Source organism: Streptomyces sp. NBC_00887 (genome assembly GCF_045207585.1).
In genome coordinates, this window is record NZ_CP108789.1 from 1 (window position 1) to 115,343 (window position 115,343).

93 protein-coding genes, 1 tRNA gene and 6 pseudogenes (1 of these 100 running past the window's edge) are annotated in these 115,343 nt (G+C 69.4%); 65 read left to right on the forward strand and 35 right to left on the reverse strand.

All coding sequences use genetic code 11. From position 1 onward, the window contains the following. Positions 1-876: 876 nt before the first annotated feature. Entirely contained in the window at positions 877-1,404 is a 528-nt protein-coding gene (locus OG844_RS45610; RefSeq protein WP_331734296.1) for a replication/maintenance protein RepL, read from the forward strand. Then, the gene (locus tag OG844_RS45615) at positions 1,398-1,793 is read left to right on the forward strand and encodes a hypothetical protein (protein ID WP_331734298.1); all 396 of its coding nucleotides are present in this window, start codon (positions 1,398-1,400) and stop codon (positions 1,791-1,793) included. The genes OG844_RS45610 and OG844_RS45615 overlap by 7 nt, the downstream gene beginning before the upstream one ends. A 649-nt stretch (positions 1,794-2,442) precedes the next feature. Here the strand turns inward: OG844_RS45615 and tpg (OG844_RS45620) are convergent. The 3 genes from tpg (OG844_RS45620) to tap all read right to left on the reverse strand — a co-directional run bounded on the left by tpg (OG844_RS45620) (position 2,443) and on the right by tap (position 5,741). After that, positions 2,443-2,853 (reverse strand): telomere-protecting terminal protein Tpg, encoded by a 411-nt coding sequence (tpg, locus tag OG844_RS45620; RefSeq protein ID WP_331734300.1) that lies wholly within the window; start codon positions 2,851-2,853, stop codon positions 2,443-2,445. A 146-nt stretch (positions 2,854-2,999) separates the two neighbouring features. Beyond that, a complete protein-coding gene (tpg, locus tag OG844_RS45625) occupies positions 3,000-3,557 on the reverse strand; it encodes a telomere-protecting terminal protein Tpg (protein WP_331734302.1) in 558 nt (185 codons plus the stop codon). 3 nt (positions 3,558-3,560) lie between these two features. Continuing rightward, positions 3,561-5,741, reverse strand: coding sequence for a telomere-associated protein Tap (gene tap / locus OG844_RS45630; RefSeq protein ID WP_406396429.1), 2,181 nt, complete (start codon positions 5,739-5,741; stop codon positions 3,561-3,563). Between the two features lie 460 nt (positions 5,742-6,201). On the opposite strand from tap, the gene OG844_RS45635 reads away from it, so the two are divergent. The 10 genes and pseudogenes from OG844_RS45635 to OG844_RS45680 form a co-directional block, all read left to right on the forward strand. Next, positions 6,202-6,936 carry a ParA family protein gene (locus tag OG844_RS45635; protein ID WP_331734307.1) on the forward strand — a complete coding sequence of 245 codons (735 nt, stop codon included), beginning with the start codon at positions 6,202-6,204 and terminating at the stop codon, positions 6,934-6,936. Continuing rightward, a complete protein-coding gene (locus OG844_RS45640) occupies positions 6,936-8,063 on the forward strand; it encodes a ParB/RepB/Spo0J family partition protein (protein WP_331734309.1) in 1,128 nt (375 codons plus the stop codon). The genes OG844_RS45635 and OG844_RS45640 overlap by 1 nt, the downstream gene beginning before the upstream one ends. 865 nt (positions 8,064-8,928) lie before the next feature. Further along, positions 8,929-9,351 carry a bifunctional DNA primase/polymerase gene (locus OG844_RS45645; RefSeq protein ID WP_406396431.1) on the forward strand — a complete coding sequence of 141 codons (423 nt, stop codon included), beginning with the start codon at positions 8,929-8,931 and terminating at the stop codon, positions 9,349-9,351. After that, the gene (locus OG844_RS45650) at positions 9,348-10,883 is read left to right on the forward strand and encodes a phage/plasmid primase, P4 family (RefSeq protein WP_331734314.1); all 1,536 of its coding nucleotides are present in this window, start codon (positions 9,348-9,350) and stop codon (positions 10,881-10,883) included. Before OG844_RS45645 ends, OG844_RS45650 begins: the two co-directional genes overlap by 4 nt. Beyond that, complete coding sequence (locus OG844_RS45655) at positions 10,880-11,272, forward strand: DUF6009 family protein (protein ID WP_331734316.1); 393 nt, start codon at positions 10,880-10,882, stop codon at positions 11,270-11,272. Before OG844_RS45650 ends, OG844_RS45655 begins: the two co-directional genes overlap by 4 nt. Before the next feature lie 1,363 nt (positions 11,273-12,635). Beyond that, the gene (locus OG844_RS45660; protein ID WP_331734318.1) at positions 12,636-13,658 is read left to right on the forward strand and encodes a bifunctional DNA primase/polymerase; all 1,023 of its coding nucleotides are present in this window, start codon (positions 12,636-12,638) and stop codon (positions 13,656-13,658) included. Next, the gene (locus OG844_RS45665) at positions 13,655-15,190 is read left to right on the forward strand and encodes a phage/plasmid primase, P4 family (RefSeq protein ID WP_331734320.1); all 1,536 of its coding nucleotides are present in this window, start codon (positions 13,655-13,657) and stop codon (positions 15,188-15,190) included. The genes OG844_RS45660 and OG844_RS45665 overlap by 4 nt, the downstream gene beginning before the upstream one ends. Before the next feature lie 123 nt (positions 15,191-15,313). Beyond that, positions 15,314-15,697, forward strand: coding sequence for a DUF6009 family protein (locus tag OG844_RS45670; RefSeq protein ID WP_331734323.1), 384 nt, complete (start codon positions 15,314-15,316; stop codon positions 15,695-15,697). A gap of 221 nt (positions 15,698-15,918) precedes the next feature. Then, positions 15,919-17,157 carry a ParA family protein gene (locus OG844_RS45675; protein ID WP_331734673.1) on the forward strand — a complete coding sequence of 413 codons (1,239 nt, stop codon included), beginning with the start codon at positions 15,919-15,921 and terminating at the stop codon, positions 17,155-17,157. Beyond that, positions 17,154-17,861 (forward strand): annotated as a pseudogene (locus OG844_RS45680) (ParB/RepB/Spo0J family partition protein); the annotation flags it as partial. The gene OG844_RS45675 and the pseudogene OG844_RS45680, both read left to right, overlap by 4 nt. Positions 17,862-18,169: 308 nt before the next feature. On the opposite strand, the pseudogene OG844_RS45685 reads toward OG844_RS45680, so the two are convergent. Further along, positions 18,170-18,349, reverse strand: a pseudogene (locus tag OG844_RS45685) (WYL domain-containing protein); the annotation flags it as partial. Positions 18,350-18,893: 544 nt separating this feature from the next. On the opposite strand from OG844_RS45685, the gene OG844_RS45690 reads away from it, so the two are divergent. Beyond that, positions 18,894-19,343, forward strand: a complete 450-nt coding sequence (locus OG844_RS45690; protein WP_406396434.1) for a hypothetical protein — start codon at positions 18,894-18,896, stop codon at positions 19,341-19,343. A 130-nt stretch (positions 19,344-19,473) separates the two neighbouring features. On the opposite strand, the gene OG844_RS45695 is transcribed toward OG844_RS45690, so the two are convergent. The 3 genes and pseudogenes from OG844_RS45695 to OG844_RS45705 form a co-directional block, all read right to left on the reverse strand. After that, entirely contained in the window at positions 19,474-19,722 is a 249-nt protein-coding gene (locus OG844_RS45695; protein WP_331734691.1) for a hypothetical protein, read from the reverse strand. Between the two features lie 73 nt (positions 19,723-19,795). After that, positions 19,796-19,998: pseudogene (locus OG844_RS45700) on the reverse strand (MerR family transcriptional regulator); the annotation flags it as partial. A 48-nt stretch (positions 19,999-20,046) separates the two neighbouring features. Next, positions 20,047-20,844 carry a TIGR03084 family metal-binding protein gene (locus OG844_RS45705; RefSeq protein ID WP_331734330.1) on the reverse strand — a complete coding sequence of 266 codons (798 nt, stop codon included), beginning with the start codon at positions 20,842-20,844 and terminating at the stop codon, positions 20,047-20,049. Positions 20,845-21,099: 255 nt separating this feature from the next. Here OG844_RS45705 and OG844_RS45710 point away from each other — a divergent pair, with 255 nt between their 5' ends. From OG844_RS45710 to OG844_RS45740, 7 genes and pseudogenes are all read left to right on the forward strand, one after another. Further along, positions 21,100-21,660, forward strand: a complete 561-nt coding sequence (locus tag OG844_RS45710; protein ID WP_331734332.1) for a DUF5987 family protein — start codon at positions 21,100-21,102, stop codon at positions 21,658-21,660. Next, positions 21,657-23,309 (forward strand): GMC family oxidoreductase, encoded by a 1,653-nt coding sequence (locus OG844_RS45715; RefSeq protein WP_331734334.1) that lies wholly within the window; start codon positions 21,657-21,659, stop codon positions 23,307-23,309. The genes OG844_RS45710 and OG844_RS45715 overlap by 4 nt, the downstream gene beginning before the upstream one ends. Continuing rightward, positions 23,306-24,409 carry a carboxymuconolactone decarboxylase family protein gene (locus OG844_RS45720; RefSeq protein ID WP_331734336.1) on the forward strand — a complete coding sequence of 368 codons (1,104 nt, stop codon included), beginning with the start codon at positions 23,306-23,308 and terminating at the stop codon, positions 24,407-24,409. The genes OG844_RS45715 and OG844_RS45720 overlap by 4 nt, the downstream gene beginning before the upstream one ends. Before the next feature lie 725 nt (positions 24,410-25,134). Continuing rightward, positions 25,135-26,121 carry a ParB/RepB/Spo0J family partition protein gene (locus OG844_RS45725; RefSeq protein WP_406396436.1) on the forward strand — a complete coding sequence of 329 codons (987 nt, stop codon included), beginning with the start codon at positions 25,135-25,137 and terminating at the stop codon, positions 26,119-26,121. 68 nt (positions 26,122-26,189) lie between these two features. Further along, positions 26,190-26,414, forward strand: a pseudogene (locus OG844_RS45730) (helix-turn-helix domain-containing protein); the annotation flags it as partial. Positions 26,415-26,486: 72 nt separating this feature from the next. Further along, complete coding sequence (locus OG844_RS45735; protein WP_406396478.1) at positions 26,487-26,987, forward strand: hypothetical protein; 501 nt, start codon at positions 26,487-26,489, stop codon at positions 26,985-26,987. Between the two features lie 87 nt (positions 26,988-27,074). Further along, positions 27,075-27,824: a helix-turn-helix domain-containing protein gene (locus tag OG844_RS45740; protein ID WP_406396438.1), complete on the forward strand. Its 750-nt coding sequence runs from the start codon at positions 27,075-27,077 to the stop codon at positions 27,822-27,824. A 94-nt stretch (positions 27,825-27,918) separates the two neighbouring features. Here OG844_RS45740 and OG844_RS45745 read toward each other — a convergent pair whose 3' ends face one another. Further along, on the reverse strand, positions 27,919-29,277 hold the full coding sequence (locus OG844_RS45745) for a carotenoid oxygenase family protein (protein WP_331734347.1): 1,359 nt from the start codon (positions 29,275-29,277) through the stop codon (positions 27,919-27,921). 77 nt (positions 29,278-29,354) lie between these two features. Here OG844_RS45745 and OG844_RS45750 point away from each other — a divergent pair, with 77 nt between their 5' ends. The 11 genes from OG844_RS45750 to OG844_RS45800 all read left to right on the forward strand — a co-directional run bounded on the left by OG844_RS45750 (position 29,355) and on the right by OG844_RS45800 (position 46,278). Further along, complete coding sequence (locus OG844_RS45750) at positions 29,355-30,077, forward strand: TetR/AcrR family transcriptional regulator (protein WP_331734676.1); 723 nt, start codon at positions 29,355-29,357, stop codon at positions 30,075-30,077. A gap of 154 nt (positions 30,078-30,231) precedes the next feature. After that, positions 30,232-32,190: a CRTAC1 family protein gene (locus OG844_RS45755; RefSeq protein ID WP_331734349.1), complete on the forward strand. Its 1,959-nt coding sequence runs from the start codon at positions 30,232-30,234 to the stop codon at positions 32,188-32,190. Next, on the forward strand, positions 32,187-33,182 hold the full coding sequence (locus OG844_RS45760) for an enediyne biosynthesis protein (RefSeq protein ID WP_331734352.1): 996 nt from the start codon (positions 32,187-32,189) through the stop codon (positions 33,180-33,182). Before OG844_RS45755 ends, OG844_RS45760 begins: the two co-directional genes overlap by 4 nt. Further along, on the forward strand, positions 33,179-39,070 hold the full coding sequence (locus tag OG844_RS45765; protein ID WP_331734355.1) for a type I polyketide synthase: 5,892 nt from the start codon (positions 33,179-33,181) through the stop codon (positions 39,068-39,070). Before OG844_RS45760 ends, OG844_RS45765 begins: the two co-directional genes overlap by 4 nt. 2 nt (positions 39,071-39,072) lie before the next feature. Continuing rightward, positions 39,073-39,546: an acyl-CoA thioesterase gene (locus OG844_RS45770; RefSeq protein ID WP_331734358.1), complete on the forward strand. Its 474-nt coding sequence runs from the start codon at positions 39,073-39,075 to the stop codon at positions 39,544-39,546. Then, positions 39,543-40,094 (forward strand): flavin reductase family protein, encoded by a 552-nt coding sequence (locus tag OG844_RS45775; protein ID WP_331734360.1) that lies wholly within the window; start codon positions 39,543-39,545, stop codon positions 40,092-40,094. Before OG844_RS45770 ends, OG844_RS45775 begins: the two co-directional genes overlap by 4 nt. Before the next feature lie 202 nt (positions 40,095-40,296). Next, the gene (locus OG844_RS45780; RefSeq protein ID WP_331734363.1) at positions 40,297-41,295 is read left to right on the forward strand and encodes a DUF1702 family protein; all 999 of its coding nucleotides are present in this window, start codon (positions 40,297-40,299) and stop codon (positions 41,293-41,295) included. Positions 41,296-41,297: 2 nt separating this feature from the next. Then, on the forward strand, positions 41,298-42,284 hold the full coding sequence (locus OG844_RS45785) for a DUF1702 family protein (RefSeq protein ID WP_331734364.1): 987 nt from the start codon (positions 41,298-41,300) through the stop codon (positions 42,282-42,284). Next, positions 42,281-43,651, forward strand: coding sequence for a cytochrome P450 (locus OG844_RS45790; protein WP_331734365.1), 1,371 nt, complete (start codon positions 42,281-42,283; stop codon positions 43,649-43,651). Before OG844_RS45785 ends, OG844_RS45790 begins: the two co-directional genes overlap by 4 nt. Before the next feature lie 324 nt (positions 43,652-43,975). Then, on the forward strand, positions 43,976-45,250 hold the full coding sequence (locus OG844_RS45795; protein ID WP_331734368.1) for a cation:proton antiporter: 1,275 nt from the start codon (positions 43,976-43,978) through the stop codon (positions 45,248-45,250). A gap of 251 nt (positions 45,251-45,501) precedes the next feature. After that, on the forward strand, positions 45,502-46,278 hold the full coding sequence (locus OG844_RS45800) for a DUF6008 family protein (protein ID WP_331734371.1): 777 nt from the start codon (positions 45,502-45,504) through the stop codon (positions 46,276-46,278). A 141-nt stretch (positions 46,279-46,419) separates the two neighbouring features. On the opposite strand, the gene OG844_RS45805 is transcribed toward OG844_RS45800, so the two are convergent. Together OG844_RS45805 and OG844_RS45810 are read right to left on the reverse strand one after the other, a co-directional pair. Next, positions 46,420-47,928: a 4-hydroxyphenylacetate 3-hydroxylase N-terminal domain-containing protein gene (locus tag OG844_RS45805; protein WP_331734374.1), complete on the reverse strand. Its 1,509-nt coding sequence runs from the start codon at positions 47,926-47,928 to the stop codon at positions 46,420-46,422. Continuing rightward, on the reverse strand, positions 47,928-49,703 hold the full coding sequence (locus OG844_RS45810) for a non-ribosomal peptide synthetase (RefSeq protein ID WP_331734377.1): 1,776 nt from the start codon (positions 49,701-49,703) through the stop codon (positions 47,928-47,930). Before OG844_RS45810 ends, OG844_RS45805 begins: the two co-directional genes overlap by 1 nt. 204 nt (positions 49,704-49,907) lie before the next feature. Between OG844_RS45810 and OG844_RS45815 the strand changes: the two genes are divergently transcribed. The 5 genes from OG844_RS45815 to OG844_RS45835 are packed head-to-tail and all read left to right on the forward strand — an operon-like array spanning position 49,908 to position 53,897. Further along, on the forward strand, positions 49,908-50,618 hold the full coding sequence (locus OG844_RS45815) for an O-methyltransferase (RefSeq protein ID WP_406396443.1): 711 nt from the start codon (positions 49,908-49,910) through the stop codon (positions 50,616-50,618). A gap of 27 nt (positions 50,619-50,645) precedes the next feature. Next, on the forward strand, positions 50,646-51,557 hold the full coding sequence (locus OG844_RS45820; RefSeq protein WP_331734378.1) for an acetaldehyde dehydrogenase (acetylating): 912 nt from the start codon (positions 50,646-50,648) through the stop codon (positions 51,555-51,557). Further along, entirely contained in the window at positions 51,554-52,600 is a 1,047-nt protein-coding gene (dmpG, locus tag OG844_RS45825; RefSeq protein ID WP_331734381.1) for a 4-hydroxy-2-oxovalerate aldolase, read from the forward strand. The genes OG844_RS45820 and dmpG overlap by 4 nt, the downstream gene beginning before the upstream one ends. Beyond that, on the forward strand, positions 52,597-53,625 hold the full coding sequence (locus tag OG844_RS45830; RefSeq protein ID WP_331734382.1) for a beta-ketoacyl-ACP synthase III: 1,029 nt from the start codon (positions 52,597-52,599) through the stop codon (positions 53,623-53,625). Before dmpG ends, OG844_RS45830 begins: the two co-directional genes overlap by 4 nt. 32 nt (positions 53,626-53,657) lie before the next feature. Then, complete coding sequence (locus OG844_RS45835) at positions 53,658-53,897, forward strand: acyl carrier protein (protein WP_331734383.1); 240 nt, start codon at positions 53,658-53,660, stop codon at positions 53,895-53,897. Between the two features lie 36 nt (positions 53,898-53,933). Here OG844_RS45835 and OG844_RS45840 read toward each other — a convergent pair whose 3' ends face one another. Genes OG844_RS45840 through OG844_RS45850 form a run of 3 tightly spaced genes read right to left on the reverse strand, consistent with a single transcriptional unit; the run spans position 53,934 to position 56,410 of the window. Next, complete coding sequence (locus OG844_RS45840; RefSeq protein WP_331734385.1) at positions 53,934-54,713, reverse strand: SDR family oxidoreductase; 780 nt, start codon at positions 54,711-54,713, stop codon at positions 53,934-53,936. Between the two features lie 3 nt (positions 54,714-54,716). After that, positions 54,717-55,868 (reverse strand): pyridoxal phosphate-dependent aminotransferase, encoded by a 1,152-nt coding sequence (locus OG844_RS45845; protein WP_331734387.1) that lies wholly within the window; start codon positions 55,866-55,868, stop codon positions 54,717-54,719. 2 nt (positions 55,869-55,870) lie between these two features. Beyond that, positions 55,871-56,410 carry a phosphopantetheine-binding protein gene (locus OG844_RS45850; protein ID WP_406396447.1) on the reverse strand — a complete coding sequence of 180 codons (540 nt, stop codon included), beginning with the start codon at positions 56,408-56,410 and terminating at the stop codon, positions 55,871-55,873. A gap of 273 nt (positions 56,411-56,683) precedes the next feature. Between OG844_RS45850 and OG844_RS45855 the strand changes: the two genes are divergently transcribed. From OG844_RS45855 to OG844_RS45895, 9 genes and pseudogenes are all read left to right on the forward strand, one after another. After that, a complete protein-coding gene (locus tag OG844_RS45855; RefSeq protein WP_331734391.1) occupies positions 56,684-58,870 on the forward strand; it encodes a molybdopterin-dependent oxidoreductase in 2,187 nt (728 codons plus the stop codon). Positions 58,871-58,997: 127 nt separating this feature from the next. Continuing rightward, a pseudogene (locus tag OG844_RS45860) lies at positions 58,998-60,389 on the forward strand (FAD-binding oxidoreductase); the annotation flags it as partial. 89 nt (positions 60,390-60,478) lie between these two features. Continuing rightward, positions 60,479-61,153, forward strand: a complete 675-nt coding sequence (locus OG844_RS45865) for an aspartate/glutamate racemase family protein (protein ID WP_331734392.1) — start codon at positions 60,479-60,481, stop codon at positions 61,151-61,153. Continuing rightward, positions 61,146-62,435 carry a PLP-dependent aminotransferase family protein gene (locus OG844_RS45870; protein ID WP_331734394.1) on the forward strand — a complete coding sequence of 430 codons (1,290 nt, stop codon included), beginning with the start codon at positions 61,146-61,148 and terminating at the stop codon, positions 62,433-62,435. Before OG844_RS45865 ends, OG844_RS45870 begins: the two co-directional genes overlap by 8 nt. Positions 62,436-62,582: 147 nt before the next feature. After that, entirely contained in the window at positions 62,583-63,626 is a 1,044-nt protein-coding gene (gene hppD / locus OG844_RS45875; RefSeq protein ID WP_331734680.1) for a 4-hydroxyphenylpyruvate dioxygenase, read from the forward strand. Positions 63,627-63,673: 47 nt separating this feature from the next. Then, a complete protein-coding gene (locus OG844_RS45880; protein WP_331734683.1) occupies positions 63,674-63,883 on the forward strand; it encodes an MbtH family protein in 210 nt (69 codons plus the stop codon). A gap of 65 nt (positions 63,884-63,948) precedes the next feature. Further along, entirely contained in the window at positions 63,949-68,868 is a 4,920-nt protein-coding gene (locus tag OG844_RS45885) for an amino acid adenylation domain-containing protein (RefSeq protein ID WP_406396450.1), read from the forward strand. 36 nt (positions 68,869-68,904) lie between these two features. Continuing rightward, positions 68,905-69,927 carry an LLM class flavin-dependent oxidoreductase gene (locus OG844_RS45890; RefSeq protein ID WP_331734398.1) on the forward strand — a complete coding sequence of 341 codons (1,023 nt, stop codon included), beginning with the start codon at positions 68,905-68,907 and terminating at the stop codon, positions 69,925-69,927. 81 nt (positions 69,928-70,008) lie between these two features. After that, on the forward strand, positions 70,009-71,439 hold the full coding sequence (locus OG844_RS45895) for a tryptophan 7-halogenase (RefSeq protein WP_331734400.1): 1,431 nt from the start codon (positions 70,009-70,011) through the stop codon (positions 71,437-71,439). A 146-nt stretch (positions 71,440-71,585) separates the two neighbouring features. Here the strand turns inward: OG844_RS45895 and OG844_RS45900 are convergent, their stop codons facing one another. Then, positions 71,586-72,827, reverse strand: coding sequence for a cytochrome P450 (locus tag OG844_RS45900; protein WP_331734402.1), 1,242 nt, complete (start codon positions 72,825-72,827; stop codon positions 71,586-71,588). 138 nt (positions 72,828-72,965) lie between these two features. Continuing rightward, complete coding sequence (locus tag OG844_RS45905) at positions 72,966-74,570, reverse strand: NAD(P)/FAD-dependent oxidoreductase (protein ID WP_331734403.1); 1,605 nt, start codon at positions 74,568-74,570, stop codon at positions 72,966-72,968. Positions 74,571-74,772: 202 nt separating this feature from the next. Between OG844_RS45905 and OG844_RS45910 the strand changes: the two genes are divergently transcribed. Then, on the forward strand, positions 74,773-75,813 hold the full coding sequence (locus OG844_RS45910) for an alpha/beta fold hydrolase (protein ID WP_331734406.1): 1,041 nt from the start codon (positions 74,773-74,775) through the stop codon (positions 75,811-75,813). A 90-nt stretch (positions 75,814-75,903) separates the two neighbouring features. Here the strand turns inward: OG844_RS45910 and OG844_RS45915 are convergent, their stop codons facing one another. Beyond that, positions 75,904-76,575 (reverse strand): DUF899 domain-containing protein, encoded by a 672-nt coding sequence (locus OG844_RS45915; RefSeq protein ID WP_331734408.1) that lies wholly within the window; start codon positions 76,573-76,575, stop codon positions 75,904-75,906. Positions 76,576-76,763: 188 nt separating this feature from the next. On the opposite strand from OG844_RS45915, the gene OG844_RS45920 reads away from it, so the two are divergent. From OG844_RS45920 to OG844_RS45945, 6 genes are all read left to right on the forward strand, one after another. Next, complete coding sequence (locus OG844_RS45920; RefSeq protein WP_406396447.1) at positions 76,764-77,303, forward strand: phosphopantetheine-binding protein; 540 nt, start codon at positions 76,764-76,766, stop codon at positions 77,301-77,303. Between the two features lie 79 nt (positions 77,304-77,382). After that, positions 77,383-78,738, forward strand: a complete 1,356-nt coding sequence (locus tag OG844_RS45925) for a condensation domain-containing protein (RefSeq protein WP_331734410.1) — start codon at positions 77,383-77,385, stop codon at positions 78,736-78,738. Between the two features lie 116 nt (positions 78,739-78,854). Further along, positions 78,855-80,255 carry a condensation domain-containing protein gene (locus OG844_RS45930; protein WP_406396451.1) on the forward strand — a complete coding sequence of 467 codons (1,401 nt, stop codon included), beginning with the start codon at positions 78,855-78,857 and terminating at the stop codon, positions 80,253-80,255. Between the two features lie 18 nt (positions 80,256-80,273). Then, positions 80,274-81,098 (forward strand): hypothetical protein, encoded by an 825-nt coding sequence (locus tag OG844_RS45935; protein WP_331734416.1) that lies wholly within the window; start codon positions 80,274-80,276, stop codon positions 81,096-81,098. A 96-nt stretch (positions 81,099-81,194) separates the two neighbouring features. Next, positions 81,195-82,670: an MFS transporter gene (locus OG844_RS45940; protein ID WP_406396452.1), complete on the forward strand. Its 1,476-nt coding sequence runs from the start codon at positions 81,195-81,197 to the stop codon at positions 82,668-82,670. A 120-nt stretch (positions 82,671-82,790) separates the two neighbouring features. Then, positions 82,791-83,645, forward strand: a complete 855-nt coding sequence (locus OG844_RS45945) for an alpha/beta hydrolase (RefSeq protein WP_331734421.1) — start codon at positions 82,791-82,793, stop codon at positions 83,643-83,645. A gap of 187 nt (positions 83,646-83,832) precedes the next feature. Here OG844_RS45945 and OG844_RS45950 read toward each other — a convergent pair whose 3' ends face one another. After that, a complete protein-coding gene (locus OG844_RS45950) occupies positions 83,833-84,288 on the reverse strand; it encodes an SgcJ/EcaC family oxidoreductase (protein WP_331734423.1) in 456 nt (151 codons plus the stop codon). 13 nt (positions 84,289-84,301) lie between these two features. Then, positions 84,302-85,450, reverse strand: coding sequence for an acyl-CoA dehydrogenase family protein (locus OG844_RS45955; RefSeq protein WP_331734686.1), 1,149 nt, complete (start codon positions 85,448-85,450; stop codon positions 84,302-84,304). Between the two features lie 367 nt (positions 85,451-85,817). On the opposite strand from OG844_RS45955, the gene OG844_RS45960 reads away from it, so the two are divergent. Next, on the forward strand, positions 85,818-87,227 hold the full coding sequence (locus OG844_RS45960) for an FAD-dependent oxidoreductase (protein ID WP_406396454.1): 1,410 nt from the start codon (positions 85,818-85,820) through the stop codon (positions 87,225-87,227). A gap of 195 nt (positions 87,228-87,422) precedes the next feature. Here OG844_RS45960 and OG844_RS45965 read toward each other — a convergent pair whose 3' ends face one another. Further along, positions 87,423-88,112, reverse strand: coding sequence for a TetR family transcriptional regulator (locus OG844_RS45965; RefSeq protein ID WP_406396455.1), 690 nt, complete (start codon positions 88,110-88,112; stop codon positions 87,423-87,425). Between the two features lie 971 nt (positions 88,113-89,083). Between OG844_RS45965 and OG844_RS45970 the strand changes: the two genes are divergently transcribed. Further along, the gene (locus tag OG844_RS45970; protein WP_331734433.1) at positions 89,084-90,307 is read left to right on the forward strand and encodes a transposase; all 1,224 of its coding nucleotides are present in this window, start codon (positions 89,084-89,086) and stop codon (positions 90,305-90,307) included. A gap of 160 nt (positions 90,308-90,467) precedes the next feature. Here the strand turns inward: OG844_RS45970 and OG844_RS45975 are convergent, their stop codons facing one another. The 10 genes and pseudogenes from OG844_RS45975 to OG844_RS46020 all read right to left on the reverse strand — a co-directional run bounded on the left by OG844_RS45975 (position 90,468) and on the right by OG844_RS46020 (position 99,590). Continuing rightward, positions 90,468-91,460 (reverse strand): hypothetical protein, encoded by a 993-nt coding sequence (locus OG844_RS45975; RefSeq protein WP_331734437.1) that lies wholly within the window; start codon positions 91,458-91,460, stop codon positions 90,468-90,470. 248 nt (positions 91,461-91,708) lie between these two features. Then, a complete protein-coding gene (locus OG844_RS45980; RefSeq protein ID WP_331734441.1) occupies positions 91,709-92,458 on the reverse strand; it encodes a 2OG-Fe dioxygenase family protein in 750 nt (249 codons plus the stop codon). Between the two features lie 279 nt (positions 92,459-92,737). Continuing rightward, the gene (locus OG844_RS45985; RefSeq protein WP_331734443.1) at positions 92,738-92,866 is read right to left on the reverse strand and encodes a hypothetical protein; all 129 of its coding nucleotides are present in this window, start codon (positions 92,864-92,866) and stop codon (positions 92,738-92,740) included. Between the two features lie 75 nt (positions 92,867-92,941). Then, positions 92,942-93,625: an ISAs1 family transposase gene (locus tag OG844_RS45990; RefSeq protein ID WP_331734447.1), complete on the reverse strand. Its 684-nt coding sequence runs from the start codon at positions 93,623-93,625 to the stop codon at positions 92,942-92,944. Positions 93,626-93,975: 350 nt separating this feature from the next. Further along, positions 93,976-94,086: pseudogene (locus OG844_RS45995) on the reverse strand (cold-shock protein); the annotation flags it as partial. Positions 94,087-94,362: 276 nt separating this feature from the next. Beyond that, positions 94,363-95,817: an MFS transporter gene (locus tag OG844_RS46000; RefSeq protein ID WP_331734450.1), complete on the reverse strand. Its 1,455-nt coding sequence runs from the start codon at positions 95,815-95,817 to the stop codon at positions 94,363-94,365. Between the two features lie 52 nt (positions 95,818-95,869). Further along, complete coding sequence (locus OG844_RS46005) at positions 95,870-97,090, reverse strand: cytochrome P450 (RefSeq protein ID WP_331734453.1); 1,221 nt, start codon at positions 97,088-97,090, stop codon at positions 95,870-95,872. 37 nt (positions 97,091-97,127) lie between these two features. Next, positions 97,128-97,556: an organic hydroperoxide resistance protein gene (locus tag OG844_RS46010; RefSeq protein ID WP_331734456.1), complete on the reverse strand. Its 429-nt coding sequence runs from the start codon at positions 97,554-97,556 to the stop codon at positions 97,128-97,130. 76 nt (positions 97,557-97,632) lie between these two features. Continuing rightward, positions 97,633-98,574 carry a diacylglycerol kinase family protein gene (locus OG844_RS46015; protein ID WP_331734459.1) on the reverse strand — a complete coding sequence of 314 codons (942 nt, stop codon included), beginning with the start codon at positions 98,572-98,574 and terminating at the stop codon, positions 97,633-97,635. 125 nt (positions 98,575-98,699) lie between these two features. After that, entirely contained in the window at positions 98,700-99,590 is an 891-nt protein-coding gene (locus tag OG844_RS46020; protein ID WP_406396457.1) for a class I SAM-dependent methyltransferase, read from the reverse strand. A gap of 127 nt (positions 99,591-99,717) precedes the next feature. Here OG844_RS46020 and OG844_RS46025 point away from each other — a divergent pair, with 127 nt between their 5' ends. Further along, on the forward strand, positions 99,718-101,199 hold the full coding sequence (locus OG844_RS46025) for an MmgE/PrpD family protein (RefSeq protein ID WP_331734466.1): 1,482 nt from the start codon (positions 99,718-99,720) through the stop codon (positions 101,197-101,199). 22 nt (positions 101,200-101,221) lie between these two features. Here the strand turns inward: OG844_RS46025 and OG844_RS46030 are convergent, their stop codons facing one another. Genes OG844_RS46030 through OG844_RS46045 form a run of 4 tightly spaced genes read right to left on the reverse strand, consistent with a single transcriptional unit; the run spans position 101,222 to position 104,980 of the window. Beyond that, positions 101,222-101,713 carry a sigma-70 family RNA polymerase sigma factor gene (locus OG844_RS46030; RefSeq protein ID WP_331734471.1) on the reverse strand — a complete coding sequence of 164 codons (492 nt, stop codon included), beginning with the start codon at positions 101,711-101,713 and terminating at the stop codon, positions 101,222-101,224. Continuing rightward, positions 101,710-101,997, reverse strand: coding sequence for a hypothetical protein (locus OG844_RS46035; RefSeq protein ID WP_406396459.1), 288 nt, complete (start codon positions 101,995-101,997; stop codon positions 101,710-101,712). Before OG844_RS46035 ends, OG844_RS46030 begins: the two co-directional genes overlap by 4 nt. After that, on the reverse strand, positions 101,997-103,247 hold the full coding sequence (locus OG844_RS46040; RefSeq protein ID WP_331734481.1) for a hypothetical protein: 1,251 nt from the start codon (positions 103,245-103,247) through the stop codon (positions 101,997-101,999). Before OG844_RS46040 ends, OG844_RS46035 begins: the two co-directional genes overlap by 1 nt. Continuing rightward, positions 103,244-104,980, reverse strand: coding sequence for a hypothetical protein (locus OG844_RS46045; RefSeq protein ID WP_331734484.1), 1,737 nt, complete (start codon positions 104,978-104,980; stop codon positions 103,244-103,246). The genes OG844_RS46040 and OG844_RS46045 overlap by 4 nt, the downstream gene beginning before the upstream one ends. Before the next feature lie 236 nt (positions 104,981-105,216). Here OG844_RS46045 and OG844_RS46050 point away from each other — a divergent pair, with 236 nt between their 5' ends. Both OG844_RS46050 and OG844_RS46055 read left to right on the forward strand, forming a co-directional pair. Next, positions 105,217-106,878 carry an AMP-binding protein gene (locus OG844_RS46050; protein WP_331734489.1) on the forward strand — a complete coding sequence of 554 codons (1,662 nt, stop codon included), beginning with the start codon at positions 105,217-105,219 and terminating at the stop codon, positions 106,876-106,878. A gap of 140 nt (positions 106,879-107,018) precedes the next feature. Then, the gene (locus tag OG844_RS46055; protein WP_331734494.1) at positions 107,019-107,828 is read left to right on the forward strand and encodes an AfsR/SARP family transcriptional regulator; all 810 of its coding nucleotides are present in this window, start codon (positions 107,019-107,021) and stop codon (positions 107,826-107,828) included. Between the two features lie 47 nt (positions 107,829-107,875). On the opposite strand, the gene OG844_RS46060 is transcribed toward OG844_RS46055, so the two are convergent. Both OG844_RS46060 and OG844_RS46065 read right to left on the reverse strand, forming a co-directional pair. Next, positions 107,876-108,025 (reverse strand): hypothetical protein, encoded by a 150-nt coding sequence (locus OG844_RS46060; protein ID WP_331734499.1) that lies wholly within the window; start codon positions 108,023-108,025, stop codon positions 107,876-107,878. Positions 108,026-108,049: 24 nt separating this feature from the next. Continuing rightward, complete coding sequence (locus tag OG844_RS46065; protein WP_331734506.1) at positions 108,050-109,057, reverse strand: DUF2156 domain-containing protein; 1,008 nt, start codon at positions 109,055-109,057, stop codon at positions 108,050-108,052. A 186-nt stretch (positions 109,058-109,243) separates the two neighbouring features. On the opposite strand from OG844_RS46065, the gene OG844_RS46070 reads away from it, so the two are divergent. The 8 genes from OG844_RS46070 to OG844_RS46105 form a co-directional block, all read left to right on the forward strand. After that, positions 109,244-109,335, forward strand: a tRNA-Met gene (locus OG844_RS46070). Positions 109,336-109,497: 162 nt separating this feature from the next. Then, entirely contained in the window at positions 109,498-111,105 is a 1,608-nt protein-coding gene (locus OG844_RS46075) for an aldehyde dehydrogenase (RefSeq protein WP_331734512.1), read from the forward strand. A gap of 42 nt (positions 111,106-111,147) precedes the next feature. Next, entirely contained in the window at positions 111,148-112,287 is a 1,140-nt protein-coding gene (locus tag OG844_RS46080; RefSeq protein ID WP_331734516.1) for an acyl-CoA dehydrogenase family protein, read from the forward strand. Between the two features lie 9 nt (positions 112,288-112,296). Beyond that, a complete protein-coding gene (locus tag OG844_RS46085) occupies positions 112,297-113,604 on the forward strand; it encodes an aspartate aminotransferase family protein (protein ID WP_331734520.1) in 1,308 nt (435 codons plus the stop codon). A 1-nt stretch (position 113,605) separates the two neighbouring features. Continuing rightward, the gene (locus OG844_RS46090; protein WP_331734524.1) at positions 113,606-114,106 is read left to right on the forward strand and encodes an SRPBCC family protein; all 501 of its coding nucleotides are present in this window, start codon (positions 113,606-113,608) and stop codon (positions 114,104-114,106) included. Positions 114,107-114,115: 9 nt separating this feature from the next. Then, the gene (locus tag OG844_RS46095; RefSeq protein WP_331734530.1) at positions 114,116-114,655 is read left to right on the forward strand and encodes a hypothetical protein; all 540 of its coding nucleotides are present in this window, start codon (positions 114,116-114,118) and stop codon (positions 114,653-114,655) included. Further along, positions 114,652-115,149, forward strand: a complete 498-nt coding sequence (locus OG844_RS46100) for a flavin reductase family protein (protein ID WP_331734536.1) — start codon at positions 114,652-114,654, stop codon at positions 115,147-115,149. Before OG844_RS46095 ends, OG844_RS46100 begins: the two co-directional genes overlap by 4 nt. Continuing rightward, positions 115,146-115,343, forward strand: the start of a protein-coding gene (locus tag OG844_RS46105) for a VlmB-like protein (protein ID WP_331734539.1). 795 nt of this gene lie beyond the right edge of the window; only the first 198 of its 993 coding nucleotides appear in the window; its start codon is at positions 115,146-115,148; its stop codon lies beyond the right edge, outside the window. Before OG844_RS46100 ends, OG844_RS46105 begins: the two co-directional genes overlap by 4 nt.

Here is a 115,343-nt window from a genome sequence, read left to right on the forward strand (position 1 = left end):
GGCCTCCGCTGCGCTCCAGCCACCCAGCGCGCTTCGCGCCCACGGGTGTGCCACGCTCCGCGCGGCCCACCCGTGGGCCTAACGGCTAGAACCGGCAGCAGCGGGAGGGGTGGTGACGGACAGTCGGGACGGGTGACGAGCCGAACAGGGATCGGAGGGGGCGGGGCAGGGCTTCGGTGAGCGTGCTTCAAAGCATAAGGCTGGCTTAACACTGGAATGGTGCTGCGCCGCCACTGACCAGCAAAAAAGAGGTCCGGAGAGTGCTTCGAGCATACGACGGGAGATTAGAAAGTGAATGTGTGCGGAATTATTGAAATGGCAGTTGGGGGAAATGCGGGTGATTGATCGAAATGGGCCCGGGTGGTGGTCGAGTGCGGATGGTGATGAGAGATGCGCGCGGCGGGGTATTGGTGATCGGGGCCGTCGGAGTCAGGCCAACCTGACTCCCGGTCCAACGCGGTCGGCCGTCCGCGTTGGGCCACCTCGCGCGCGCGTGCGCGTCTTAATTGATAAAAGGGCACCGCGCGAAAAGGTGCCCTGAGCAGGGGTTATGCGAGAGGCTATGTGTTGGCCCTGACACATCGACTGCGTTTTGTGCCTCCTCCGACACAGCCGTACCTTATTTGGCCCTGGAAAGAGGGACAAAATCTGTTTGGGCTGCTCAGGGCCGCATTGGACCGTCAGCGTGCCGAGTGCTGTGTGTCGGCATCGACACCAGGGGGCCATGCCGACAGGGACAAAGGTCCCTCTGGGCATGCAGAACAGCAGGACCGCTGACTGCACGGGCCACATCCCGTACCGGGCGATCAGCACGGCCAGGACGTCGGAGAGGAAGGCGTCGCTAACCATGCTGTAGCCACTGCGGCCCCATGCGTCGTGCGGAGCCCGGTACGTGTAGTCGGCCTTCGCGGACCGCACCGGCCGGCCGGGCTTCGGCGGTGTACGGTCCAGCGCCTTGGCAAAGCTGTCCGCGAGCGGCGACGTCACGGGCTCCCTGCGGCTCGCCCCCCGTCGGCCTGGGTCGCCAGGTCGGAGGGCCGCCTGAAGATGACCCACGTCAAAGTTGCCCGGCGCCTCGGAGTTGAACGCGCGAACGTCACCCGGGCGCTGGGCAGCCTGGAGAACTGGCACATGCTCCAGCGCCGCGCCAACTCGCTGATCGTGGTCAACCCGCTGATCTGCTTCAAGGGGAACGGCGATCTCCAGCAGGATGCCCTGGAGCAGCTGCGGCAGGACGCCAGGGCCGCGCTCAGGAAGCACTTCCCGGAGATGCGGGAAGATGTGAATGCGCTGGAGAAGGCGGCGAGCGAGAGTTTTCCGGAGTTCGCGGCCCCGACCGCGCCGGCACCGCGAACGCGGCAGCTGGCGTTCGGCGACAACGACGTGGAGGAAAAGGCATGCTGATCCAAGCTCACCTCGGGTTCGCGCAGCTGCACCGCCTGGAGCTCTCCAAGGCCGACTACGACCTGCTCAGCGCGATGATGGAGGTCCAGCGCCCCGGCGGCGAGGTGAACGCCTCACAGGCCGAGCTGAGGGCGCGCGTGGGGCTCAGTAAGAACCGCACGTCCATCGCGATGAGCCACCTGGTCGACCGGAACGTCGTCCTGCGGCCCGAGGGCCGCTACCGCAGCTACTTCATCCACCCGTACTTCACCGGGTACGCCTCCCAGGAGGAGATGGAGGAGGCACTGCGCGAGGCGACTGACGCCATCAAGATCGGCGCCCTGCCCGCCCCGTCGCTCCCCGCCCCGCAGCGGCACCTGTCCGCCGTGCCCGCACGTCGCAACGCTTGACCGGCCGCCCGGCCGGGTGACACGACATCAGCGGCGCCGCACTCCCTCCGGCAAGGTGCGGCGCCGCTTTCGTGTGCGGGTGGATCATGGGCGCCACTGGCCGTACGGCACGGAGATGTCCAGCAGAGCAGTGGGCGGTCGCCGACGGTAGTTCGCGCCGTCGCCTGGTCGATCCAGCCCTTCGCACTTGTTGCATGGATGACAAAAACCCACGGGCGATGCCGAACTTGTGGTCATGGTCCAGGACCAGGGAGTCGGAGCAGGTCCCGCCACGTCGCCCAGACCGCCCGCATATCGCGCAGCGGGCGTCGGGGACACGGCCACGGCGCGGACGCCACCCGTCGGACGTGTTCACCAGGACTCGCTTTCACATGGGAGACGGAGTTCGCGGCCCCCCCTGGAAGGAACTTCGGCGAGCTGGTAACAAGGTTGACAGCAGCCGAGAATTCCGCACCGCTAAAATCGGAGGTCGAACCATTCCACATCTGCGAATTTAACCTCCAGCCCGCACGGCCACGGCCGCCTTGACGGAAACAGACGTCCGCGATGGCCCCTGCGACGGCCTCATGCAGGTTTTCCTCCGTCGCATCCTCCTTTGCGCGGCAAAGATCGCGGTCGCGTGGGAGGGGCTGACGACGACGCTGATGTCTCATTTCCGGCCCGCGTCCGAGGTGTCTTCCGGACCGAAGCCGAAGTACGCCCGGCAGGAGACGACCAGCGCGCCCGAGGACGCCGCGCGCTGCCTGGTCTGTGCCCTGACCTGCCGTTGCCACTCCGATTCGTTCTCCTGCACCAGCACCTCCTGGAGCCGCTTGTTCGGCTTGGTGGAGGTACCCGAAAGGTAGTCGAGATGCACCGTCTTGCGGCAGACGCCCAGGCGCTCGGCCAAAGTCTTGGTGGAGCCCTTCTCGCGCGTGCGAAGGAATTCCATCTGGACTCGCGCGGATTTCGGCGCGGCACGGGTGGACAGGGCGCGTTCCGCGCGGGCGAGGCCGTCCAGGATCTTGGAGCGGGTCCAGCCCGCGGAGTACCAGGTGTGGGTGAGTGCGCCCCCGGGCACGTACGGCCGGTCGACGGCGTCTCCTGCGACGCCGTGCCCGCCGAGCGGCTGCCGTCGCCGTCGCCGGTCCGTCCCTCACGGATGCGCGGGTGAGGTCCTGCACCGACTCCGGAGTACGGTGCAGGACCTCACTGACGACGGAGCCTCTACAGCTCGATGTCGAGCCGTTCTACGTCGGTGAACTCCACGCCCAGTCCGTGGGCGCGGGAGTTGTTCGCGCGGAAGTACATCTGCGCGAGGCCGTCGGCCGCGATCTGCTGGAGCTGCTGCTCGTTGGCACCCTGCTCCCGGGCGGTGAACAGGCGGTCGGCCCACTGGGGCGGCAGGGCCTGGGTGATGTCCCGGATCCGGGCATCGTCGGTCGTGCCCCCAGCGGCTTCGAATCCGAACCGGGCGCGGGTGGAAAAGACCAGTCCGTCCGTGGACGCCGCCTTCTTCCTCGCCTTCGCGCGCACCTGCGGCTGCCACCTCTTCCTGACCTCGCGCTCCAGGCGGCCGCGCAGCTCCTGGCGGGGACGCTTGAGCTTGCCCACTACATACCGCTCCACGGTGCGCTGGGAGATCCCGAGCGCCTGGGCTGCGGCCTTGGTGCCCTTGAGCTGCTTGACCAGGTACTTCATCTGCGCCTGGGCGCTCTGGGGGATACGGCGGGTGAACGCCCCCTCCAGCGCGCGGTCCAGACTGTCCCCGAGCGAGTCGACCATGGGTTACTCCCCTTCCCCGGCGCTCTGGTCGGTCTTGATGAGGTTGGCGATGTTGAAGACGCCGCCACGCTCCTCGAACTGCTGCTCTGCCCACAGGACGGTCTGCGTGCCCTGGTGCTTCACCATCCCGGGCGAGACCCCGAGCCGGAACGTACCCGGCGCCGGCTTGCCCTCGGGCGTGTACGGCAGGACGTCCAGCGGCGACGGGCCGGATGAGGGGTAGACGATCGCGTCGGTGCCGATGGAGACCGGGTACAGGTCGGCGGCGGCCGCCGTCTTCATCAGCTTGCGGTGCAGGCCGACCCGCTGGTTCGCCAGCACGGCGGCCCGGATGTCCGGGCGCCAGGTCTCCCGCTTCAGCGCCGGGTAGGGCTCGTAGTACGGCACCTGGCCCCGGCTGCGTTGACGCAGCTTGCCGATGCCGCCCTTCGCGGTCGCCTTGATCGCGGTCTCCAGCAGCGCCATCGTTGGGTCCGCCTGCTTGCGCTGTGCCATCGCCTCGAGGAACTCACTCCCGCCGAGGTCGGTGGTGACGCCCATGTCAGCCATCGTCTCCACGTACGCGTCGCGCAGCCGCTTGTACCAGGCGTCCAGGTAGCGGCCGGTCCGGGTGCGGACATGTGCCTCGATCGGCGCGACATCGAAACCGAGCTCCACCGCGTAAGCGACGGTGGGTGTGGCGTACCAGGCCGGGCCCTCGGGCCGGTCGCCCTTCGGCGTGAACGGGCTCGGGAGCCGGTCGCCGTCGACGGTGCGGCCGTTGATCCGGACGTGGGACAGTTCGACGTGGGACAGGTCGACCAGCCACGAGCCGGGCAGCGACCCGTCGAACGCCGGGTTGTTCTCCAGGTGTGTCGGCCCGTTCAGCCCGACCGTGAGTCCGTTCGCGGCCGCGGCGAACGACATGTTGAGGTCGACCGCGACCAAGAACTGGTTCACGCATTCCTCATCGGTCAGCGGCCTGCACCAGTCGTAGGGCTCCTCCACAAGCATCTCTGCCGGGGTGCGCATGTGGTGCCGGGCGAACTTGTCCTTGAGGACCGGGTGTTCGTCGGGGACCTCGCACTCCACCACGGGATAGAGCTGGGTGAGGGCGTCGTCGTTGAAGGCCCGCTTGAACTCACCGGTGGCCGGGTCCTTCTCCGCGCGGGTCGGCGGGCGCAGCGCGACCATCAGCTCCAGGCCAGTCGTCGCGGTGGTGCCGCGCGGAGTCATCACCCGTGCCGCGTAGAGCCCGAGGTACTGGGCGAGGTTGGCCGGGTGCATTGTCAGCAGCAGCTGCGGGTCGTCCTTCCTGCCCCACTCCCGGACGTCCAGCGCGTTCCACGGCAGGATGCACAGCTGGACACAGCGCCGCCGTGAGCCCTCGGGTTCACGGAAGACGCGGGCCCACGGCCCGAACCCGCGCTGGGTGAGCTGGAGGCCGGCTTTGCCGATCTGCTTGACCACCTTGTGGCCCTCCGGCAGCCGGCTCGCGTTCCGCTCCTCCTCCGACAGGGCGGCGGGCAGGCCGAAGCGCTCCAGCGCGGCCTCGGTGAGGACGAGGATCGGGTCGGCGTCGTGGCCGTTGCGGTGCAGCCGGGCCTGGCCGAGGCGGGCCTCGGTCAGCGTCCAGTCGACGAGCGCCGGGATCGTCTTGGCGGGCACGTCCAGGACCAGGCCGCCGACGCAGTACGCCGACACCTGCCCGTCCTCGCAGTTGATCACCGCGAGCGGCCCGTTCTCGAAGCGCGGGTCGAAGGCGCCGGCCGCGGTGGTCTTCTTCGCCACCGCCTTCTTCGCACCTGGGCGCCGAGACGACGCCGACGGCTTGGCGATGCCGCTCGCCTCGGTCTTCGGCTGCGACGGAGGCACGGCGGGTGCCGCGATCGACTCCGGGGCCGGGCTGGTGAACGTCTCCGGGACCACGGGCGGCGGGGCGGCGGGCGGGGCGGGGTAGCGGGCGGCGAGGCCCTCCAGCAGCCGGGCATACGCGGCACGTTTCGGCGGCCGCGGCTCGGTCCGCCCGGCCTCCCAGTTGCCCACCGCTTCCCGGCGGGCGTCCAGCGCCGTGGCGATCTGCGCCTGGCTCAGGCCCGCCGCCTCCCGCAGACGCTTGCGCTCCGCAGGGTCTGGCAGATCATCCTGCGCGACTTGCTCCAGCAGCGCATCGACGGCGCTGAACAGCTCGTTCTCGGTGGACACAGAGGTCACCTCCCATAGGGAGCATATCTGATCGCGCATTGAGTCGCGCACTCAATCACGCTTGAATCGCACGCATGATGGAAGTGGCGCGGGGAGGATAAGCCGCGGCATGACTGCTCGTGTATTCGGTATGGAATACCGCTGCTCGGTGGAAGCCGTGCGGGACAGCAGGGAACCCGCCCCGCACTGTGCTGCGCAGTTCCCGGGTCGGTCGCAGCGCGCATCCGACGCCGCCGATATACCCGATACGTGCGACGCTGCCCACCCAGACGACAAGCCATGTGCGGGCTGACACGGTGACGTCCGCAATTGCGGAGCAGAGTCGACCCGGGGTTCAAAACCCGGTTTTGAACCGACATGCCGTAGTGCCGCCCGACGCGGCCCTCGTGGCATCCTGCTTTCGTCCGCAGTACCGACCCACCGGGGCCGGGAAGCATACGGAGCATCAGGAGTACCACTCATGGCACGGATTACCGCGCTCATCAACCGCAAGGGTGGGGTCGGCAAGTCGACCCTCACCGTGAACACAGCGGCCATCACCGCCCACGTACTGGGCCAGGCCCCAGACGGCGATCCGCATTACGTTGCCGCAGTCTCCGCCGACCCTCAGGGTTCAACAACGTGGTGGTCAGAGCGCGTCGGTGAGGATCTGCCATTCTCCTTCGAGCAGATCAACTCCCGGGCCGACCTCGAACTCTTCTCGCAGCTGAAGAAGTCCCGGAAGGTCCGGCACGCCTTCATCGACACCCCTGGTTGGATGGACCTGCCCGAGGACGAGAAGGAAGAGGCCGGCGATCCTTTCGGCCGGAGCACTGCAGCCGACGCCATGCGCGCCGTCCTCGCCCATTCCGACGACATCATCGTCCCGGTTGAGCCAGAACCCCTCGGCTTCATGCCTACCCGCGACACCATCGAAGAGGTCGTCAAGCCGCTCGGCATCCCCTACCTGGTCGTCATCAACAACTGGGACCCCCGCGACGGCGAAGCCGACCTTGAACAGACCAAGAACTTCGTCCGGAGCCAGGGGTGGAAGCTGGCCAATACCGTCATCCGCCACTACAAGGTCCACACCCGGGCAGCCCTCGAGGGAACAGTCGTCACCCAGTACAAGAAGAACCGCGTAGCCATGGAGGCCCGCGAGGACTTCTACCAGCTGGCACTGGAGCTCGGAGCAGGCAAGAAGGACCGTCACTGATGGCCACGAAGAAGCCCTGGGCAGAACTGCTCGACGGCCCCGCAAAGACGCCGAAGAGCACGGGGACGTCCGAACAGCCGACCGCCCCCGAAGTGCCCCCGACCACCGTGTACATGCACACCGTCATCGGCAACCCCGGCAACCCACGTGCGGACCTCGACTACACGGACGAGGACGCAGAGTTCCGCGAGCTGAAGAACTCCATGCGCTCGGTGGGCCAGTTGCAGCCCGCCGTGGCAATGTCAAGTGCAACCTTTCGCCGGGCCAAGCCCGAACACGCCGAAGCACTGGGCGACGCCGAATGGGTCATCATCCTCGGCAACAGGCGCTACCACGCCGCCAAGCAGCTCGGCTGGACCAAGTTCGAGATCCGAGTCCGGGACCGCCTTGGCAACGTGGATGACAACAAGGTCGATGAAGCCGTCATCATCGAGAACATCCACCGTAAGAACATTCCGCCCTACAAAGAAGCGGAGTTCCTGCAGCGGCTGCTGGAGCGACACGGCTCACAGGAGAAGGTCGCGGAGCGCATCGGCAAATCGCAGATGTACGTCTCCAACCGCCTCGCGTTGCTCAACCTGACGCCAGAGCTCCGAGAAGTTGTCGACACCAAACAGCTCAAGGTCAAGACGGCGGAACAGATCTCCAGGATCAAGGATCCTGAGGTACAGAAAGCCAGGGCCGCTGAGGAGATCCTCAAGAGCTCTCAGCCCAGACAGCCCCGCAAGGGGCGAAAGCACGCTGCGAAGGACGAGCAGGTTCAAAACCCGGTTTTGAAGACCCCGGTTTTGGAGAGCGAAGACGACAGTCCGGACGTGCCGAACGGCGATGATGCACCTTTTCAGGACCGCGTTCCCGAGCCTCGGCTCAGCCAGGCCGTCGACAAGGAGCGCGAGCCGAGTGCGGCACCTGGCCTGCTCTGGGGCGATGGGGCCGCCCTCATGGATACGGCTTTTGAGCAGCTGGAACCCGCCCAGCGCAGTGCGTTCATTCAGCGCTACTTCGTGCTCAGCCGTGGAGCAGACGCGGTTACAGCGGACATGAAGGCCACGTTGAACTCGCAGGCCCGCTCCGCCCTGGCAACCGTCCTGCGACAAGTCGCTGACGGACTCCTGGACGACGAATAGTCCTTGGCCTGCTCGTGTCCCCTGCACCGCTCCACGGTGCAGGGGACACGAGCAGCGGCACAGACCGAAGTGTCCAGGACGGCACAGCGGAAGCGTCGGCGCTTGACGGGAGCGAGGCCGAAGAGCTCGCCGCGGGAAGCCCTCGAATGAGGCGGTGAGGGCCGGCGCGCTCGGGCGCCGGATGCAAGATCGAACCCGGTGCCCGTTGGTCCCACCCTACCGAACCGCTCATCGAACCCCTCGCGGCTTTCGCATGCCCGAAGGCAGGAGACGTGGTTCAGCCGGACTCGTGGCGACCGGATGGCTCCCACGCGTTCAGCGACCGGACCGCAGCGACCGGCCACTCTCTCGGTAGCTGGCCCGCGGCAGAGGAAACCGCAGGTCACGAGCCCGACCGGAACACAGAGCGACCGAAGCGACCCAGAACTCAGGTATATGGAACCATTGGCGTGTGCGCGTGTGCGTCATATATAGGAAGCTTGAGTCGCTTCGGTCGCTTTTCGAAGGAGCACACCGCTGTGACCTGCGGTGTTCCCGACGGCCGGGCCAGTCCTCAGCGACTCGGGACGGCTCGGGCTCCGGTCGCTGAGTAGCTGAGACCTCCTCCCGGTGTGCACATCTGTTCTGGCGCATGTACTTCTTCCCCAGGGGTTTCGCTAATCTGATGTTGGGAGTTGAGTCGCTTCAGTCGCTTATGGGGGAGCAAATGGCAGCTGAACTGCGGGTCTTGCGCGCCAACCCACGGCAGTTCAAGAGGGCTACTCCGGTCGCTTCGCAGCCTCTGACTACAGCCTGGTGGTGCGCGCGCCAGGGGTGGCCGGTTCACCCCCTTGTGCCAAGCCGCAAAAAACCGGTGGGCAACTGTGTGACGCGCCGCCGCCCGGACCGCGACCGGGACCGCCTGTTGCCGGAGGTCGGGATCTCCGCCGGCATCGACGCGGACGACGGGTCGGCCCTATGCGTCCATACGCCGTCGGGCGGCATGCACGTCTGGTATCGCAACGACAGTCAGCGCTGGCAGCGCCCGGCAGGTTCGGGCAGCGGCCGGGCCCTCGCCTCGCAGGTCGATGTGCGGGCGCACGGCGGGTACATCGTCGCCCCCCGTACCGTCACCGAGGCCGGGGCCTACTGCCCGGTCGGGGCCTACTGCCCGGTCGGGGTCGAACGCGGACGGCGGGAGGCCGCCGAACTGGCCCGTCCGGGACAGCGGCGCCCCTGCCTGGCCGTCATCAGGTGCGACCTGAGTGCAGGGCGAGTCCGCCCGCTGGCCCTCGGGGAGCATGCATGAGCGTGGACGAGGAGAGAGTGCTGTCGTCGGCCTCCTTCGACGTGCGGGCAGTGGCCGCGCAGATTCTCGCGCAGCCCGTACCGCAGTTCCGGCCGCCCGCCCCGTACGCCTCGCCTTCCGGCCGGGAACAGGCGGCGGAAGGCGAGGCCACAGCGGGCGGGCTGCTGCCCGACACCCTCACCGACCGGGGCAACGCCAAGTTATTCGTCAACCTCTACCGCAACGACTACCGGCACGTGCCCGGCATCGGCTGGTTCCGCTGGGACGGCACCCGCTGGCAGTTCGACGAGGACGACACGGTGATGTGGTCCGCGGGCGACCTGGCGGAGTCTCTCGCCACCACTGACCCGCGAGGCCTCTTCACCCCGGTCGCGCTCCAGCAGCACCGGCGGCGCACGCTCAGCACGAGCGGGATGAACGCGATGCTGACCCAGGCCAGGTCCGCCCCGGGCATGGTGCTCAACGCGGCGCTGCTGGACGCCGATCCGTACGCGCTGTGCACGCCGGCGGGCGTCGTGGACCTGCGGACCGGGCACATCCGCCCGGCCGAGCCCACCAAGGACTTTCACTCCCGCTCCACCTCCGCCGCCCCCCAGGCGATGCCCACACCGCGTTGGGACCGCTTCCTGGCCGACACCTTCGGCGAAGGCCAGGGCGGCGCGGAGATGATCTCCTTCCTCCAGCTGCTGCTGGGCTACTCCATCACCGGTGACGTCGGCGGGCAGGTGATGCCGTTCCTGTTCGGCTCCGGCAAGAACGGCAAGTCCGTCCTGCTGGACGTCCTGATGAAGCTCCTGCGGGACTACGCGGACGCGGCCCCGCCCGGCTTCCTGATGTCGCGCCCGTACGAGGGCCACCCCACGGATCTCGCCGAACTGCACGGCCGACGGGTCATCGTGTGCAGCGAGGTCAAGCCGGGCGACCGGTTCGACGAGGCCCGGGTGAAGCTGCTGACCGGCGGGGACCGGATCAAGGCCCGCCGGATGCGGCAGGACTTCTTCAGCTTCGAACCCACGCACAAGATGTGGCTCCTGGGCAACCACCGCCCCGAAGTCGGCACGGGCGGCTTCGCGTTCTGGAGGCGCATGCGTCTCATCCCGTTCGAACGGGTCGTCTCCGACCACCGCAAGATTGACAACCTGGCGGACATCCTGGTGACCCAGGAGGGCCCGGGCATCCTCAACTGGCTGATCGAGGGCGCCCGCCGCTACCTGGGTGGTGACAAGGACCTCTCCGGCCCGGAGCGCGTCCGCATCGCGACGAACATGTACGCGGAGACCGAGGACCACACCGGACGCTTCGTCGGCGAGACCTGCCGGCTCGACGCCGGACTCCGGGCCGAACAAGCCCACCTCTACGCGGCGTACAAACGCTGGTGCCAGAATGAAGGCGCTCCGGCGATTTCATCGAGAGCCTTCGCGGCGCACATCCGCGAAGTGGTGGGGCTGGCATCACCGAAGGAAATGATCTTTTCCAACCAGCGCAAGTACTACCCGGGCATCGGCCTGCTCGCGGACGAGGAGACAGTATGAGCGCCCTCATCGCAGAGGACGAGATCGTCGACGAGGTGGACCTCGTGTGGCTCGAAGACATCAGCGTGCTCGACTACGTCCGCCAGAGCCTGGACCGTCTTCCGACCCGCCGGGGCAGGCCCGCCTACCACCGCGACGGCAGAATGGTCGGGTACGCCCTGCTTGGCCCGAAGGCCAAGCCGTCCCGCTCTTCGGGCACGTTCCGGCGGCGGGTGTTCTGGCTGCTTCCCCACGACCGGGACACCGAACCCGAGGGGCTGTACGCGCGGGGCGCGCCGGCCGAGGGCGTCGACGTCCGGACGCTGGCACCGGGCAGCAAGGGGTACAAGACCGAGCGCTCGGAGGGTGGCCCGATGTCGTCGTCAGCCGCCCGGAAGCTCCAGCCGTAGCCGTACGACCGCATCAGAAGCCGGACCGAATCTAACCGGAGTGGGCAAAAAGCAGCACGTCCGGTTATTGCGTGCCCGTCGGAGGAGCACCGCGGGCATAAAGGCGCCGTTGTCGTGCAGGGGGATGCCCGATCAGGGCCCAGGTGTTCGTGGCCGGCGGAGACCCTGTACGCCGGCTCGTCGCGGCCGAACTCGTCGCGTACGGCCGACACCCGCACCACCAGGTCGTGGTGCTCGCACACGGCCTGCCACATGGGCTGGATGCCGACAAAGGGGCCACCGATGACCTTGGCCGTCTCCGGTGGCGAGATGTTCGGCACCAAGCCGGCCTGGGCCCGCGCCTGCTGGGGCAGTCGAGCCCACCCGAGGGCCCCAGCGCAGGAAGGGGCCCTCGGGTGGGCGGGCATGAGGAGAGTAATTTAAAACCGTCCAGTTCGTATCTGATAGGCCGGTGCGGTCCCTCCGCCCTGATTTGGCTCAGCTTCGCTTCGAGGAGCTGAGCCCTCAGCGGGCCCGTACGGCCCTCGCAGCGCGTTGTCCGCCCATGGGGGCGTCGGCGCCCTCCTGGAGGGCCTGAACGGCGTTACAGCGGCTCCAGGGCCGGGGTTGGCGGCACGCTCCCCGGCATGCTCGGGCGCCCGGCCAGGACGGGCCGCGAATGGGATCCGACCACGTGGACGCCTTTCCGGCGGCGGCCGCCGCGAGGGACTGAAAATCCGTTCAGTCCCTCCTCGTTCGGTCCCTCTTCAGTCCCTCCGGAAAAAGTGCAGGTCAAAGGCTTGTGCTGTGCAGAAGCCAGGGCCTGAAGGGACTGAAGGGACTCAACTTCCCTGTTCCAGCGATTACAGATGCGTGTATATGCACCCGCGCGTAGAAAAACCCTATACATCCCTTTGTACCTACTACTCTGGTCCTGAGCCGCTGATAACTGCTGACCTTGAGTCCCTTCAGTCCCTCCCTTTTTCCTCCGCAAGCCTTTGACCTGCACTTTTAGATGAGGGACCGAAGAGGGACCGAAAGCTCCAGTCCCTCTGCTCTGCGTTTAGTCCCTCGCCCGCCGTGCCCGCGTCGCCCGGCGACGCGGGCACAACTCCTTCCGGGGACAAGCAGCCTGAAGAGGCTCGCGGAACGAAGAGCCCGCCGCTCCGGGACGCCCTGTTGTAGGCTCTGATCCGAATTGGAAAACTCAGTCCCTTCAGTCCCTTGGCCTGGCCGTGAAAACGCTGTGACCTGGGCTTCCTTCGAGGGACTAAATCGTTCAGGACTGAACAACCTGTTGGCCCCTCGGCAAGGACGAATCTGCGTGCCGCGTCAAAGAGAGACCAGTAGCCTGCGCGCGGCGGGACCCACAAGTCCGTTCGACATGGCCCGCTGGTGCGCGGCGAACGGCTGGCCGGTCCATCCGCTGGCCGCAGGACGCAAAACCCCCGCGGGCAACTGCCCGGCCTGCCGCGAGGACCCCCACCGCCCGGCCGACTGCCCGTGCCTGCCCGCCGGTAGGTGGTGCCATGGCTTCCACGCAGCGACCACCGACCCCGAGCTCCTGGCTGCCTGGTGGGGCGTCAACCCCAGCCTCGGCGTCGGCGTCTCGTGCGGCCCGGCGGGCCTCGTCGTACTGGACATCGACGCACACAGTGTCGAAGTCCCGCACCGCAACCGCCTCCTGCCAGGCATCCCGATCCACGAGAGCGTCAACCTGACCGGACTTGCCTCGGGGTTTGACACCCTGGCCCTCCTCGCCGCGCTGCGAGGCGAGGAGGGCCCCGCGGACGACGAGTCGACCCTGCGCGTCCGCACCCCGTCCGGCGGCCTCCACGTCTGGTACCGCACCGACCCCGGCCGACCGCGCTACCGCTCATCGGTTGGCTCCAGCCCGAAGGTCGCCCTCGCCTGGCAGGTCGACGTCCGCGCCGGAGGCGGCTACATCGTCGCCCCGGCCACCCGCACCCCCGCGGGCACTTACACTCCCGTCGGAGACGCCCGCCTGCCCGCGCTCCTGCCCGGCTGGCTCGCCGCCGAACTCCGCCGCACCGGCCACGTGCCGGAACCGGCCCCGGCTCCGGCACGTGGCCCCGCGCCCCGCCCCGTACGCCCGGCACGCGGCACCCCGCCGGGGCTGCGGCTGCTGGAACCCCTGCTCGCCGAGGTCCGGGCGTGCGCGGCGGCGGACGCGGGCATGGCCTTCACCGAGAAGCTCAACCGCGCCGCCTACACCGCGGGGGGCCTCGTCGCCGCCGGGCATCTTGCCGAGCCCTGGGCACAAGATCTGCTCACCGAAGCCGCCGACGCCGCGCGCCCGCACCGCCACCGGCACAGCCTTACTGTCATCGCCTCAGCCCTGTCCGCCGGCGCAGCCCGCCCGCTCCATCCAGAAGGACGCCGATGAGCAGCGCCGACAGCAGCCCGCGCTTCGACGCCACTGCCGCAGCGCAGCAGATGCTCGCTCTCGAAACCGAGGGCGGCATCCGCGGCCTGCCCGCCCAGCAGAAGGCCTCCGCGGTCAGCGGGCCGCCGCTGCCGGAGGGCCGCCTGCCCGCGCTCCTCACGGACCGGGGCAACGCCAAGCTGTTCGCCGTCATGTTCGGCAACCAGTTCCGCCATGCCGAGGGGCTGGGCTGGTACCACTGGGACCAGTACCGCTGGAAGCGCACGGGCGGTGAGAAGGCCGCGGTCTGGGCGGCGGGCGACATGGCCGAGCAGATGCCCGAGACCGACCCCAACGGCCAGTTCAGCGACCGGGAGGTACGCGCGCACCGGCGCCGGGCCATGTCGACCCCGGGCATCAAGGCCATGCTCACCCAGGCGAAGGCCTCCCCCGCACTCGCCCTGGACCCCGACGTCCTGGACGGCGACCCGTACGCCCTGTGCACCCCCGCAGGCGTCGTCGACCTCCACACAGGGCACTTGAGCAAGCCCGACCCCGAGGACGACATGCACTCGCGGGCGACGAGCGTCGCCCCCGAGGCGACGCCCACCCCGCGCTGGCACCGCTTCCTGTACGACACCTTCGGCGACGATGCCAGGGGCGAGGAGACGATCCACTTCCTGCACCTGCTCCTCGGCTACTCCATCACCGGAGACGTAGGCGCCCAGGTGCTCCCGTTCCTCTACGGGACCGGCGCCAATGGCAAATCCGTTCTCCTGGACGTCATGACGCAGATCCTCGGCGACTACGCGCAAGCCGCACCGCCTGGCTTCCTGATGGAGAAGGGCAAGTTCTCCGAGCACTCCACCGAGCTGACCGAACTGCACGGGCGGCGCATCGTCGTCTGCTCGGAGCTGAAGCCGAACGACAAATTCGACGAGTCCCGGGTGAAGCTCCTGACCGGCGGCGACCGCATCATGGCCCGCCGCATGCGGCAGGACTTCTTCAGCTTCAACCCCACCCACAAGCTCTGGCTGCTCGGCAACCATCGCCCCGAAGTCGGCACCGGCGGCCACGCGTTCTGGCGTCGCATCCGCCTCATCCCGTTCGAGCGCGTCGTCCCCGCTGCCCGCAAGATCGACAACCTGGCCAAGGAACTCGTCCAGTGCGAAGGCCCAGGCATCCTGCAGTGGCTGATCGAGGGCGCCAAAGGCTACCTGGCCACGCGCGACCCGCTCGACGGTCCCGCCACGGTCCGGTCGGCCACTGCGGCCTACGCCACCACCGAGGACCACATCGGCCGCTTCCTCGCCGAGTGCTGTACTACCCAGACCCCGGACCTTCGCGTGGAACAGGGGCTGTTGTACGCCGCCTACAGCAACTGGTGCGGCGCCGGTGAAGGCATCCGTCCCGCTACGGCCCGCGCGTTCGCGACGCGGGTCCGCCAGGAACTCTCCCTCGCCTCGCCCGCCGACATGATGAAGTCCAGCGGCAAGAAGTACTACCCCGGCCTCGGACTTCTCACCGACGACTCCAGGACCGGCCATGCCTGACCCACGCGCCCGGCACACACCCGCCGGTCCGGCCTACCATGGACACGGTGCCCTCACCGGGGAACGTGCTCGCTCCCACCCCGGCCGCCTCCCGGCCGCCCGACACACAAAGGGGCTGCAGTCATGAGCTCGCTGCTGAACGAGAGCGATCTCCACCACGAGAACGCCGTGGTCTGGCTGGAGAACCCCAACAACCTCGACTACGTACGACAGGCGCTCGACAAGACCACCCGCCGCCGCGGAAAGCCCCGCTACGAACGCGACGGGCGCATGGTCGGCTACACCGAGCTGGAGGCCAACACCGAGGCCGACCCCGACAGCGGACTCCATCTGCGCCGGGTCTTCTTCCTCCTCCCCCACGACCGTGACGCCGACCCCGACGGTCCGTACCACGAGGGCGCACCCGGCGAAGCGGTCGATCCGAGCACGATCGAGCCCAGGCGGGTGGGCGACAAGACTCCCCGCTCGCAACGCGGTCCGGCCGCGACGGCGGAGGCAGGCAACTGACGCGGTGGGGGGATTATTACGCCGTAATAATCCCCCCACCGCGTCGACTTATTACGCCGTAATAACTGTCCCGCCCCCGCACAGGCATCCCCCGTCTCCACCCTCCAGCCCGGTTCCAGGCCGCGCCGGGTCGGGCTCCTGAGCGACCCTCAAACAAAAACACAGCCACAACTAACGCTTCGATGCCGAAATGGATCATCAAAGTTAGTAAGGTGGCTGCCATGACTTCGCCCTCCCCCGGCGACCGCGAGAAGGTCGTTTCCAAGCTGCCCTCGGTGCTGCAGCAGCACCTGAAGATCCGGGCCGCCCAGCACAACATCGACATCCAGCACGCCGTCGAAGCAGGCATCGAGGCCTGGCGGAGACTCGGTTCCAACCTCTCCCCCATCGACACCGCCGGAGCCAAGTCCTTCGCGACGTTCCTGCCTGACGGCCAGTGGGACGGCTTTCGCGCAGACTGCGCCTCCCGCGGTGTCTCGCTCATCCAGGGCCTCGCCCAGTCCGTGGTGATGTGGCTGGAGACGAACCCGGCGCCCACCGTCGTACGGCCCGAGCACCCCAAGCGCATCATCACCTGTAACCAGAAGGGCGGCGTCGGGAAGACCGCCATCGCCGCGGGCACCGGTGAAGCCCTCGCCGAGGACCCCGGCGCGCTCCACCCCGTCCGCATCTCGAAGCACTTCGCGGCCGCCCTCGCCGAGGACGAGGACCGCTCGCCCCTCGACTACGAAGACCTTCCCGGCCTCGGACTGCGCGTCCTCCTCGTCGACTTCGACCCCCAGTGCCACCTCACCAAGCAGCTCGGCCACCAGCCCCTGCCCATCGAGGGGGACAGCCTCACCAAGCACATGGCGGGCGAAGCCAAGGGCCGACTCGCCGAGCTTGTCGTCCCCATCGAGGACCCCCGCTTCGGCGACCGCCTCCACCTCCTGCCCGCCTGCACCGACGCCTTCCTCCTCGACGTCAAGCTCTCCGGAGTCCGGGCACGCGAGGCAGCCCTGGAACGCGCTCTTTCCGCGATCGAGGCCGACTACGACGCCGTCATCATCGACTGTCCGCCCAGTCTCGGCCTCAGCATGGACGCCGCCGCCTACTACGGCCGCCGCCGCCAGGGCGAAGCCCCGGGCAACTCCGGCGTACTCGTCGTTGTTCAGGCCGAGGACAGCTCCGCCGACGCCTACGGACTCCTCACCTCCCAGATCGAGGACCTCCGCGACGACATGCATCTCGAACTCGACTACCTCGGCATCGTCGTCAACCACTACGACGCCCGCCGCGGCTACATCGCCACCTCGTCCCTCAACTCCTGGATGGACATAAAGAATCCCAGGGTCGTCGGCGTCATCGGCGACCTCAAGGAACAGAAGGAGGCCGTACGCGTGAAGCAGCCCCTGCTCGCCTACTCCCCCCGCTGCGACCAGGCCGTCGGCATGCGCGCGCTCGCCCGGGAGATCTCATGAGCAAGGCATCCCGGCTCGGCGCCGGCTCCTCCTTCGGCCAGACCCAGTCCATCAGCGCCCGCCGCGCCGCCATCAACCAGGTCGCCGCCGCCCCCACCGAGGGAGCCCCGCCCCCGGTCGAGCTCCCCGTCGGCGTCATCAGCCTCAACCCCGACAACCCCAGGTCCGACCTCGGCGATCTCACCGACCTCGGCAACAGCCTCCGCGACCACAGGCAGAAGACCGCCATCAGCATCATGGGTCGGTTCGCCTACCTCGAAGGCAATCCCGGGCGCGAAGCCGACCTCGAACCCGGTACCAAGTACGTCGTCATCGACGGCAACTCCCGCCTCGCCGCCGCCCGCGAAGTCGGCCTCACCGAGATCAAGGTGATGCTCGACGACAAGCTCGGCAGCAACCCCGACGAGATACTGGAATCGGCCCTCGTCGCCAACATCCACCGCCAGGAGCTCAACCACCTCGACGAGGCCAAGGCCCTCGAACAGCTCCTGAAGATCCACGGCACCCAGGAAGCCCTCGCCGCCCGCCTTCACCGCTCCCAGGGCTGGGTCTCCCAGCGCCTCGCGCTGCTCACCCTGACCCCCTCACTCAAGGAGAAGCTCCAGTCGGGCGAGGAATCCGCGGCCACGCTGCGCCTGGTCGGCAAGAAGAAGGCCGAGGAACAGGAGGCCCACCTCCAGCACCTGAAGGCCACCCGGGCCCGGAAACCCCCCACCCCCCAGGAGAAGCGGCAGCCGCCCGCCGACACCCCCGCCCGGCTGCCCTCGACCGATCCACACGCCCTGACGAACCTCATCATCGCCGAGCTCGACGTCCCGTCCAGGCGGAAGCTGACGGAACTGCTCGTCGACTACAAGATCGCGGAGTCGAAGCGGATGAGGGCGGAGGTGACCTCGGCGGCCGACCCCCAGTAGCCGTCACGGGAGGCCGGTCCCGGAATTATTACGCCGTAATACTCCGCGACCGGCCGCCCATTATTACGCCGTAATAATGGGCGACGAGGACGCGTATGTGCGGCGAGCGCGGCGGCACGGTCGCGCAGAACCGTACGCCGCGACGCGGGGGACAGGACCTCGGCATCCGTTCCGAACCGCCACAGCGCCCACTCGGTATGCCGCAGATCCTGGAACGTCACCTCCAGCCGCAGCAGCCCGTCCTCTTCGGACTCCGCGGCACGGACGGTAGAGACGGTCACGGCGCCGGGCAGCGGCCCTCAGGCGCCGAGGGGCGGAGGGACCGACGACGGCAAGGCGGGGGAGTGGGGTCCGCCACCGACCGCGAGAACCACCACGCCGCCACCGACCGCGAGCCCCGCGAGGACGACACCTGACACGGCGACCGCAAGGGTGAGCTGACAGCGGTCGCCGCGCGGCGACCCCGGGCACGCGTACCCGGGCGCCCCCCACAGACACCACAGGCCACCGCAGCCAGGGGATCCCCAAAGTCGTCGGACCTGCCCGACCCGTACCGGAGCCGCCGGTCGAGGACCGGCGCCTGGAGACCGTCCTGGGCGCGCTCAGCAACCCCCTCCGCCTGACGATCGTCCGTGAACTCCTCACGCTGAAGTCACGTACGTATCGCCGACCTGAACGACCGCTTCCCGGGCCTCCTCGCCCTGGTCGCCGCCTGGACCCGGAGGCCTGACGAAACGCAGGCCGGGGAGGAGAGAATGAAGACCCCGGAGAAACCGGCAAGAATCTGACGGAAGGTTTCCATTGAAATTCACCATCGAAGGTGTGAGCGAGGAGTTCGAACGCAAGCTGCTCACACTCCTCGCTGAGCATCGCCACGAGCTGGCCATCACCGCTGACACCGAGTGGACCGTCGAGCGCGCCGAGCGCTACCTCCGTTCGCTGACGGCCGGCGCCCGTCGGTTCGCCACAATGGTCGTACTCGACGGCGACGGCTATCTCGACGCCGGCCATCTGCGCAGCGTCCTCGGCAAACTCAACGGCCCGACCGTCGCCCTCTCCCGCGCGGTCCCGCGCGGAGTACGGGAGGGCTGGTGGCCGGAGGGGACCAGCGCACCCATCACTCCCGTCTGGGACCCGGACAACCCCAGCTGGCACAAGAACATCGCCTACGAGATGACGCGTGAGAACGTGTCCGTCTTCCGGGAGGCCCTGGCCCGACTGGGCGTCGGCAACCGTGACCAGGCCAAGGAAAGGCGGGCAGCCGCTGACTGACGTCGCGTCGTCCGCGGCTCATGGGCACTTCTTCACCCGGCCGTGCAGCCGCTCCGGGTGTCTGTCAGGAGACAACGTGCCCCATTCTCCACGCTCCTGCTGGACAGACGGACTGATCTGTCCTCCTCGGCTAGGCGACGCAGGGCGAGCAGCGAACGGCTCCAGGAGGAGCGGCCAGTCGCGCATAGGGCAGCAGCGTCTGCCAGTTGATCTCCGCACCCAGCTCCGGCAGGGAATGCAGAACATCGCCGAGGCTCTCGACGGCGGCGGTACCGGGGTCGACGTCCCAGCCCATTTCGCTGATCAGTCTGCGCGAGTCGGCGACGCCCGGACCCTTCTCCCTTTTGCGCTGCCCGCTTCTGCCGCTCGTGACGCCCATCCGGCGAAGCCGGCCCGCCGTCGATCAGCATTCCGAAGATCCGGTGCGGATCGTGCTGCCTCGCCATGGCGCCGAGAACCCTCTTGACCGCACCGACCGACATCTGACGCACATCGATGAGTGTCCGGATCAACCGGAGGCGGTGCAGGTGCTCTTCGTCGTACTCCGCGCGGGTGGTGGTGGCGCGCTGTCCTCGGTCAGCAGTCCTTCCCGGAGGTAGTACTTGATCGTCGCGATGGACACCCCGCTGCGGCTGCTGAGTTCCGACAACGTCATCGAGTACTACCTATCCGCAGCGGTGTCGCCTGAGCGCCGGGTCTCGCCCTACCGCGCAAACTGACCCGGCTTCCGCCCGTTTCCGCCCGGTCCGCGGTAGGCCTGTGCGATGCCCAGCCACTGCTCGGCCCCGGCTCCTTCGGCCCGCACCGAGAGGTCAGCGTGGTGGCGGCGACGGGAAACCAGTAGCGCGAAGTCGGCAGCCGGCCCTGTGACCCGGTCGACGGCATCCTCTGGCCCGAAGGTCCAGGTGGTCGCGCCGGAGGGGGCGGTCAACTCGAATCGGAACTCCTCGCTGGGCGGGACCAGTCCATGCGCGTGGTAGCCGAAGTCCCTTGTGTGCACACCGAACCAGGCCAGGTGTCCCACCCGGTCGGTGTACACCCGGCGCACGCCGAGCGCGTCCGCGATGTCCTGACCGTGTGCGAATACCTCCATCAAGCCGGCCGCGGCCAGCACCGTCGGCGGCAGCGGGTTGACCAGCCAGGGCACCGTGTCCTTCTGGTCGACCGCGGCGAGCCCGGCCACGGAAGCGGCCAGTTCCTCACGCCAGCGTGCCCTCGCCGCCTGAGGCCCCCCGGCGAGGAACTGGGCGAGCGCAGCGTCCACCGCCTCCTGGAAGCCGTTCTTGGCCTGCGTCGCGTACTCCGCGAACCGCTGCGGGTCGCGTGCGGAAGTGGCGGCGAGATGGCAGACGAAAGCGAGATGAGCGACCTGGTGAGCCACGGTCCAGCCCGGGGCGGGTGTGGGCGACTGCCACTGCTGTTCGTCCAGACCGTCGAGCAGCGCGTCGATCTCCTCACCCTCGGCTACCAGATCTGCATATATGTCGAATGATTTCGTCATAAGCGGTCCTTCCCGGGAAAACGGGCTCCTGCACACGCCGGTCGATGCGGGCGAAACGAGTCTGTTGCCGGAACCGGCGGTCTGTCTTCTCGTCCGTTGCCCGGTGCGGATCATCGCCACGTCGTGTGGAACCGACCGGCAGTCACGAAGATGCGCGAACCACCGCACCCGCCCAAAATCGTCCACGCCCCACGAGCTCAAACGCACGGACACAGACCGCCAAAACGGCATTTGCCGCGTCCGAGGGAGTCCGCCATGCCAGACCCGGAACGCTCGGAGTCGAGAAACGCAACCCTAGAGGCCTTCGCCGACACGATCATCCCCGGTGAGAAGCGCCATCCGGACGACCGTGCGGTGGCCGGGGTGAGCCCGGGCGGGGGTGCGGTGGCGTCGGGTGCGATCGAGGTCCTCGAAACGCCTGAGGGCGGGATGGCCCCGGCACTCGACGACCTGGCCCGCATGCTCGACGAACACGCCGCCCGGTACCGCACCGAGCAAGGGTTGCCCCCCGACGATCGCGAGCCTTTCGTCGGGCTCCGCTACGACGAAAGGCTGGCGCTGGTCGGCGAGCTGCTCGCGCCCGAACACCCGGAGCACGCGATGTGGGCCGGCCTGGCGATGTTCAGTTTCATGGCCTTCGACACGGGCGCCCACCTGCACACCGCGGACGCCATCGCTGCCGGGCACCCGGGTCTGGCCACCCTCGGTTTCGCCCCGCCCGGCGAGGACGGGCTGTGGCGCTTCCCGGCCTACTCCTACGGTCGGCAACTGGCCGACGCACACCCCGACACCGACCCCACTGGGAGCCCCGTGTGAACGCCACCGAATCCACGGACGTCCTGATCGTCGGCAGCGGCTTCGGCGGCTCGATCACCGCCTACCATCTCGCCGCCGGCGGCGCGAAGGTGACGGTACTGGAGCGCGGGCCCTGGCTGAACGCCGAGGACTTCGATCACGACTTCAAGTTCGGCTCCTCGACCACCCGCGTGTTCGACTTCGTGGTCGGCGACGGGATGAGCGTGCTGGGCGGTAACTGTGTGGGCGGCGGCAGCGTCGTCTATTTCGCCACCATGCCGCGCGCCCCGCGTTTCGCCTTCGAGCGGCACGGATCCCTCGGCCGCCGGATGTGGCCGGCCGAGATCGACCGCGACACCCTCGAACCCTGGTACGACCGGGTGGCCGAGGCCCTGCCGGTCACCCCTACCTCGTGGGACGAGGTGCCGTACATCGGCGGGGTCTTCGCCGCCGCGTGCAAGGCTGCCGGGCACACCGCGAACCCCTCGCCGTCCGCTGTGGACACCAGTCTCTGCACCAACTGCAACTGGATGATGTCCGGCTGCCGGTTCGACGCCAAGCGGTCCCTGCTGCTCAACTACCTGCCCGCCGCCCTTTCGCACGGTGCCGAGATCAGGCCTCTGCACGAGGTGCAGAAGATCACTAAGCTGGACACCGGCGGCTACCGGGTGCACTACAACACGATCCACGAGGTCGACTACCGGCAGCAGACCGGCTCCGGCACCATCGATGCGAAAGTCGTGATCCTCGCGGCCGGCACCGCGGCCACCCCTGTGATCCTGCAGCGCTCCGAGGCCGAGCTCGGCCCGATGCCGCACGCGGTCGGCCGCTACTTCTCCGGCAACGGCGAACGGCTCAACACCGCGGTGCTCGAGGAGGACAAGGTCAGGGAGCTGCTCGGGCTCTCCCGCGACGAAGCGAACGCGTACGGCGCCTATCAGATCGGCCGTGGCCCGGTCGTGGCGTCCTGGGACCGCCTCGACGGGGAGCTGCCCGAGTACGAGCGATTCTCCCTGGAGCAGCTGTACTTCCCCCCAGGCTTCGGCACCATACTGGCGCAGGTCCCGGACGCGAAGGGCCCGACCTGGTACGGGCCCGAGAAGAAGGAGATGCTGCGTAAGTGGCGCTCCTGGCTGACGGTCTTCACCATGTCGGAGGACGACAACGAGGGGGTGTTCGGTCCGCCGCCCCCGACCGGCAACTCGGAGCGCCTTTCGCAGCAGTTGCTGGGCTTCGGCTCCCTGCGCTACCGGCCCACCGCGAACACGCTGCGCGGCTGGGAGGTGTCGGACGCGGCGGTGCGGCAGATCTTCGAGCACAACGGGCTGTCCCGGGTGATGCCATGGACCAACGACGTGATCGGGGCGTACACCGTGCACCCGCTCTCGTCGTGCCGGATCGGCGACGACCCGGCGACCTCGGCGCTCGACGACCGGCACGAGCTGCGCGGGCACCCTGGCATCTTCGTCACCGACGGTTCGGCCGTACCCGGGGCGCTGACGGTGAACCCGGCCTTCACCATCGCGGCACTCGCCGAACGGGCGGTGCCCGGGATCGTGCACGCACTGCGTGAACGCGGAGTCGAGGTCCGCTACGGCGCGCCCGCACCGGACGGCGGGGGAGCGGCCCGGCGCGGTACGGCGGCGGCCGCTCGCAGGGTCCTGGGGTGACCGGCGTGACCCCGGTCTTCGCGCGCGCCATGCGCGGACTCGCGCTCGCCCAGATCCACCATGTCACCCCGGTCCGGCCGGGCGAGGCGGACGGGCTCACCGCCCAGGTGTACCGGCAGATGGAGCGGGAGTTCGGTGTACTGGCGCCGCCGGTGGTGCTGCACTCTCCTGCCCCCGAGGTGATGACCGCCGCATGGCTGATGCTCCGGGAGACGCTGATCGCCCCGGGCGTGGTGGACCGCGCGGTGCGGGAGGCGGTGGCAGCGGCCGTCTCGGCGGTGAATGCGTGTCCGTACTGCGTGTCCGTTCACAGCGCCACGCTGCGCGGCCTGGCCGGCGGCCAGGCCGCGCGGACCATCGCCGCCGGGCGGCCCGCGGAGGCGGCCGAGACACGGCTGCGCGAGGCAGCGCTCTGGGCTACGGCGGCGGCCACGCGGCCGCGGGCGGGCGAGAGCCCGCACGTGCCGTTCACTTCGCAGGAGGCTCCCGAGTACGCCGGTGTGGCGGTGCTCTTCCAATACCTCAACAGGATGGTGAACACCTTCCTGGAGGACGCGCCGATGCCGGCGAGCGCCCCGAGGGCCGGGCTCGGCATGGTGCAGCGTGTGCTCAGCCATGTCATTCGCGGGTCGAGCCGGAGGATCGGCGAGGCCGGCGCCTCACTGGATCTGCTGCCGTGGGAGCCGGTGCCGGCCGATCTCGCCTGGGCCCGGTCGAACGGGACGATCGCGCAGGCCTTCGCCCGAGCCGCCGGCGCGGTGGACCGGGCGGCGCGGCAGGTGGTAGCCCCGAGTGTCATGGACTTGCTTGACAGGGAGCTCAAGGTCTGGGACGGCCTGCCGCGCGGGCTCAGCCGTAGCTGGGTGGAATCCCCGCTCGCCGAACTGCCGCCGGCCGACCGCCCGGCGGGCCGGCTCGCTCTGCTCGTAGCGTTCGCTTCGTACCAGATCGACGCCACGGTCGTCGGAGCCTACCGAAAGGACCGGCCGGACGACGCCGACCTGGTGGCGCTGGCTTCCTGGGCGGCGCTTTCCGCGGCCCGCAGGACCGGTAGTTGGCTCCCGGTGGAATCCACCATGAACGGTGAGCACGGAGCTTGATCCCGAGGCCGGACCGCCCCGTCCGCGGGGCGGTCCGGCGCCGCGTTCGGATCCCGGACAACCGGTTGCTCGCAGCGGCTTTCCTGTCAGGCCGCGGTTGCCGCCCCCCGAGGGAAGCTTCAAGGCAACCCGGCTGACGCCCCGGCCGAACATGTACGCCGACCCTGCCGGTGCCTCGAAGTCCGAGTGCTGAAAAGGCTGTTGCTGCTCGGTTCCGAGGACGGCCCGCCATGAAGACGCGGGCCCGGGTCGGCGGGTCAAGCATGGGTGTCCTCTTCTTCACGGCCTCGGGAAATTCTGACCCGGGCACATGCCTTTGGCCAAGGCTGCGTCTGCCGCACGGGGATGCGCATCTCATGGCGTGCCGTACCGCAGCATGCCGCCACAACGGCAAGTAGCCGAAGTAGCGCGATTCGTTGCCAGACGTGATCCGGTTCTTCTAGCTTCGGCCGGTCGGAACGGTGGCGTGGAGACCGGTGTCACGGGGAGAAAGATCTTCATGAGCTCCAGGACTTGGATAGCGGCCGATGCGCCGGACGTACAACCGGTCCGAGCCGGTCGGCCTGCCGATTTGTTCGGAAAGGACCGGCCAGAGTTTCCGTTTCGGATCATCGAGCACTTGCAGAGAACTGGGTAATGAGTACGTTCGGATCGGGACTTGCCCGCTGTGTCAATCAGGCCCGCCCGGTGTGGTGATAGACCGGCAACTCGTTTTGGAGGGACCCGTGAAGGGAATCGCTGCAAGAATGAGGGACCAACCGCCTTACTTCACCCAGCCCGTATACGTGAAAGACCTCTCAGTCGCGGATTCTCCGCGACTGAATGGGGTCAACGAAGCTCATGCGCAGCACCTTGCCGAAGTGTATGCATCGCTACCGCCGATACTGGTGCACCGACCGTCCATGCGGGTGATCGACGGAATGCATCGCGTCAGGGCGGCGGTCATTCTCGGACTGGATACGGTCGATTCCCAGTTCTTCAACGGATCCGAGGACGAGGCATATATCCAGTCGGTCACCCGGAACATCGCTGACGGTCTGCTCCTGTCACTCGCCGACCGCAGCGCGGCTGTCCGCCGCATCCTCACCGGTTTCCCCGCCATGTCCGACCTGAGCATCGCCGTCTACACGGGCCTCGACGTCGGAGCCGTCACCGAGGTCCGCCGGTGTGTGACTGCCGGTCCACTGGAGCTGAACCTCCCTGCCGGCAGGTTGCCTGCTCCGGACCCCGCTACCGAGTGCGGACAGGTCGCCGATCCCGCGTCCGGCACCCCCGTGAGGCCGCTGAAGCCGGTTCCCCAGGAGGCGGTGCTGTCGTCACTCGGCACCACTCAAGGCATGCGCCGGGACGAGGAGCGGACCTCCCGCGCTCAGCCGCGCATAGTCCCGGCGCGGACGCCCACCGCTCGGGGCGCCCAGGTGTGCACCGCCCGGCCCACAATGGGGCGCACCTCTCGGGACCGATTGCGGACCCTGAGCAACAACCCGTCCCTCAGGAATTCTCAATCCGGGCGGGATTTCCTCCGCTGGCTCCACGGTCATTTCGTCACCGATGAGGCATGGAAAGAACTCATCGAGACCGTCCCTCCGCACTGCGCGGAGACCGTTGCGGAAATTGCAATGAAGTGCTCGGACGCCTGGCAGCGCTTTGCCGAGGAGCTGTCGGACAGGACGAGGGTCCAGTCGGTGCCCGCGGGCCGTTCCCGCGGTTGAAATCTTCGAAGGGGTGCCTCATGACCACTGCCTCCATGGAGATGGCAATCCTCCAGGTCATCACATATATGCATGACCGCCTTGATCAGGACTTGACCACCGATGACCTGGCGAGGACTGCACGATTCAGTAAATTTCACTTCTCCCGGATGTTCAGGGAGGTGACCGGGACTTCCCCGGGGCGCTTCTTGTCCGCGCTCCGCATCCAGGAGGCGAAGTGCCTTCTGGTCGGCACCGACCGAAGTGTGGCAGATATCAGCGCTCAGGTCGGGTACAGCAGTGTGGGGACATTCAGTTCACGATTCAAGGAATGTGTCGGTCTGTCGCCGAGCCGATTCCGGGAACTGGACGGGGACTTTCGCGGCGTGAGCGCCCAGCCGCCACGTGCGGGCGGCTCCGGTGCGGCGTCCTCCCTCTCTGTGCAAGGCCGGATCGTGCTGCCCGCGGACCGACCCCTGGGCCAGGTATTCGTCGGGCTCTTCGCGAGCCCCATCCCGCAGGGCAACCCCGTTCAGTGCACCATCATGGACGGGCCCGGCCCGTTCGAACTGCACGACGTCAGGCCGGGCACGTGGCATCTGATGGCGGCCTCCGTCCCCTATGGAAGCCCGTCCGCCCTGGCCGGACGCGGACGGGGGGCCCCGGAGAACCTTTCCGTCGGACGGTACGGGCCCATCACGGTCCGGCCCGGGGTGTTGCTGATGCCTGCCGACATCGTCCTTCGCCCGGCGAGCCTGCTGGATCCGCCGGTGCTGATCGCCGTGCCCGGCAGCAGCGCGGACATCATGGCCGGGGCTGCGAGCCGTCGGCCTGTGCGGGCCGCGAGCGGTGCGCATATGTCACAGCCGTCGGCGGCGGGTCTGTGACCCGTTTCCCCTCCGGCCGCCCCGGCGCCTCGTCGTAGTCCGTCAGCATCCTGATTTTGCCCAGGTTGACCCCCCACTGGAGGCCTCGTGCAAGACGCTGTGCACCGTGCGATCGAGACGATGTGGAACCATTACACCGAGCCGGTGTCGTTGTCCGACCTCGCCGACGCCGCGCTCCTCAGCAGATTCTATTTCTCCCGTGTGTTCCGCCAGGTGACCGGCACCTCCCCGGGCCGATTCCTCTCGGCGATCCGGCTGCACCAGGCCAAGTGGATGCTGCGCGACAGCGAACTGGGCGTCACGGACATCTCGTACCAGGTGGGTTACAACAGCCCGGGCAGCTTCACGTCCAGATTCACCCGCAGCGTCGGGCTGGCGCCGACGCGCTACCGTGACCACGCGCGGCTCAGGAACTTCGGCCCGCCGCCCCAGGCGCCGACGCCCGATCCGCGCTGCGGCACCGTGGTCGGCACCGTGCACAGGTCCGGGGTCGTCCCTCTGCGCAACGTGTACGTCGGGGCGTTCGGCAGCCCGATCGCAGAGGGCCAACCGGTCTCCTGGGACGTTCTCGGACCCGAGCGGCCGAGGTTTCAGCTGCATGGCCTCCCGGAGGGAGCCTGGTACATCCGGGTGGCCGGACTGGACGGCTCGGACCCGGAGTACGGCGCGCAGCGTCCCATGCTCATAGGGACCTGCCCTTCGATCACCGTCCGGTCCGAGGAGGTCATCGAGCTCGACATCACCCTGCGTCACAGCAGTGTCTTCGACCTGCCGGTGCTCTTCGCGCTGCCGGAGTTCGACTGCCGCAACCGGGCCCTCATGGCCGACGCCTGCTGACCGTTCCCAGGAGGCGGGGACCGGTATTCCGTGGGAGTGGATGGGCGCCTCCGGGTGCCTCACCTACCGTGGGCGGCGGCGGTGTGCTGCGTTGTCAGCCACCGGCCTTCCACTGTGCGTGGAGGCCGTGCGGGATGCGCACCGGCAGGCCGACGGCCGCGACCGGTGACCCGGTGAAGTCTGCGGTGTCGATGACGACGAGGTCGCTGCACTGGGTCGCGGTGTCGTAGACGACACTGAGCAGATAGCCGTCCGCCTCGGGGGCGTCGGCGGAGCGGGGCACGAACACTGCTTCGCCGCCTTCGCGCCCCGGTCCGAAGTCGTGTCTGTCGACACGGCCGGTCACGAGGTCATGGCGAAGCAGGGCGGGCCCGGCGAGTGCGGCGCCCTGCCCGGGGTGCAGAGCAACCGTGAAGGCGTAGCGGTAGGGGGAACCCGTGTACCGGTCGTCGATACGGGGGAACTCCTGGACCTGACTGCATAGTTGGGCTTCGGTCACGGTGGCGCTGGTCCGGTCGACGGTCCAGCGCCACAGGGTGGGCGAGGACTCGCTGGGATGCAGGGGGTCGCGATCGAAGGCGCGCTCGTGGCGGATGACGTCGATGATGATGTGGCGGCCCCGCCCGTACGCGTTGACCGGATGGAAGACGAAGCAGGGTGCGATGTCCATCCACCGCACATCGGCGTCCTTGCCCTCCCGGGGCAGCACGCCGAGGCGGGCGCCATGGCTGTCGTCCCACGTGTAGGGGACGCGCGAGCCCGCGGCCGCCTCCCGGGCGCTGTAGGTGACCGGCAGGTCGTAGATGATCGCTTCCCGGTCCGTCAGTGAGAAGGCGTGCATCATCGGGGTGCCCTTCACCGTGATGTTCTCGCATCGCCGTACCCGGCCGGACGCGTCCAGCGTCAGGTGGTCCACGCCGGGGCGGCCCGGCTCGTACGTCACCGCGTGCATCTCCTGGGTGAGCGGATCAACGACGGGGTGGGCGCTGAAGCCGCCGGGGAGGGTGCCGTCGAAGTCGACCCGGTCGAGCGTCTCGAGCCGGTCGCCGAGCCGTGTCGGCAGTGCTCCGCCATCGCCGAGCGCGAACGTGTGCCCGGCGTGCCGGACGAGGCCGCAGTTGGTGTTGTCCGACAGGCCGAGGCGCGGTCCGGGCGTGGGGAGCTCACCGAGGGCACGTGCCACCCGGTCCGTGCGCACCCAGCGATTGCGGTACCACTCCGCCCGGCCGTCGCGCACACGCAGGCCGTGCACCATCGCGTCGCCGGCGAAGGAATGATCGCGGGCCGGGTCGTGGCCGCCCAGCGCGTTGGGGCCGATCCGCAGAAAGGTGCCGTCGAGCTCGGTGGGCAGTTGCCCGCGCACTGCCGGGAAGGGGAGGGTCACCTCTTCACTCACCGGCTGATAACCGGTACTCAGTAGATGTGATGTGCTGTTCTGGTGATGAGTGGGCATTGCTGTCCATCCTCACGAAATCACTGTTACGTAACATCGTTACGTCAGGATCGCATCGACATGACAGGATGTCAACGGTGAGCCCACGGACAGCGAACCCAGCTCTTGGCGTACAACTCCTGGAAGCCGCCGCACAGTTGCTTGCCGAGGAGGGACCCGCCGCACTGTCGACACGCCGTCTGGCCGCGGCGGTGGGTACCTCCACGACGGCGGTGTACACGCATTTCGGGGGGAAGAACGATCTGGTCAGAGCCATGGTCCAGGAAGGTTTCCGACTGCTCGACCGACATCTGGGAGAGGTGGGGGAGTCGTCGGACCCGGTCGCGGACATTTGCGCCCTCGGGGCGGCCTACCGGTGCAACGCGCTGGAGCACCGCCACCTCTACGGTGTGATGTTCGGCGGTGCGAGCCTCGGTGGTTTCTCGCTGACCACGGAGGACCGTCAGCACGGCCGCTACACACTGAACGTCCTCGTGCGGGCGGTGGAGCGCGGCATGGAGCTGGGCAGGCTGGACACCGGTGACGAGTACCTCGTGGCCCATCAGATGTGGGTCGCGCTGCACGGTCTCGTGACCCTCGAACTCGGGGACTACCTGGTCGAGCCGTACGACGCGGACGTCTGTTTCGAAGCCCAGATGACCGGTCTCCTCGTGAGCGTCGGTGCGGACCGGGACACGGTGACCGCCGCGCTGAGGAGGCATTGCGGCGGTACGGAGGAGCTGAGCGGCCCTCCTCCGGGGCCGGCCCGGCCATCGACGGAGCCTCCTTCGAGAGTGCTGTCTTCCCTCGACATCGAGTAGTCCGCCGGGGTGCCGCCTGCTTCAAGCAATATCGGAGAGGCAGTGCGAGCTGTCGTCACTCATTCTCGGAACGCGAACCCAAGCCGGACAGCCGTCCAGCTCTTTGTGGTAAGTGAGGGGGAGTGCGATGAATCAACGTGAACGGTTTCGCAGAATGACGCCAGGTGTGGTGACCGTGCTGGTGGCCGCGTCCCTGTTCATTTCGGTCCGGAGTTCCGTCGCCGTGGACGGTGGTGATCAGTCCGCCGCCGAGTACAAGTTCCAGGAAATGCCCATCGCGCTGCCGCCTGGCTACAACTCGCAACCTATGAATTCGGTTCGCAAGGTAAATCCGGCCTATCAGAAGATACGGTCCTGGATCTCGTCGGTGGGCGCCGGTATCGCGGTCAACGACTTGGTCGGCAACGGGAAGGCCGACGGAATGTGCATCGTCGACACCCGTACCGACCAGGTCGTCGTGACGTACACGCCGACCGCCGTGAAGGAGGACCGGTTCACCCCGTTCGTCCTCGACGCGGCCCCGCTTCCGATGGACGACGCCATGGCGCCCACCGGCTGTGCTCCGGGCGACTTCAACGGTGACGGCAGGATGGACCTGATGGTCTCCTACTGGGGCCGCACCCCCATCGTCTTCATGGCCAAGGAGAATGCGACCACCCTGTCGCCGGACGCGTACGTGCCCCGCGAGGTGGTGCCGGCGCAGAGCACCGACGGCGCGTACCACGGTCCTCGCTGGAACACCGACGCGCTCTACGTCGGCGACCTGGACGGCAGCGGACACCCGTCCGTCGTCGTGGGGAACTACTTCCGGGACTCCGACGTGCTCGACCCGGACGGTCTCGACAACGTGGGCATGAACGACTCGCTGTCGAACTCGAAGAACGCCGGCGGCGACCATGTCCTGCGCTGGACGGATGCGAGCACCGGCGACGAACCCACCATCTCCTTCGTCGAGGAGAAGGGCGCCATCCCCTACGGCGCGTCCACCGGCTGGACGCTCGCGATCGCCGGGGCCGACCTGACCGGCGACGACCTGCCCGAGATGTACATCGCCGAAGACTTCGGCCATGACCACCTGCTCTACAACCGGTCCACCCCGGGGCACATCAAGTTCACCGAGGCCACCGGGAAGCGCACGCCGACCACGCCCAAGTCCTTCGTGCTCGGCAAGGGCTCGTTCAAGGGCATGGGCGTCGACTTCGCCGACGTCGACCACAACGGCCGCTTCGACATGATGGTCAGCAACATCACCGCCGCCTGGGGCCTGGAGGAGAGCAACTTCCTCTGGATGAACAACGCCGGCAACGAGGCCGAGATGGCCCGCAAGCTGGCCGCCGGCGAGGCGCCCTTCACCCAGGAGGCACAAGAGCACGGCGTCGCCTGGACCGGCTGGGGCTGGGACACCAAGATGGCCGACTTCCTCAACAACGGGGAGCTGTCGATCCTGCAGGCCACCGGTTTCGTGAAGGGCAAGATCGACCGCTGGCCCTGGCTGCAGGAGATGGCCATGACCAACGACAACCTGCTGTCCAACCCGGCCATGTGGCCCAACGTCCAGCCCGGTGACGACATCGCAGGCGACGACATACTCGGCTTCTACGCGAAAACCGAGAGCGGGAAATACGCCAACGTGTCCAAGCAGCTGGGACTGGACGTGGAGATCCCCACCAGGGCGCTCGCCACCGGCGACACCACCGGGACCGGCGCCCTCGACTTCGCCGTCGCGCGACAGTGGGGCCCGCCGGCCTTCTACGCCAACCAGGCACCCGAGAAGGGGCAGTACCTCGGCCTGCGCCTGTACCGGCCTGCCACCGGCTCCGGCGAGGACACGGGCAAGGGCATCGCGAACACCGGCGCGCCCGCCTACGGCGCCACCGTCAAGGTCACCACGCCTGCCGGCACCCAGGTCTCCCAGCTCGACGGGGGCGGCGGCCACAGCGGATTCCGCAGCTTCGACGTGCACTTCGGACTCGGCTCGCACCAGGGGCCGGCGATGGTGGAACTGTCGTGGCGGGACGCGGACGGCGAAAGGCACAGCACCACCCAGAAGCTCACCCCCGGCACCCACACGTTCATGCTGACCGACACCGCGCAGGAGGTTGCCAACCGATGACCGACGTCGCCTCTTCACCAGCCGGTTCCGCACCGTCGGCCAAGCCCGACCCGCGCTACCTCGCGCTGCGCAACTTCGCCATCTCGATGTCCGTGTTCAACATCATCGGATACAGCGTGCTCGGCTTCGAGCAGCCGTGGTTGTGGCCCTTCCTTGCGGTCGTCACCGGCTACACCACCGAAATCGTCCTCGAACTGCTGAGTGCCTGGGCCCAGCGGCGCTCGCCGCGCTTCCAGGGCAGGGGATTCCGCGGAGTCTACGAGTTCCTCCTGCCTTCCCACATCACGGCACTGGCCGTGAACATGCTGCTGTACGCGAACAACCAGATCCTGCCCGTGCTCTTCGGGGTGTTCGTGGGTGTCGCGGGCAAGCACGTGCTGCAGGCCCCCATCGCGGGCCGCATGCGGCACTACATGAACCCGTCCAACTTCGGGATCACCCTCGCGCTGGTCTGCTTCGGATCATGGGTGAGCATCGCTCCGCCCTACGAGTTCACCGAGAACGCCGACACGTTCTTCCGGGTGGCGATTCCGCTGATCATCGTCACCGCCGGAACGATCATCAACACGGCGCTCACGAAGCGGACCGCACTGATCGTCGGCTGGCTCGGCGGCTTCGTGATCCAGGCCCTGATCCGTCACTGGTTCTGGGACGTGGCTCTGGCCTCCGCGCTCGGGCCGATGAGCGGTGTGGCCTTCGTCCTGTTCACCAACTACATGATCAGTGACCCGGGCACGACCCCCACCAAGGGGCGCAATCAGTTCGTCTTCGGGGCGTCGGTCGCCGTCGTCTACGGGATCATGATGCTCTTCAACGTCGTCTACACCCTCTTCTTCGCCACCACCGTGGTCTGCGCACTGCGTGGCATCGGCTGGTGGGTGGCCCACTTCGTCCAGCGCCGGAAGACGTCGGGGACGTCCGGGGGCGATCACGCCAGGGGCTCCAGCCCGGAGCTCGGCGACAAGACCACGATCGAGGCGGTGGCCGCATGACGTCCCCCTCCCCTGCCAAACCCGCCGGGATTGCCGTCGTCGGCATTGCCTGCCGCTACCCCGACGCGGACACCCACGAGCAACTGTGGCAGAACGTCCTGGCCGGCCGGCGGGCCTTCCGCCGGCTGCCGGACGAGCGCATGCGCGCCGAGGACTACTACTCGCCCGACCCCGCGGCTCCGGACCGCTTCTACTCGAACAAGGCCGCGGTCCTCGACGGCTTCGAGTTCGACCGGGTCAAGTACCGGGTCGCGGGCAGTACCTTCCGCGCCACCGACATGACGCACTGGCTCGCGCTCGACACCGCCGCGCGGGCCCTCGAGGACGCAGGGTTCCCCTTCGGGGAGGGCCTCGACGACCTCAGCACCGGGGTCATCATCGGCAACACCCTCACCGGCGAGTTCAGCAGGGCCAACCTGATGCGGCTGCGCTGGCCCTATGTGCGCCGCACCGTCGGAGCGGCACTGCGCGAGCAGGGCTGGGACGACGCCGCTCTGGCCAAGTTCCTGGAGGAGCTCGAGGAACGCTACAAGCGCCCCTTCCCGCCGATAGGTGAGGACTCCCTGGCCGGCGGTCTCGCCAACACCATCGCCGGACGGATCTGCAACCACTTCGACCTCAAGGGCGGCGGGTTCACCGTGGACGGGGCCTGCTCCTCGTCCCTGCTCTCCGTCGCCACCGCGTGCGACGCCCTGACCGCCGGACGGCTCGACGTCGCCGTCGTCGGCGGGGTGGACCTCAGCATCGACCCCTTCGAGGTGATCGGCTTCGCCAAGACGGGTGCTCTCGCCACCGGTGAGATGCGCGTCTACGACCGCGGATCCAACGGCTTCTGGCCCGGTGAGGGCTGCGGCATGCTCGTGCTCATGCGCGACCAGGACGCTGTCGCACAGGGCAAGTTCCGGTATGCGAGCGTCGCCGGCTGGGGCTACTCCTCCGACGGCCGCGGCGGGATCACCCGGCCCGAGGCCAGCGGACACCGGCTCGCCCTGCAGCGCGCCTACGCCGCAGCCGGGTTCGGCATCGAAACGGTCGGCTACTTCGAAGGTCACGGCACCGGTACCGCCGTGGGCGACGCCACCGAGCTGCGCGCCTTCTCGGAATCACGCCGGGCCGCCGACCCGGACACGGCGGCCGCCGCCATCAGCACGGTGAAGGGCAACTTCGGGCACACCAAGGCGGCGGCAGGGGTCGCCGGACTCATCAAGGCCATCCTCGCCGTACGCCACCAGGTCATCCCGCCCGCGACCAGTCATGTGGACCCGCATCCCGAACTCACCGGCGACCGGCCGGCCCTGCGCGTACCCAGCGACGCGGAGCTGTGGCCCGGAGATGCCCCCATCCGTGCGGGTGTCTCCTCCATGGGGTTCGGCGGCATCAACGCGCACGTCGTGGTCGAACACGCCGACGGAGTGCGCAAGGAGGCCGTCGGCCGAGTCACCCGGCAGCTCGTACGGTCCCGGCAGGACGTGGAGCTGCTGCTGCTCGACGCCGGGACGATGGCCGAACTGCGCGGCAAGGTCACCCACCTGGCCGCCTTCGTTCCAAGACTGTCCTTCGCGGAACTCGGCGACCTCGCCGCGACGCTGCAGAGCGACCTCGACGGGCGGCCGATCCGGGCCGCCGTCGTCGGGGCCACTCCGGAACAGGTGGAGCAGCGCTTCACCAAGCTGCTCAACCTGCTGGACGGCGGAGCACGGTCGGCGCTCGACATCGAGGGAGGAGTGTTCCTGGGCAGCGCGACGCCACATGCCCGCATCGGGTTCCTCTTCCCCGGCCAGGGCGCCGGCCGACGCGGCGACGGCGGTGCGCTACGCCGGCGCTTCGCCTCCGTCGACGAGCTGTACGGTGCGCACCCGCTGCCCACCGACGGCGACCTCGTCGACACCGCAGTGGCGCAGCCGCGGATCGTCACCTCCTCCCTCGCCGCCCTGCGGGTGCTTTCCACCCTGGGTATCGAGGCGGTGGCCGCGGCCGGACACAGCCTCGGTGAGGTCACCGCCCTGCACTGGGCGGGAGCGACGGACGAAGCCTCGGTGCTGCGGATCGCCGCGGAGCGCGGCCGGCTCATGGCGGAGGCGAGTGCGGGCGGCGGGGGCATGGCGGGCATCGCCGCTTCCGCCGACGACGTCGTACCGCTGCTGGCCGGGGAACCGGTCGTGGTCGCCGGCTACAACGGTCCCGGACAGACCGTGATCTCCGGGCCGGTGGAGGCCGTCCGGCGAGTCTGCGCCGCCGCCTCCGCCCGGGGACTGGGCACCGCGGCGATCAACGTCTCGCACGCGTTCCACTCCGAGGCCGTCGCCCCCGCAGCCGAAGCGTTCGGGGTCTACCTGGGTACGCAGGAGTTCACCCCGCCCGCCCGCCGCATGATCTCCACGGTGACGGCCGACGAGGTCACGGCCGGCACCGATGTGCCGGAGCTGCTGACCCGGCAGGTGCTGGAACCGGTGCGCTTCGCCGAGGCCGTCCAGACCCTGTCCACCGAGGTGGACCTCCTGCTCGAGGTCGGCCCGGGGAAGATCCTGCGGGGCCTGGTCGCGGACATCGCCCCCGGCGTGCCCGTCGTCTCGCTCGACGCGGACAGCACGTCTCTGTCCGGACTGCTGACCGCGACCGCGGCCGCGTACGCCCTCGGCGCACGCCTGCGGCACGCCGAGCTGTTCCAGGACCGCTTCACCCGGCCGCTGCCCCTGGACAAGGAATTCCGCTTCTTCGCCAGCCCGTGCGAGTCGACTCCCGAGGTCGATCTGCCTTTCGCCGACGTGCGCTTGGACGCCCCGCCTGTCCCCGCTCCGGCGGACGAGATCACGGCAGGCGCCGGGGCCGAGGGCCGCGACAGCCTCTCGGTGGTCCTGCGCCTCGCAGCGGAGCGTGCCGAACTGCCCCTGGAGGCGGTCACCCCGCACAGCAACCCACTCGACGAGCTGCACTTGAGCTCCATCACCGTGGCGCAGGTCATGAACCGCGCCGCCCAGGAACTCGGCATCACCGCGCCCATGGTGACCACGGCGTTCGCCACCTCCACGCTGGCCGAGCTCGCGGAACTGCTGGACGGGCTGGACGAGACGGGCAAGGACGATGCGGCACAGCCCCAGGTGCCCCACGGAGTGGCCCCCTGGGTACGGGCCTTCGCCATCGACCTGGTGCCGGCGGAGCCCGGCCCCGCGACCGCACCCGGGTCCGCCGGCGACGGGGACTGGGAGCTGTTCGCACCCGAACGGCACCCGCTCGCGCCCGCGCTCCACGAAGCGCTGAACAGTGCGGGGCTCGGCGGCGGCGTGCTGCTGTGCCTGCCCAGGGACTGCGACGAGAACCACACGGCACTCATGATCGCCGCTGTTCGCGCCGCGCTCTCCCGCACCGGCGCCTCCCGGTTCGTCGCGGTCGGCGACCGGCGAGGTGCGGCGGGCCTGGCCAAGACCCTGCACCTGGAGGCACCGGGCATCGCGACCACGGTGGTCACCCTGCCCCTGCCGGACGCGATGCCGGCGGAACGCGCACAGGAACTGAGCGCCCGCGTCGTCACCGATGTCTCGGCGACCCGTGGGTTCAGCGAGGTCCGCTACGGGGTGGACGACCGCCGCACCGTGCCCGTGCTCCGCGTGCTGCCACTCGCCTCCCCGGCTGATGAACGTGGCGCGGCCGCCGGGGCGGAGCAGGGGCTCGGCACCGGGGACGTCCTGCTGGTGACCGGCGGGGGCAAGGGCATCACCGCCGAATGCGCCCTCGCCCTCGCCACGGGTACCGGTGCCGGTGTCGGCCTGCTCGGCCGTTCGGACCCGGCCACCGATCCGGAACTGCGGGCCAACCTCCGCCGTATGACCGCGGCGGGTATCAACTTCCGCTATGTGAGCGCCGACGTCACGTCCGGCGACGAGGTCAAGGCGGCGGTCGACGAGATCCGCGCCGCACTCGGGCCGGTCACCGCCGTGCTCCACGGTGCGGGCCGCAACGAACCGCACGCGCTCGCCAGTCTGGACGAGGCGTCGTTCCGCCGCACCCTCGCCACGAAGATCACGGGACTGGAGAACGTGCTCACCGCGGTGGATCCGGCCGCACTGCGTCTCCTCCTGACATTCGGCAGCATCATCGGCCGGGCCGGCCTGCGCGGCGAGGGGGACTACGCCACCGCCAACGACTGGCTCACCGAACTGACCCAGCGCGTCCAGGACGACTACCCCGCCTGCCGCTGCATAGCTCTGGAGTGGTCCGTATGGTCCGGGGCCGGGATGGGCGAGCGGCTCGGCGTGCTGGAGTCGCTGGTCCGAGAAGGGATCGAGCCGATCCCCACCGAGGACGGCGTGGCCATGCTCAAGCAGTTGCTCGCCGAGCCGCAGACGCCGTCCGCCCTGGTCGTGATGGGGCGTGCCGGCGGCCTGCCCACGCTGACCCTCGAGACCGCAGACCTTCCGCTCCTGCGCTTCGTCGACCGCCCGCAAGCCCACTATCCGGGCATCGAACTGGTCGTCGACTCCGACCTGAGCGCCTCGGGCGACCCCTACCTGGCCGACCACGAGCTCGACGGCGACCTGCTGTTCCCCGCGGTCCTCGGCATGGAGGCCATGGCCCAGGCGGCCACGGCTCTCACCGGGTTCGAGGGCGCACCGACGCTTGAGGACGTGGAGTTCCTGCGTCCGATCGTCATACCTCCGGACGGACAGACCACGATCAGGGTCGCGGTGCTGGCCGAGAGCGTCGGGGCCGTGAAGGCCGTCATCCGCAGCAGCGAGACCGGATTCCAGGCCGACCACTTCCGCGCCACGCTCCGCTACGACCGCCCGGAGCCGGAGGACACCGGGCCCGCACCCGTCCCCGACGACGCACCGCGGATCCCGCTGGACCCCGCACGGGACCTCTACGGACCGGTCCTCTTCCAGGGGCCGCGCTTCCAACGCCTCGCCGGCTACCGGCAGCTGGCCGCACGGGAGTGTGTCGCCGAGATCTCGGACGTGGCCACGATCCCCTGGTTCGCGCGGCATCTGCCCGCCGATCTCGTACTCGCCGACCCGGGAACGCGGGACGCCCTGATGCACTCGATCCAATGCTGCGTGCCGGACGCCACGCTGCTCCCGGTGAGCGTCGAGCGCCTCCACCTGATGGATCCCACCGCCGCGCGCGGTGAGAAGCAGGTGACGCTGCACGCGCGGGAACGCTCGCGCACCGGGGACACCTACGTCTACAACCTCGACGTCCGCGACGAGCAGGGCACGCTGGTCGAACGCTGGGAGGGGCTGGTTCTCCAGGCGGTCCGCAAGCAGGACGGAACCGGGCCCTGGCAGCCCGCTCTGCTCGGTTCGTACCTGGAGCGGCGCGCCGAGCGGCTCCTGCCCGAGGCCGTGCGCTGCGTCGTGCGGCCCGACGGCGAGGCACCCGCGACAGGACTGGCCGCCCGCCGTAAGTCCACGGCGGAGGCCACCGGCTGGGCCCTGGGCCGTCGGACGGTGGTTGCCTATCGTCCGGACGGCAGGCCCGAGGTCGCGGGCGGGCCGCAGGTCTCCGCCTCGCACGGCGCGGGGGTGACCTTCGTAGTGACCGGCGAGGTACCGGTGGCCTGCGACGTGCAGCCGGCCGAGCCCCGTTCCCTCGACGAATGGGAGGGGATGCTGGGGCCGGAGGGAACCTCCCTCGCCCGGCTGATCGCCACCGAGCAGGACGAAGAGCTGTCGGTCGCGGCCACCAGGGTATGGAGCGCGGTCGAGTGCCTGCGCAAGAACGGCCGCGCTCTCGCCGCACTCACGGTCGACAGCACACCCGGGGCGGAGAAGCACTGGGTGGTGCTGCGCTCGGGCACGGCCCGGATCGCGACCTTCCCGACGTTCCTGGAAGGGGTCGGCGATCCCGTTGTCTTCGCCCTCATGGCGCAGACCGTGGAGAGGAACGACTGACGATGCAACCGTACTATGAGTACCGCCACATGGTCGGTTTCGAGGAGACCAACCTGGTCGGCAACGTCTACTACGCCAACTACCTCCGATGGCAGGGGCGGTGCCGTGAGATGTTCCTGCATGACCACGCGTCCGAGGTGCTCGCGGACATCCAGGACGACCTGAAGCTGTTCACCCTCAAGGTCGACTGCGAGTTCTTCGCGGAGATCACGGCGTTCGACGAGCTGTCGATCCGTATGCGCCTCGACGACCTGACCCAGACCCAGGTGGCCTTCAGTTTCGACTACGTCTGTGTGCGGCAGGACGGGACCGAAGACCTCGTGGCGCGGGGACAGCAACGGATTGCGTGCATGCGCGGCCCGAACACGGAAACCCGGCCGGCCAGGGTGCCGGAGGCGCTGCGCAGCGCACTGGCGCCCTACGCGGCGGGGCAACACGGGCACCTCATCGATACGACGAGCGGGGCCAGGACATGACATTTGTCGACCGGCTGACCGCGCGTCATGGCCCCCTGCCCGCGGCGGACCCGCCGCGGACGGATCGCGTAGGCGGCGAACTGCGCGGTGTCCTGGGACGCTTCGCCACGGGGGTAACCGTCCTCACCACGGGCCGGGACACCCCCCAGGGCATGACCGCGAACTCCTTCACCTCCGTCTCGCTCGAACCACCGCTGATCCTGGTGTGTGTGAAGCGCACGGCAGCCCTCCACGACGCCATCCTGACGGAAAAGGCCTTCGCGGTCTCGGTCCTCTCAGGCGCTCAGAAGGACGTGGCCAAGTACTTCGCGGACCGTACCAGGCCACGAGGTTCCCGTGAGTTCGATGCGGTCGACACCACGCCCGGACAGCACACCGGAGCTCCTGTCCTGACCGGTGCGCAGGCGTGGCTGGAGTGTGGTCTCGCCGCGGTCCACGACGGCGGCGACCACTCGATCTTCCTGGGCTCGGTGCTCGACATCGGGCGCGCGGAGAGCGATGACCCGCTGCTGTACTTCGGCGGCGGCTTCCACCGGCTCTCCGCCTGACGCCCACCGGCCCAGGCCGGTGGGCACGGCCGGGGACGCTGCCGAGTGCGGCGCCGGCCCTCACGGCACGATGGCGACGCCGCACTCCGGAAGTGGCCGGCCCGCCCGGACGATGGCGATGATGCCCGACAAGGGCGTCCGAGGCGGATTCGGTCGGCCCGGACCGGACCGTGGAGACCGACAGTCAAGGGAGAGCTGCCAGATGGCCACACCACTCGGTGCGCTGCGTAAGCTTGTGCTGGCCCCTTCGCTGCACTCGGTCAGTTTCGCCGGCCGGAAATTCGCCGTCACCCCGACTCCGGCCACGGCGCGGCTGGAGATGATCCCCCAGTCGGTGGTCGTCGGCTTCGAATGGGGCATCGAGACCCGCGGGATCGCGGAGGTCGAACAGCGGCTGGCGATGGTCGAACCCGAGATGCGGGGATTCGCGTACGAGGGGGCCGCCATGGCGTTCACCGTGCGCGACGCCATGCGCGGGCACCGGACCAGGGAGCTGATTCTCGGCTCCGGCCGTCCGCACTTCTTCCTGGCCTATATCGGTATCGGCTTCGCCATGGCGCGGTTGCCTCGTCCGCTGTGGCGCAAGGTACTGCCCGATCTCAGCGAAATCCCCTTCCACCCCACGATGAGCTGGCTGGCCGTCGACGGGTACGGCTTCGACCGCGCGTACTTCGACACGGCGCGGTGGGTCGACAGGCAGTACCGGCCCGCGCCGTACCCCTGGGACGGGCATCCAGAGTACTTCCCGCGAGCCGTGGACCAGGGGATCGGACGCGCGCTGTGGTTCATCCACGGCGGCCGCCCCCCCGCGGTGGCCGCGGCCGTGGAGCGTTTCACCGAGGACCGGCGGGCCGACCTGTGGAGCGGCGTCGGTCTCGCCGCGACCTTCGCGGGCGGCGCGACGGCCAAAGAGCTCGGTGGCCTGCGGGACTCGGCCGCCCGAGCCGGCTACGCCGCGGACCTCGGGGTCGGCGCGGTCTTCGCGGTCAAGGCCAGGCACTACGCGGAGTTCGTGCCCGACCACACGGTCACTGCCTCGTTCGAGCTGACCGGACGGGGCATCGAGGAGGCTGTGGACCTGGCTGACCGCACCGAGGTCGAGCGCACCGGCACCGGCCCGGTGCCGCAGTACGAGCTGTGGCGCCGGAACATCCGCGCGGACTTGCTGAGCGCGGTCGTCGCCCCTTCCCACGAGGAGTAGAAATGGCGAATCAGTTCGGCCGGCTCCGCAGCCGCCTGCTGACCCCGAGCATGAACGAGACGAAGCTGTCCACCCGCGGATTCCACGTGAAGAGTCCCGAGGCACGCGAACGGCTCGAAACGGTCGGTGAGTCCTTCCTGACCGGCTACTCCTACGCTGCCGCGGCCTCCTCGACCGCGGATGCCGAGGTCGGGCTCGAGACCGTACCGCCGGAGTTCAGGGGGTTCGCGTACGAGGGGGCCGCCATGGGGATGGCGGTGCGCGACGGGCTGCCGATCGGCGGCAGCCGGCACGTGGAGCGCTTCCTGTGCGGCAAGGCCTCGAAACACGCGTACATGGCCTATGTGGGCGTGGGCTGGGCCATGGCACGGGTGCCGCGGTTCCGCTGGTCCCGGATGTACACCGCCGACCCGTTGCTGCGCTGGCTCGTGCTCGACGGCTACGGCTTCCACCAGGCGTACTTCCGCACCGACCAGTACGTGCGCGGGCAGTACCAGGACCCCGACTTCGCCTGGCCCGGCGCCAAGCGGTCCCCGTACGCCAACAGGGTCATCGACCAAGGGATCGGCCGCGCCATATGGTTCGTCGGCGGGACGGACGTCGAGCGGATCACCGCGCTGCTCGATTCGTTCTCCGAGGAACGGCACGCCGACCTGTACGCGGGGGCCGCACTGGCCGCCACGTACGCCGGAGGCGTCGGCAAGGCGGAACTGCAGCTCTTCCGGGAGCGGGCCGGAAAGCACCGGGAATGGGTCGCCCAGGGTTCCGCGTTCGCCGCCACCGCGCGCCTCGAGGCGGGGCTGGGCAACGAACACACCGAGCTGGCCACCGAGGTACTGTGCGGCATCACCCCCGAGCAGGCCATGAACGTCTGCCAGGAGTCGCAGCCCGGTCCCTCCGCCGGGGACGCGGGCACGCCGGCCTACGAGGTCTGGCGCTGCCGGATCGCCGGGCGGGTCGCCGCAGGCGCGGAGGACCGAGCAGAGTGACCGCCACCCAGGCACAAGCGACCGGCAATCGGCGGCGCCCGCCCGGCCCCTCCCGACTCGCCACCTTCAAGCTGCTCAACATGCTGCTGCGCGACCGGCTCGCGCTCATGCGCACGGCCGCAGACGGCTACGGTGATGCCGTGCGGGTCGCCATCGGCCCCAAGACGCTCTACTTCTTCAACCACCCCGACTATGCCAAGTACGTGCTCGCCGACAACCCGGGGAACTACCACAAGGGCATCGGCCTGCACCAGGCCCGCCGGGCTCTCGGCGACGGACTGCTGACGAGCGAGGGCGAGCTGTGGCGGGAACAGCGCAGGGTGATCCAGCCCGCCTTCCAGGCCAAGCGGATCGCGGCCCAGGCCGCGGTCGTGGCCGAGGAGGCGGAGCGGATGGTCGGCCGGCTGCGCGCCAGAACCGGGACCGGGCCGGTGGACGTCACCGCCGAGATGACCGAGCTGACCCTGGGAGTGCTCGGGCGCACCCTGCTCGACGAGGACCTCAGCGGTCACGCCTCCCTCGGCCACGACTTCGAGGCCGTACAGGACCAGGCGATGTTCGAGGTCGTCACCCTCGGGGCGGTCCCGCAGTTCCTGCCACTGCCCCAGCAGCTCCGTTTCCGCGCCGCCCGCGCCCGGCTGCAGAAGGTGACCGAACAGCTGGCGGCGCACCGCGCGTCGCGCTCCGGTGGAGACACGGACGACGTGCTCTCCCGGCTGCTCGAATCCGTGCACGCCGAACAGGACCCGCGGGTGGCGCGGCGCCGATTGCGCGACGAACTGGTCACCTTGCTGCTGGCCGGCCACGAGACCACGGCCAGCACCCTCAGCTGGGCCTTCCATCTCATCGATCAGAATCCCGAGGTGGGCGAACGACTGCGCGACGAGGCCCGGCGCGTGCTCGGCGACCGGCTGCCGGAGTTCGGAGACCTGCAGCAGCTGACGTACACGACGATGGTCGTGGAGGAGACCATGCGGCTCTACCCGCCGGTGTGGATGCTCTCCCGGATCGCCCAGGGCCCTGATGTCATCGCCGGTTACGACATTCCGGCCGGTGCCGACGTAGTGGTGTGTCCCTACACGCTGCACCGTCATCCCGCGTTCTGGGAGCAGCCCGAACGCTTCGATCCGGAACGCTTCGACCGGCAGCGGCGCGCGCAGCGTCCCCGCTACGCGTACATTCCGTTCGGCGCCGGACCGCGCTTCTGCGTGGGGAACCACCTCGGAATGATGGAGGCGGTCTTCGTGGTCGCGATGGTCATGCGTGAACTGCGCCTGGTGCTGCCGAAGGGCGCGTCCGTGGTGCCCGAGCCGATGCTCTCGCTCCGGGTGCGCGGCGGCCTGCGGATGTCCGTGCAGGGTGCCTGATGAATACCTGACCCCCGCGCACCCGCACCGAGGTGTCCCCGCCCGGCTCGCACACTCCGGGCCATTGAACCGCTCGCCCATGCCCGCATGCCCTGAGGCTGTGTCCGGAAAGTCCCGCCTGGCCCGCGCCGCCTGGCACGCACTCCGGCCGGACCGGCCGATATCCCGCGTACGTCCCGTACGCGAGATATCGGCCGGCACGCCGAGAAGTGGGATCTCCCCTGCTCGAGCGAAGCCGAGAGCGTGGGCGAGCACCAGAGCCGCGGACTGCTCCACGCAGATTCTCCGGAGAGGTCCCAGAGCTGTCCCCGGAGGACCCCTGCCATGTCCAGCCCTCTCCAACTCGTCCTCGTCGCCGTCCCCGCCGTGGTGCTGGCCTGCCAGGCCGGCGGCTGGGCCGCCCGCCGTCTCGGCCAGCCACCCGTCATCGGAGAGATGGCCGTCGGCATCCTCCTCGGCCCCTCCCTCCTCGGCTGGCTCGCCCCCGGCGTCCAGCACCTCCTGCTGCCGCCCGCCGTCCTGCCCTACACCTCCGTACTCGGCAACCTCGCCCTGCTCGTCTTCCTCTTCCTCATCGGCCTCGAACTCGACCTGCCCTCCCTGCGCGCCAGCCGCCGCGCCGTCGTCTCCGTCGTGACCGGCAGCATGGTGCTGCCTCTGGCGCTCGGCACCGTCCTCGCACTGGCGATGTACCCGGCCCTCGCCCCGCCCGGAGTACAGCGCCTCCCCTTCGTCCTGTTCATCGCCACCGCGCTGTCCATCACGGCCTTCCCCGTTCTCGCGCGGATCCTCACCGACAAGGGCCTGGCCAGCACCCGCCTGGGCACCTTCGCGCTCGCGTGCGCCGCCGTCGACGACGCGCTCGCCTGGTGCCTGCTCATCGCGGTCACCTCCCTGGCCACCGCCGGTTCCCCTCTGGACGCCCTCGTCGCCCTCGCCCTGACCGCCACGCTCACCACCGCACTCATGGCGGGGCGTCGCCTCGTGAAGCGGGCCCTGGAGCGCGCCGCCCGCACCTCCGACGAGCTGGTGACGGTGCTACTGGTCGCCGGCCTGCTGCTGGCCGCCTGGGCCACCGACCGGATCGGAGTCCACCCCGCGATCGGCGCGTTCCTGGTCGGCGCGACCCTGCCGCGCGGGGTGCCGGCCGTCGAACGCAGCGCGGCCCGTCTTCAGGCCGTGGTCGTGCCCGTGCTGCTGCCGCTGTTCTTCGTCGACATCGGTCTGCGCACGGACCTCGCTGCTCTTCCGGGCGGCCAGTGGGGCTGGGCGGCGATCGTTCTGGCCGTCGCCGTGACGGCCAAGTGGCTCGGCGCCGCCGGAGCGGCCCGGCTCGCCGGCTGCGACTGGCGATGGTCGGCGATGATGGGCACCCTGATGAACTGCCGCGGAATCACCGAGATCGTCGTCCTCGGCATCGGCCTCCAACTCGGCGTCATCTCCACGAACCTGTTCACGATCATGGTTCTCATGGCCGTCATATCCACCGCCGCCACCGCGCCTCTGCTCGACCGGCTCATCCGCAATGCCCCTGACCTCGGCGCCCCGGCTCCGGCCGGCGAAACCGTGCCGCCCGGGGGTCCGGAAGCGACCCGGTGATCACGCTCACGTCAGCAATCCGGAAGAAGCGGACCGGGCGGGCCTGGAGCAGTGTTGTGCTGGTAAAGCGGAGGCTGGTGCCGGTCCACCTCGCGGCGGACCGGAGGTTCCCCGGCGACCCCAATTCTCGGTGAACCAGGGCCTACCGGCCCCTGTTGGACGTATTATGTGCACCGCCGAACTCCGGCAATCGCTTCTGTGCCACCCCCTGAGATCTCCTCAGTTGAGAGACAACCAGGAAGGAACTCCGCATGGATCACTCCGGTATGCCTGGGATGGAATCCACCGCCTCGGCGGTGGACACTCTGGGCGCTGTCCTCTTCATCGGCTGGGCCGTCGCGATGTGGGCCGCCGTCGCCGTGCTCGCGGTCGGAAACCGGAAATCGGTGAAGCCGTGGATGTACAAGTTCGCAGTAGGGCTCATAGGTGTCGGCGTGGTGGGCCAGATCGGCCACTTCCAGGAACATGTCGCACAGGCCGGCTACTGGATCGCCAACCCGTACTCTCCCGCATGGATGACTCCGTGGGCCGACAGCCTCGCCCGGGGGATGGGCCAGGTCGACCCCGGTAAGCCCGCCCTCGGAATGGAGATCCTGCACCTGACCGGGAACTTCATCTTCCTTGCCGGACTGGTCGGCGTCGCGCAGATCACGTACCGGCTGGCCGGACAGCTGAAGGCGCGCAAGTGGGCCAAAATGGGTGTCTGGATGCAGGGTATCCACGGCATCGAGCACATCGTGCTGACCGCTTCGGTGGTGATGGGCGCGAGCCGGGCCATCGGTCTGTCCACCTGGTTCGGTGCCATCGAGCCCGGCCCGGCACTGGTGACGTACCGGGTCTGGTGGCACTTCGTGGCCAACATCGTGGGCACGGTCATTCTCACCCTCGCCGTCTACCACCTCTGGAAGGAGAGGCGGGCGGTCAAGGTGAAGTTCGGTGTCCCGGTGCACGCGGAAGTCGCGACTGCCCCGGTGGCCGGCTCCGAGGACAGCTCCACGAGCGAACGCGAACCTGTGGGCCGTCTGTGAGGTTCGGTCCGCCGGGCGCCCCGGCCGGTCGGCCGTCGTGAGAGGCAGCGGTTTCCGGGCCCGGTCGTGGCCCGGAAACCGCTGTCGCCCGCTCCATCGCCGTGGTCGCCCACGGCGGTCACCCGGCCTCGTGGGGAGGACCTACTCCCGCGCGAGGTCGGGTGCCCGCCAACCGTCGAGGTCGTACTCGGCCAGGCAGCGATCGACGAACGCGCGGTATCCGTCCATCTGCCCGCTGCCGATCTGGCCGCGCAGCAACTCGATCCTGGTGTTCTCGTGGTTGCCGGAGTAGTTGCGCTCGTAGAGTTCGTGCCGGCCACCGAACTCCGTGCCGATCGTGTCCCAGAGCAGCTTCATCACCTTTACCCGCTCGACGGCGTCGACGCCGTGTGAACCGCGAAGGTAGGTGTCCAGGTACGGCCGGATCTCCTCGTTCCGGAAGTCCTGCGCGCTGGAGGGCAGGTAGATCAGTCCGCTCGCGACGTCCTGCAACACGATCTCCCGGACCCTGCTGTAGCCGACCTGGGAGAACCACCGGTACGCCATGATGTAGTCCGGGTTCGGCAGCACCGCGCCGTCCCGCCACTCCACCGGGTTCCGTGCCGCCGCGTCGGACAGCCCCCAGAACAGGTTCCGCCAGGCGAGCACCTCGCCCAGCCTCGCCTGCACGCCGTGGAAGTCCGCGGCCCCGGTGATGTCCAGCGCCTTGGCCAGCAGGCCGGCCATGAACTCCAGCTTCACCGCGAGCCGTGTGCTGCCGTGGAACATGGCCCGCTCGACGAACCCGGAGTGCCCGCTGAACATGCCGACCTTGTTGACGTCACCGTAGATGAACACGTTCTCCCACGGGATCAGTACCTTGTCCAGGACCAGGATGGAGTCGTTCTCGTCCAGCCGGGACGACAGCGGGTAGTCGAACGGACTGCCGGTCGACTCCGCTGCGGCGGAGTACGACTGACGGCAGATCAGCTTCAGCCCGGGCGCGTCCATCGGCACGGTGGCCGCGATGGCGAACTTGCGGTCCTTGACCGGCAGGCCGGTGTGGGTGACGAAGTTGTAGTGCGTGAGCGCGGAGTTCGTCGCGACCACCTTCGCCCCGCTCACGATCACGCCGCTGTCGGTCTCCCGCTCGACGTGCACGAACACGTCACCGACCTCATCCGGTGCCCGATGCCGGTCCACCGGCGGGTTCACGATGGCGTGGTTCCAGTACAGGACCTTCTCCTGCGACTCCCGGTACCAGCGCCGCGCGTTGTCGGCGAAGGGGTTGTAGAAGTCCGCGTTCGCGCCGAGCGTGCCGAGCAGCGAGGCCTTGTAGTCCGGGCTGCGTCCCATCCAGCCGTAGGTCAGCCTGGACCACGCCGCGATGGCCTGCTGGTCGGCGACCAGATCGGCCGCGCTGTGCGGCGTGGTGAAGAACCGGTGCGTGTAGCCTCCGGGGCCGCCGGCGTCGGTGGCGGTGGTGAGCACGTCCCGCTGTTCCGGATCGTGCAGCGCGTCGTAGAGCCGGGCGATCATCCGGGCCGGGTTGCGGAACGCCGGATGCCGGGTGACGTCGCGCACCCGTTCGCCGTAGATGTAGATCTCGCGGTCGTCACGGATGCTCTCGAGGTATTCGGCGCCGGTCAGCGGCCGGGTCGGCCCCGTCATCAGGGGGCCGCCGGAGCCGAGTGCGCGGCCCGCTTGCCGTCGATGTACACCGCTAGCTCAGCCACGGTCGGGTGGTCGAACAACTTGTTCACCGAGACCCCGACGCCGACCGCGGCGCCGATCCGGTTGCACAGCCGGATCGCCTGCAGCGACTGGCCGCCGAGGTCGAAGAAGCTGTCGTCGATCCCCACCTCGGACACCTTGAGCAGGGAGCTGAACATCGTGCACAGCTCCTGCTGGAGAGGCGTCTGCGGTGCCCGGGAGGCGACGACCTGGTCGAAGTCCGGTTCCGGCATCGCCTCGCGGTCCAGCTTGCCGTTGGCGGTCAGCGGCAGTGCGTCGAGCCGGACGAACGCCGCCGGTGTCATGTAGCCGGGGAGCTTGGTCCTGGCGTGCGCGCGTACCGCCGCGAGGTCGAGCGTGCCCGTCCCATCCACGACGTAACAGACCAGCTGCTTGTTCCCGTCCTCGCTCTCGCGTGCCAGGACCACGACATGCGTCAGCCCCGGATGGTCGGTCAGCGCCGCCTCCACCTCGGCCAGATCGACCAGGAAGCCGAGGATCTTCACCTGGCTGTCTTCCCGGCCGGCGAACTCGACCGTGTCGTCGGCGGTCCGGCGGGCCATGTCACCGGTCCGGTACATACGAGATCCCGGCGGGCCGAACGGATCGGCCACGAACCGCTCGGAGGTCAGGCCGGCCTGGTTCTGGTAGCCGCGGGCGACGCCCTCGCCCGCGAGGTAGATCTCGCCGACGGCGCCGGCCGGCGCGGGCATGAGGCCCTCGTCCAGGATGTGGATGCTGATTCCGGTGAAGACATCGCCGACCGGCACGGCCTTGCCGAGCTCCGTGTGGCGGGTCATCTCGTAGTGCGCCGAGAACACGCTGCCCTCCGTCGCGCCGTACATCGCGCGGATCACGAGGTCGGGGCAGGCGTCGAGTACCCGGCGGACGGCCACCGGCGAGACCACGTCGCCGCCGGTGAGCACTTCGCGTACGCCGGCGAACGTCGCCGGGGCCTCTTCGGCGAACACCCGGAACAGACCGGCGGTCATGTGGAGCCCGGTGATCTCGTACTTCGTGATCAGCTCACGCAGGACCGAGGGCTCCAGCCGGCCAGGGGGCGCGACGACCACCTGGCCGCCGTGCAGCAGCGGCATCCAGATCTCGTACGCGGACACGTCGAAGGCGTACGGCGCCAACTGCAGCACCCGCGCGTGCCGTTCGACGTCCCACTGCGGATCCACCAGGAGCCGCACCACTTCCCGCTGGGTCACCGCGACGCCCTTGGGCCGGCCGGTGGAACCCGACGTGTGGATCACATAGGCCAGCTGATCGGGAAGGACCGGCACCTGTGGATCGTCGACGGGCTCCCCGGCGATCTCCGGGTCGCGCACCGCGAGAACCGGCACGCGGTCGGGAACGCCGGCCAGGCGCATCGCGTCGTCCACGAGCAGCACCACGGGGCGGGCGCGGTCCACGATCCACTGCCGCCGGTCGGCGGGGTCGGCTTCGTGGACCGGCACGTAGACCCCGCCGGCCTTGAGGATCGCGAGGAGCGCGACCACCAGATCGGCGGACCGCGTCATGAGGACCCCGACGCGATCCTCGCGGCCGACCCCGAGCGTGATCAGACGACGCGCGAGCCGGTTGGCCTGCTGGTCCAGCTCCTGATAACTCAGAGCGGCCCCCGTCGCAGCCTCGGACACGGCTGTCGCATGCGGCGTCCTGGCGACCTGCTCGGCGAACCGGGCGGGAATAGAAAAGGCTGTCATATGCCACTCTCCGCATAGCTCTGTGTATTCGGCTGTCGTCGTGAAGGAACATGCGTCGTATCCATGAGACCGGTCCCTCGTATTTCTTCATAACCATGCCCAAGGCGCCGGAGCGGATCGCCTCCGCGCTTGCTATACACCGATTCCGCTTGTTCCGATGCGCAACTTCGGAGACGTTGTCCGTGTTCTTTCCTGGCACGATGAATGCCGCCCGTCCCCCATCGGTGCCACGAGGAGGAACCGGTGCTCGTTCATTTGGTGCTCGACGACGAGATCCAGCGATACGTTCAGGACGTGTCGCTCCGCGAGGACGACATCGCGCGCGAGTTGCGGGCGGCGACCACCTCGCAGGTGTTCGAACACAACATGTCGGCCTCGCCGGAACAGGGGCAGCTTCTCAGCTTCCTCGTCGGGCTGATGTCTGCCAGAACCGTCGTTGAGGTCGGGGTGTTCACCGGCTACAGCACGCTCTGCATGGCCCGCGCGCTCCCCCCGGACGGCCGCCTCATCGCGCTCGACTTCAACGAGGAGTGGGCCGACATCGGACGCCCGTTCTGGGAGCGGGCCGGCGTCGCCGACCGTATCCGGCTCGAACTGCGCCCGGCGGTCCAGACCCTGGACATGATGCTGGCCGACGGCGCGGCCGGCACCGTGGACTTCGCCTTCATCGACGCCGACAAGGAAGGCTACCCGCTCTACTTCGAGCGCTGCCTCGAGCTGTTGCGGCCAGGCGGTCTGATGGTGATCGACAACGTCCTTCTGGCCGGCAACGTCGCGCGGCCGGATTTCAGCGACCCGGAGACCGACTCCATGCGTGCGCTGAACTCCACGCTGCTCGAAGACGATCGAGTCGAGCTGAGCATGCTTCCCATCTTCGACGGCGTCACGCTGGCGTACAAGCGCGCCCGCGACTGAGATGTCCTCTCGTGTCAGGAGCGACGAATGACCTACAACGGCTCCCGGGCAGCGGCCGGCAGGCTGTCCGTGGCGGTGCTCGGCACTGGCCTCATCGGCATCGATCTGGTGGCCAAGACCATCCGATCCGACCGGCTCGATCTAGGGCTGGTCGTGGGCCGCGACGAAGCCGCTCCGGGACTGCGGCGGACTGCGGCGCAGGGCTTGCCGGTCTCAGCCGGGGGCGTGCAGGCCCTGGTGGACGCCGAGCATCCCTTCGACCTGGTCTTCGACGCCACCAGCGCGGCCTCCCACGCTCAGCACGTGGAGAAGCTCCTGCCGCTGGGCACGATGCTGATCGACCTGACGCCGAGCCGGAGCGGACAGATGATCATCCCGACCGTCAACCGGGCGGACATCCATGCCCATCGTGACCTGAGCATGGTGAGCTGCGGCGGGCAGGCGTCGGTGCCGGTCCTGCACGCGATAACGCAGGCGCACCGGATCGACTACATCGAGGTGGTGACGACGTGTGCCACCCGGAGCATCGGACGCGGGACACGCATGAACCTCGACGAGTACGTCGAGACCACGCAGGAAGCGATCCGCAGCTTCACCGGTGTCAGGAACGTCAAGGTGATGCTCAACATCAGCCCCGCACGGCCGCCGGCGACCTTCCGGGTCGCGATGTCCCTGCTGGGCCCGGACCTCACAACCGAATCGGTGTCCTCGCTGGTGGCAGGAGCCGCGGACGAAGTCCGCTCCTACGCCGGAGGCTTCACGGTGAACGCGTGCACCGTGCATGACGGCAAGGCGTTCATCTCCGTCGAGGTCACGTCGTCCGGGGACCGCATCCCGCGGTACGCCGGGAATCTCGACATCATCAATTCCGCCGCGATCCTTGTCGCGGAGAGCTACGCGGCGGAACGGCTCCCGATGGCAGGCGTGGGGAAATCATGACCGAGGCGACAGAACCGGAGACCCCGGGCAAGCCGATCCAGATCCACGACCCGAGTCTGCGGGACGGCCACCACGCCGTCCGGCACCGCCTCGGCGCGGACCAGCTGCGCGCGTACGCCAGGGCGGCGGACGCCGCGCGCGTTCCGGTGGTCGAGGTCGGCCACGGCAACGGGCTGGGCGCCTCCTCCCTTCAGGTCGGCCTCGCCAAGCTCGACGACGACGAGATGCTGTCGATCACCAGGGAAGCCCTGACGAACAGCAAACTGGGTGTCTTCCTGCTTCCGGGCTGGGGCACGGTCCAGGACATCAAGAACGCCATCGCGCACGACGTCGATCTGGTCCGCATCGGTACGCACTGCACCGAGTCGACCCTGGCCGAACGGCACCTCGGCTTCCTGCGCGATGAGGGTGTCCAGGCGCACGGCGTCCTCCTGATGAGCCACATGGCGACCCCGGACCAGCTCGCCGAGGAATGCGCGCGTCTGGTCGGGTACGGTGCCACCGGGGTGGGCATCCTCGACTCCGCCGGCCACTACCTCCCGGCCGACGTCACCGAGCGCATCCGGGCCATCCGCGCCGCCGTCGACGTACCGGTGATATTCCACGGCCACAACAACCTGGGCATGGCCGTGGCGAACTCCGTCGCGGCAGCCGACGCGGGAGCGGACATCCTGGACGCGTGCGCGAGGGGTTTCGGGGCCGGCGCGGGCAATACCCAGTTGGAGGTGCTGGTACCGGTGCTGGAACGGCTCGGGTACCGGACCGGAATCGACCTGTACGGGCTCCTGGACGCGGCGGACATCGCCGAACGGGAACTGATGCCCGCGCCGCCCACGATCGACTCGATCTCCGTTGTCAGCGGTCTGGCCGGGGTGTTCTCCGGATTCAAGACCCGGGTGCTCGACATCGCCGCGCGCGAAGGCGTCGATCCGCGCGATGTCTTCTTCGAACTGGGCAGGCGCCAGGCGGTCGCGGGTCAGGAAGACCTCATCATGGATGTCGCGCTGGCCCTGAGGGGCGCGGGGCTCGGGGACGAGCCGTGACCGGTGGCCCGGGCGGGGCCGCGGACCGGGCGGTGATCTGCGGGGTGGGGTACCGGCTGCCGGAGCGCATCGTCACCAACGCCGAGCTGGGCGCGCGTCTGGACACTCCGGAAGACTGGATCGTGGCACGGACCGGGATCTCCCGGCGCCGCTGGGTGGAGCCGGGCGAGGCGACGTCCGACCTCGCGGTCCGGGCGGGCCGGGCAGCCCTCAAGTCGGCCGGCGGCGGGCAGATCGACGCTCTCGTGCTGGCGACGACCACCCCGGACCAGCGCTGCCCGGCGACCGCGCCGGAGGTGGCCTCGCGCCTCGGCCTCGGCGGTGTCGCGGCCCTGGATGTCTCCGCCGTGTGCACCGGATTCCTCTACGGCCTGGCGACGGGGGCGGGTTTCATCGCGGCGGGGCTGGCCGAGCGCGTCCTGGTGATCGCCGCGGAGGCGTTCTCCACCCTGCTCGACCCGAACGACCGGACGACCCTGCCGATCTTCGGTGACGGGGCCGGTGCGGTGGTGCTGCGGCGCGGCCGGGCCGACGAGCCGGGAGCAGTCGGCCCGCTGGTCCTGGGCAGCGACGGTGATCGCAGCGAGCTGATCACGGTCAAGGCCGGCGGCGCGCGGCAGCCGATTTCCGGACCGGCCCCCGACGACGGGTCGCAGTACTTCCGGATGCGGGGACGCGAGGTGTTCCGGCAGTCGGTCGAGCGGATGAGCGCTGCGGGGACCGAGGCGCTGAACCTGGCCGGCTGGCAGCTCGGCGACGTGGACCGCGTGGTCACCCACCAGGCGAACGCGCGCGTCAGCGCGGCGCTGGCCGAGCGGCTCGGCCTGAGCCGGGACCTGATGGCACAGAACATCCGCGACGTCGGCAACACCGCCGCCGCCTCGATCCCGGTCCTGCTCGCCCAGGCGACGGCGGACGGGAGCATCGAACCGGGTCACCGGCTGTTGCTCGTCGCTTTCGGCGGCGGCCTCACCTGGGGCGCCACGACGCTGACCTGGCCCCACCTCGAACTCCACGATGCGTAGGGCATCGGAGCCACCGGACACCGGAGGACGCAATGTACGAGCGGCTGAAGGCAATCATGGTCGATGTCCTGCTGCTGGATTCCGACAGGGTGCGACCGGACGCGACACTCGAACAGGCGGGCGTGGACTCACTCACCGTCGTCGAGCTGTCGTTGGTGCTCAGTCAGCACCACGGCATCGAGATCTCCGACGACGAGCTGATCGAGCTCGAGACAGTGGCGGACATCGCCGCGCTCATGGAGCAGCACCCCGCCTCCGATGTCTCCCGCTGACACCCGTGGGGGGCGGTGTCAGCCGCCCCCACGGGCTCAGGTGCGCAGGTAGGAGGCGCCGTTCAGGTCGAGGACGGCGCCGCTGGCCCACTCGGCCTGAGCGGAGGCCAGGTAGAACACGGCAGCGGCGATCTCATCCGGCTCCGCGACGCGGCCGAACGGGCTCTGCGCCCTGATCTCGTCGCCACCCGGCGGCTTGAGCCACTCCGTGGTCATTTCGGTGGCCACGAACCCGGGCGCCACTGCGGAGACCGCGATCCGGTACGGCGCGAGCGCGAGTGCGAGTGACTGGGTCAAGGAGTTCAGACCCGCCTTGCTGGCACCGTACGCGGGCACGTCCGGCTCGCCCCGGAACGCGCCCCGCGACGAGACGTTGACGATCCGCCCGCCGCGATCCCGCTCCCTCATGTGCCTGACCGCGCACCAGGTCACGTTGGCCGCGCCGACCAGATTGACCCCCAGCGTCGCGCGCCACTGCTCCTGCCAGGTCGCGTAGTCGACCTCGGTGATCGGGTGCGCGGTGAAGACGCCGGCGTTGTTCACCAGGATGTCCAGACCGCCCAACCGGGCGACGGCCGAATCCACTGCCTCGAGTACCGCCTCGCTGTCGGTCAGGTCGGCCTCGACGACGACGTGCCCGCTGCCGTCGAGTCCGGCCACCAGCTTCTCGGCGGCCTCGCTCGGCACCCGGTCCAGGATCGCCACCCGGTCGCCGGCCTGCGCGAACCGCTGCGCGATGGCCCACCCGATACCCCGGGCCGCCCCGGTCACGAGGACCGCGCGCCCTCCGTTCGGCTCACTCACGTTCTCGGCCATGAGTCAGACCCCTCTCGCCAACCTGCCGGCGGCATCGGCTATGACCTCGTCAGGAAGGGAGAAGCACACACGGATGTACGGACGATCCGGTGGGTTCAGGTAGAACGCTTCGCCGGGCACCGTTCCGACGAGGCTTCGCCGGAGCAGGATCTCGGTCGCTTCCGCCCCGGTCGCCACTCCCAGGTCCGAGCAGTCGACGAACAGGAAGTAGGAGCCGTCCGGCTCGTTGGGCGACAGCCCGGCGGCGGCGAAGCCTTCCGTCAGGATTCGGCGCTTCCGGTCGTACATCGCGCGCAGGCCGCGATAGTAGTCGTCGCCCAGCCTCAGCGCCCGTGCGCCGAGTTCCTGGAGCGGAGCAGGCGGGCAGACCACGAGCGACTCGGCCGCGACCTTGATCGCGTGCATCAGCCGTTCCGGGCCGCAGGCGTAACCGAGCCGCCATCCGGGAACGCTGAACGATTTCCCCAGCGACGACACCGTCACCGTGCGCCTGCCGAGATCGCCGACGGTCGCCGGGGCGATGTGCGGGGTCGGGCCGAAGTAGATGTCCTCATAGACCTCGTCGGTGATGACGAGCAGATCGTGCTCCTCCGCGACGGCCGAGATCGTCATGAGTTCGGCCGTGGTGAGCCGTCGCCCGCTCGGGTTGTTCGGCGTGCAGACGATCATCGCCCGGGTGCGGTCGGTGACAGCCGATCGCAGCGCCTCCTCGGTGACCTCGAATCCCGGCCCGAAGAGCCGGACCGGCTCCGCTCGCAGGCCCAGCACCCCGAGCGCGGTCGGATAGTTGCCGTAGAAGGGTTCGAACAGGAGGACGCCGTCCCCTGGGTTGAGCAGCGCTGTGAGCGTGGCCATGAGGGCGCCGGTCGCGCCGACCGTGGCGACGATCTGAGTCGCCGGATCGACGCTGAGCCCGCTGTACTTCTTCAGCTTGTCGGCGACAGCCTCGCGAAAGACGGCGATCCCTTCGGGCTCGCTGTATGAATGGCCGATGTCCCGGAAATCCCGCGCGCCTTCCGCCAGCAGCGAAGGAGGCGGCGGAACCTGGCACAGTCCCTGTGCGATGTTGATGGCACCGAGTTCCTGGCAGCGCACCGTCATGGCGCCGATCGAGGACTCCTGCAGGTTCCGCATCCGGTCGGCGACGTCGATCATCGTCAGACCTCGGTGCTCAGCGTGTCCAGGAGCCGGTCGAGCTCCGCGACAGTGGGCGCGTCGAAGATCTCGTTGATCGATATCTCCACACCGACCGCCGGCCCGACACGGCTGGCGATCAGCATGGCGTCGATGGACTCGCCGCCCATGACGAAGAAGTCGTCGTCCAGACCCCACCGGGGCCTGGCGAGCACCTCGGCGAAGATCGTGCACAGCAATTCCTGACGGTCCGATCCCGGCGCCCGGTAGGGCCCGAGCCCCCGCAGCTCCACAACCGGCAGCACATGCGCCTGCGGTGTCCCGCCGGAGGCCACCGGCAGGGCATCGACGACCACGACCGCCGCCGGCACCGCCGTACCGGGCAGCGCCCCCCTCAGGTGCTGATGCAACGCCGCCAGATCGAACCCGGCACCACCGGGCACGACATAGGCCACATGCACCTGCCCGACAGGATCCTGCTCATACGTCAGGACCGCGGCATCCACGAGACCGGGGTAGGCGGCCAGCACGTCTCGCACGTCCTGGAGCGCGGCAACAGCCATCAGTCGCTCACCTTCCATGCAGGTTCCGAGCGTTCCCCCACAGCCTTCGCAAGCCCAGGCCCGCCGACAAGCTCCCAGATTGCTCAACGGCAAAGCGTTCGCGCCCGATCGGTGGCCGTTTCCTGAGCACCTCTCAGAATGCTGAATCGCTCGGGACGGTTCGGCGTACGGCCGCATCTCGCAGATTGCTGCGGCGGAAGAGCATGGGCTTTCGCGGGCGGGTTCACAAATACCCTGTCGTCGGGAAACAGGCGCCGTCCCAAGGGAGTAGTGATGACCGTCGACGATGTAATGGGCCAGGAAGCCGGCACCAGGACCGCGCACCGGACCTGTCCGCTGTGTGAGGCAGGCTGTGCCCTGCGGCTCGACCTGGACGACGCCGGTCGCGTCCTCCGGGTCACCGGGGACGAGCAGGACCCCTTTTCCAAGGGATACATCTGCCCCAAGGGTGCGGTGCTGGGAAAGCTGGACGAGGACCCCGACCGGCTGCGCAGGCCATTGCTCCGCCAGGACGGCGAGTTCCGGGAGGTCAGCTGGGACGAGGCGTTCGCCGCGGTGGACGCGGGCCTGTCCGAGGTGATCAGCAGGCACGGCCGGGACGCGGTGGCGCTGTACTTCGGCAACCCGACGTTCCACACCATCGGCGCGTACCTCTACCGGCAGGCGATCACCCAGGCCCTGGGCTCGAAGAACGTGTACTCGGCCAGTACCGTGGACCAGATGCCCAAGCAGGTCGCCGGCGGCTTGATGTTCGGCGACGCGATGGCGATCGGGGTGCCGGACCTGGACCACACCGACCACCTGCTGATACTGGGCGCGAACCCGGTGGAGTCCAACGGGTCGCTGTGCGCGGCTCCGGACTTCGCCGGGCGTCTCAAGGCCCTGCGCAGGAGGGGTGGGAAGCTCGTGGTCGTCGACCCCCGGTTCACCCGCACCGCCGCGCTGGCCGACGAGCACCTGTCCGTACGGCCCGGCACCGATCCGCTGCTGCTGATGGCCATGGTGCACACCGTGCTGGACGAGGGCCTGGACAGGACGCATCTGGAGGTCTCCGGGCTGGAGCAACTGCGCGAACTGGCCCGCGGCTTCCCGCCGGAGGTCGTGGGGCCGGTGTGCGGGATCGCGCCGGAGACCATCGTGCGGACGGCCCGGGAGCTGGCCGCGGCACCTACGGCCGCGATCTACGCGCGGATCGGGACGTGCACGACGGAGTTCGGCACGGTGGCGCAATGGCTGGTGGACGTACTCAACACCCTGACGGGCAACCTGGACCGCCGGGGCGGCGTGATGTTCGCCGAGACGGCGGCGCTGGAGATCTTCCGGGCAGGTCCGGCGTTCTCGACCGGTAAGTGGCACAGCCGGGTCCGGGGACTGCCGGAGGTGCTCGGAGAGCTCCCGGTCGCCACACTGGCCGACGAGATGGAGACCTCGGGCGAGGGACAGGTCCGGGCGCTGGTGACGGTCGCCGGGAACCCGGCGTCCTCGGCCCCCAACGCGCCCCGGCTGGCCCGGGCCGTCGAGGGGCTGGAATTCGTGGTCTGCGTCGATCCGTACCTGAACGAGACGACGCGCCTGGCCGACGTGATCCTGCCGCCGCCGCGGACGCTCCAGAGCTCGCACTTCGACTTCCTGGTGCAGATCATCATGGTGCGCAACTACGCGCGCTACTCCCGTGCGATCCTGCCGCTGGACGACGACCAGCGTTCCGAGGCCGAGATCCTGGCCCGGCTGATGCTGATCACCGCCGGGCTCGGCGCCGGCGCCGAGCCGGCCCGCGCCGAGGAGATGTTCCTCGACCAGCTCGGCATCACCGGGGAGGCGGCCGACGCACTCGACGGGGAGGACGGCACCGAGAAGATCCTGGACGCACTGCTACGGGCCGGCGGCTACGGCCTGTCGCTCAAGGCACTGCTCGACGCGCCGCACGGCCTGGACCTGGGGCCCCTGCAACCACGCCTGCCGGCCCTGCTCCGCACCCCCGACAGCCGCGTGGACCTGGCGCCGCCCCAACTCGTCGCGGAGGCCGAACGGCTGCGCACGTGTCTGGACGCCGAGCCGCCGGAGTTCGTGCTCATCGGCCGCCGCCACCTCCGGTCGAACAACAGCTGGCTGCACAACGTGAAGGAGCTGCGCGGCGGCACCAATCTCTGCACGCTCCAGATTCACCCGGGCGACGCCGCCCGGCTCGGCCTGGACGCCACGACGCCGGCGCTGATCGGCTCGGCGGTCGGCGAGCTGACGGTGCCGATCGAGATCACCGACACGATCATGCCCGGCGTGGTGAGTCTGCCGCACGGCTGGGGCCACCAGGACTCGACACAGCAGGTGGCGCGCCGGGACCCCGGGGTCAACGCGAACACCCTGACCGACGACGCGGTGCTGGACGGGGTCTCGGGGACCGCGGTGTTCAACGGCGTGCCGGTGACGGTACGGGCCGCGCCGCAGGGGCAGGGAGCGTAGGGCCGCGCGGCGGAGCTTCGTGAATCAGCCCGCGGCGGCCGACCGGCGCACCGGTACCCATCTCTCGGAATGCGGAGTTCACGTCGCCGGATGGAGTCCTGCCCGTGCGTCTCGTTACGGTGCGGGAATGGATGCCACAGTCGAAGAGCTACTGGCGGTGCTGCCCGCCGACCGCGTGCTCACCGACCCCGACCTGCTGGCCGTTCACCGCCGCGACGAGGCCGACCTGCGTACTGCGGGCACTCCGCTGGCTGTGGTGCGCCCGCAGAGCACCGCCGAAGTCGCCGCGACTGTCCGGGTGGCCGCCGCACACGGTGTTCCGGTTGTGGCGCAGGGGGCGCGCACCGGGCTGACCGGTGCGGCCGACGCGGTCGACGGCGCCTTGGTGGTGTCACTGACCGGGTTGAACCAGATCATCGAGATGGACCCGGCGGAGCGCCTCGCGGTCGTGCAGCCGGGTGTCGTCAACGCCGACCTGCACCGCGCCGCCGCCGCGCACGGCCTCACCTACCCGCCGGACCCGGGCTCCTGGGAGTCCTCGACGATCGGCGGCAACGTCTCCACCGACGCGGGCGGGATGTGCTGTGTGAAGTACGGCGTCACCGGCGAGTACGTGCTCGGCCTGGAGGTCGTGCTCGCCGACGGCGAGATCCTTCGCTGCGGTCGCCGGACGGTGAAGGGCGTCGCAGGGTACGACCTGACGGGGCTGTTCGTCGGCGCGGAGGGCACGCTCGGCATCATCACCGAGATCACCGTCCGGCTCCGGCCGGCAACCGGGGAGATCCGGACTCTGGTCGCGCTGTACCCCACGGTGACGGCCGCCTGCGCTGCCGTCGCGGCGGTGACCGCCGCCGGCCACGTCCCGAGCATGCTGGAGCTGCTCGACCGCACGCATCTGGAGGCCATCGAGGCATACCGGCCGATGGGCCTTCCCGGGACGGCCGGGGCGATGCTGCTGATCGCGGCCGACACGGGCGACCGCGCCGGGGCCGAGCTGGCCGCGATCGCGGACTGCTGTCGAGCCGCCGGGGCGGACAGCCTGTACGTGGCCGAGGACGACGTACAGGCCCAGGCGCTGACCGCCGCCCGCCGACTGGCCCATCCGGCGATGGAACACCTTGCGACGCGGGCGTTTCCCGGCGGGCGAGGTGGCCTCGTGGTCGACGACGTCGCAGTGCCGAGGACGCGGATCGCCGAGTTCATCAAGGGTGTCGAGGAGATCTCCGCACGGCACGGCCTCCTGGTCGCGGTGGTCGGGCACGCCGGAGACGGAAACCTGCATCCGGTCATCGTGGTGGACCGGGCGGACCCGTCCAGCGTGGACCGCGGGCAGCGGGTGTTCGACGACATCATGCGACTGGCCCTCGCGCTGGGCGGCACCTGCACCGGCGAGCACGGCATAGGCATGCTCAAGCGGGACTGGCTCGCCCGCGAACTCGGCCCCGTCGGAATGCGGGTGCACCGGGCGCTGAAGGCCGCGCTCGACCCGTCCGGGATCCTCAACCCCGGCAAGGTGATCGCGCCGGGCCGGCCGCAAGCCGGAAGACGGCGACCGCCGTCCCGGCTGCGGGCATCGAAGAGGACGGATGCCCCGAGGACGGTGAACCCATGACGACGGCCGGCACAGGGCCCGCGGTGGCGGTCATCGCCGGCACCCCGTACGACACGGGGCTCGGCGTCGAACTGCTGCGCGCCGAGGGGCTGCCCGCACACCCGTACGCCATGGCGGCGTCGCCCGACGAGCAGGACCGGCTGCAGTACCACGACCCCGGCGCTCTGGCGGCCTCGTTCCATCAGTGCCTCGCGGAGTTACGGGCGGGCGGGACCGAACAGGTCATGCTGTTCTGCAACTCCATGTCCGCCGTGGTGAACCATGAGGACGCGGTGCTGCCGGTCGTCTCACCGGTCACGGTCTACGGCGAACTGCTGCCGGAGCTGGGGTCGTCCTTGGTGGTCACCGGGAACGCCCAGGCCCTCCTCGGCTTCGAGCGGACCGCCCTGCGGATCGCCCCCCGGCATCGGATGCTCGGGGTGTCGGATCCCGCCCTGGTGCGCGGGATCGAGGCCGGTGACGTGGAGGCGGCCTTCACCGCCTCGCACCTGCCGACCACGCTGCGCCTGGCCCAGCACCTCGGTCTCGACGCCGTCGTCCTGGCCTGCACGCACTTCACCGCGCTCCTGCCGCTGATCGCCGCCGTCTGTGACCTGCCCGTCATCGATGTCGGCACCCGGCTCGTGGAGCTGACGACGCTGGCCGCGACCGGATCGGTGGACCATGGTTGAGCTGTCCCGTGCAGACCTGCACGTCTCGGTGTCGGACCCGGCAGCGACCTCGATGAACTTCCTCAACGAGGTCGCGAGCCGGTTCCCGGACGCGATCTCGCTGGCCGCGGGCCGTCCCTACGACGGGTTCTACTCGACCGAGGACGTGCAGCGTTACCTCGGTGTCTATCTGAACCATCTTCGCGCCGACGGACTCTCCGAGGCACAGGTGCGCGGTCTGCTGCTTCAGTACGGGCGGACCAACGGCCAGCTCCACACCCTGATCGCCAGAATGCTCGAGATCGACGAAGGCATCGTGGTGCCGCCGGAAGCGGTGATGGTCACATCGGGCTGCCAGGAGGCCATGGTCATCGCGCTGCGGGCGCTGTGTACGAGCCCCGAGGACGTCGTCCTGGCAGCCGAGCCCTGCTACGTCGGGCTGACCGGCGCGGCCCGGATCCTCGGCGTCGAGGTGGTGCCCGTACCGGAGTCCCCGGAAGGGCTCGTACCGGAGACCGTGGCCGAGGTGGTGCGTACGGTCCGCGCCGCCGGAAAGCGCCCTCGCGCGCTCTACCTCGTGCCGAACTTCTCCAACCCCTCGGGCGTCTCGCTGCCCGTGGCGACCCGCCGCCGGCTGCTCGACGTCGCCGGCGAGCAGGATCTGCTGCTGCTCGAGGACGACCCGTACGGCCTGTTCGGACTCGACGACGAGCCGCGCCCGACCCTGAAGTCGCTGGACACCGACGGACGCGTGATCTATCTGGGATCGTTCTCGAAATCCTGCTTCCCCGGCGCCCGCGTGGGTTTCCTCGTCGCCGACCAGACCGTGGTCGGCGAACAGGGCGGGCGCACCCTGCTCGCCGACGAGATGTCGGCGGTCAAGAGCATGCTGACAGTGAACACCTCGGCGGTCTCGCAGGCCGTCATCGGCGGCGTCCTGGTCGAGTCGGGCTGCGGCCTGCGCGCCGCCAACCGGGACAAGATCGCGTTCTACCGGAGCAACCTGCGCACCATGCTCGCCGCGCTGGAGAAGCACTTCCCGCAATCCGGGCGCGGCGAACGCGCGGTGCGATGGAACGTGCCGAGCGGCGGCTTCTTCGCGGTTGTGGACCTGCCGTTCCGGGCCGACGAGACACTTCTCGAATTCTCCGCGGAGCAGTACGGCGTTCTGTGGACGCCGATGAGGTTCTTCTACACCGACGGCGGCGACCACTCGGTCCGGCTGTCCTGCAGCTATCTGATGCCGGAGCAGATCGCGGAGGGCGTGCAAAGGCTTTCCCGGCTTGTCGCGGAGAACGCATGACCCGCTGTCCTTTTACTGACGCAGGCAACGTGAGAGACGACAGAGCCGGTCCGGCACTGTGATTCTCGAAGGAGCTCGCTGGGGCGGACGCCAGAGGCCAGACATTTGCCGGTGGAGGTAGAGACCGTGAAGAACGCTCTACAGGACATGAAGATCGACTATGTCGAGTTCTATGTGGAAGATATCGATCGAAGTCTCGCCTGGCTTGTTGACGGCTACGGTTTCGCCGTACGCGCGAACTCGGCTCCGGCAGACGGTGCGACGCGGTCGGTCAACGTCGGGCAGGGCGGCATCGATCTGCTGCTCACCGAGTCGACCGAGGACCACCCCGCGCGCGCCTACGCGGAGCAGCACGGGGACGGTATCGGCGACATCGGCATCCGGGTGCCGGACGCCGCCGGGGCGTTCGCCGAGGCAGTGCGGCGCGGCGTACGGCCGGTCACGGCGCCGGTCACCCGGGGCGCGGTGACCACGGCGACGGTCGCCGGCTTCGGCGACGTGACCCACACGTTCATCCAGCGGCCGGACGGCTCGACGGCAGCCGACGGGCGCGGCCTCGTCGCGGTGCCGGGCCACCGTCCCGCCCCGGGGACCGGGCTGCTCAAGGTGGACCATTTCGCGGCCTGCGTCGAGCCGGGCCGGCTCGACGAGACCGTCGACTACTACCGGCGGACGCTGGATTTCGACCTCACGCTCACCGAGCGGATCGTCACCGGTGACCAGGGGATGATCATCAAGGTGGTCCAGAGCAAGTCGCGTGCCGTCACGTTCACTCTCATCGAGGCGAACACCCACATGGCAGTCGGCCAGATCGACAAGTTCCTCAAGGACCACGACGGTCCGGGCGTGCAGCACCTGGCCTTCAGCACCGCGGACATCCTCACCACGGTGCGGGACGTCGTCGATCGCGGCATCGGGCTGCTGACCACCCCGTCCACGTACTACTCCGCGCTCGCCGACCGGGTCCAGCAGCACCGGCACCCCGTCGGTGAGCTGCGTGATCTGAACATACTCGTGGACGAGGACCACGACGGCCAGCTGTACCAGATCTTCGCCAAGTCCGTTCACCCGAGGAACACCATCTTCCTGGAGATCATCGAGCGGGTCGGTGCGACCTCGTTCGGCAGCTCGAACATCAAGCACCTTTACGACAGCGTCAAGGCGCAGCAGGAAGCCGGTCCAGCGTCCTGAGTGGCAGCCCTCCAGGAATCCGCTTGTCAATGGGAATGAGGTTTTCCGTGTCAAATCCATTCGAGGACCCTGACGCCCTGTACCTGGTCCTGGTGAACTCCGAAGGGCAGTACAGCCTGTGGCCCGCCGCCGCCGCTGTTCCGGCCGGCTGGACCACGGCGCATGACGTGGATTCCCGCTCGAATTGCCTCGAATACGTCGAAGCGCAGTGGACTGACATGCGCCCCAACAGTCTTGTCCAAGCCGAACGGGCATAACTGAGATGGGCCTCCAGCCGGAGTTGGCTGTCTCGGAGTGGAATGACACGGCGCGGGATGTGCCGGTGACGGTGTTGCCGGAGTTGTTCGCGGCGCAGGTGGCGCGGACGCCGGATGCGGTGGCGCTGGAGTGTGCCGGTGTGTCGTGGTCGTACGCGGAGCTGGATGCGTGGTCGAGCCGGCTGGCGCGGTATCTGCTGGGGCTGGGTGCGGGGCCGGAGCGGGTGGTGGCGGTGGCGTTGCCGCGGTCGCTGGAGCTGGTGGCGGCGGTGCTGGCGGTGTCCAAGACCGGTGCGGCGTATCTGCCGCTCGATCCGGGCTACCCGGCGGACCGGATCGACTTCATGCTCACCGACGCCTCGCCGGTCGCGGTCGTCACCGACCGGGCCACCTCCGCGCGCCTGCCGGACGTGGCGGGCATGACCGCGATCCACGTCGACGCCCCCGAGGTGGCTACGGCGGTGGCGGAGCGGTCCGGCAGCGCTGTCACCGATCAGGACCGGCCGGTGCCGCTGTTGCCCGCGCACCCGGCCTACGTGATCTACACGTCGGGGTCCACCGGGCGTCCCAAGGGCGTGGTGGTGAGCCATCTGGGCCTGGCGAGCCTGTCCGCGTTCCTGATCGACACCTGCGGAATCGGACCGGAATCGCGGGTCGGTCAGGTGGCCTCGCTGAGTTTCGACGCGGCCGTCATGGAACTGGTCATGTCGCTGCCCGCCGGCGCGGCGCTCGTCCTGCCGGAACAGCGGCAACTGGCCGGGGAGGTGCTGGCCGACGCGCTGCGCGGGCTGCGGGTCACCCATGCCCTGGTCGGACCGGCATCCCTGTCCGGAGCGGATCCGGAACAACTGCCCGAGCTGGAATGCCTGATGGTCGGTGGTGAGGCCTGCCCGGGCGAGGTCGTGGCCGAGTGGTCGGTGGGCCGGCGGATGTTCAACGCGTACGGTCCGACCGAGGCGACGGTGTGCACGACGATGAGCGGGCCGCTGTCGGGAGGGGATACGCCGTCGATCGGGAAGCCGGTCTGGAACGTGCGGGCGTATGTGCTGGACGGCCGGCTGGAGCCGGTGGCGCCGGGTGTGGCGGGGGAGCTCTACCTGGCCGGGCCGTGTCTGGCGCGGGGGTACCTGAACCAGCCGGGGCTGACCTCGCAGCGGTTCGTGGCGTGTCCGTTCGGGTCCGGGGAGCGGATGTACCGCACGGGCGACCTGGTGCGCCGGCGGGAAGACGGCGAGCTGGAGTACCTGGGCCGGGCCGACGAGCAGGTCCAGGTCCACGGATTCCGGATCGAACCGGGCGAGATCGAGGCGGTGCTCGCCCGGCAGCCCGGAGTGGCCCGGACCGTGGTGGTCGTCCGCGAGGACCGGCCGGGGGACCGGCGGCTGGTGGGCTACGTCGTGCCCGCGGCGGGGAGCCAGGTGGACCCCGTCGCGATACGGGCCGCCGCGGCACAGGCGCTGCCCGTCCACATGGTGCCTGTCGCGGTGGTGGTCCTGGACGCGCTGCCGTTGACGGCGAACGGGAAGCTGGACCGAAAGGCCCTGCCCGCGCCGGTCTTCGCCGGCGGGGCCGGCCGGGAGCCGTCCACCCCCGCCGAGGGCATCCTGTGCGAGCTGTTCGCTCAGGTCCTGGGGGTCGAGCGGGTCGGGGTCGACGACAGCTTCTTCGACCTGGGCGGGCACTCCCTGCTGGTGGCCCGGCTGATCAGCCGGGTGCGGTCGGCGCTCGGCGTGGAGCTGGAGATCCGGACGGTCTTCGACCACCCGACGGCCGAGTCGCTGGCGCGGTCGCTCGACGAGACCGGGGAAGCGTGGCCGACGCTGGTGCGGGCGGACCGCCCGGAGCGCCTGCCGTTGTCGTTCTCGCAGCAGCGGCTGTGGTTCCTGGCGCAGTCGGAGGGACCGAGCGCGACCTACAACGTGCCGGTCGCGTGGCGGCTGCGAGGACAGGTGGACGCGGACGCGCTGACCGCGGCATTCCGTGACGTGGTCGGGCGGCACGAGGTGCTGCGGACGACGTTCCCGGTGGTGGACGGGCAGCCGTACCAGCAGGTGACGCCGGCCGCACAGGTGGTGCCCGAGGTCACGGTGGTGCAGGCCGCGGAGTCGGAGCTGGCCGCGCTGACCGACCGGGCGGCCCGGTACGTGTTCGACCTGGCTGCCGAACTGCCCGTGCGGGCGTGGCTGTTCAGGCTCGGCCCCGATGAATGCGTGTTGGTGCTGCTGATGCATCACATCGCCAGCGACGGCTGGTCGCTCGGCGTCCTGCTGCGGGACCTGGAGGCGGCGTATCAGGCACGGCTGGCAGGCCACGCACCCCAGTGGCCGGACCTGCCCGTGCAGTATGCGGACTACACGCTGTGGCAACGCGAACTGCTTGGCGGGGACCAGGAGCCCGACAGCGTGCTGGCCCGGCAGATGGCGTACTGGCAGTCGGCACTCGCTGACCTGCCCGAGCAGCTGGAGCTGCCGTTCGACCGGCCCCGCCCCGCGCATCCCTCCTATCGCGGTGCGCAGATCACGATGGATCTGGATGCAGAACTGCACCTCGCGCTGGAGGAACTGGCGCGGGCCCATCAGGTGACGCTGTTCATGGTGCTCCAGGCCGGACTGGCGGTCCTGCTGTCCAGGTCCGGGGCCGGCACCGATATCCCGATCGGTGTTCCGGTGGCCGGCCGCGGGGGCGACGAGAGGCTGTACCAGCTGGTCGGATTCCTGGTCAACACACTGGTGCTGCGGACGGACCTGTCCGGCGACCCGAGCTTCGCGGAACTGCTGGGCCGCGTCCGTGACCGGGACCTGGCCGCCTACGCGCACCAGGACGTCCCGTTCGAGCGGCTGGTGGAAGTGCTGAACCCGATACGTTCGAGCGCTCACCACCCGTTGTTCCAGGTGATGCTGGCCTCTGACGACGACACCGCCAGGCAGTGGAAGATCCGCGGTCTGCAGGCCCAGGACATGCCGCTGGACGCGGGCTCGGCCAAGTTCGACCTGACGCTGACGTTCCGGCCGCGGCGCGGGCCGGACGGCACCCGGGACGGGATCAGTGGCGTGCTGGAGTACGCGGCGGACCTGTTCGACGAGAGCACGGTGCGAGCGCTGGCCGAACGGCTGGTGCGGCTGCTGGGCCAGGTCGCGGCCGACCCGGCGCTACGGGTCAGCGGCGTGCGACTGCTGACGACGGCCGAGCGCGAGTTGGCTGTCTCGGGCTGGAATGACACGGCGCGGGATGTGCCGGTGACGGTGTTGCCGGAGTTGTTCGCGGCGCAGGTGGCGCGGACGCCGGATGCGGTGGCGCTGGAGTGTGCCGGTGTGTCGTGGTCGTACGCGGAGCTGGATGCGTGGTCGAGCCGGCTGGCGCGGTATCTGCTGGGGCTGGGTGCGGGGCCGGAGCGGGTGGTGGCGGTGGCGTTGCCGCGGTCGCTGGAGCTGGTGGCGGCGGTGCTGGCGGTGTCCAAGACCGGTGCGGCGTATCTGCCGCTCGATCCGGGCTACCCGGCGGACCGGATCGACTTCATGCTCACCGACGCCTCGCCGGTCGCGGTCGTCACGAGCCGGCAGGCCGGCGGGGGCCTCGTCACCCCGAGCCCACTGGTCGTCCTGGACGCCCCTGAGGTGGCTACGGCGATGGCGGGGCTGTCCGGCGGCGCTGTCACCGATCAGGACCGGCCGGTGCCGCTGTTGCCCGCGCACCCGGCCTACGTGATCTACACGTCGGGGTCCACCGGGCGTCCCAAGGGCGTGGTGGTGAGCCATCTGGGCCTGGCGAACCTGTCCGCGTTCATGATCAGCGCACTGGGCACCGGCCCCACCTCACGGGTGGCCCAGCTCCTTTCGCTGAGCTTCGACATGTCGCTGCTGGAGCTGCTCTCGTCCCTGCCCGCCGGTGCGGCACTGGTCCTCCCCGAGCCGGGGCCGTTGGCCGGGGAAGAGCTGGCCCGGACGCTGCGCGAGCTGCGGGCCACCCACGCGGTGATGGCACCGGCTGCGCTGGCCGGGGCGGCACCCGAAGGGATGCAGGGATTGGAATGCCTGGTCGTCGGCGGTGAAGCCCTCCCCAGCGAGATCGTGGCCGAGTGGTCGGTGGGCCGGCGGATGTTCAACGCGTACGGTCCGACCGAGGCGACGGTGTGCACGACGATGAGCGGGCTGCTGTCGGGAGGGGATACGCCGTCGATCGGGAAGCCGGTCTGGAACGTGCGGGCGTATGTGCTGGACGGCCGGCTGGAGCCGGTGCCGTCGGGTGTGGCGGGGGAGCTCTACCTGGCCGGGCCGTGTCTGGCGCGGGGGTACCTGAACCAGCCGGGGCTGACCTCGCAGCGGTTCGTGGCGTGTCCGTTCGGGTCCGGGGAGCGGATGTACCGCACGGGCGACCTGGTGCGCCGGCGGGAAGACGGCGAGCTGGAGTACCTGGGCCGGGCCGACGAGCAGGTCAAGATCCGCGGATTCCGGGTTGAACCGGGCGAGGCCGAGGCGGTGCTCGCCCGGCAGCCCGGAGTGGACCAAGCCGTCGTCGTGGTCCGCGAGGACCGGCCGGGGGACCGGCGGCTGGTGGGCTATGTGCAGTCGGCTGCCGGAACCGTGCTGGATCCCGCGGAGTTGCGGGCCGCGGCCGGACAGGCGCTGCCCAGCCATATGGTGCCCTCCGCGGTGGTGGTCCTGGAGGCGCTGCCGTTGACGGCGAACGGGAAGCTGGACCGAAAGGCCCTGCCCGCGCCGGTCTTCGCCGGCGGGGCCGGCCGGGAGCCGTCCACCCCCGCTGAGGACATCCTGTGCGAGCTGTTCGCTCAGGTCCTGGGGGTCGAGCGGGTCGGGGTCGACGACAGCTTCTTCGACCTGGGCGGGCACTCGCTGCTCTCCGCCGTGCTCGTCGCCCGGCTGGAGGAACAGTTCGGAATCACGATCAGCCTGCGCGACTTCCTGTCCGACCCGTCTGTCAGGGGCGTCGTCGGCCGGGTCCCGGTGTCCGCGACCGAACAGCCCTGATCCGCCAAACCACGCCCGTAGGGCGGGAGGGACGAAATGAGCGACCTGGCCGCCAGCGGTGTCACTCTCTACTCAACAGTCCGGTCCAGTATCGGACACGGCCAGACGTCCCACCTGCGCACGCTGCTGGAGCTTGCCGGGTGGGTGGACGACGCGGGCTACCGCGGAGCCCTGGTGTACAGCGACAACACGTCGATGGACGCGTGGATGGCGGCTCAGGCGGCCATCGCGAACACCGTCTCCTTCGTACCGCTCGTCGCGGTACAGCCACTGGACAAGACCCCGTTCGCGGTGGCCAGGGCGGTGTCGTCGCTTGCACACCTGTACGGCAGGCGGGTCGACATCAACTTCGTCAGCGGCGGATTCATCCGCGATCTCGCCGTCCAGGGGGACACCCTGTCGCACGACGCCCGCTACGACCGGCTCACCGAGTACGTGCGGATCGTCACAACGCTGTTCGGTGGCGGCATGGCCAATTTCGCGGGCGAGTACTACTCGGTCCGGCGAGCCCGGCTCACCACGGCTGTGCCCGACGATCTGCTGCCCAAGGCGTACGTGTCCGGCTCGTCGACGGCCAGCCTGCAGGCCGGCGAGTCGCTGGGCCTCGGCCAGCTCTCGTTCCCGGTGCCGCCCGAGGATTTCGCCAGCCCTGACCTGCGCAAGAACAAGTTCGGCTCAGGCATCAGCATCGGCATCATCGCCCGGGACGACTCGGCCGAGGCATGGCGGATCGCGCACAAGCGGTTTCCGGCCGACCCGGAAGGAGCCGAGCGCATGAAGCTGCTCCTGTCCGCCGGTGTCTCGTCCTGGCAGCCGCAGCTGGCTTCCGTGCCCATCCCGGACGAGGCGGAGGGACAGCCGTACTGGCTGGTTCCCTTCCGGTATCACCACACGTTCTGCCCCTACCTGGTGGGGAGCCACGACGAGGTGGCACAGGCAGTGACCACCTATCTGAATGGAGGCATCCGCACGTTCGTGCTCGACATCCCTCGGGAGCCGGATGACTTGTGGCACGCGCGGATCGCGATCGAGCGAGCTGTCGCGGTCATGGACAGGTAGCAGCCATCAGCCGGCTCGCGCCGGGTCCGTCGGCGCGGTCGAAGGTCGCAGGCGTCCGCCTGCACGGAGCGAAGGAAAGCAATGACAGACATTACTGAGACTGACGTAATCGTCGTCGGCGGCGGCCCGGGCGGTTCGACGGTGGCAACGTTGGTGGCCAGGCAAGGGCATCGGGTCGTGCTCCTGGAGAAGGAGCGGTTCCCTCGCTACCAGATAGGTGAGTCGCTGCTGCCGTCCACCGTGCAGGGCATCTGCCGGCTGCTCGGAGTGTCCGAGGAACTGGAGGCGGCCGGGTTCCCGGTCAAGCGGGGCGGCACCTTCCGCTGGGGCGCCAACCCCGAGCCGTGGACGTTCGACTTCGGCATCGCGCCCGAGTTCGCCGGGGCGGCGGCACCCGCCTACCAGGTGGAGCGGATGAAGTTCGACCAGATCCTGCTCGACAACGCCAGAAGGAACGGCGTCGACGTGCACGAGGAGCACACCGTCACCGACGTCGTCGAGGAGGACGGGCGGGTCCGCGGGGTGGTCTGCACCGACGCCGCGGGCGTGCGGCGCGAGTTCCGCGGCCGGTACGTGGTGGACGCCTCGGGCAACCTGAGCCGCATCCACTCCCGCGTGGGCGGCAAGCGGCAGTACTCCGAGTTCTTCCGCAACCTCGCGTTGTTCGGCTACTTCACCGGCGGCAAGCGGATGCCCGCCCCGCGCAGCGGCAACATCCTGGCCGTCGCCTTCAGCGCCGGCTGGTTCTGGTACATCCCGCTGTCCGACGAGCTCACGAGCGTGGGCGCGGTGGTGACCCGCGATGCGCTGGACCGCATCCAGGGAGACCGCGAGCAGGCACTGAACGCGCTGATCGCGGAGTGCCCGATGATCGCCGACTTCCTGTCCGACGCCCAGCGGGTCACCAGCGGCCCGTACGGCGAGATCCGGGTGCGCAAGGACTACTCCTACATCCAGGAGAGGTTCTCGCGGCCGGGAATGGTACTCGTGGGCGACGCGGCGGGCTTCATCGACCCGGTGTTCTCCTCCGGCGTGCACCTGGCCACCTACGGCGGACTGCTCGTCGCGCGCTCGCTCAACACCGCCCTGCGCGCGACGACCGAGGCCGAGATCGACGAGAAGACGCTGTTCGAGGAGTACGAAGTCCGTTACCGGCAGGAGTACATGCGCTTCCACGAGTTCCTCGTCTCCTTCTACGACATGCATTCCGACGAGGAGTCCTACTTCTGGAAGGCCAAGAAGGTCGCCGGCGGCACGGCCTCGGAACTGCAGTCCTTCGTGTCCCTCGTCGGCGGTGGCTCCTCGGACGAGCCCGCGCTGGTCACCGACTCCTACGGCGAACGGCGGGACGTCGATGACGCGATCTGGTCGGTCGCGCAGGCCGGAGCCAACATTCAGGTGCAGGCCGCCACCGGAGGCACCGTCGACGAGCAGGTACCGGTCCGCTCCGAAGGGCTGGTGCCTTCGGCCGACGGGATGCACTGGGCTCTGCCGGCCACCGCGGCAGCATGAGACAGGGGTCAGCCCCCACCCTCGGGTGGGGGCTGACCCCTGAACGCACTGCACGGAGAACGAAGCGCGTCACCGGCGCGCGCGGACGGCCCGGCGCCACGACGGGGAGTCCCGCCGGGAGCCGGGCCACGCGCGATGACGCGGGGTCAGGCGGCCGTGCTGCCCGCTTCGGCACGCAGCCGGACGGGCAGGGAGCGATGGCCGTTCATGATGAACGTCGGCATCGGCACCAGCTCGTCGCGCGCCGCCGCCAGGGACAGGTCAGGGAAACGCTCGAACAGCGTCGACAGGCCGACCGTGGCGGCCAGGCGGGCTATGCCGGCGCCCAGGCAGTAGTGCGGGCCGTAGCCGAAGGACAGGTGGCCCTTGTCGCTACGGGCGATGTCGAAGCTCTCCGGGCTGTCCGGGTGCAGGCCGGGGTCACGGCCCACTGCGGCGTAGTTGATCAGGATGGGGTCGCCCTTGGGTATGGTCACGCCGTCGAGCTCGATGTCCTCGGCCGCGTAGCGCAGCGGCAGGCTCGCCAGCGGGGACTGCATGCGCAGTATCTCCTCGATGACGTCGTCCCAGCTGTTCTCGCCCGACAGGACCTTCGCGAGCTGATCGGGGTGGGTCAGAAGCTCGGTGATGGCGTTGTCGAAGAAGTTGATCGTGGTCTCCGAGCCGGCGCCGAGGATGGCGAAGATGGTGTCGGCCAGTTCCTGCTCGCTCAGCTGTGAGCCGTCCTCGTCGCGGGCGGCGATGAGGTCGCTGGTGATGTCCTCGCCAGGATGGGCGCGCTTCTCGGCGATCAGGTCCGCCATCGCACCGCGCCAGCCCTGCAGAACGCCCTGCGCGACCTCCGGGGTCACCGTGGTGTCGATCATCATGTCGATGACCTTCGCGGTGGCGGCACGCTGCTCCTCGCCCATGCCGATCAGCTCGGCGACCAGCATGCCCGGCAGCGGGTAGCAGAACCGCTCCTTGAGGTCGACGACCTCTCCGGCGGGCGTCGCCTCGAGCGCGTCGAGCAGCATCGTGGTCAGGCCGACGACCAGGGGACGGATGGCCTCGGTGCGGCGCGGGGTGAACGCCTTGCCGATGAGCTTGCGCAGCCGCACGTGATCCTTGCCGTAGGACGTGGACACGTTGTCCATGGCCACCCAGCTGATCATCTCCCAGTCCGGCGCCAGCTCGCCGTTGTAGAAGGCCGGCCAGTGGTTGCGTGCGCTCTTGGTGACCTTCGGGCTGGACAGCATGTCCTTGATGACGCTGTGGGAGGTCACCGACCAGGCCACGACGCCGCCGGGCAGTTCGACCCGGGCAGCCGGTCCGAGCGTCCGCAGCGTGGCTGCTTCGGCGTGGATGTCCCGACCCGTCGTATCCATTACGGGACAACGCTCTTCCATCAGGATCCGCTCCTTCGTAGCCGTTTCCGCAAGGGGGTACGACCAGGCTATGGCCCGATCAGGCCGGTCATGTTCTTCCCGTTTGCCAGATGGTGAGCCCGCGCCGCCGGTCCGTCGGACCGGCGGCGCGGGCTCACCTCATCGCAGCTCGAACCCGGCGTAGCCGGCGCTCGCGACCTCGTCGCACTTCTGCCGGTAGCCGGCGACGCCGCCGACGTACGGCATGAGGACGCGGGCCTTGCCGGGGACGTTGGCACCGACGTAGTACGAATCCGCCTTGGGGAACAGCGTCATGTCGCCGACCGCGCGGACGTGTTCGGTCCACTCCTTCTCCGCGGTGGCCGCCGCCTCGATCACCGAGTGGCCCTCGGCGGCCATGTAGTCGATCAGGTCACTGATCCACTCGACGTGCTGCTCGATCGAGACGACCATGTTGCTGAGCACGGACGGACTGCCGGGACCGGTGATCACGAACAGGTTCGGGAAACCCGAGAGCGCCAGGCCGAGGTAGGTGTCCGGGCCGTCCTGCCACTTGTCGCGCACCGATACACCGCCCTTGCCGGTGATGTCGATGTTCAGGAGCGCGCCCGTCATGGCGTCGAAGCCCGTGGCGATCACCAGGGTGTCGAATTCGTAATCGCCCGCAGTGGTCCGGACGCCCGACTCCGTGATCTCGACGAGAGCTTCTTCCCGCAGATCGACGAGGTGGACGTTCTCGTCGTTGAACGTCTCGTAGTACCGGGTGTCGAGGCAGGGCCGCTTCGTGCCGTACGGGTAGCCGCGCGGCTCGAGCTTCGCCGCCGTCGCCTGGTCGGTGACCTTGGCACGGACCTGTTCCCGGATGAACTCCGCGGCGGTCTCGTTGGACTCCTCGTTGAAGATCAGGTCGGTGTATGCCTGGATGATCGCGTTCAGGTGGCCGCGCTCCCAGCCCTTCTGGTAGGTCTCCCGGCGCTCCTCGTCGCTCACCTCCAGCGCCGACTTCGTCGGCATGTCCACCGCGATGCCGAAGATGGACTGGCGTGCCGCCTCGCGGGCCTGCCCGTAGTTCGCCTTGGTGGCGGAGACCCGGTCCTGGTCTATGGGCCCGTTGAACGACGACAGGACGTAGTTGGGCGTACGCTGGAAGACCGTCAGGTCAGAGGCCTGGTCGGCGATGGAGGGGATGATCTGGACGCCCGACGAGCCGGTGCCGATCACGCCGACGCGCCGGCCGCTGAAGTCGACCTCGTCGTCCGGCCACAGGCCGGTGTGATACCAAGAGCCTGAGAACGTCTCCAGGCCGGGTACCTCCGGGAACTTGGGCGTGGACAGGCAGCCGGTCGCCATGACGCAGTACTGCGCGGACACCTCGTGGCCCTCATCGGTCCGGACGGTCCACCGGGACGTGCTCTCGTCGTAGGCCGCGTGCGTGACCCGGGTCCCCAGGACCACGTCCTTCCGCAGGTCGTGCCGGTCGGCGACGTGCTGGAGATAGGAAAGGATCTCGGGCTGGCTCGGGTACTTCTCCGTCCACTCCCACTCCTGCTCCAGCTCGGGATCGAACGAGTACGAGTAGTCCATGCTCTCCACGTCGCACCGGGCGCCGGGGTACTTGTTCCAATACCATGTGCCGCCGATATCGGCGCCCGCTTCGAAAACCTTGACCGACAGGCCCTGTTTCCGGAGCTTGTGGAGCATGTAGAGACCGGAGAATCCGGCCCCGACGACAACCGCGTCGAGTTCCTCTGCCGCACTGGCCATGTGGATCAATCCTCCGCAACCGTGGATGGTGGTACCCATACGCCCTGACCGCTGACGACAACGGCGTTTTTTGATTGTTGGCGAAGCAGGCCGGTTCGGGTTCTCTTCGACTGCGGTGCTCGGGAAGGCGCGCACGGACGAAGAAGACGGCTACCGCCTTCGGCGGAACAGTCGTGGGCAAAGCCATTCCTGGGAGGTCACCATGGGCGCCGAATATTATTCTGCCGCGGTGCAGGGTCCGCATGAGTACTTCGAACTCGGTCCGTACACACTGGACAGCGGGGACACGCTGCCCGCCGCCCGGCTGGCGTACCGGACACTGGGCCGCCTGAACGCGGCCAAGGACAACGCCGTGCTCGTGCCGCACATGTACTCGGGCACGTCGGCCTCGATGCAGATGCTCATCGGTGAGGGCCGCGCGCTCGACCCCTCTCGGTACTTTCTCATCCTGCCCGACCAGTTCGGCAGCGGCCTGTCCTCGTCACCGAGCAATACGCCGGCGCCGTTCGACCGCGGCCACTTCCCCGCGGTGACCATTGCCGACGACGTACGCGCCCAGCACCGGCTGGTGACCGAGCGGCTCGGCCTCACGGCCCTGCACGCGGTGCTCGGCTGGTCGATGGGCGGTCAGCAGACCTACGAATGGGCGGTGCGCCACCCGGAGATGGTGCTGCGGGCGGCCGTGTTCGCGGCCACCGCGAGGACGCCGGTCCAGAACCAGTTGCAGCTCGATGTGCAGTGCGAACTCCTGCGCTCGGATCCGGCGTTCGCAGACGGTTTCTACACGGACTCCGACGACGTGCATCTCGGCCTGGGCAGGCATGCGATGGCCTGGGCCGCGACCAGCACCAGCTACCGGTTCTTCCGCGACGAGGTGTGGCGCCGGATCGGATTCGCCGGCGCCGAGGAGTTCACCCTGGGATTCATGCGCGGCCATTTTCAGCCGATGGACCCGAACAACCTGCTCTGCCAGGCGGCGAAGTGGCGCGCCGCGGACGTCAGCCTGGGCACCGGCGGAGACATGGAGGCGGCGCTCGGCCGGATCACCGCCGAGTTCTTCGTCTTCGCGTTCGATGACGACCTCCTGTTCCCGGCCGAGGACCACGAGCGCGACGCCGCCATGATCCGCGACGCCCGGCTGCGGGTGATCGAAGGCCCGCTGGGGCACTTCACCATGTACGGCCTGGTCCCCGAGGACGCGGCCGCCATCGACGACGCACTGGCCGAGGTGCTGAAGTCCTGATCGCGCCGATGTTCATATATGACATGTGGCCGGTACCCGCTGCGGGGTACCGGCCACATTCAAGGACCTGTGCCGGGCGACCGGCCGGCCCTAGGGGATCGGCTCAGTCTCGTACTCGTCGTGATACCTCAACCAGGCCCACTTGAAGGGCAGATCGTCTTCCTGCCGCCCGAGGAATGTCAGGTCGAGGTAGTTGTAGGTGTTGTTGACCAGGTCCGTTCCGCGGAAGGCGGTCGAGTAGGTGCAGTAGACCTCGTCGTCGTCACCGCGCAGGAAGACGCTGATTCCCGGGATCTTCGTCGCTCCCGGGACGAGCTCGAAGTTGAAGTCGTCGTAGAAGCTGTTGCCGAGCGAAGAGGCCACGGGGACCGTCCAGCCCATTCGCTCCTTGTGCTCGACGAAGTCGGCCAGGGGCACCGGGCAGTCCACTGCCAGCGACGTGTCGCGGGCGTGCAGGTGCTCAAGATGGTGGGGCATGTTGTCGATCCAGAATGAGCAGCCGAGGCAGAAGCTGCCGCCGGTGACGGACGGCAGCATGAAGTGGTAGATGATCAACTGTCGTCGGCCGTCGAACAGCTCGAGCAGGCTTCGCTTGCCTTCGGGCGTGTCGAAGCTGTAATCCTGGTCGACGAGGAACATCGGCAGGCTCCGCCGTTCGGCGTGCAGCGCGTCCCGGACACGGCTGTGCTCCTTCTCCTTGGCGAGAAGGGGCAGACGCGCCGCGAACCATTCATCTCGTGACACAACTTCGGGCAAAGCCATCGCGACATCTCCCAGTTCCGGACTCGTCCATGGACTTGGTCACCACTCTTTCCGCGGGCCGCTCGAGACGCATCTCTTCACTTGCCTCAGCGCGGCCCGAGCAGAGCAATCTGGGAGCTTGTCGGCGGGCCTGGGCTTGCGAAGGCTGTGGGGGAACGCTCGGAACCTGCATGGAAGGTGAGCGACTGATGGCTGTTGCCGCGCTCCAGGACGTGCGAGACGTGCTGGCCGCCTACCCCGGTCTCGTGGATGCCGCGGTCCTGACGTATGAGCAGGATCCTGTCGGGCAGGTGCATGTGGCCTATGTCGTGCCCGGTGGTGCCGGGTTCGATCTGGCGGCGTTGCATCAGCACCTGAGGGGGGCGCTGCCCGGTACGGCGGTGCCGGCGGCGGTCGTGGTCGTCGATGCCCTGCCGGTGGCCTCCGGCGGGACACCGCAGGCGCATGTGCTGCCGGTTGTGGAGCTGCGGGGGCTCGGGCCCTACCGGGCGCCGGGATCGGACCGTCAGGAATTGCTGTGCACGATCTTCGCGGAGGTGCTCGCCAGGCCCCGGTGGGGTCTGGACGACGACTTCTTCGTCATGGGCGGCGAGTCCATCGACGCCATGCTGATCGCCAGCCGTGTCGGGCCGGCGGTCGGTGTGGAGATATCGATCAACGAGATCTTCGACGCGCCCACTGTCGCGGAGCTCGACCGGCTCCTGGACACGCTGAGCACCGAGGTCTGACGACGGGCCGCTGCAGTACGGCCTGACGGCCGGCCATCACCTGACCTCACCCGACAGATTCTGGAGTGTCACCGTGGACATGTATCCGCTGAGTTCCCGCCAGAGGGACCCGATGGGCCTGCAGCGCTCACCGAAGCACGTCTGCGCACACGTGCTTCGCATCAAGGGTGAGCTGGACGTCGACGCGCTCAGGGGCGCGCTCGACGATGTGGTGGCACGGCAGGAGTCCCTGCGCAGCCAGGTCCACTACGACGAGAGCGGCATGGGCGGATCTCTGGAAGTGCTGCCGCCGATGCCGGTTCCGCTCGCCGTGCGCGACGTTCCCGAGGCCCCCGGCCGATCCCGCGACGAGATTGCCGCCGAGCTGCTCCACGAGGTGAACGAAGAGTCGATGGACTTCCTGGACGCGCCGTCGCTGCGCGCCGTCCTGCACCGGTTCGACGACCAGGACGCCGTGCTCACCCTCCTGAGCCACCACCTCTACAGTGACGGCTGGTCGGTCGGCGTCCTCCGCAGCGAAATCGCGGCCTGCTACCGGTCCAGGGTGACCGGGGTGCCGCACACGCTGCCGACCCCGGTCCCGTTCAGCGGGTTCGCCACCTGGGAGCAGGAGTTCCTGCAGAGCGAGAAGGCGGCGGAGGCACGCCGCTACTGGAAGGACAAGCTGGCCGGCGCCACGATGTCCACGATGCCGACGGACCGGCCCTACGACCCCGAAAAGCAGTCGGCGCGCAGTGCCGTGGGGAACTTCTCGCTCGATCCCGACACCCTCGCGAAGGTCACCGCGGGCGCGGCCCGGAACCGGTGCAGCATCTGGCACGTCTGCCTGGCGGCGTACATGGTGCTGATGGAGAGGATTTCCGGCCAGACCGACATCACGCTGATGACCGTGAACAGCGGCCGGCCTGCCGCGGAGTACTACAACACCATCGGGTTCTTCGCCAACCTCGTCCCCGTCCGGCTGGAGTCCGACGAATGCGAGACCTTCCTCGACCTCATGCTCTGCGCGCGCAGGGCGAGCGTCGAGGCCCAGCAGCACCAACTGCCCACCGAGTCGCTCCTCGGCATGTACCCCACCCTGTTGAACCCTCCCGGCGATCCGATGGTGCTGCCGTCCGGCTTCAACTACGTCAGTGCGCCGGCGGACAACCAGGACACCGACTTCACCACCAGCGTCGAACCGGTGGCCCTGCCGGAGGAGGAGGCCGCCTCGTTCCGCCGCGGCGTGATCATCTGGACCTTCCTCGTCGTTCCCGGGGGCGACTTCCGCTGTGTCATCGAGTACGAACCCGGCTCGGTGGACTCCGCCACGGTGGACAGCTGGGGCTCCGACTTCGTAGAGCTGGTGCAGGCGATGACCGACCGGCCGGAGCAGGCATGGAACCGCCGCGGAGCCGAAACGGCTGCTGCCCTCTCCGCACGGGATCAGCAGTAGAACCGCGACGAGTTCATCGACGCGAAGAGGACCCACCGCGCGAACCGGCCGTCGTGACGCCGGGCGACCGCGGTGGCCATGACCGGCTGTACCGAGCCAATGGGAATGAGGTTGCCGTGTCTGATCCGCTCAAGGACCGGACGGCCGACGACGCGTCCGCGCGGCGCCCGCTGTCGGCCAATGAGGAATTCATGTGCGCCTTCGACCGGGGTGATGACCTCGGTGTGTTCGGCCCGCGAGGAATCGTCCTGGCCGGCTGGCGCGTACGCGGGCTGCTGGACGTGGCGACCGTGCAGCTCGCGCTGGACGACGTCGTCGCGCGGCATGAGGCGCTCCGCACGACCATCATCAGGGAGAAGGACGCCCCCTACGCCCGCGTCTCCCCGCCGTGTCCGGCGGCCCTCACCGTCGTCGACCTTCCGCCGGCGGCGACGGAGGCCGACCGCGAGCGCCTGGCGCACGAGTTCCTCGACGAGGTCGACCGGGACGGCAGGCTCGGCGCCACGGAGCTGCCGTTGCTGCGGGCGACCCTGGCGCGGTTCGACGACGGCGACGCGGTGTTCGTCATCGTCACCAACCATCTGGCCAGTGACGGCTGGTCCATGCAGGTGCTCATGCGTGACTTCACCATCTGCTACGCGACCCGTCAGGGGCTGCCCGCTCCGGGTCTGCCGGAGACCCGCCAGCTCGGCGAGTACGCCTATTGGCAGCAGGAAGCCCGCGACAGCGAGTCCGCCACCATCGCGCGCGAGTACTGGAAGGACACGCTGTCGGGCGGGGAAATGCTGATCCTCCCCACCGACCGGCCACGGCGGCTGGACGTCCCGCCGGTCTACGCCGTATACCGGTTCGTACTCGACCAGGAGCTGGCCGACGCCACCACGTCGCTGGCCAAGTCACTGCACTGCTCGCCGTTCATGGTCCTGTTCGCCTGTTTCAACCTGTTTCTGCACCGCAGGACAGGCAGGACCGACATCGTCTCCCCCGTCATCACGTCCGGCCGTACCGAGCCCGGCTTCGAGGACACGGTGGGGACGCTGTTCAACTTCCTGCCGATCCGGACCGATGTATCCGGCTGCGCGAGCTTCGCCGACCTGGTCCGCCGGACCCGGGCTTCGCTGCTCGAGGCCTACTCCTACGAACTTCCGTTCGGCGAGATCATCGCCAAGTCCGAACCGGAACTGATGTCGGGCCCGATCATGAACGTGAGCAGCGTCGTCTCCGCCTTCCAGATCTCCCAGTTCCCGCCGGAGGAAGCCGACGACATCGGCGGCCTCCGCCTCGATGCGCTCCGCCGCCGCCTGACATCGCTCGTCGACGTGTCGGAGATCCCGGACGGCAATCTGTGGGAACTCGACCTGCACCCGGACGGGGACGTGGTGGGCGTCGTGAAGTACAACAGCCTCGACTTCGACCTGCCGACCATCGTCGCGATGGCCGACGAGTACCGAGAGCTGCTGCTCGCGTCGCTGAAGTCCCCCGACTCGGCCCTGCCGAAACAGGAATCCAGCGCGTGAACCGGGAAGGGAACATCCATGCGGGCCGTCGTCGGTACCCAACCCCTGTGCAGTCAGCTCAGCTCCGGGGACGGAGCGGCCATCCTGGTCTCCGACTTCCAGCCGCTCACCGCGGCGCCGCGGCTCAGCAGCCTGATCGCTGACGCGGCAGCAGGTCACTCGGTCCATCAGGTGGACCCGCGCGGTGCGCTGTCGGGCGACCGGCTCTATGCCACCCTGCCGGACCTGGCTGACGAGGCCGCTGCCGCCTTCCGCGCAGGCGAAGCCTCCGCGACGCCCGGCCGGCCGGTGTTCGTCGTGGCCCATTGCAGCTCCGCCGCCCTGTCCCTGCGGATCGCCGACCGGCTGGCCGGGGAGCGGGATGTCACGGCCGTCCTGGTGCAGCCGACCTGGCCCGATACGGCCCACGTCACCGAGATCTTCGCCGAGTTCCAGGGAAAGCTGGGCGCGGTCCGGCGGCCCTCTCCCGACCTGGACGGCGATCCGCTGTCCTGCGTCGTCGGGATGGAGCAGCTCATGAGCGAGGACCTGGCGGCGGTGGCGACGCGGCTCGGCCTCAGCAAGGCACCCCTGGCCTTCTCCGAACTGCTGGTGTCGTACCGGACCTGGCTGGCCTTCCTGCTGGCCTGCCGAAACGACCAGCCCGTGAAGGTGCCCTCCGGCGCGGTCGCGATCACGGCGCTGACCGACGAGCCCGGTTTCGTGTTGCCCGGGAGCGTTGCGGAACGGTGCCGCACTAAACTGCCACCGCCCGCGAACCGGCCCGACGCCGTCACCCCGGAGCTGGCCGCATCCGTGCTTGCGGAAGTCGGCAATCAGCCACCGAACCACCAGGAGTTGTAAAACATCACCAGGCGGTGTCGACCGCGTCGGTAGCGTTCGTCAAGGCTGAGGGCGCCCAGGACGGGCGCTCCCGAAATAACCGAGAAGGACGTTGTCTTGACTAAATTAGATAAGCCTGACATGGACACCGCGCCCGTCTCCCGTCGCCGGATGTGGGCGATCCTGGGGCTGGTGCTGATGGTCGACGCTCTCGATGTGATCGATGGAACGGTCACGAACATCGCAGCCCCCACCATCGCCGCCGATCTCGACGGCGGAGTGAGCCTGATCAAGTGGCTGGGGCCGGCGTACATGCTGGCCATGGGCATCCTGCTCCTCGTCGGCGGACGGCTGGGTGACAAGTTCGGCCAACGCAGGCTCTTCCTGATCGGCCTCGGCGGGTTCACCCTGGCCTCGGCACTGGCCGGCTTCGCCCCCGACCCGGTCTTGATCATCCTCGCCCGAATCGCCCAGGGGGCGTTCGGGGCTCTGCTCATCCCGCAGGGCATGGCGATCATGATGAAGGTCTTCAGCCCCGACATGATTGCCAAGGCCTTCGGCCTGTTCGGCCCGATTCTCGGTATCTCCGCCGTGCTCGGCCCGGTCCTCGCCGGCCTCATCATCGACGCGGACATGTTCGGCCTGAGCTGGCGCCCGATCTTCCTCCTCACGATCGTCCTCGGCCTCATCGGGCTGATTGTGGCGGCCAAGCTCCTGCCGCGCGATGACGGCGACCGGGCCACCGTCATCGACGGGTGGGCCTCCGGCCTGCTCGGGCTGGCCATGCTCGGGATGATGTACGGCCTGATCGAGGGCTCGACCAAGGGCTGGACGGCCGGCCCCGTGGCCTCGGTCGCCGTCGGCGTTCTGCTCTTCGCCGCCTTCGCCTATCGACAGCGCACCGCGGCGCACCCGCTCATCGTGCCCTCGCTTCTGAAGAACCGGGGTTTCACCTCCGGCATGGTCGTAGGACTCGTTTCGTTCATCGCGGGCACCGGCCTGTTCTTCGTACTGTCGCTGTTCATGCAGGAAGGGCTGCACGCCAGCCCGCGGACGGCCGCGCTCAGTATGGTGCCGCTCACCGCGGGGCTCATCGTCGCCACATTCGCCGCCATGGGCGGCCTGGTCACCAAGCTCGGCCGCACACTCGTCTTCGTCGGCCTGGGCATCAGCATCATCGGCAGCGGCTGGCTCCTGGCCCTCGTCAACTATTCCGGTACGGACGTCAGCTTGTGGGCACTGGCCCCGGCGTTCCTGGTCATCGGCATCGGCACCGGCCTGTGCTACACCACGATTCCGACCATCGCCCTCGGCGACGCGAAGCCTGAAGAGGCGGGCAGTGCCGGCGGTTCGCTCACCTCGATGCAGCAGCTCTCCACGGCGATCGGCTCGGCCGCGTTCTCGTCGGTCTTCTACGCATACGCGGCCTCCGGATACAGCCACGCGATGCAGGTCACCCTTGTCGTCGTCGTGGTCGCCACGGCCCTCAGCATCCCGTTCGTCATCCTGATGCCCCGCCAGGCGCCGGCCGAGCCCCCGGAGGGGGGACCGGCCCCGGAGGGGGGACCGGCCCCGGAGGCGGCAGCCGCGTAGGACGAAAACGGTCTGCCGACGCGGTGTCTCCCACCTCGCCGGCAAACCGTTCTCCTGCCGTTGGAACCATTACATTGGGACAGCTGATGCCGTCGGCACCAGCTGTCTTGGAGGTTGACGATGCATTCGACAGTTGACACGTTCCGCACGCCCCAAGGCGTCACACTCGGCGTCGAGCACTTCGGTGACGAAGCGGAGCCCCTGGTATTGCTCGCGGGCGGCACGACCATGTTGTCCTGGCCCGACGCCCTCTGCGAGGCGCTCGCGCGCGGCGGACGTCACGTCGTCCGCTACGACCTGCGCGACGCGGGCGCGTCGACGACGGCCGACCCCGACGCACCCGCGTACACGCTCCGGGACCTCGCCGCCGACGCGGCCGCGCTCGCCCGCGGGCTCGACGACCGCCCCGCCCACCTGGCGGGCATCGGCGTCGGCGGGATGGTCGCTCAGGTGGCCGCCCTCGACCACCCGGAGGCGTTCTCCGCGCTGACCCTCGCCGGGACGCGGGCCGTCGCTCCCGGCCCGGTCGACGACGACCTGCCCGACCACGACCAGGCTGCGATGAAGGAACGCTTCAAGCTCCCGAAGCCCGACTGGTCCGACCGTGCCTCGGTGGTGGAGTGGGCGACCGCCGCGGCCGAGGTCTTCGGTGACGACCCCGACGAGGCACGGACCACCGCCGGGCGGACCTTCGACCGCACACCGGGCACATCGCGCTCTGTCCAGATGGCCAACCAGCTCGGCACCGTGTTCGCCCACCTGGACTGCCGGCCCCGCTGGCGCGAGCGCCTGCCCGAACTCGCGGTGCCGACGCTCGTGGTGCACGGCCGTCGCAACCGGTTCTTCCCGGTCGGCTGTGGCGAGGCGCTCGCGCACGACATCCCCGGCGCGCGGCTGCTCGTGCTCGAGCAGGCCGCGACCGCGATCCCCGCCGCGTCCGCCGACGAGGTCGCCAAGGAGATGCTCAAGCTCTGACCTCAGCCGCTCCGACACCCGGGTCAGGGGCCGGGTTGCCCGGCCCCCTCCCCGGATCGCCGCGGTACCGGACTACCGCCGGTCAGCGAAGCACGAGAGGCACGGACTGCTGGTCAGCGGCCCGTGCCGCACCGAAGGGGCGGCTGTCGCGTCTTCGCCGCCCCTTCGGTGCGCGGATTCACCGCACCTACGCAGCCCCGCCCGGGGCGGGCAGCTGCAACCGCGCGTGGCTGTTCTGGTAGGCGGCCAGCCGCCATTCCCCGTCTCGCCTGACGACCACCCAGGATGCCCGGATCGACTGCTCGTCCGGCACCTCGGTGTGGCCGGCCGGCAGCACCCCGCCCTCGGTGAGGAGGATGCCGGAGTCCGCGCCGAGCAGGCGCAGGTCCAGCGGGCGCCCGGTGACCTGGGTGCCCTTGTACTGCCCGGCGAAGGACTCGGCCAGGTAGGCGTGGATCGCTTCACGGCCCTTGGCGTACATGCCGGGCAGGATCATCGTGCCCTCCTCGACGAAGAGGTTCGCGAAGGAATCGGCATCGTTGTAGGCCCAGGCCGCGATCACCTTCTGGGTCAGTGCGGCGATCGCCGCCATGTCCGCCTCGGGCGCGGGGGTGCTCGGCGCGGTGTTGGTGTCGGTGCTCATATGCTCACTCCTGTCAGATGTAGGCGGTGTTCGGGTCAAGGCCGCACAGCACTCGTCCATAGAGCTCCGCATTCGTGTTCGGGTGCATCAGCGCGTGGAGCGTGACCGCGTTCAGGTCCCTGACATAGCGCTGGATCGGCACGCTGGTGTAGATCGAGGAACCACCGCTGGCGGTACCGAGGATGTCCGCCGCCTCCTTCGCCAGCCGACCGGTCGCGCCGAGGTCGGCGCGGGCCAGCGCGCGCTCGCCGATCTCCCATGCCGAGCCCTCGGCACACTTCGCGTCGAGGGTGGCCGACAGCCGGTGCGCGTGGAACGCCGCCTCGTCGATCTTCATCGCGGCCTCGGCGATCTGCAGATGGGTGAGCGGCGCCGCGGACTGCTTCTCGTAGGCGGTGTAGGTGATCTTGCGGTCGGGCAGCCGCTTGACGAAGGCATCCATCGCGCCGCGGGCCATGCCGACCAGCGGTCCCACGGCGGAGGCCGAGGCCACCGGCAGCAGCGGGGCCCGGTAGATCGGCGAGTCGGCGTTCAGCTTGGACGCGGACTGGGCCTCCAGGATCGCCGGCAGTGGCAGTACACGCTCGGCCGGGATGAACACGTCCTGCGCCACCGTGCTGACGCTGCCGGTGCCCCTCAGCCCAGAGGTGTGCCAGTCGTCGACGATCAGCAGGTCGCTCATCGGCACCAGCGCGACGATCGGATAGGGCTGGCCCTCCGGCGGCACCAGGACCGCGATGATCTCCTGCCAGTGCGCGTGCTGCGAACCGCTCTGGAAGCCCCACTTCCCGTTCACGACGACACCGCCCTTGGCGGGGGTGGCCGTCGCCGACGGGCTCAGGGTCCCGCACACCCGGGCGTCCGGGCGAGCGAAGACCTCGTCCTGGACCTCGTCGGGGAACTGGCAGGCCATCCAGCCGGGGATCCAGTAGACCGAGGCCACCCACGCCGTGGAGCCGTCCGCGCGGCCCAGCTCGGTGGCGACGTCGACCATGGTCGCGCTGTCCGCCTCGAAACCGCCATAGCGGGCCGGGACGCGCAGCTTGAAGACGCCGGCGTCGGTCAGCGCCTCGATCGACTCGTCGTGGATGCGCCGGTGCTCCTCGTTCCAGGCGGCGTGCCCGCGCAGCAGCGGCGCCAGCTCAGCCACCCGGCGAACCATTTCCTGCCGGGTCGGTACTTCGATGTCGGACACGGAACACCTCCTGGAGAAGGGGGGATCTGCCGTCTGGGACCAGCCGTCACCGGCACGGTGTCCAGGCCCCGTACGGCGAGCCACACCCCTCACGACGGGCCGGAATCGTCCCTGATGCTAAGAGCCCGCGATCGTGGTGTCGTCTCCGAGATTGCTGGCGCCGGGCGGGACACGCCCGCCCGCCTCGGCGATTCCCCGTACCGAGCAGGTGCGATGCGGCGCATGCGTCCCAACCGGCGTTGTCTCCTGGCAATCCCGGAGATGCAGGTACACGTGCCACGGCGGAACGATAGGCGCATCGGCTGGCAACCTGACATACCCACTTGGAGAATCCGTGAGTGACGCTACGAAATCCCGCGCGGTGGTACTGGGTGGCAGCATCGCGGGCCTGTTCGCGGCCAGGGTGCTTGCCGACGCCTACGACGAGGTGCAGATCGTCGACCGCGACAGACTGCTCGACGCCGAGGATCCGCGGCGCAGCTGCCCGCAGGGCAAGCACATCAACGGTCTGCTGGCCCGGGGCCAGCTGGTCATGGAAGAGTTCTACCCCGGGATCACCCAGGAGATCTTCGCCGACGGGGTGCCCACCGGTGACCTGTGCGGCAATGTGCGCTGGTACTTCAACGGCGTGCGCATCGAGCAGGAGGACGCGGGCCTGACCTGCGTGGCGGCCAGCCGTCCGATGCTGGAGAAGCACATCCGCCGGCGTACCGCGGCGCTGCCGAACGTGGTGTTCGTGGAGGAGCACGACATCCTCGGCCTGGCGACCGCCCCGGACCGGGGCACCGTCGTCGGCGCACGCGTGCTGGCACACGGTGACGAGCACGAGCGCACCATCGAGGCCGACCTGGTCGTGGACGCCACCGGCCGCGGGTCGCGCACCCCGGTGTGGCTGCAGGAGCTGGGCTACGGAACGGTCGAGGAGGAGAGCAAGAAGGTCGGCCTCGGCTACGTCACCCAGCACTACAAGCTCAAGGCCAACCCGTACGGCTCCGACCTGTCGATCAACCCGGTCGCCAACGCCAAGCTGCCGCGCGGCGCGATCTTCACGAAGACCGACGGCGGCCGCGTCGAGCTGACCGCCTACGGCATCCTCGGTGACCACCCGCCGACCGACCAGCAGGGCTTCTACGACTTCGTCAAGACACTCGCCGCGCCGGAGATCTGGGAGACACTGCAGCACGCCGAGACGCTGGACGAGCCGGTCGCCTTCCGCTTCCCGACCACACTGCGCCGCCGCTACGAGAAGCTGACCCGCTTTCCCAACGGCCTGCTCGTCGTCGGAGACGCGGTGACCTGCTTCAACCCGGTCTACGCGCAGGGCATGACGGTGGCGGCGCTGTCGGCCCTGACCATGCGCGGACATCTGCACACCGGGGCGGCCCCGCAGCCACTGCTGTACTTCCAGGACCTGGCGAAGAACGTCGTCGACCCGGCCTGGGAGATGACCAACATCATGGACCTGAGTTTCCCCGGGGTCGAGGGCAGGCGCACGCTGCAGGTCAAGGCAGCGCAGAAGTTCCTGACACTCATTCAGATCGCCGCGACCCGCGACAAGAAGGTCGCCGCCGCGTACATGCGGACGGCCGGCCTGATCGACCGGCCCGAGTCGCTGCAGAAACCCGCGTTCATCGCGCGAGTGCTGTGGAACGCGCTGCGCGGACCGGCCAAGAGTCCGACGCCTCCGTCGCTGGTGCCGATCCGTCCGGTGGAGACCTGGTCCGCGCAGAAGACGGCGGCATAGCCCACGGCGCGCATCGCGGAATCTCGGCCGGCAGGCGAGGTGGGCGGCCGGGACCGGTCCCTCCGCGTTACAGGGGCGTACCCGCGGCCTTCGCGCTGAGCACTGTGTGTTCCTGGGCCGGAACACGTGCTCAGCCGAAGGCCGCCCGCACCTACGACGGTTACCGGTCCGGGATTGCCGGACGGCGGTTACGCCTCAGGCTGATTGCTCCGCCGAGACGCCCTTCAGGGCCAGGTTCCACAGCCGTTCGAGCTGCTTCACGGTCCCTTCGTACCCGTGCTCGGTCCTGGGTGCCGTGCGCAGGCGCGCCTCGGCGCCATTGATCAGGTACTCCACCAGGGAGGTGACGTCCTCGGGCAGGGCGGTGCTGCGGAGCTGGTCGGCGGTGTGGGCCTCGTCGAGGAGGTTCTGGACAGCCGGGAGCCAGCTGCTCGGCCAGGACGACGGGGCAGTCCGTTCCCGGGCGAGACGGGCGGTGGCACGGACCGAGGGTTCCGCCTCCAGGAGCCGGACGAGGTCGAGCGTGAGGTCGGCGACCCGGGTGAGCGGTGGTGCCGTCTGCACGATCACCTGCTGTACGACGGCCTTGATGAGATTGCCGCCCTCTTCCTGTACGGCATTCGCCATCTCTGCCTTCGTCGCGAAATGAAAGCCTAATGAGCCCATGGATACGCCTGCGGTCGTGCTGATTCGAGAGAGCGATGTTCCGTCATAGCCGCCCTGGCCGAACTCGACGGCCGCGGCCCGGACGATGGCGATGCGCGTCCGTATAGCTCTGTCCTGTTTCACCATATTTTCTCCAGGTGGGTACTTTTTAGTGGATGCAGGGAGCTGCGAGTCCACGTCAACAGGTCTGTGAGCAGGCGAAGTTGCTTGATCTTGCATCGGTTCACAGAAGTCGCGACGCCATTACCGGATCATTTCCGGTTCGCACGCATTTGCGAGTCCCGCGCTTCTGTTCGGTGCTTGGTGTGTACCGGGGTGGTGAAGTGGGAACAGTTGCTCTTGTGGAAAAAATGAGGGTGCTCCTCTTATTTTTACTCTTATTTTTACATCTCGACAGCAGGGACTGATCAGGGCGGTATGACGTTCGGTGTGTCGTGGTAACGGATGGGGCAAGTGCCGGCCCAGGCCGCGAGTAGGCGTGGTATCTCGCGGACAAATCTGTGGAGGCTTGTGCTGTCGCCGCCCTTTTTGTGGGACTTTGTGCAGTCGTTGCAGGATGCGGAAGACATGGGACGGGGGGACGGGGGGACATGGCAGGGCCAGTGGTGTTTGGTGCGACCGCCGACGTGGGCCCTGCCGGGAGTCTGTTTCCTCTCGCGACAGCCGTCCTCGATGCGCTGGGCCGTATCCCTGACGTCCCGCCCTGCCCGCGACGCCCGGCACTTCCCCCCGCACTCGGCTTCGCTCAAGCAGGAAAGACTCCATTGCTTGCCGCACCGGCCGACATCCCAAGTACGTCCCGCACGAGAGATATCGGCCGGTACGTCGGGAAGTCGGGTCTCCCCTGTTCGGGGGGAGCCGAGAACCCGGGGAAGCACCGGACACCGCGGGGCGCGTCCTTCGCGCGTACGGCGGAACCGTTACGAACGGGCCTCGTCGAGCATGCCGAGGCCGCCGGGCCGCCACCAGGCGACCGCCACCGGCCCGTGGTACGAGGCCGGTGCACGCACGAACAGCTCGCACGCGTCCGTCCGCGAGGCCCCCCGACTTGCTCCGGGCACAGACTCGTATTCACCCGTGCCACACGCAGCCGACGTGACACCGCACCTGCAGGACATGCAGACACGACCACCGCAGCCGACCTGACCCGGCACCAGTAATGCTTGCTCTTGCAAGATGGGGGAGACGCCATGGAGACGCCTGCCACGACTCTCGCACAGGCCACACTGCCCGCGTTCGCCAGGAGTCTGTTCGAGCACCTGCCGAGGGCCGACCAACGCCGCTGGGCGCACATCTATCTGGAGGGCCTGCTCAATACGCCGGGAAAGAAGTCGGTGCGGCGCATCGCCGCAGCGGTCTCAGGATCTCCCACGGCCTCCCAGTCGCTGCAGCAGTTCGTCAACGCGAGCCCGTGGGACTGGATGCCCGTCCGGGAGAAACTGGCCCGTTGGGTCGAGCGGCGACTGCCCCTGCGGGCGATGGTGATTGACCGGGTCATCCTGCGCAAGCGTGGACAGCACTCCTGCGGAGTGCACCGCCGCTACCTGGCTTCCACAGGGCGCTCGGTGACCTGTCAGGTGGGGGTCGGAGCCTTCTTGGCGTCCGACGACGCCGCTCTTCCGGTGAACTGGAGCCTGCTGCTTCCCCGGGCGTGGACCGAGGATCCGCTGCGGCGGGCGCGCGCCCGCATACCGGACGCGGCGCGGGCCTGGCCTTTTACGACACATGTGCTGGAGCTGGCCGGCCAGGGCGCCACGGGTGCCCGGCCGAGACCGCTGCCGGTGGTGGCCGACCTGGAGGGCTTATCCGGTGCGAGCGCGGTGATCGGTCGACTCGACGTGAACGAGCGCGAGTTCGTCGTCTCCGTTCCGGGAAATCTCAGGATCGTTCCCGGCAGCGGCCGGATGGCTCACTGCCATGTCAACGCCTCCTTCCGCGGACCACTCCTGCCCGCATACTGGCTCCATGAGCGCGACCGCGGCTATCAGGTCCGCATCGAGGAAGTGGCCAGGGCCGGTGACCTCGGCGCCGAGACCGTGACGTCCTGCTTGGTGCACGTGCCCGAACCGAGGCCCGGAGCGATCCCGCGCACCTACCGGCTGCTCGCGGTGCGGAACGGGGCGAAGAGCCGTTCGACCCAGCTGTGGCTCACCAACATGCTGGACACCTCTACCGAGGAGGTACTCGCTTTGGCGGGAACGCTGTCCCGCACGGCAAGGGCGGTACGGGACATGGAGGAGCATGTCGGCCTGCTCGACTTCGAAGGGCGGTCCTATCCGGGGTGGCACCATCACATGACCCTGGTGTCCGCGGCTTACGCATACCGCCTGCTCAGCTCCGCCCCCCGCCGGAAGGGCGTTCACCTGCTGCCGCGTGAGCGAATGCCCTTCGCACACGCGGCAGCAGGTCCGTGATCGCACGCGGGAAGTGGTTCCGCGCTGCGTGGGCGCGGCGGCTGGGTGAGCGGGGCCGCCGGTCCGGCGGACGCTGTGGCGGGCATTCACCTGGATCGGGTACTCCGCTTTTCCCGGGTGCCACGAACGCCGTAGTGCTCGGCGAACTGACCGAGCCGGCTCAGGCTGCCCAGGGCGCGATCGGATACCAGATCAGGTCACGACGCGCCAGGATCCGCACATCCCAGTACAGAAGCAGGAAGATGCCCGCCGCGATGAACCCTGCCGCCATGAGCGCCGCGGTACGGCTCGGCGAACGTTCCATCCACCGCTGCAGTCGGTCTCCGAGGAAACCGGTCACAAGAAGGAACAGCGCCGCCATGACCAGGATGTTGCCCAGGCTCTGAAATGCAAAGGCCGCCGCCCCGTAGAGCACGTTGTGACTCTCGGCAGCGTCCCGGAACAACTGGCGGAAAAGCGGAAAGGGCCGTCCGACGAGAAAGGCCCCGATCAGTCCGCCCATGAACAGCATCGGTGCACTGGGGTACTTCTCCGACACCTTTGCCAGAGGGTCTCGTACGATGCCCAGTGCCGCCAGGCCGAGGTACGTCATCACCAGACCGATGATTCCGTAGACCACCATGGCCTGGATCAGCCGGCCCGAGAGGCCGCCGCTCTGGCTCTGGCTCTGGTCGAACTGGGCCATGTTCGTTCCGGTTATCGCGACCACCACACCGTACAGGGACGACACCACGACCGCTCCGGCGGCAAGATGTCCCAGCGGGCGAAGCCCGGCGGCCATCCGGCCGCGACGGGATGTGGCCCGTCCGCCGGTCAGCGGCGCCAGCGCGCTGAACACAGCGATGTTGCATGCGGTGAATGTCCCGGCGACGCCCGTGGCCAGAGCGAAGAAGACACCGGCCAGGGCGCCCGCGATCGGGGTGCCCTTGGCGGTGTGGCCCAGCAGCGTGTCCGCGACCGTGTCGCCGATGGTCCGGTCGACGAACTCCGCCGACCACACCACTGTCAGGGCGAAACCGAGAATGGCGCTGGCCGCAATCACCAGCACCCGTCGGCGGGGCGCATGTCCGTTGAAGAAGAAGGACGGGGGGGCGTGATCGGTGGACTCGGATCTCTTCCGTCCTGAATCGACCGTGGCGGGTATCTGCGTCATGACGTGCCGCCTTCTGAGAGGTGGGGATACGCGGCGATACGGTATGGGCGCCGAGGCTCCGCAACAGGTATCGCGGGCATATTCAGCACGCAGGAAGAAAATCCCGGGGTCGATTTGTGAAGTTGATCCCGGAACCTGCTCCGGTCGCGCGCGGATCGGGTCGTTTCGGCGAAGGTGCACACACGGCTTCCGGTCTCACGAACCGCCCGCCGAAGCCCTCCACCGCGGAACCCGCATTCGAGACGACTCTAGGCGTGCTCGATGCGTTGGAGCTGGGGAGTGTGCTTGTAGCCCATGATCAGTACGTCGCGGGTGGCCGGCTTGTCGTGGTCTGCTGTCCGGGTGGGCTGTACGGCGTGGAGGACCTGCCGGTCCGCCCAGAACATGGTGTCCATCTGTTCGGTGAGGGTGAACTCGGTGAGCAGTTCCTTGTCCGGGGTGAGCACCTGTGACTGGTCGCCTTCGGTGTTGGTTCGTCCCATGAGGTGGATCACGCCGTAGTCGACTTCGTCGCGGTGCGGTCCTTCGGGGGTCGGCTCGCCGATCTCGTCAGGGGTGCTGATGATGCGGAACTGATGGCACTGCACGTCCCAGGGTTCGTCCAGGCGGGTGTCGTCGTCGGCCAGGGGGAAGTGGGCGAAGTCGTCGCGCATCAGCCGGGTCAGCAGGGGGTTGGCGAGGGTGGCGGAGCTCAGCGGGGCCACTTCACGCTGGCCGCCGCCCGCGTGGTCGTTGGCGCCCGGGGACTGGTAGTAGGGCCGGTGCGGGCGCAGGCGGATCTCGCCGGTGCGGGGCAGGAAGTAGAAGCGGTCGTAGCGGCGCTCGCGGAGGCGTGAGCCGTTCGTCAGGTACTGGTCAGTCTCCAGCCGTTCCCACTCGTCGGCCAGTCCCTTCACCAGCGGCTGTAATTCGGGGGCCAGGACGAATTGGTCGGCCGGCACCAAAGAGTAGCCGTTGACGCGCAGTTCCTCCCGCGTGGTCCGCGTGATGCTGTCCATTTCGTCACCCCTCCGATACGGATCTTGGACACACTCCTGTGCATGAGGTTCCCATGTCCGCCTGACGCTGAGCTGACAGCTTCCGGAACCTGTCCGACCCGGATTCGGTCAGGACCGTGTCAGCAGGTCGTCAAGTCGCCTATGTTCTCATCGCATTGAATGACGGAAAGGTGATTCTTGTGTCGCCGATCGTCGAACGACTGCAGTCGATTTCCCGGGCAGAACGCTGGTCGGCCCTCAGGGGTGTTGCAAAGTCGTGTGATCTTGTAGGTGTGCTGGTCAGGCGAGGCCCAGTAGGTCGAGTGGGCGGATGAAGGGCTCGTAGGAAGTGTGCCGGAGGCCTGCGGCGATGTTGCGGTGCCCGGCAGCGCGGAGCTTGTTGATCGCAAGGTTGCGCAGGGTGGCCATGTTCTCGGGTCCGTGGCCGGTGCGGATCTTCGAGGCGTCCTCGCGGAAGGTGGCGTCACGGACAGAGTGCAGCCGCTACGCGATCACGGATCTGACTTCGCAGCAGGCATCACCCCAGCGTCTCGGCCAGCTCGCCAGGTCGCAGTGGACCATCGAGACGGTCTGGCGGCTGACGGTGCCCGTCTTGAGGTCGGTGCGGTGGCGCAGGATGCGCACGGCCTGGACGGCGTGGGGGAAGTCCAGGCCGAGGCCGGTGACGGTGAGGACCCTGGTCACGCGGGTCTCCTTGCGGCCGTGGCCGATCTCCCGGGCGTAGCGGCGTGCGGTCACGTCCTTCCACGGCAGTGACCGTAACTGCCGGTGGAGCGCGGGCTGGTTGGCCTTGACCACCAGCAGGTAGTGCGCTCTCTTCTCCTCCACCAGGAAACGCGCGTGGCCGCGCTGCGTGTACAGGGCGTCAGCTGTGACGGTGACCCCGGTCAGTTCGTAGGGCTCCAGCAGCGCCGCGAAGCAGGTGACCTCGTTGGTCTTGTCGGGAACCCGCAGCTGGGTGACGGTCCGGCCGTCGCCGGTCATCGCGGCCAGGAGGTGGGCGGCAGGCGTCTGGCCGTTGCGGGATCCGCGGACGGTCTTGCCGTCCACGGCCATCGACTCGGCGCCGCCGGGATCAGTGCCGGTCAGGTCGGCCAGGCCGCCGGGGCAGATTTGACCGATGACCCGCCGGATCGTGGCGGCGCTTGGTGCGACCCGCACGCCCATCGCGCCCACCGCGCGGGCGCCGGCCAGAGCGTGCTGCGGACCACTGTCCGATGGCCGCGTACGAGCGCGCGCCGGCGATCACCGCCGAGGCGGCAACCAATAGTCCGCACCGCGCGCGTCGAAAGAGCGCACCACCGGATGGGCGGGCGACATGCCGGACCTGTCAGGTCCGGGCAGAAAGCGGTGCGCGGCCTCAGGGCTGTGTGCTGCCGCCTGCCGTGCGGGCCATACGAATGGCCCGCGTTCGTATGGCCGGTACGGGGAGCGACGGGTGCGGGCGACGGGTGCGGGTGACGGACAGGGCCCGCGACCTTGCGGTGCGGGCCCTGTCCGGTGGTGCGCGTCAGTACTCAGACGGGAGCGATGTTCTCCGCCCGCGGGCCCTTCTGGCCCTGCGTGACGTCGAAGGAGCCCTTCTGGCCCTCCTGCAGCGCACGGAGGCCCTGAGCGGCGATGTTCGTGTCTCCTCAAGACAGGGAGGCCGAGCCGAAGACCGCACTGTGCGGAGTCCGCGTCGCCGCCACGAGCCCTATCCGGAGATGAGCAGGCAACACAAAAAGTGCACCAACGGATTACGCCGCCGAGTGCACACGAGTTCATGGGCACCACAACTGCGCCTGGCCATGACATAGCGCGATCACTGGCCCTCGTGGCGGATCTTCCACCGGCGAGTCGACCAGCGGCAGGCCGCGCCGGCGGCGCCGCCCCGGAGTGCCGGCCCCGGGGCGGCCCGTGTTCTACCGGCTGTCGGCCGCGGCCGCGGCGGGCGCACGCCGGTCGCGGCGCCGGTAGCGGACGCTGCCCGCCACCGCGAGTACCGCCACCGCGCCGGTCACCCCGGTGACGGTCCACAGTCCCGCGCGGTATCCGTTCAGTCCGCCGTCCGCGCCCAGGGTCAGGGCAGTGGCGGTGAAGGCCACGACGATGCCGTTGCCGATCTGCTGGCTCGTGCTGAACAGGCCCGAGGCCAGACCCTGTTCGTCTTCACGTGCCTGGCCGACCGCCGCGATGTTCAGGGCCGGGAAGGCCGCGGCGAAGCCCAGGCCGCCCAGCACCTGCTGGACGAACATGATGAGCAGGGTGGGAGCGTGGCCCACCAGCAGGGCCCAGACCAGGTAGCCGGCGGCGAGCATGGCCAGCCCCGCGGTCGCGACGGGCCAGGCGCCGTAACGGGTGACCAGGGTGGCCGCGTACCGCGCGGTGCCCCCCGTCAGTACTCCGCCGAGCAGGAAGGCGAGCCCGGCCTCCAGCGGTGACCAGTGCAGTTCGCTCTGGTAGTACAGCATCAGCACGAATTGGAAGGCCACGTACGCCCCGACGAACAGCAGGCAGACGTTGGCCCGCGCCAGCTGGGGCCGGCGGAAGATGGACAACGGCACCAGCGGGTCCGGATGCCGACGCTCCACCAGCAGGAAGAGCCCGAGCAGCACGACAGCGGCGATCAGCGTGGTGACGCTCCAGATGTCGCTCCAGCCGTCGGTGGCGGCGCGGCTGCACCCGTAGACCAGGCAGATCGCGGACCCGGTCACGGTGAGCGCGCCGAGGATGTCGATGCGACCGCGCTTCCGGTCGCCGCGTCCGCCGGGGATGGCGAAGGCGGCGAGCACGGCGACGGCGAGTCCGAAGGCGCCCGGCAGAAAGAAGATGAGACGCCAGGACACGTTCGCCAGCGCGCCGCCGAACACCAGGCCCAGGGAGTAGCCGGTCGCGGCGACTGCCATGAACGTGCCCAGCGCCTTGTTGCGGGCAGACTCCTCCCGGAAGGCGTCCAGCAGGACCGCCATCGCCACGGGGGCGGTGATGCCGGCGCTGATGCCCTTGCACAGCCGCGCGAGGGTCAGCACGAACTCGTCGTCCGCCAGGCCACCCGCGCAGCTGGCGAGCGCGAACACGCCCAGCCAGATGATCAGCAGTTTTCTGCGGTCGTAGAGATCGGCGAGCCGGCCGCCCAGGAGCAGCAGGCCGCCGAAGCCGAGGGCGTACGCACTGACCACCCACTGCAGTGCGGCGGCGGAGATGCCCAGTTCGTCCTGGATCAGCGGCAGGGCGGGGCCGACGCTCGCGATGTCCATCGAGTCGAGGAACTGTACGGCGCAGGCGACCCCGAGCAGCAGGGTGAGGTTACGCGGGGAACGGGCCTCCGCAGGCGCGGGCAGCCCCGTCTGCGTATCGGACGGTGAGAGTTCGGTCATGCTCGGTCTCCGGGTCGGGGTCGCGGGGGTGGGGCGGGGCGGGGCGCGGTTCTCACCAGCACACCGGCAGCCGTCGTACACCGCGCATCAGCATGCCGGGTACCCAGGGCAGTGTGGCCGGGTCCGCGTCCGGGGCCAGGTCGGGGCAGCGTTCGAGCAGGGAGCGCAGGGCGATGCGGCCTTCCATCCGGGCCAGCGGGGCGCCCAGGCAGTAGTGGATGCCGTGGCCGAAGGCGATGTGCCCCCGGGCGTCACGGCGGATGTCGAACTCGTTGGGCGCCTCGAACCGTTTCGGATCCCGGTCGGCGTCAGCGATGGCGATGAGCACGGTCGAGCCGGCCGGGATCAGCACCCCTCCCAGCTCGACGTCGGACAGGGCGAGCCGTCCGGTGGACGTCTCCACCGGGCCGTCGTACCGGAGGAACTCCTCGATGGCGCCGTCCAGCAGGCCGTCCGGATCGGCGCGCAGCAACGCGGCCTGGGCGGGGTGGGCGAACAGCGCGCGCATGCCGCCGGAGATCAGGTTGACCGTGGTCTCGTGCCCGGCTATCAGCAGCAGGCTGCACATCCCGATCAGTTCGTTCGGGGACAGTCGGTCGCCGCCCTCGTCCACCGCGTGGATCATCGTGCTGAGCAGGTCCTCGCCGGGACTGCCGCGCTTGTCCGCGATCAGATCGGTGAAGTAGGCGGTGAGCGCGGTGTACGCGGCGGCCTGCTCGGGTCCGCTGGTGGGCGCGATCGCCTGGGTGGACCAGCCGCTGAACGCGTCGCGGTCCAACTGCGGGACGCCGAGCAGCTCGCAGATGACCGTCATCGGCAAGGGAAAGGCGAACGCCGCCACCAGATCGGCCCGCCGGCCGGGGCTCTCCAGCATGGCGTCCAGCAGATCGTCGGCGACTTGCTGGACGCGCGGCGCCAGTGCGGCGATCCGGCGCGGTGTGAAGTCCCGGGAGACCAGCCGCCGCAGCCGGGTGTGGTCCGGAGGATCGGCCATGAGCAGATGCGCCAGATTGGGATCGTCCTCGTCGGTGCTCTTGATCTGATGCATGCGGCCGGACCTGCGCCACTCCCGACTCAGCCGCGGGTCGGTGAACGCGGCGCGGCACGCCTCGTGTCCGACGACGAGCCACACATGGTCCCCGTCAGGTGTCCTGACGTGGTGCACCGGAGCCTGCCGGCGCAGTTCCGCGTACACCGGATACGGGTTGCTGACGAACTCCGGGCTGAGCCGCAGCAGATCCGTGACGGGCGGCTGCGCCGCCGTGCTCACCATGATGTGATGTCGCTCCCTCTCTCGTGGCGATCTCCTGTCAGCCGACCTCGAGGCTTACCTCGATGCCGTTCCGCGTCATGTTGGAGTACGGACAGATCGCGTGTGCCTTGTCCAACAGCCGCTGTGCGACGGCCGGTTCGAGACCGGGAAGGCTCGCGGTGAGGTCGGCGAGGATGCCGAAGCCGTCGTTGTTCTTGCCGATCGAGACCCGGGCGGTGACGCTGGATCCGGTGATGTCCACCTTCTCCTCGTCGGCGACGATGGCGAGAGAGGCGTGGAAGCAGGCGCTGTACGTGGCGGCGAAGAGCTGCTCGGGGTTGGTGCCGCGGCCGGTTCCGCCGAGTTCCTTGGGCTGGCTGACGATGACGTCGAGCTTGCCGTCGTCGGAGGAGACGCGGCCCTCGCGGCCGCTTTCCGCGGTGGCGACACCGGTGTAGAACAGGACGTCGCTGTGCTGAATGGGCATGACTGGCCTTTCCGTTCGTTGGTCGGGGGGTTGTGATGAGCCGGGCGGGGAGCGGGGCACGCTCTTCCCGGCGCGGCTAGGAGAGGGGCGCGAGCACGGGCAGCGCGCCCGCGGATATCCCGATGGTGCAGCGCGAGAAGTCGCCGGTCTCCGGCTCGCCGTCGTACTCGAGGACGAGTGGTTCGCCGTCGGTGCGTTCCACGACGATCTCCGTTCCCTGGGCGTAGAGCACCCCGGGACGCTCCAGATGGCGTCCGCTGCGGCTGAGCTCGAGCAGGTCGGCGAGGTGCTTGCCGTCGGTCATGACGCAGATGTCGAGCAGGCCGTCGTCCGGCACCGACCGGGGCAGCAACTGGTAGTGCCCGGCCCGGTAGCGCCCGCCGCCGACGTTCGTCAGGTGGATGTCGCCCTCGTGCAGGAGCGCGCCGTCCACCTGGATCCGGCCGGGGTAGGGCTTCGTGCTGCGAAGGACCTCGTCCAGGGCCCGCCGGTAGCGTTCCCGGCCGGTGACGCCGGCGTGCCGGGCGGCCGCGTGGGTCACCTCGGCGACGAAGCCGGAGCCGGTCCCGAGGACGACCGGGGTGCCGGTCTCCCTGATCTGCAGCAGGTCGACGTGGCGGACGCGGGAGTTTCCGGCGGAGAGGGCGGCGTCCAGGGCGTCCGGCCAGGGGCGGTCCGACCAGATCTCGCGGTAGAAGGAGTTGCCGGTGCCGGCCGGCACGTTCACCAGCGCCGCGCCCGGCGAGTGCGGCTGTTCCCGGTGGGCCCGCGCCAGACCGGCGGCCGCCTCACGGGTCGTGCCGTCACCGCCGACCGTGATCAGGACGTCGGTCGCTCCGTCGGCGGTCGCCGCCGCGAGCTGCTCCGCGTGACCGGGGTAGGCCGTGCGCACCACGCGTACGTCTTCCAGCCGGCGGGAGCTGTGGCGTACCACCGCGTCGATGAGACCCGCACTGCGCCTGCCCGCGAGGGGATTGGCGACCAGCAGCCCTCTTCGCGCCCGCCGGCCCTGCACCATGCGTCCTCCCAGACGTGAACGGTCCGCCCCTGCGTCATGTTGGGTGCCCTCACGATGACTGCCCGTGATGACAGGGTACTGACGGGACACTCGGGTCCAGCTCGAGTCCCGGTCGGATTCGCTCGTCAGCGCCGCTCGGCCACGACCATCCCCATGAAGTCGTCCGCGCTGCAGTACGGATCGGTGCCGCCGTACTCCCGCATCAGGTCCGGTATCCGCAACTGCGCGGTCGGCCAGAAGCCCGCCCGCCGTACGGCCTCCCCGGCGGTCTCCGGGGTGAGCCCGGTCAGGTAGGGCTCACCCCGGGCCCCCACCTCCTGTGCCTTGGACAGGACCGCGGGGTAGGGCGTCGTGTGGTCGAGCACGGACTGGTCCATGTAGTCGAAGACGAGCGTGCTGCCGCTCGCGCACAGCTCCGACAGTTCCTTCAGCGTGTGCCGGAACGCGTCGGGGCGCAGGAAGAAGGCCACCCCCAGCCAGCCGACCACGCACGGCTCCTGGGGGTCGAACCCGACCCCGGCGAGCGCGTCGGCCAGCGAGGCGCCGGCTTCGAAGTCCACCGGCACGTAGTGCACATCCGGGGTCTCGATCCCGCTCTGGCCCAGCAGGTCGAGCTTGTCGGCCTGGGTCGAGGGGTGATCGACCTCGTACCAGCGCATCGCGGTGAGGTCGGTCAGCCGCAGCGATGTCGAGTCGTAGCCCGCCCCGAGCAGCACGGCCTGCCGGATCCCGGCGGCCGCCGCCCGCCGCAGGTAGTCCTCGAAGCAGCGCTGGCGCAGCAGGACGATCGCGAAGAACGGACCCTCCTGCCAGGCGTTCTCCGTCAGCCACCGCTCCGCGTCCGCGGGCGTGTCGGGCAGCTCCATGCCGGGGATGAACGCCCGCGCGTACGGGTCGTCGAGCATCCGCCGGCCGGGTTCGAGCGCGGCGTCCACGGCCCGGATGCGTGCGGTCAGTCGAGCCGTGTTGCTGGCCAGGCCCGCGGTCATGCGGGAGGGCTGGTGTGGGATGAGCACGGAGGGGCCCCTTCACGTCGAGAATGCGGGCGGCAGGCGCCGCCCAACGGCATTACGCGCTCGTGCGGCGCCGCCCTCATTTCCGTTGTGTCGGGGGGCCGGCGGTGTCCGGGGCGTAACACCGGGCATGACCCTCACTGAAGAACTCTCGGCCTGGGCCGCCGGCGTCCGCTTCGGCGACGTCCCCGGGGACGTCGTGGAAGTTGCCAAGCTGCAGATCCTCTCCCAGTGCGCGGCGATCCGCTACGGCGCCGCGCACCCGCTGGGCCGGCGGCTCGTCGCCGGCTTCGGCGAGCCGTTGCAGCAGGACAGCCGGCGGTCCGCGTACGTGCTGGCGGGACTCGGCTCGTGGCTGCACTTCGACGACACCGCGTATGCCGGGCACCTGTCCAACTCGACGGTCGCCGTCCCCATGGCCTACGCGGCCGGGCAGCGGCTGGACGGGGCGGGCCTGCTGACATCCGTCGTCGTCGCCACCGAGTGCGCGGCGCGGGTGACCGCCGCCGTGACACTGGGTCCCTTCCGCGGGCAGACCGCCGCGCACACCCATGTCGCCGGCGCCGTCGCCGGCCGGCTCCGGGGCGCCGGCGTCCCCGCGGAGCTGTGGGCGAACGCGTTCGGCCTGGGACTCGGCCTGCCGCCGCGCACCGTGATCGCCGGCTTCCTGGGCGGCGATTCCAAGGTGTTCAGCGCGTCGACGCCGGTAGCCGTGGGGCTGGACGCCTGCGACGCGGCCGAGGCCGGGTTCACCGGCTGCCGGGATCTGCTGGAGAACCCCGACGGGTTCCTGCGCGCGTTCGCCGAACTGCCGCTGCCCGAGGCGGTGACCGAGTGCCTGGGCGAACGCTGGCACACGCGGACCACATCCTTCAAGGTCCATCCGGGCGGCCCCGGCATGGACACGGCCGTGGACTGCGGCATCGAGCTGTACCGGGAGCTGGGGGCGGTGCGCGCCGGCGATATCGAGTCCGTCGAGGTCGCCACCTCGCTCTACACGGCGCTGGTCGCCCGGTGGGCGCAGGAGCGGATGTGCGGCCCCGACTCACCGGTGGGCGCCCTGGTGTTCGCGCTGCCCTACCTGCTGGCGACCACGCTGCTGACCGGAGAGCTGACCGTCGCGGACTTCACGGCGCCGGCACTGGAGGAGCCGGAGCGCTGGGAGCTGGCCGACCGCGTCCGGATCGTCCTGGACGAGCAGATGACGTACGACCTCTTCCACAACCTCGTGCCCTTCGGCCAGGGGCTGCGGCAGGCCGGCGACAGGGCCGCCGAGTGGCTGGCCGAGTTCGGGGCCCGCTGGGAGGGCGACGGCCGATGGCTGGTCGACCTGGTGGGCGAACTGCCGCCGCCCAGCCGGGATTTCCGGGGCGTGCGCAAGGTGACACCGTCCCGGGTGACGGTCCGTCTGCGGGACGGCCGTTCGGCGACCCGTCAGCAGGACGTACCGGTGGGCGGCGTCGGCGCGACGGGGGGCACGCCGACGGCCGCACTCGTCCGGGAGAAGTTCCTGGGCGCCGGCGGGAGCAAGGAGGTGGCCGACCGGATCGCGGAGCTGGAGCGGGTGCCCGCCGAGGAGATTCCCGGGCTGCTGCGCGCGGCGCTCGCCTGACCGGGTCACCGGTCGTACGGGGTCAGCAGGCCAGGCTGTGGTCGTACCAGCGCCGCAGCCGCGCCCGCGCCCGCGTGTAGGCGCCCTCCACGGCCTTGGCCGAGATGCCGTTGCGGGCGGCGTACTCGCGCGTGCCGATCCCCTCCCGGCGGGCCAGCATCACCTCGCGCTCCAGACCGGTCAGCCGCCCCACCTGCCGCAGCATCCACGCGTCCTCCGCCCGCGCGCAGACCGCCTCCTCGGGGCTTGTCGGGTTCCCGGGCAGCACCCGGCGCAGCACCCGGCGCGCGCGCTCCTCCCGGCGGTGCACATCGGTGCACAGCCGCAGGGTGACGGAGGTGAGGAAGGGGCCGATGCGGCTCTCGTCCAGCGCGTCGAACGCGGCCGCCCGCAGCAGCGCCTCCTGGGCGCAGTCCTCCGCCTCCGCCGCGCCGCGCAGGCGGGAGCGGGCCAGCCGGTGGATGCGGTCGTGATGGCTCAGCAGCTGCTGCCAGCGAAGAGCGGGCGTCGTCATCGCAGCTCCTCCTCGCCGGCCCGGCCGACCCAGTGGGCGAAGGTCTCAGCGGGCCCCGGACGGCCGTCCCGGTAGCGGAATCGTCCGTGCGGGCCGCCCGGGTCGATGGCGGCGAACCCCTGCCGCTCGTACACCCCCTCGATCCGCTCGCGCACCCGCAGCGGGTCCTGGGCCTGTTTCATCCCGTCGTTCCCGTTCAGCGCGGTCCGGCCACCGAGCGCCCACTGACCCCCGTCGCGCCCCGAGGCCGGTCTGCGCCGCCTCGGCGCCGGCCCCGTGGCCATCACGCCCCCTCCTCCTTGAACGGTCCCGCCACCGAGGCGATCATCCCGTTGGGCAGCCAGTCGGCGGTCGTGGTGCCCTTGTGCCGGTGCTCGCCCGCGGCGGGGCCGGACAGCGGTGAGCCGGGGATGTACATCACCGCGGTGGCGTAGAGCCGCACCGAGCCGGCGTCGTCTGTCGCAGCGCCGCCCATGGTCCGCCGCCACCCCTCGTAGCCGGCCCCCGACGGATATTCGCCGGGCAGCCGTGCGGACAGCGCGGACACGTACGCCATGGGCAGCTCGGTGCGCGGCGCGTAGCGCAGCGGGATGAGCTGGCCCGCGCCGGGGAGCAGCAGCGGGCGCGTCAGCAGCCAGGGCGCGAGGTAACTCCCCTGTGCGCGCAGCCGGCCCGCGGCCACGGCCCGGAGCGTGCTCTCCGCTTCCTGCCAGCCCGCCACGACGATCAGCGGGCGGGCCGCCTTCGCCGTGCCCGGTCCCTTGGTGGGCGCCGCGAGGGTGATCCGGGCGTCGGCCGCGGCGGCGCGCACCACCGCGGCTGCGGCCTTTCCGCGCGGGGAGCCGTCGCTGACGAGCGCCGCCGTGCGGGTACCGCGCCCGGCCAGGAAGGCCACGACGGAGCGCAGGGCCGAGCGGTCGGTGGCGGCCAGGCTGTCCGAGGGACAGCTGGTGAGCGTCCGTACGGAGCCCGCGACCAGTGCGCCGGCCGCGGCGGCCGCGCACTCGGGGCCGTCCGCCCCGCGCAGCGCCGCGGGAGTGTCGGCCCGTGCGCCGGTGTTCACTTCGATCGAGGTCTTGGCGCCCGCGGCGGAGACCCACAGGCGGCTCTCGCCCGCGGGCAGGTTCACCGGGACCCACCTCTGGGCGCTGCCCGCCCGCACGGTCCCCGCGGTGAGACGGTCGCGGTCGGCGCCGGCCGCGACCGTCTCCGTGCCGCCCACCGCGACGAGGTTGGGGCCGGGCCTGTTCGGCACGACCATGACGGTCATGTGCTGTCCGCCGAGGTGCAGTTTGTGCACCGAGGGAACGCCGGGCCGCTGGGGTGCGGCGGTCTGCTGCGGTTCGCCGCGGTCCGGCACGGCCGCGCCCGCGAACACGGCCCCGGCCACCACGGCGGCGAAAAACGCCGTGGTGGCCGGGATCCCGCGCAGCCGCCTGCCCCGCAGCAGCAGCAGCCCCAGCGTGCTGCCTGCCAGCAGCACGGCGGTGGCGAGCAGCAGCGCGCTGCCGAGGACGGGAGACGAGTCGGTCATTTCAGTACGCCGTCGCTGACCGTGAACAGCACGCCGTGCGGCCGGGCGTCGCCGTTGTCACCGTGCGGCCAGGAGGTCCGGTTGAAGCTCACGCACGGCTTGTGCGTGTACTCGTCGCGGAACGACCTGTCCATGCTCAGCTTGCCCTGGTCAGTCAGGTTGAGCATGCAGACCCGGTGGTCGCCGTCGCCGCCGAACGCACCGGCGATGAAGTAGTTCGCCACGGCGAGCCGCTTGATCTTCTTCGTCTCCTTCCAGGTTCCGTCGGAGTTCTGGGCGAAGTTGTCCATGGCGCCCCAGTGCGGGCCACCGTCGGTGACGTCGCGGATCATCTGGGTGCCCACCACGGCCGGGCAGTCGTGCTCCTGACCGCCGTCGAAGACCTCCTTGAGCCGGTCGACGGAGCACTTGGGACTGTCGCCCGAGGCCAGCAGCTTGCGGATGTCCAGGACGTAGACCATGCCGGTGGTCTTGTCGAGCGGCTGGCCGTAGCCCTTGGGCACACCCATGACCGTGTGGAAGAGGAAACGGTCGTCGGGGCTGACCATCAGCCAGCTGGAGTTGTCGCCGCCGCCGCGGACGTCCGGTTCGGCACCGGCCTCGCGGTAGGCGCTGGTGTCGTCGATGATCTCTTTCCACACCGGCTTCGGCGCCTTGATGTCGGGCGTGTAGAAGACGGCGCCACCGGTCATGGAGGACACGAACGCGCCCTTGTGTTCCGGCTTGTTGGGCAGCGCGGGCTCCATCAGCACCCGTGACTCGTACCAGATGGGGTCGCTCTCCAGCTGTGCGCGGGGACCGTCCGGCACCTTGCTCACGGAGAGCATCTTCGGGTCCTTGCGGTTGCTGATGTCCCAGACCCGCACGGTGGGCCGGGCCAGGTCCTCACGCAGCGGGGCCTCGGGCGAGGTGAAGGCCGCGGCCTCGACGAAGTCGCTGGCGACCAGGATGTTGCGTCGCTCGTTGACCATGATTCCGTGCGGGTTGGCGCAGGTCGCCTTTTTCAGCACCGGCACGTTGCCGCACAGCTTCGGGTCCTCGCCGGCGGCGGTGGCCGCGGGGATCTCCGCCAGGGTCTTGCCGTTGCGGTCGAAGAGAACGATCTCGCCCGGCGACCCGGCGGCCCCGTTGCCGGTCCTGACCTCGCCGTTGGTGTAGGTGCACGGCCCGGCCACGTCGCCGCCGCCGAGGAAGGAGCCGTAGGCGGTGCCGTCCCGCAGCACCTGGTAGGCGTCCGGCATCGTGCCGCACGGCGTGTCCGATGCCACGTTGACGCCGGCCAGTCGCAGGCTGGGCAGCCGGCTGGTGTCGAAGACGAAGGTGGTGTCGGACTTCAGGCCGCCGGCGTACAGCCGGTCGCCCTTGTGCCAGACGTACTGCATGTGGTGCGGCTCGTTGGCCAGGCCGGGCCCCATGGTGACGGTGTTCACGACCTCGCCGTAGGAGGCCGACCCCTTGGTGGCGTCGATGACCGCCATGAAGTCCGGCTTGGTCGGGTCGGCGGAGCCCGCCCAGGCGAGCATCCACTCGCGGCCGTGCCCGCGCGCACTGGGGAGCAGGTGATTGGTCGCCGTGTACTGGGTGCCGTCGGATGCGGTGATCCGGGACGTCGACTGGGCGGGGGACTCCTTGGCCTGTCCCGCTCCGGTGAGGAGGGTGGAGGTCAGTCCCACCATGGCGAGACCGAAGGACAGACGCCACAGTTGCCTGCGCCGCAGACGGGGCTTTCTCATGATTCCGTACGCCCTCTCCTGGAACTGTCGGTGACGATGTGACGATGAGGGGGAGTCCACTGCAAGGGCAGTGGTGCGCCGCACCTTCGCAGCGCCCGCTGACCGAGGGCTGACACCGCGCTCGACACCACCCTGAGCACGGCTGCATCCGCTCCCGCCCCGGCCGCGGAGCGCCGCAGTCCAGTGAGACTCGAGCACCCGGGCAGATACTCGGCCGGAGGTCTTTAGGGGGAGTCATGCCGGATCAGTCCCAGCACACCTTCACTGACGTGGTCGCTCGCAACGTGCGGACGACGCCCGGCAAAGACGCCTGCGTTTTCCTGTACGAGGCGGCCGGTGGACGGCTGGCGGCCGACACCATCAGTTACGAGGAACTGGACCTGCGGGCCCGCGCCGTCGCGGCCTGGATCGTGGCGCACGGCTCGGCGGGCCGGCCGGTGCTCGTCGCCCCGACCCGGGGACGGCACTTCGCTGCCGCGCTGCTCGGCTGCCTCTACGCCGGGGCCACCGCCGTACCCGTCGACGCCCATGCGCACCGGGCCGAGCGGCTGCTCGCCGTCGTCCGTGACTGCGGCGCCGAACTGGTCCTGGCCGAGCGCGCGGACGCGCCCGCCCTGACCCAGCAGCTGGCCCGCGCAGGACTCGGGGACACCGTCTGCCTGGCCATCGAAGCGGCCGACTCCGACGCGGTGGCAAAAACGCCCCCGCCCGGCCCCCGACCCGACGACGACGCCCTGCTGCTGTACGGGCCGGGACCGGCGACGGCCCCGCGCGGGACCCGGCTGACCTACCGGATGCTCGCGGAGGGACAGCCCTGGGCGCAGCGGGTGCTGCGCTCCTCCGCCCGCTCCCGGATCGGCGGTCTGCTGCCCTACCGGTACGGCACGGGTCTGATCATGCACCTGCTGCACCCGCTGTGGCTGGGCGCGACAGGCGTGCTGGTCCCGGTCGGCGACCCCGGGGGCAGGCCGGCCCAGTGGCTGCGGGCGATCAGCGACTTCGGCATCACCACCGGCCTCACCAGCACGTACGGCTACCAGCTCGCGACCGAGCGGACCACGGACGCCGAGCTGTCCGCGCTCGACCTCGGCCGCTGGGAGACGGCGGTGATCTGCGCCGCGCCGCAGCAGCCGGACGTCAGACGCGCCTTCGGCGAGCGCTTCGCCGCCGCCGGCTTCGACCCGGAGGCGTTCGTCTCCTGCCTGGCGCCCCCCGAGTCCCCCTTCCCGGTGGCGGCACGCCCGGTAACGGACTCCGGCAAACAGTCCGCCGCCCGGCGGGTGGCGGAGAAGGCACTGAACCGAGGTGTGATGCGCGACGCCGCCCCGGGCGAGCCGTTCAGGACCCTCGTGAGCGTGGGCAGCAGCGTGGGTCCCGAGCTGTGCGTCGCCGCCCCGGACACCGGGGCCGAGATGGCGGAGGGGCGGGTGGGCGTGTTGCGGGTGAACGGGCTGAGCACCGGCGACGAGGCCGTCCGCTACGACGGCGAGCTCTATATGAGCGGGTGCCTGCGGGAGGGCATCAAGGTCCCGGGGCGGGCCGCCTGTGTCCTGCTGGTGCACCCGGAGGACGTCGAACGCTCCGTCCGGGAGAGCAGCGAACTGTGCCTGCACGGGGCCGCGTTCGGCGTCCCGTTCGCACCGGGCAGGGACCGGTTGGTCGTGGTGCAGGAGGTGCGCGACGGGTTGGGCCACGATGTGGACCTGTGGGGACTGGGCAGCGGGCTGCTCCGCCGGATCACCACGGAGTTCGAGGTGGGACCCGGCACGGTGGTGCTCGTGCGGCCGGGCACCGTGCGCCGCAACTTCCGCGGCCGGCTCTCCCGGTCCGCCGTGCGCGGCATGTTCCTCAGCGGCCGCCTCCAGCCGTTGCAGGAGATCTCCAGCGCTGAGGTATGAATTTCTCAGGCCATGGCCGGGAAATCTTCCCGCATTCGGCATGAGTCGGTCGCTGTCCCGGCCTTCCACGCCCTGTGACGCTTGGCCCAGCCACCGGTACACCGTGCCGGAGCCATATGCCTGCCTGAGGAGTTGATTCGGTGGAGATCAAACTACTGGGGGCGATGACCGCACATGAACGCTGTGGATCCTTCGCCCCGTCCGCGGCCAAGCCCCGCCAAGTCCTGGCCCTGTTAGCCCTGCAAGCGGGTCAGGTGGTCCCGGTTCCCTCGCTCATCGAGGAGCTGTGGGGGGAGCACCCGCCGCGCAGCGCCATGACCACGCTCCAGACCTACGTTCTTCATCTGCGCCGGGGCATCGACCGTGCGCTCGGCCGTGACGAGGTGCTGTCCGCCAAGGAGATCCTGGAGACCGCGCACGGCGGCTACCAACTCAACGCCCAGCCGGGCGAGGTGGACGTGCACGAACACGAGCACCTCATGATCGCCGGCCGGGCCGCTGTCCACGCGGGGGACGACGAGTCCGCGTCCCGGCTGATGGGCCGGGCACTTCAGCTGTGGCGTGGACCGGCCCTGGTGGATGTCGTGGCGGGGCCGCTGCTGGAGATCGAGGTGCTGCGGCTGAACGAGGCGCGGCTGGGCGTGGTCGAGTGCCGCGTCGCCGCCGAACTGCGGCTGGGCCGGCACGCGGAGGTGCTCGGCGAACTCACCGTGCTCGCCGCCCGGTACCCGCTGCACGAACGGCTGTACGAGCAGCTGATGATCGCGCTGTACCGGGCGGGCCGGGTGTGGCAGGCGCTGGAGACGTACCAGAAGCTGCGTACGACGCTCGACCGCGAGCTGGGGCTGGAGCCCTCCGAACGGCTGCGCAGGCTGCACCAGTCGCTGCTGTCCGGCGACGAACGGCTGTACGTACCTGACGACGTGCGGGTGCACGCCAGGCCGGCGTGACACGGGAGATCACGTGCGGCAGCCCCGCGGGACGGCGCCCGCCGCCGTCAGCCGGCGGCACCGAGCACAGCGTCCAGATCGTTGAGCGCGGCGTCCGCCGCGGCGGCCGCGTCCTCGTCGTCCGGGGCGCCGATGACGGCCAGGAGCGACGCCACCAGGGCCTCCTGGAGTTCTGCTGTGGACTGCTGTTCCGGCATGGGGTCCTCCTCGAAGACGCGGACTCAGAAGGCATTGCAGGCGCGGAAGATGTGGGCGAAGGAGACAGGCGACGCCTGGCCGCGGAAGGCGACGTACTCCGGCAGCATCACATCAGGACCCCACTTCTCCTTGTACGCGAGCTGCGTGCGGGCGGGGTACAGGTCCTCGCCGTGTTCCCACAGAAAGCTCATCAGCCAGGCGAAGGCCGGGCTGTGGCAAGGCAGTTCGTGCGCCGGGTCCAGGCCCGTGAACGGGGTGAAACCGAAGTGCAGCCACGGCACGCCCTCGGCGCGGAAGACCTCGATGGCGGTGCTGTTGATGGCTTCCATCACCCCGGGGGAGCCGCCGGGCAGACGTCGGCTCAGATCGTGCATCCAGCCCGCCCGGGCGCCGAGGACAGGCGAGTACGAGATGTAGCCGACCGGCGCGCCGTCGATCGTTCCGACGAAGAGCCTGCGGTGCCGCTGGGCGGCCCCTCCGGTCTGGCCGACGAGGAATTCCAGCGGCCGGGCGTGCTCGCCCTTGTCGGCGAGCCAGCCGGCGTCGATTGCGGCCAGCGCCTCCCGCACGTCCCCGATGTCGGTCTCCCGCACCTGGAGGCCGTTGCGGAACGCCCGGGAGATCTTGTTGCGCAACTGCATGAACCGGGTGCCGCGCAGCGTGAAGTCCGCGAGGCCGACGGCCCACGAGGCACCCATCTGGTTGACGGTCCACCCCATGCGCGCGTAGATCTCGGCGTCGGCGCGCTGGAGCTGTACGGCCACCACCCGCAGTTCCTGCTCCCGGGCGTACCGGTCGAAGGCGGTGAGCAGGCGTTCACAGCTGTCGGGTGCCGCGAAGGGGCCGCCGAACTGCACCAGATGGCGGGCGGCCCGCCGGTACACCACGATCCCGTCGGTGTCGGGGAGGGTGAAGAGCTCGTTGCCGGTGTTCATCGCCAGGAACGAGCTGGGGTTCCCGGCCTGGGTGTGTTTTCTGATGGCCTCGAGAATGACGTCGGACGACGCCTCTCGGGTGGCTGCCGTAGTCATACGGCCTCACTCGCTTTCCACTGGTCGGTTCCGGCGGACGGGGAGGAGTGAAGCACTGCCCGCTGGAGCCTCGATAGAGCCTTTTCCGCGTCCCTACGGTGTCAGTCGGATATCAGCGCCGAGTCAGCCCGACACTGCAGAGTCATGTTTGTGACCGAGACCGGGAAGCGTTCCGGACGGACACGAGGAGAGGTGCCCGGAGAGGCTTATCGGGGGCCGGACCCATGGTTTGGTCGGGTGGTTCGCCGCCCGCGCAGGTTCGAATCCTGCCCTCTCCGCAAGAATCACACGGTAATACGAGAAGCGGTCACGGAGAATTTTTCCGTGACCGCTTTCCTGCTTTTCCGTGTGTGTCAGCAGTGGGTCAGTCCGCAGTCAGACCTCGTCGCCAGGATGCAGTTGTTCACCAAATTTCGAGGCGGTCGAATGGAAGGCTGACGATGGTCGAGGGCCGTGAGAAGCCGTTGCGCAACTACAAGCTCTACATCGGCGGCAAGGACGTCGAAGGCACAGGCTGGGTGTACACGGTCAGTGCCCGCTCCCTCCTGGAGGACGTCTTCACCAGCGTCCGGCTCAAGCGGTCCCTGGAGCAGGACGAGCGGTCCGACGCGGCCAACCACCCGTACGTTGTCGGCCGGTGCGCGGTGGCGGGTGACACCGCCATCGACCTGGCCACCCAGGCCGCCGCGGCGGCGGCGCCGGCCTGGGCCGCGGTCCCGCTGGAGCGGCGCATGCGGCTGGGTGTGCGCTTCCGGGAGGAACTCCTGCGCCGCCAGGAGGAGTTCCTGGAGCTCCTCACCGCGGAGGCGCACCCGCTGAAGCTGGCCCGCTGGGAGCTCAGCTGTCTGTTGCAGGTGTTCAGCGAGGAGAGCCTGGGCTGGTACCAGGAGCGGATGCACACGGAGTTCCGGCACGGCGGGCGGCGTCTCATCGTGCGCCGGCAGCCGGACGGCGTCGTGGCGTTCAATCCGCCGCAGAACGCGCCCGCCCCCAGCGCGGCCCTGTCCGTACTGGCGCTGATGGCCGGGAACGCGGTGGTGGTACGGGCACCCCGGTCCATCGCGCTGAGCACGATGTTCGTCCTGCGCGAGCTCATCGCCCCGCTGCTGGACGAGGTGGGCGCCCCGCCCGGCACGCTGAACGCGGTGTGCAGCAACCCGGGTCAGACGATCGACCTTTGGCTGCAGAGCCCGCTGATCCAGGACATCTTCTACATCGGCGGCACCGAGGAAGGTCTGCGCTTCCAGCAGCGTTGCGTGGCCCAGGGCAAGAAACCGATCCTCGAACTGGCCGGCAACGACGGTGTCGTCGTCTGGCGGGACGCGGACATCCCGTACGCGGCCGAGGCCATCGCCGAGGCCTTCTACGGCTCCGGGCAGATCTGCATGGTGCCGAACTGGGTGCTCGTCCACCCCGACCGGGCGGACGAACTGATCGCCGAGGTCAAGCGGCGGGCCGAGGCCGTGCGCCCCGGCTATCCCGAGGACGAGGACGTGCTGCTCTCCCCGGTCCGGCGCAGCGAGAAATTCTTCGCCCTGCTCCGCCAGTCCCTGGACGCCGGCGCGGAACTCGTCACCGGTGGTCGACGCACCGAGATCGACGGCACCCCCTCCGAGACCGGCGTCTTCCTGCAGCCCACGGTGGTCCGGGTGAACGGGCTGAGCGGAGCGCGCAGCCACGAGATCGTTCGGCACGAGACCTTCTTCCCGCTGATTCCCGTCATCGTCCCCGAAACCGCCGACGACGATAAACTTCTGGACAGTTTCATCGATTTCGTCAATACCAATGAATACGGACTGCGCAACTCGTTCTGGGCTCGCGACTCCGGCGTCATCGACACCTTCGTGCAACGGGTCGTGAACGGCGGCCTGCTGAAGGTGAACGATTCCCACATCGGCTTTCTGCCCTATCTGCCCAGCCACGGTGGCACCGGCCTGACCGGCGGGGCTTTCGGCGAGGCCAACTATCCGATGCTCAAGACCTCGCACCTTCAAGGTGTGAGCATCGCCCACGACGTCAGCCCGCGCACAGCGGTGTTCGGCGACTGACGTGCCGGTTCCACCGGTGGAATTACTGGAGGTGCAATTCTTGTGCGCAGCCTCGACACAGCGCGTGACATGGTTGAGCGCTACCATCCCGGGCTGGTGAAAGCCCTCGCTGATATCCCCTACGCCGAGCGGGAGGCCCCGGACAGCCCGGTCATCGATCTCTTCCGGGCTCATCACGGCGCCGGACTGCTGGTGCCCAAGGAGTACGACGGGCACGGCGCCTCCCTCGTGGAGGCGGTCCAGGTGCAGCGCGGCCTGGGCTCGCTCTCGCCCTCTCTCGCCGCAGCGGTGACCATGCATCACTTCACCGTGGCCACGCTCTACGCGCTGGCGGCCGAGGCCGACCGGCTCACCCCCGCCCAACTGGAACTGCTCGCCAGCGTGGTGTCCGAGCAGCGGTTGCTGGCGTCGGGCTGGGCCGAGGGCAGGACCCAGCAGAACATCCTGACCCCCTCGGTCACCGCCGAGCCGGTCCCCGGCGGCTTCCGTCTGAACGGCGCGAAGAAGCCGTGCAGCCTCTCCCGCTCGATGAGTGTGCTCACGGCGAGCATCGCGGTGCCCGGCCGGGACGGCCGGCCGGAACTGGCCCTGGCCCTGGTGCCGGCCGCGACGCCGGGGCTGTCGGTGCATCCGTTCTGGGGGAGCGACATCCTCGCCGCCGCCCAGAGCGACGAGGTGCGGCTGGAGAACGTCATAGTCCCCGACGAACTCGTGGTGCGGACCACGGCCGAGGACCCGCACCGGCTCGACGATCTGCAGACCGCCGGGTTCATCTGGTTCGAGCTGCTCATCTCCGCCGGATACGCGGGGGCCGCCGCGGGGCTGACCGAGGAGCTGCTGTCCAGCGGCCGGGGCAGCCCCGAGGAACGGGCCGACATCGTGATCCAGACGGAGTCGGCGTTCGAACTGCTGGTGGGCACGGCGCGGGCGATCCGCGACGGGCTGGCCGGGGACGCGGCGGTCGCCGCGGTGCTCATCGCCCGGTTCGCCGCTCAGTCGGGCCTGGTCCGTGCCACCGGCCAGGCGCTCGAACTCCTCGGCGGCATGGACTTCATCCGCTCCGGGGACCACGCCCGCCTCGCCGCCTCCGTGCGTCCTCTCGCCTTCCACCCGCCGTCGCGGGCCAGCAGCGCCGCTGCCCTGGTGCAGTACGTCGACGGCGGCCCGCTCGAACTGTCCTGAAGGAGGCCCATGACCATCACCAGCCACTCGTCCGGGGACACCGCCACGGGCGCGGCGCCGGACAACGAGGCGGACATCCTGGCGCTGTACCGGGCCAGGCTCAGTAAGGGCCGCGCCACCCTGGCCGAACTCTTCGGCAGCCACATGGAGGTGGAATCCTCCGGCTCCTGGCTCACCACCAGCGACGGAGAGAAGTTCCTCAACTGCGGCGGCTACGGCGTCTTCATCATGGGCGCCCGGCACCCGCGGGTCGTCGAAGCCGTCCAGCGCCAGCTGAACACCCACCCCGTCGCCACACGGATCCTGCTGGAGCCGACCGTCGCCCGCGCCGCCGAGGCGCTGGCCAGTATTGCCCCGCGCGGGCTGGAACGGGTGCACTTCTCCCTCTCCGGCGCCGAGGCCGTGGAGACCGGCCTCAAACTCGCCCGCGCCGCGGGGCGCCGGAGGATCGTCTCGATGCGCGGCGGCTACCACGGCAAGACCATGGGCGCGCTGTCGGCCACCGCCAAGGCCGTGTACCAGGACCCCTTCCGCCCGCTCCTCGCCGACGTCGTCCATCTCCCCTACGGGGACCCCGAGGCGCTCCGCGCCGAGCTGTCCGCACACCCCGGCGAGGACTGCGTCATCATCGAGCCGGTCCAGGGCGAGGGCGGTGTCGTCCTGCCTCCCCAGGGCTACCTCAAGCAGGTCGAGGAACTGGTCCGGGAGTACGAGGGCTTCCTCCTTCTGGACGAGGTGCAGACGGGCATGGGCCGGTTGGGGGAGTGGTGGGGGGCCGACATCGAGGACATCCGCCCCGATGTGCTGCTCGTCGGCAAAGCCCTCGGCGGGGGCGTGGTCCCGGTATCGGCGGCGATCGCCACCGACAAGGCCTTCCGCCCCTTCGACAAGGACCCTTACGTGCACACGGGAACGTTCTCCGGCCAGCCGCTTCTCATGGCCGGTGTCCAGGCGGCGATCCAGGTCATGCAGGAGGAGCGGCTGGTCACCCGGGCCCGGGATATCGGCGCCCGGCTGCTGCCGGAGATCACCAGGATCGCCCGGCGCAATCTGCCCGGCCTGGTCACCGAAGTCCGCGGCCGCGGGCTGCTCATCGGCGTGGAGCTGGCCGAGCCGGGACTCGCGGGCGAGCTCCTCATCGAACTCTTCAACCACGGGGTGGTGGCCAACCACTCCATGAACGGCAACTCGGTGGTGCGTTTCACCCCGCCCGCCGTGCTCACCGAGGCGGACGAACGCTTCCTCCTCGACTCGTTCGACAAGGCCACCAGGGACCTCGTCCGACAGGCGGCCACCATGCCGGAAGGCGGTAGCTGACATGCGACATGTGCAACTGGACGCGATGGTGTACGGCGAGCGGCTCGCGGACGTCTTCGAACGGATCGTGCAGTGGGAGCGCTACGCCGAGCTCGCGCCGCACGTGGAGTCCACCACCGTGCACGAGGGCCGCCCCGGTCGGACCGGCTCCTCCAGCTGGGAGCTGCACTTCCGCAGCGGCCTGCTGCGCTGGACCGAGGCCGAGCGGTTCGTGCCGGAGCGGGGCGAGGTCCATTTCGAGCAGACGGACGGCGACTTCGACACGTTCTCCGGCCGGTGGCTGCTCACCGCACAGGGCGACGACGTCGCCGTGAGCTTCGGCTGCGACTTCGACTTCGGCATCACCAGCCTCGAAGGCATCCTCGACCCGATCGCCGAGCGGGTCATCAAGGAGACCGTCGCCTGGGCCGTGACGGGCCAGTTCGCCCGCGTCCGGCTCGTCGGCGAACCCGATCCGGGCGCCCCGGTGATCTCTGCCGCGGGCCTGCCCGCCACCGCATAGGAGTGAGTCATGGACCAGGCCAACCCCTTCGAGACACCGCGGACGTTCTCCCTGCACCGCGCCGAGTACCTGGTGGGGCTCGCGGTGACCACCGGCTTGATCGTCGCCCACGCGGGAGAGATCCGCTGGTTGCCCGCCATCGCCCTCTTCCTCTACATCGACCTGATCGGCTATATCCCCGGAGCCATCGCCTTCAAGCGGGCGGGCGGCCGGCCGATCGCGAAGGCGTACTACGTCCTCTACAACGTCATGCACAGCCTCATCACGCAGGGGGCCGTCGCCGCGCTGTGGTGGTGGCTCATCGGGCCGGAGTGGGCGCTGCTGGTGCTGCCGTTCCATCTCTTCGGCGACCGAGGGCTGTTCGGGAACTTCCTCAAGCCCTTCTCGCTGCCCTTCGAGCCGGTCCGGCAGCCGGGATACCTGCGGCTGCTCGACGACCTCGGCGTGCCGCGGCCCCGGCCGGCCGGCCACACCGGCTCCCCGGTTCCCGTCGGACACCTTCCCGCCACTGCCGCCGCCCCGGGCCGGCAGCCGGAAGCCGCGCAGTGACGGGCGCTCGCACCTCCGCCGTACGCCGGCTGGCCGGGCCGGTCAGCATCCTGACGGTACGTCACGACAGTCGTGTGCACGGCACCACGGCCTCGACCACCACCCTGGTGTCCACGAGGCCGCTCATCCTCGGTACGAGTCTGCGCGCCGGGTCGGTCCTTGGTGAACTGGCCATCGCAGCAGGCTGGTTCTCGGTCAACGTGCTGGGCGGCGGCCAGGCGGAGCTGGCCCGGTGGTTCGCGGACAGCCGCCGCCCGCCGGGCGTCGGGCAGTTCGCGGGGCTCGCCTGGCGGCCGGACCCGCTGACCGCCGCACCGCTGCTCGAAGGGACGCTGGCGCACTACAGCTGCCGGGGCGCCGGCCGGTTCGTCGTCGGCGACCACGAAGTCCTCCTGGGGCGGGTCGTCGAGTGCGACACCGCATCCGGCGATCCGCTGCTGAGCTTCGCAGGCGACCTGCGCACCCTGACCGGAAAGGACGGTTCCACCCCATGACCACGGAACAGGACATCGGGCGAGTGGCCCGCGAGGCCGACTGGGACGACGCACCCGGCCTGCTCGACGGGGCGATGGAACTCACCCTGGGCCCCGCGGAGTGCGACCTGCCGTACTGGATCACCCAGGTCGCGCAGGGCACACTCCGCGGCCGGGGAGTCACGGGCCACGCGCCCGAGGCGGCGGTGCCCCAG

What these genes read in the sequence shown, in the direction of transcription:
- OG844_RS45615 (WP_331734298.1), top strand. Translation starts at nt 1,398, where the DNA reads ATGCTGATCCAAGCTCACCTCGGGTTCGCGCAGCTGCACCGCCTGGAG.
- tpg (WP_331734302.1), bottom strand. Translation starts at nt 3,557, where the DNA reads ATGGTCGACTCGCTCGGGGACAGTCTGGACCGCGCGCTGGAGGGGGCG.
- OG844_RS45635 (WP_331734307.1), top strand. Translation starts at nt 6,202, where the DNA reads ATGGCACGGATTACCGCGCTCATCAACCGCAAGGGTGGGGTCGGCAAG.
- OG844_RS45640 (WP_331734309.1), top strand. Translation starts at nt 6,936, where the DNA reads ATGGCCACGAAGAAGCCCTGGGCAGAACTGCTCGACGGCCCCGCAAAG.
- OG844_RS45650 (WP_331734314.1), top strand. Translation starts at nt 9,348, where the DNA reads ATGAGCGTGGACGAGGAGAGAGTGCTGTCGTCGGCCTCCTTCGACGTG.
- OG844_RS45655 (WP_331734316.1), top strand. Translation starts at nt 10,880, where the DNA reads ATGAGCGCCCTCATCGCAGAGGACGAGATCGTCGACGAGGTGGACCTC.
- OG844_RS45660 (WP_331734318.1), top strand. Translation starts at nt 12,636, where the DNA reads ATGGCCCGCTGGTGCGCGGCGAACGGCTGGCCGGTCCATCCGCTGGCC.
- OG844_RS45665 (WP_331734320.1), top strand. Translation starts at nt 13,655, where the DNA reads ATGAGCAGCGCCGACAGCAGCCCGCGCTTCGACGCCACTGCCGCAGCG.
- OG844_RS45670 (WP_331734323.1), top strand. Translation starts at nt 15,314, where the DNA reads ATGAGCTCGCTGCTGAACGAGAGCGATCTCCACCACGAGAACGCCGTG.
- OG844_RS45675 (WP_331734673.1), top strand. Translation starts at nt 15,919, where the DNA reads ATGACTTCGCCCTCCCCCGGCGACCGCGAGAAGGTCGTTTCCAAGCTG.
- OG844_RS45695 (WP_331734691.1), bottom strand. Translation starts at nt 19,722, where the DNA reads ATGGGCGTCACGAGCGGCAGAAGCGGGCAGCGCAAAAGGGAGAAGGGT.
- OG844_RS45705 (WP_331734330.1), bottom strand. Translation starts at nt 20,844, where the DNA reads ATGACGAAATCATTCGACATATATGCAGATCTGGTAGCCGAGGGTGAG.
- OG844_RS45710 (WP_331734332.1), top strand. Translation starts at nt 21,100, where the DNA reads ATGCCAGACCCGGAACGCTCGGAGTCGAGAAACGCAACCCTAGAGGCC.
- OG844_RS45745 (WP_331734347.1), bottom strand. Translation starts at nt 29,277, where the DNA reads ATGCCCACTCATCACCAGAACAGCACATCACATCTACTGAGTACCGGT.
- OG844_RS45755 (WP_331734349.1), top strand. Translation starts at nt 30,232, where the DNA reads ATGACGCCAGGTGTGGTGACCGTGCTGGTGGCCGCGTCCCTGTTCATT.
- OG844_RS45760 (WP_331734352.1), top strand. Translation starts at nt 32,187, where the DNA reads ATGACCGACGTCGCCTCTTCACCAGCCGGTTCCGCACCGTCGGCCAAG.
- OG844_RS45765 (WP_331734355.1), top strand. Translation starts at nt 33,179, where the DNA reads ATGACGTCCCCCTCCCCTGCCAAACCCGCCGGGATTGCCGTCGTCGGC.
- OG844_RS45770 (WP_331734358.1), top strand. Translation starts at nt 39,073, where the DNA reads ATGCAACCGTACTATGAGTACCGCCACATGGTCGGTTTCGAGGAGACC.
- OG844_RS45775 (WP_331734360.1), top strand. Translation starts at nt 39,543, where the DNA reads ATGACATTTGTCGACCGGCTGACCGCGCGTCATGGCCCCCTGCCCGCG.
- OG844_RS45780 (WP_331734363.1), top strand. Translation starts at nt 40,297, where the DNA reads ATGGCCACACCACTCGGTGCGCTGCGTAAGCTTGTGCTGGCCCCTTCG.
- OG844_RS45785 (WP_331734364.1), top strand. Translation starts at nt 41,298, where the DNA reads ATGGCGAATCAGTTCGGCCGGCTCCGCAGCCGCCTGCTGACCCCGAGC.
- OG844_RS45795 (WP_331734368.1), top strand. Translation starts at nt 43,976, where the DNA reads ATGTCCAGCCCTCTCCAACTCGTCCTCGTCGCCGTCCCCGCCGTGGTG.
- OG844_RS45800 (WP_331734371.1), top strand. Translation starts at nt 45,502, where the DNA reads ATGGATCACTCCGGTATGCCTGGGATGGAATCCACCGCCTCGGCGGTG.
- OG844_RS45805 (WP_331734374.1), bottom strand. Translation starts at nt 47,928, where the DNA reads ATGACGGGGCCGACCCGGCCGCTGACCGGCGCCGAATACCTCGAGAGC.
- OG844_RS45810 (WP_331734377.1), bottom strand. Translation starts at nt 49,703, where the DNA reads ATGACAGCCTTTTCTATTCCCGCCCGGTTCGCCGAGCAGGTCGCCAGG.
- OG844_RS45815 (WP_406396443.1), top strand. Translation starts at nt 49,908, where the DNA reads ATGCCGCCCGTCCCCCATCGGTGCCACGAGGAGGAACCGGTGCTCGTT.
- OG844_RS45820 (WP_331734378.1), top strand. Translation starts at nt 50,646, where the DNA reads ATGACCTACAACGGCTCCCGGGCAGCGGCCGGCAGGCTGTCCGTGGCG.
- dmpG (WP_331734381.1), top strand. Translation starts at nt 51,554, where the DNA reads ATGACCGAGGCGACAGAACCGGAGACCCCGGGCAAGCCGATCCAGATC.
- OG844_RS45835 (WP_331734383.1), top strand. Translation starts at nt 53,658, where the DNA reads ATGTACGAGCGGCTGAAGGCAATCATGGTCGATGTCCTGCTGCTGGAT.
- OG844_RS45840 (WP_331734385.1), bottom strand. Translation starts at nt 54,713, where the DNA reads ATGGCCGAGAACGTGAGTGAGCCGAACGGAGGGCGCGCGGTCCTCGTG.
- OG844_RS45845 (WP_331734387.1), bottom strand. Translation starts at nt 55,868, where the DNA reads ATGATCGACGTCGCCGACCGGATGCGGAACCTGCAGGAGTCCTCGATC.
- OG844_RS45850 (WP_406396447.1), bottom strand. Translation starts at nt 56,410, where the DNA reads ATGGCTGTTGCCGCGCTCCAGGACGTGCGAGACGTGCTGGCCGCCTAC.
- OG844_RS45855 (WP_331734391.1), top strand. Translation starts at nt 56,684, where the DNA reads ATGACCGTCGACGATGTAATGGGCCAGGAAGCCGGCACCAGGACCGCG.
- OG844_RS45865 (WP_331734392.1), top strand. Translation starts at nt 60,479, where the DNA reads ATGACGACGGCCGGCACAGGGCCCGCGGTGGCGGTCATCGCCGGCACC.
- OG844_RS45870 (WP_331734394.1), top strand. Translation starts at nt 61,146, where the DNA reads ATGGTTGAGCTGTCCCGTGCAGACCTGCACGTCTCGGTGTCGGACCCG.
- hppD (WP_331734680.1), top strand. Translation starts at nt 62,583, where the DNA reads ATGAAGATCGACTATGTCGAGTTCTATGTGGAAGATATCGATCGAAGT.
- OG844_RS45890 (WP_331734398.1), top strand. Translation starts at nt 68,905, where the DNA reads ATGAGCGACCTGGCCGCCAGCGGTGTCACTCTCTACTCAACAGTCCGG.
- OG844_RS45895 (WP_331734400.1), top strand. Translation starts at nt 70,009, where the DNA reads ATGACAGACATTACTGAGACTGACGTAATCGTCGTCGGCGGCGGCCCG.
- OG844_RS45900 (WP_331734402.1), bottom strand. Translation starts at nt 72,827, where the DNA reads ATGGAAGAGCGTTGTCCCGTAATGGATACGACGGGTCGGGACATCCAC.
- OG844_RS45905 (WP_331734403.1), bottom strand. Translation starts at nt 74,570, where the DNA reads ATGGCCAGTGCGGCAGAGGAACTCGACGCGGTTGTCGTCGGGGCCGGA.
- OG844_RS45910 (WP_331734406.1), top strand. Translation starts at nt 74,773, where the DNA reads ATGGGCGCCGAATATTATTCTGCCGCGGTGCAGGGTCCGCATGAGTAC.
- OG844_RS45915 (WP_331734408.1), bottom strand. Translation starts at nt 76,575, where the DNA reads ATGGCTTTGCCCGAAGTTGTGTCACGAGATGAATGGTTCGCGGCGCGT.
- OG844_RS45920 (WP_406396447.1), top strand. Translation starts at nt 76,764, where the DNA reads ATGGCTGTTGCCGCGCTCCAGGACGTGCGAGACGTGCTGGCCGCCTAC.
- OG844_RS45925 (WP_331734410.1), top strand. Translation starts at nt 77,383, where the DNA reads ATGTATCCGCTGAGTTCCCGCCAGAGGGACCCGATGGGCCTGCAGCGC.
- OG844_RS45935 (WP_331734416.1), top strand. Translation starts at nt 80,274, where the DNA reads ATGCGGGCCGTCGTCGGTACCCAACCCCTGTGCAGTCAGCTCAGCTCC.
- OG844_RS45945 (WP_331734421.1), top strand. Translation starts at nt 82,791, where the DNA reads ATGCATTCGACAGTTGACACGTTCCGCACGCCCCAAGGCGTCACACTC.
- OG844_RS45950 (WP_331734423.1), bottom strand. Translation starts at nt 84,288, where the DNA reads ATGAGCACCGACACCAACACCGCGCCGAGCACCCCCGCGCCCGAGGCG.
- OG844_RS45955 (WP_331734686.1), bottom strand. Translation starts at nt 85,450, where the DNA reads ATGGTTCGCCGGGTGGCTGAGCTGGCGCCGCTGCTGCGCGGGCACGCC.
- OG844_RS45965 (WP_406396455.1), bottom strand. Translation starts at nt 88,112, where the DNA reads ATGCAAGATCAAGCAACTTCGCCTGCTCACAGACCTGTTGACGTGGAC.
- OG844_RS45970 (WP_331734433.1), top strand. Translation starts at nt 89,084, where the DNA reads ATGGAGACGCCTGCCACGACTCTCGCACAGGCCACACTGCCCGCGTTC.
- OG844_RS45975 (WP_331734437.1), bottom strand. Translation starts at nt 91,460, where the DNA reads ATGACGCAGATACCCGCCACGGTCGATTCAGGACGGAAGAGATCCGAG.
- OG844_RS45980 (WP_331734441.1), bottom strand. Translation starts at nt 92,458, where the DNA reads ATGGACAGCATCACGCGGACCACGCGGGAGGAACTGCGCGTCAACGGC.
- OG844_RS45985 (WP_331734443.1), bottom strand. Translation starts at nt 92,866, where the DNA reads ATGGCCACCCTGCGCAACCTTGCGATCAACAAGCTCCGCGCTGCCGGG.
- OG844_RS45990 (WP_331734447.1), bottom strand. Translation starts at nt 93,625, where the DNA reads ATGGGCGTGCGGGTCGCACCAAGCGCCGCCACGATCCGGCGGGTCATC.
- OG844_RS46000 (WP_331734450.1), bottom strand. Translation starts at nt 95,817, where the DNA reads ATGACCGAACTCTCACCGTCCGATACGCAGACGGGGCTGCCCGCGCCT.
- OG844_RS46005 (WP_331734453.1), bottom strand. Translation starts at nt 97,090, where the DNA reads ATGGTGAGCACGGCGGCGCAGCCGCCCGTCACGGATCTGCTGCGGCTC.
- OG844_RS46010 (WP_331734456.1), bottom strand. Translation starts at nt 97,556, where the DNA reads ATGCCCATTCAGCACAGCGACGTCCTGTTCTACACCGGTGTCGCCACC.
- OG844_RS46015 (WP_331734459.1), bottom strand. Translation starts at nt 98,574, where the DNA reads ATGGTGCAGGGCCGGCGGGCGCGAAGAGGGCTGCTGGTCGCCAATCCC.
- OG844_RS46025 (WP_331734466.1), top strand. Translation starts at nt 99,718, where the DNA reads ATGACCCTCACTGAAGAACTCTCGGCCTGGGCCGCCGGCGTCCGCTTC.
- OG844_RS46030 (WP_331734471.1), bottom strand. Translation starts at nt 101,713, where the DNA reads ATGACGACGCCCGCTCTTCGCTGGCAGCAGCTGCTGAGCCATCACGAC.
- OG844_RS46035 (WP_406396459.1), bottom strand. Translation starts at nt 101,997, where the DNA reads ATGGCCACGGGGCCGGCGCCGAGGCGGCGCAGACCGGCCTCGGGGCGC.
- OG844_RS46040 (WP_331734481.1), bottom strand. Translation starts at nt 103,247, where the DNA reads ATGACCGACTCGTCTCCCGTCCTCGGCAGCGCGCTGCTGCTCGCCACC.
- OG844_RS46045 (WP_331734484.1), bottom strand. Translation starts at nt 104,980, where the DNA reads ATGAGAAAGCCCCGTCTGCGGCGCAGGCAACTGTGGCGTCTGTCCTTC.
- OG844_RS46050 (WP_331734489.1), top strand. Translation starts at nt 105,217, where the DNA reads ATGCCGGATCAGTCCCAGCACACCTTCACTGACGTGGTCGCTCGCAAC.
- OG844_RS46060 (WP_331734499.1), bottom strand. Translation starts at nt 108,025, where the DNA reads ATGCCGGAACAGCAGTCCACAGCAGAACTCCAGGAGGCCCTGGTGGCG.
- OG844_RS46065 (WP_331734506.1), bottom strand. Translation starts at nt 109,057, where the DNA reads ATGACTACGGCAGCCACCCGAGAGGCGTCGTCCGACGTCATTCTCGAG.
- OG844_RS46075 (WP_331734512.1), top strand. Translation starts at nt 109,498, where the DNA reads ATGGTCGAGGGCCGTGAGAAGCCGTTGCGCAACTACAAGCTCTACATC.
- OG844_RS46085 (WP_331734520.1), top strand. Translation starts at nt 112,297, where the DNA reads ATGACCATCACCAGCCACTCGTCCGGGGACACCGCCACGGGCGCGGCG.
- OG844_RS46090 (WP_331734524.1), top strand. Translation starts at nt 113,606, where the DNA reads ATGCGACATGTGCAACTGGACGCGATGGTGTACGGCGAGCGGCTCGCG.
- OG844_RS46095 (WP_331734530.1), top strand. Translation starts at nt 114,116, where the DNA reads ATGGACCAGGCCAACCCCTTCGAGACACCGCGGACGTTCTCCCTGCAC.